The organism is Sphingomonas sp. Leaf339 (genome assembly GCF_001426195.1).
Classification (GTDB): domain Bacteria; phylum Pseudomonadota; class Alphaproteobacteria; order Sphingomonadales; family Sphingomonadaceae; genus Sphingomonas.
This window is the reverse complement of record NZ_LMRS01000001.1, coordinates 289,705-403,762: the sequence shown is the minus strand read 5'-3', so window position 1 is coordinate 403,762 and position 114,058 is coordinate 289,705. Positions and strand designations below refer to the sequence as shown.

The window sequence follows — 114,058 nt, the reverse complement described above, 5'->3', positions numbered from 1 at the left end:
GGTGACGCTGGTCGACAAGCGGATCGTCAATGCGCGGGTGACGGTGGCCCCGCCCCGCCCGGCCGCGACGCTGATCGGGCGGAGCGTCACGGTGCCGGCGGCGCCCGTCGCGATTGCGCTGCCAGAGGGGGTGGTATCGCAATATGGCCGCCTCACCTTTTCGCTGCGGGCGGCGGGTAGCACACGGTTCGCACCGGATGACCGCGTCGAGATCGCGACCGGCGGTGACGCGACGACGGCGGTCGGGGTCAGCTTGCAGGACCCGCAGGTGGCGGTCGTCAGCGTGATGCCGGGGTCGGTGCCGGGCGCGGGGGCGTTGCGGTTCCGGCTGGTGCAGAGTGGCGCAGCGGGGGACTGGCAACCACTGGGTACGCTGGTTCGGGTGCCGACGTTGCGGACGATGACCTGCAAGGACAGTTGTATCGTCACGGGCAGCGACCTGTTTCTGCTGCGATCGGTGGGCGGTGTGGCGGTGCCGGAGGGCTTTACCGGTGACAGCCTGACCGCGCCGAAGCCGGCCAGCGGCCCCCTGCCCGTCAGCCTGCGCGATGCGCCCGATGTGGCGGCCAGTATCGAGGTGAACCGATGACGACCCATGAGATCGAGACGATCGAAAGCCGCACGGCCTATCGCAACCGCTGGATGCATGTCCGCGAGGATCAGGTGCGGCGGGCGGATGGATCGACCGGCATTTACGGCGTGGTCGAGAAGCCCGACTTCGCGGTGATCGTGCCGGTGGATGCGGATGGGTCGCTGCATCTGGTGGAGCAGTACCGGTATCCGGTGAAGGGCCGGTACTGGGAGTTTCCACAAGGGGCGTGGGAGCATGCACCAGACGCCGATCCGGTCGAGCTGGCCCGCGGAGAACTGCGCGAGGAGACGGGATTGGTCGCGGGGCGGATGACCCGGATCGGGCATCTGTTCACCGCGGTCGGTTACTCGACGCAAGGGTGCCATGTGTTCCTGGCGGAGGAATTGACCCGGACGGAGACGGCGCTGGAGGTGGAGGAACAGGGCCTCGTCAGTGGCACTTTCGCGCGGGAGGCGGTGATCGCGATGATCCGGGACGGCACGATCAAGGATGCGACGACGGTGGCGGCTTTGGGTCTGATCGACCTGATGCGGGGCGGCTGATCGCTGGAAAGTTAGGCTAAAGTTAGGCCTAAACCGGTTCCATCCAAACGACGGTGACCGGACATTCGGAACCCTTGCCCGTCCTTGTATGGCCGGGCTTCCAACAAAAAAAGGCCGGGACTAGCCCGGCCAAAAGTTTTTAGGAGAGGATGCCTGAAAGGCGAGTTCCTTTTGCAGTGCAGCGAACATTAAATCAATTGCTTTATGCATTATTCAGCATGCAAAGATTGCAATCGGTTGTCCGGGCCTAGTTCGCCCCGCAGCTGACCGGCCCCGGCGGGGCGCTGGCGATACGGATGCCCGAGATATCGATGTCGAGCTTGCCGGCGGTTTCCATCATGAAACTGCGCGTGACCTTCTTCATGTCGACGCCGCCATCGGCGAAGCAATGCAATGGCACGGCCATCGTACCCCAGCTGTTTGCCGCCGCGGTCAGCGCGCCGCCGACCGGCACGGTGGCGGTCTTGCCGCCCTCCATGCCGATCGTCACCGGGCCGGTTGGCTTCGTGCGCAGGCGGTAATCGACGACGATGCTGAGCTGGCCGTTGCTTTCGCGGCTGACGTCGATCGGCATCGCCTGTTCGACCGCGAGACGACCCTTGCCGGTGCCGCTCCACGCGAGGCGAAGCGAGTCTTCCTGCGCGCTGCGATCGGTGCGGGTCAGGACGACGGCGCCAGTCGTCTCCAGCCGGGCACCGGCGGCGGCGCGGCCGCGGGTGAACAGCGCGTTCTGGTCGCCGCTAGTCACGGCCGGGCGCGCCTCGTCCAGCTTCGCCACCGTCGCTGGCGCGGCATAGTTCAGGCCGTAACCGATCGGGAACAGCGGGTCGTAGTTCGGGTCGCGCTTGTTCAGGACATATTGATCGAGCCGCTTCGGCCAGCTGAAGCTGAGCTTGCCGTGGAAGTCGCGCTGCGGCCGGCCGTTCTTGCCAGCGACCAGCACGTCAGCGACGCCGCCCCCCTCGGTGCCGGGCAGGAACGCGGCGACAAAGGCATCGGCGACGTTCATTTCCGGATTCACCCAGAGCGGCCGGCCCGACAGGAACACCGCGACGGTGGGGATGCCCGCCGCCTTCAGCTTCTTCAGCAAGGCGAGGTCGGACTTGTCCTCCGGACTGTATTCGAGCGTCGGGCGATCGCCGGTAAATTCGGCGTAGGGGGTTTCGCCAAACACGACGACGGCGACATCGGGCTTCGCGGCATAGCTGCCGTCCGTCGAGAGCGTCGCCTTGCCGCCGGCGGCACGGATCGCCTGATCCATGCCGGACCAGATCGACTGGCCGTTGGGGAAATCCTTGTTCTTCACGTCGGTCCCCTGCCACGTGATCGACCAGCCGCCCGACTGGACGCCGATATCGTCCGCCGCGCGACCGGCGACGAGGATGTTGGCGCCGGCCTTCAGCGGCAGGACGCTACCGTTGTTCTTCAGCAGGACGAGCGATTCGGCGACTGCCTGACGCGCGATCGCGCGGTGTTCGGGGCTGCCGAGCAGGTCGAACTTGCCCGCGGTCGGGCGCGACGAGGGGCGACCCGCCTCGAACGTGCCGGCCAGCACCTTCACGCGCAGGATGCGGCGGACCGCGTCGTCAAGGCGCGCGGCCGTGATCTCGCCCGACTTCGCCTCACGCAACGTGTTGTCATAGAGCTGTTTCCAACCGGGGCCGGAATACATGAACATGTCGAGGCCGGCGTTGATCGCGGCCGGGCAATCCTCGTTGGTGCAGCCCTGCACCTGACCATGCGCGTTCCAGTCGCCGATGGTGAGGCCGTCGAAGCCCCAACGCTCTTTCAGCACACCGGTCAGCAGGCTCTTGTTGCCGGTCATCTTCTCACCGTTCCAGCTGGAGAAGCTGGGCATTACGGTGAGCGCACCGGCCTCCAGCGAGGTGCGATAGCCGGCGGCGTGGACGTCGCGCAGCACCGCTTCAGGAACGCGGGTGTCACCCTGATCGCGGCCGCCGGTGCCGCCATCACCCAGGAAATGCTTCACCGAGGAGATGACATGGCCGGGCTTCATGAAATCCTGACCGACGACACCCTGGATGCCCTCGACCATCTGGCCGGCATAGGAAGCGACGATCGCGGGGTCCTCGGAATAGCTTTCATAGGTGCGGCCCCAGCGATCGTCCTGCACGACGGCGACGGTGGGCGCGAAGCTCCAGTCGATGCCGGTCGCGGCGGTTTCAGCGGCGGTGGCGGCACCGATGCGCTTGATAAGCGCGGGATCGCGCATCGCGCCAAGGCCGATATTATGTGGGAATAGCGTGGCGCCGACGATGTTGTTGGCACCGTGGACCGCATCGGTCCCCCAGATGACGGGGACGACGGGGCGACCGTCGGTGCGCTTGACCGAGGCGTCGTAGAACGCGTCGAACAGCTTCAGCCATTCGGGCGCAGGAGCCAGTTCGTCGTTGTTCGGGGCCGAATTGCCGCCGTTCAGGATCGAGCCGAGCTTGTAGGTTTCAAAGTCCTTGGGCGTGATGCTGGCGATGTCGACCTGAAGCAACTGGCCGACCTTGTCCTCGATCGACATGCGTTTCAGCAGGGCATCGACGCGGGCCTCGACCTTGGGATCGGGCTTGCGCTTCAGGTTCAGGAGAGGCCATTGTGCGGGGTGGGCCACGGGCGACAGTTGCTGCTCCGCCGTCTGCCCGGCCATTGCCTGTTGAGCCATCAGGGGCGCGGCGGCCACCGTCGTCAGCACCAGACCCATCGCCGCACCGGCGACCCATATCGTGTTGCGCATCGTCATCTGCCCTTCGCATCCTCTGCATATCGTTGCCGTCTGGTCTGCGGCGCGTAGCGAACCAATGCCATGATGACGCCCTCTGTCAATAATTCGTATTTCAATTTGGCTTTTTCCGATCGCTGTGCTTGATGCCGCGCGGGCGGCGGCAACGACCGCGATACGGGAGGATGACATGCGCAAGGCACGGACGGCGGCGGTATCGCGCTCGGCAAGACTGGGAATTTTCGCGACCGTCCTGGCAAGCACCCTGCCCGCGATCGCGACGGCGCAGACCTATGGCCCGATCAACGCGGACCTGCCCCCCGGCGGCGACAGCTACGTCCGCGCGATCGGTGGCGATGGTGCGGCGGCGGTGGCGGCACCGGCCTGGACGCTGTCGGGCTGGGTCGAACCGCGTGCCATCGCGACGGGCACCGTGCTGGTGGCAGGTTTCGGTGAGGCGGCGACGGGGCCCAGGCGGTATCTGGCGCTGACCGACGGCCGCCCGGCCCTCGTCACCGAGAGCGGCACGCTGACCGCGCCGGCGCGGCTGATGGCCGGCCGCTGGCGGTATGTCGCGGCAACGGTGGATAATGGCGTCGCGCGGTTGTTCGTCGATGGGCGGCAGGTCGCACAGGGTCGCGTCACCGCCGCGCCGGTTGCGCCCGTGGCGACGTTGGCGCCGCGTATCGGTGCGACGGCATTCGCCGGGCGGGTCGCGGGTTTCCAACTGGAGCAAGGGGCGTTGACTGCCGCCGATCTACGCGGCCGTGCCGTGACGCAGCCTGATGTTGCCACCATCACCTTCCAGACCGGCAGCCCGCATTGGCCGGTGCAGGTGCAGCAGATGTACGGGCAGAAGGTGCCGCAGGACGCGTGGACGCTACCCCGGTCGAAGGCGCCGATCCCCGCCCCCGTCGCCAAGCCGCTGCCGACCGGCCCCGCGCTGGTCGCGACCGCGCCGGGCAAGTGGGACATCGCCGGCTGGCGACTGGCGGAGGCGCCGACGGTGACGGCGCCGGGCGCGACGCTCAGCCGCGCGGGCTTCGACGCCAGCCGCTGGTATGCGGCGACGGTGCCGGGCACCGTGCTGACGACGCTGGTCGATCGTGGCGTTTATCCCGATCCCGCATACGGCCTGAACAACACCGTCATCCCCGAACGGCTCGCGCGGCAGGATTACTGGTATCGCAGCGAGTTCGACGTACCCGCCGATGCGGCGGGCAAGCGCCAGTGGCTGACCTTCAAGGGCGTCAATTACGCGGCCGAGGTGTGGGTGAACGGCGTGATGGTCGGCACGATGAAGGGCGCGTTCATCCGGGGCCGCTTCCCTGTGACGCTGGCGGCCGGGCGCAACGCAGTGGCGGTGAAGGTGTCGCCGCCGCCGCACCCCGGCATCGCGCACGAGGAATCGCTGACCGCCGGCGTTGGTGAGAATGGCGGCATGATGATGCTGGACGGCCCGACCTTCGTCGCGACGGAAGGGTGGGACTGGATTCCCAGCATCCGCGATCGCAACACCGGCCTGTGGCAAGGCGTGACTCTGGAGGCGACGGGCGCGGCGACGATCGGCGACGCGCATGTCGTGACCGCGCTGCCGCGGACGGACAATTCGGTGGCGGAGGTTGAGATCACGACGCCGGTATCGAACAGCGGCACCGCCCCCGTCACCGCCACGGTGCGCGCGACGTTCGACGACGTGACGGTCGAGAAGCAGGTGCAGCTTGCCGCCGGGCAAAGCGCCGATGTGGTGATGAAGCCGTCCGAGTTCCGGCAATTGTCGGTGCGCAATCCGAAGCTGTGGTGGCCGAACGGCTATGGCGAGCAGGCGCTGCACGACCTGACGCTGACCGCGACGGTCGATGGCCGGGCGAGCGACGAGAAGAAGCTGCGCTTCGGGATGCGGCAGGTGACGTACGACCTGTCGCTGATGGATCAGAAAGAGGAACTGGAGCGCGTGACGGTCGACCTGACCGAGGCGCGGGCGCTGGGCCAGAAGATCGTCGACGGATCGCATACCGGCATCCGCAAGGTGGCGGGCGGCTGGGCGGCGAGCCTGAAGCCGGGGGCGGAACGGTCGCCGGCCGTCACGCCGGCCAAGGACGATCCGCGCCTGTCGCCGTATCTGACAATCCGCGTCAACGGCGTGAAGATCGCGGCGCGCGGCGGCAATATCGGCATGGACGACTTCATGAAGCGCATCGATCGCGCGCATCTGGAACCGATGTTCCGGCTGCACAAGGACGCGCATCAGAACATCATCCGCAACTGGGTGGGACAGAATACCGAGGACAGTTTCTTCGATTTGGCCGACGAATATGGCCTGATGGTACTGAGCGATTTCTGGGAATCGACGCAGGACTATAACATCGAGACGCAGGACCCGGCGCTGTTCATGAAGAACGCGACGGACGTGGTGAAGCGCTATCGCAACCACCCTTCGATCGTCGTGTGGTTCGGGCGTAACGAGGGCGTGCCGCAGCCGATCCTGAACGAGGCGCTGGAAGACCTGATCCACCAGGAGGACGGCACGCGCCTGTACATGGGGTCGTCCAACCGGGTGAACCTGCAGAATTCCGGCCCGTACAACTGGCGGCCGCCGGTCGAGTATTTCACCACCCATGCCAAGGGTTTCTCGGTCGAGAGCGGAACGCCGTCGCTGCCGACGCTGGAGGCGTGGAAGCGGGCGATCCCGGCCGCCGACCAGTGGCCGATCAGCGATGCGTGGGCGTATCACGACTGGCACCAGACCGGGAACGGCGCGGTCAGTACGTATATGAACGCGCTGGCGACGCGGTTCGGGGCGGGCACCTCACTCGAGGATTTCGAGCGCAAGGCGCAGATGATGCAGTACGAGTCGTACCGCGCCATCTTCGAGGGGATGAATGCGGGTCTGTGGACCGAGCATTCCGGGCGGATGCTGTGGATGACGCAGCCGGCCTGGCCGTCATCGGCGTGGCAGATATTCTCGTCCGACTACGACACGCAGGCCAGCTTCTATGGCGTGAAGAAGGCGTCGGAGCCGGTGCACGTCCAGATGAACCTGCCCGATGGCAAGGTAGTGCTGGTCAACAACCGGTTGACCGACCTGCGCGGCGTGACGGTGTCGGCAAAGGTCGTCGATCTGGCTGGCAAGCCGTTGGCCGATCGCACCGCGACGATCACGGGCGCGCATGAGGCGGCGAGTGACGCGTTCACGCTCGACCTGCCACGCCTGACCGCAGGCGGCGTCGCGCTGATCGCGCTGAAGGCGACGGATGCGAAGGGCGTCGAGCTGTCTAACAACTTCTATTGGCAGGCGGCGACCGACGCGCAGTTCCAGGCGATGAACGCGCTGGCGCCGGTGACGCTGGAGACGACCGGCGCGCGGACGACGGTGGGCGACGAGACCGAGATGCGCGTGACGGTACGCAATCCGGGCGCGGTGCCGGCGATCGAGACGAAGCTGACCGTGATGAACGCGGATGGCACGCAGGTGCTGCCGGCGTATTTCTCGGACAACTATGTCTCGCTATTGCCGGGCGAAAGCCGGGTGGTGACGATCCGTTACCCGAGTGCCAAGGCGCGCGGCGAGACGGTGGCGCTTCGTGGCTGGAATTTCGCCCCCGCGACGGTACGATAAGAGGATATGATGATGAAAATGCTTGCTGCCACGCTGATGATATCGCTCCCCTTCGCCGCGCTGTTTGCCCAGACGCCCAAGCCGACCGCCGCCGAGCAGGAAGCGGAGGTGCGGTTGCATCAGGACTGGCCGTGGCTGGAACGGTATCGCGCCGCCAACGCCGCGCTGCCGACGCCGGACGCCAAGGTGCCGCGGATCGTGTTCATGGGCGATTCGATCACGCAGGGGTGGATCGACAAGGTGCCGGCATTCTTCACGCCCGGTCGCCTCGATCGCGGGATCGGCGGGCAGACGACGCCGCAGATGGTGCTGCGTTTCCGGCAGGACGTGATCGACCTGAAGCCGGCGGTGGTGCAGATCATGGCGGGGACCAACGACATCGCCGGCAACACCGGCCCGATGACGATCGAGCAGACGCATGCCAACATCATGACGATGGCCGAACTGGCGCGCGCGCACGGTATCCGCGTCATCCTGGCGTCGATCCCGCCGGCGGATCATTTTCCGTGGCGGCCCGGCCTCGCCACCGCGCCGCGCATCGCGCAGACCAATGCCTGGCTGAAGGACTACGCCGCGCGGACGGGCGCGACCTATGCCGATTACTGGACCGCGCTACATGACGGGCAGGCTTTGAAAGCGGCGTACACCTATGACGGCGTGCATCCGAACGATGCGGGATATCAGGTGATGGCGCCGGTCGCCGAAGCGGCGATCAAGGCGGCGCTGGCAAAGCCCGCCCCGAAGCCGATCGCGCGATGATCCTGCTCGCGCTGGCAACCGCCGTCGCGCAGCCGTCGGCCGTCGTCAGGACCGACGACGGGCCGGTGCGGGGCGAGGCGTTGGCCGCCGGTGGCGCGGTTTTTCGCGGCATCCGCTTTGCGGCGGCGCCGGCCGGGCCGTTGCGCTGGCGGGCGCCACGGCGGCCGGCGCGCTGGACGGTGCCGGTCGATACCACCCTGCCCCACGCCGCCTGCCCGCAATCGGACTATGGCGAATGGAACCGGGCGGCGGCGCAATCGGGGGCGGAGGATTGCCTGTTCCTCGATATCCGCACGCCGCGACTGGCGGCGTCGGCGAAACTGCCAGTGCTGGTGTGGATCCATGGCGGCGCCAATCGCGGTGGTGCAGGCGGTGGTACCGTCGAATCGACCATCACCGATACCGGGATCGTGCTGGTCAGCATCCAGTATCGGCTGGGGGCGCTCGGCTTCATGTCGCACCCCGCCTTGTCGGCGGAGCAGGGCGGCACATCGGGCAATTATGGGTTGATGGACCAACAGGCGGCGCTTGACTGGGTCCGCCGCAATATTTCGCACTTCGGCGGCGATCCGGCGAAGGTGACGATCGCGGGCGGATCGGCGGGGGCACAGGATGTCGGCTTGCAGATGCTGTCGCCCGGCGCGCGCGGCCTGTTCGCGCAGGCGATCGAGCAGAGCGGCACGGCCGGTTTCGGCGTCGCACCCCGCACCCTGGCGCAGAACGAGGGTGTCGGCATGCTGATCGCCAGCAAGGTGGGGCTGCCGCCCGCCGTCTCCGCCGCCGGTCTGCGCGCGGTGCCGGTCGAGCAAGTGCTCGCCGCGCAGGATGCGGTCGACGTACCAGATCTGGACGATGACAGCTTCATCTGGTTGCAGGCGGTGATCGACGGCCGCGTGCTGCGCGAGACGCCGGCGGCGGCGCTGGCGGCGGGGCGGATCAATCCGGCCCGCACCATCATCGGCGTCAACACGATCGAATTGTCGCTGCACGGCGGCCTGCCCGCCGCGCGTGCCACGATGACGCGGGAGTTCGGGGCGCAGGCGGGGCGCGCGCTGGCGCTATATGGCCTGCAGGCGGGTGGCACACCGGTCGCCGATCCGCGAATGGGCGACGTGACCGCGCAACTGGCGAACGACCTGACGTTTCGCTGCCCCACCGTCGCGGTGTCGCAGCGGCTGACGGCGCAGGGCATACCCGTGTGGCAATATCAGTTCGACCACGCCGCGCCGGGCGGCAGCGTGACGCATGGCAGCGAATTGTCGTCGGTGTTCAATACCGTGCCGGGCGCGCCGCTAAGGGCGTATTGGACCAATTTCGTCCGTACCGGCGACCCGAACGGTGCCGGCCTGCCGCAATGGCCCCGATATGACGTGAAGGAGCGCGGATATCTGTCGGTCGGGCAGGAGGGGCCGGTCGCGGCGCGCGATCTGCGCGGGGATATCTGCGCGTTGCGCGATACGCCTTGAGCTCGGTGGGGCGCTTCGCCGTACTGTTTCAACGACAAGACGAGAGCGCTGATACGTTTTTTCGGTTGCGGCGAAGATGACGCAGACCAACGCCACTTAGGCCACTTCCCCGGCGGAGCCCGGGGAAGCAGGATTGTTTGGCAGGGGTTGCGGTTTTCGCTGACGACTTGTTCGTCAGTGCGAGCGTAGCCGGGCTACCCAGAGCCACGCGTTACGCCTGGGTTGCTTCGCTACGCTCGCAATGAACGCTCGCACAACAACAAGCAGACACGATCGTCGATCACATCGTCAAAGGGTCCGGCCCCAACCGGCCGTCCGGCCGGTCCATCGTGTCGATCCGGGCGATGTCGTCATCGTCCAGCGTCAGGTCGAGCGCGGCATAATTATCGCTCAGATGCTCGGCACTCGATGCCTTGGGGATGACCGACAGACCCTTGGCGAGATGCCACGCGATCACGACCTGCGCGGCGCTGCGGCTGTGACGATCGGCGATGGCGGTGATCGTCGGATCGGTCAGCAGGTCCTTGCCCTGTCCGATCGGGCTCCAGCTTTGGGTCACAATGCCGTGGGCCTCATGATAGGCGCGCAGGTCACGCTGCTGGAAATGGGGGTGGAGTTCGATCTGGTTGACCGCCGGCGTCACGCCCGTCGCGGCGATCAGCGCATCGAGATGCTCGGGCTGGAAATTGCAGACGCCGATCGATCTCGCCTTGCCCGCCTCGCGCAGCGCGATCAGTGATTTCCACGCGTCGACGTACAATCCCTGCGCGGGTGACGGCCAGTGGATCAGATATAGGTCGACCGCGTCGACGCCGAGCAGCGCGAGGCTTTCGTCCATCGCGGCGTCGACGTCGTCCTGCCGATCGTTCCACAATTTCGTGGCGATGAAGACGTCTTCGTTGGCGATGCCGCCACCGACACCTAGTTCATTGCCATAGATCGCGGCGGTATCGACCAGTCGGAAACCGGTATCCAGACCACGCCGCACCACCATCGCAGCCTGCGCATCGGGAATCTGCCACGTGCCGAGGCCGAGTTGCGGCATCGAGCGTCCATCGTTCAGGGTCATGTCCATATTCGTCCAACCGTTGCCACCCCGGCCGGTTCCGGCGATTGACCAGCGGGGCCGCATCGGCCAATCCCCCGGCCCATGTTCGAAAAGATCCTCGCCGCGCTGGCCGGCTTCACCATCTGGGTGATTTCCTCCGGTGGTTATCTCGGCATCGCGGCGTTGATGGCGATCGAAAGCGCCTGCATCCCCCTGCCGTCAGAGATCATCATGCCGTTCGCCGGCTATCTGGTATCGACCGGGCGGTTCGATCTGTTCCTGGCGGCGACGGCCGGGGCGCTGGGGTGCAATCTCGGCTCGATTGTCGCGTATGAGGTGGGCAAGCGCGGCGGGCGGCCGATGGCGGAGCGGTGGGGCCGATACCTGCTGATCGGTGCGGACGAGCTGGATGCGGCGGATCGCTTCTTCGCGCGCTGGGGCAATATGGCGGTGCTGATCGGGCGGCTGTTGCCGGTGATCCGTACCTTCATCGCGTTTCCAGCCGGCGTCGCGCGGATGCCGCTGATCCCGTTCCACCTGTACACGTTTCTGGGGTCATGGCCGTTCTGCCTAGCGCTGACGTGGATCGGCATGACGCTGGGCGACAAGTGGAACAGCGATCCGCGATTGAAGGCTGCGTTCCATCAGGCCGATCTGGCGATCGGGCTGGTACTGGTCGCGGCGATTGGTTTCTATGTCTGGCACCGCGTGCGCGGGATCAGGAAAAACCGCGTCTGATTCGCCACACCAGCAAGGCGAGCAAAGGCAGCGCGCAGGTAAGGTAGAGTTCGAACCCGTGCCACGTCGTCCAGCCCAACCACTCGCTAGGCCAGGTCCGTATGTCGCCGCGTCGGAAGCGCAGATCGAACACCGCCGACCATAAGGGGAAACGATATTCGGGAGGGGCGAAGATCTCGGCTGCGGCGACGATAAGGTTGATCGCCATCGACACGCCGAGCAGCGTTGCCGCCGCCCATCGCTGCCATCCGTGCTTCAGCTCGGACCAGAAGGTTGCAAGGCCCAGCGACAACAGGCCCGCGAGCGGCATTGCATGACGCGGGCCGGTGGCGTTGCCGCCATCCCAATAGACATAGGCGGCATTCACCAACAACGCGATCGTCACCACCGCCATCGCCACCAAGCCGATCGCCCGCGTCCGCCGCACATCCGCGAGCGCCGCCAATCCCAGCGGCGCGAGCAGTAGCACCGGGGCCACCCAGAACAGGCCGCGCCGGTCGCCGAACAGGACCTCGAACAGCACCGGCACCTTTGGCACCGTCAGGCCGAACAGCCCCTGGTGCATCCCCTCAAACCCCTTCACCCCGGCATAGGCGATGCGGAACGGCGTCCCGAACGCGATCAGGTTGTAGGCGAGCAGCGGCAACAGGCCGACCACACCGCCCGCGATCGCCAGCGCGAGCAGCCGCGCGCGGTTCGGGTGCGTCCGGATGCTCCACGACGCCCAGATCGCGATGGCCGATCCGGCCAATACCGCCTGATATTCGACCACGACCGCCCCACCAAGGGCGAGGCCGCCAAGCAGCATCAGGCCTGATCGTCCACTGGTCGCTGCGCGATGAAAAGCCCAGACGGCGATCACATACAGCGCCGCGACGGGGGCATGGCCGGTGATCGTGGTGGACCAGCCCCAGATCGGCGTGCCGAGCGCATAACCCAGCGCGGCGAACAGCGCGGCGGCGGCACTGCCCGTCAGCCCCAACGCCAGATCGTAAAGCAGGACCGCCGCGATCGCGGTCAGCAGGGCGGGGCCGGACGCCGCCGCGAGCCGGAGGCGCAGGCGCAGAAACGGCCCCATTCGTGGATCGATCATCGTCTTGTCGATGCCGGCCGACCGCTCGCCCGTTGCCCATGTCGCCACGGCTACGGCGGGCAGCGCCATCAGGGTCATGCCCGGCGCCTTGTCGAGATAGACGTGACCGTCAAATTCCGCCTTGTCGATCGTCATCGGCGCGAACTCGTCGATCACCGCGTCGCCATCCTCGACCAGACTGATCGCGGCGAACAGGCGGGTGGCGTTGTTGGGGTTGAATTCCCACGATCCGAACCATGCCGCCGACAGCCAGACGAGGAGGAACAGCAGGATCGGCGTGGTGCGCGTGCGGGTCATGCGAACAACCACCGGCCGAGCAGGCGACCGAACGGAAAGGTGAAGAACCCCGCGATCAACAGACCGCCCGTGACGAGGATGCGGATACCGCGACGATGCGCGGCGATCCGGTGCTGGCGCGCGGATCGCCAGATCAGCGGTACCTGAATGGCGGTCACGGCGGACAGGATGTAGATCGGGCTGAGGCCGCCGCCGGTGCGGATGCCGAATGAGAGGATCGCGGTGGCGAACATCGACGCCAGCCACGCCATACCCCACCGCCGATGACGCACATCGCCGCGTGCCCGCAACAGCATGAACGGGGTCAGCAGGAGCGCGATCAGGATGGTGGCGAGATGCGCCCAGATGATCGCCGGCACCATCGGCCAATCGGGGATGCCGCGCCCGATAGCGACGATCGCCACACCAGCGAGGATGACCGACGCCGCCGCCAATATCCGGTCATACACGGTCGGCGCGATACCGATGCTTGTCCCTGCCCGCCCGATCGTCGTCGCCATGTCGTCCCCCCGAACCGTTGCGGTGGCTAGGCGACGGGCCCGCGCCGGTAAAGCGGGAAGGTGGTAGTGCGATCAGCGCGCGTCGTTGGCCTCTGCGTTGCGGGCGCGGTTGGCGGCGCGGTTGGCGCGGACGGATTGCGCGAAGCAGCCGGTGGCGCCGCCGGGGCCGACGGGCGAGCAGCTGCCGATCGTGTTCACGCCGCTGCCCGTGTTCATCGTATCCTGCGCGCGGGCCGCCCAACTCTGGTTCTGGGGCGTCACTTCGAAATTGCGGAGTTCCTTGGGGACGCGGAATTGTTCTTCCTGCGACCGGCGTTCGCAGATCACGATCTCGTCGCCGTCCGCGTTGGTGGGGCAGCGTTCGTTGCCGTACAGCACCAGCACGCCGTTAACGGGCGCGCCGCGACCGACGCTGGCCTGTTGCTGGACCGGGCGGGGCCGTTCGAGACCGGGGAGCGCCGGTTGCGCAGGCTGGGGCGCCGCGACCGGGCGGGCGGGCGTCTCGCCGCCCGTCTGTTGCGCCATCGCTGGTTCGGTCAGCGCCAACAGGACCAGGATCGCCGTCTTCATCGCTGCCACTCCCATCAGATCCTCTTCGCCGCCGCAATCGCAACCTTGCACCCCAACCGGATCATGCCGCTGAGGACTGGATAACCGAAGGCGTTCTCTGCGCCCGATGCCAGGGCGTGGTCGCGGTGTTCCAGTTCCTCGGCCTGGAAATCGGCGATCGCCGCAGACAGTTCCGGGTCGCTGTCGCCCAATTCCACGAGCTGTTCGGCATAATGCTTGTCGATCTCGGTTTCGACCGCCGCCGTGCAGGCCATCGCCGCATCCGGCCCCATCGCCGCCGTCACCGCGCCGAGCGCAAAGCCGGCCACGTTCCATAACGGCTGAAAAAGCGTCGGCCGCACACCGCGTTCGACGATCATGCGGTCGAAGAACGCCTGATGCCGCTCCTCCTGCACCGCCATGTGATGGATCGCGCGGGCGGCGGGGTGCCGGTCGCCCAGCACCGCCAGTTGCCCGGCATAGATGCGGGTCGCGCCGAATTCGCCGGCTTGATCGACACGGATCATCGCCTTCGTCGCTTCGCGACGGTCGCCTGGTTTCCAGCTCATGCCCGTTTCCTCATCATCAGGGCCAAGATGGTGATCGCGCCGGCGATCGAAAAGATGGCGTTGAAGCCCGCCAGCGAGATGCCCGCCAACGTCCACGGTGCGTGGTCGCAACGGACCAGCGGCGCCTTCATGATCGCGTCGAGCCGCTGCGCCGGCGCGAGGCCGGTGAAATCGACCGTCGAGGAGCAGGCGGTGAAGCCCGGCCACCAACCAGATTCGACCCCGGCATGGGCCACGGCAATCGCGCCCGACGCGGCGATCGCCAGCGCCGCCAGCAGCACCAGCGCACCACGCCCGCGACCGGCGGGGATCAGGAACGCGACGCCCGCCAGCACCAGCGCGGCATAATGCGGCCAGCGTTGCCAGTGACACAGCTGGCACGGATAAAGCCCGCCCAGCAATTGCGCGCCCCATGCGCCCGCCAGCAGTGCGGCGGGGAGCAGAAACGCGAGCCAGCGCGCCGTGGTCGGCTTCGTCATGCGGCGCGCATCACTTAGTCGCAGGCTTCACGACGGGCTTCGTCGCAGCGGCGACCTGCGCCGGGCCACCGAGCCGGGCGACCGTCTTCAGCGCATAGTTCAGCTGGAAATCCTCCACGCCCTGCTTCTTCAGGGCATCGGCGGTGGCGGTGAAGCGGGGATCGTCCTTGCTGTCCTCTTCCAGCTTGCCGTTATCGAGCTTCGCCTCGTTCATCAGGTGCTGGCGCAAGTCGGCCTCGCGCACCACTGGCCGGTCCTTGTAATCAGGGTCTGAGAGCTGCGGTACGCGGATGTCTGGTTCGATCCCGCCCTCCTGCACCGAATGGCCCGACGGGGTGTAATAGCGCGCGGTCGTGATCTTCAGTGCGCGCTGCGGCCCCAGTTCGATCACCGACTGGACCGAGCCCTTGCCGAAGCTGCGCTCACCCATCACCAGTCCGCGATGATGATCCTGTAGCGCGCCGGCGACGATCTCTGAGGCCGAGGCGGTGCCGGCATCGGTCAGCACCACGACCGGCAGCCCCTTGGCCGCGTCGCCCGGGAACATGCTTTCCGCATAATAGCGATCGATGTCGGTGCCGCGCCCGCGCTGCGACACGATCTCGCCATGGTCGAGAAACAAGTCGGACACCGCGATCGCCTCGGTCAGCAGGCCGCCGCCATTGTTGCGCAGATCGACGACATAGCCGAGCGGCTTGTGGCCCAGCGCCGCCGTGATCGCGGCGATCGCCGCGCGCGTCTCGACGCCGGTATCCTTCGAGAAGGTGTTGATGTTGATATAGCCGACGTCGCCGCGAACTTCCCACTTCACAGGTTTCTGCACGATGCGTTCGCGCACCATCGTCACGTCGAGCGGCTTGTCGCGACCGGCGCGGACCAGTGACAGCGTGATCTTGCTGCCGGCTGGTCCGCGCATCTTCGTCACCGCCTGATCGAGCGTCAGGCCGTAGGCGAGTTCGCCGTTGATGCGCAAGATCAGATCGCCCGCCTTGATCCCGGCACGGTCACCCGGCGTATCTTCCTGCGGCGAGATGATCTTCACGGCACCGTCGTCCATCCCGACCGTCAGGCCCAGGCCGCCATAGGCGCCATCGGTCATGATGCGCAGATTGTCGTATTCGATTCCCGTCTCGTACACCGAATGCGGGTCGAGCGAGGCGAGCATGCCCTGGATCGCCCCCTTGATCAGCGTCTTGTCATCGACCTTGTCGACATAGTTGGCCTTCACGCGGTTGAAGACGTCGAGGAACTGATCGAACTCACGGAAAGTGTCGGTATCCGCCGCCGCCATCGCCGCAGTCGCCAGCGGAATGGCGGACATCGCGGCGACGATCGCGGTAGCAGTGAGAAGCGGACGGCGCATCTATGTCCCTGACGAGCAAAAGTGAATCAGGCTATCGTAGCGAGGATTGAGCCGCGATCAAAGCAGCGTCCCGGTTAATGTCGCCTGACCGGGTGGCGGTGCATCACCCGATCAGGGCCACCATGTCCATCGGCTGGCCGCGCCGGCGCAATTCGACGGTGACGCGGGGATAATCCCCGCCCGCCGCTCGGCCGATCGGATCGCCCATCCGCACGGTTCCGCCAACCGCGACGATCGGTTTGGCCAAGCCGGTGACGAGGCTGGTCCAGCCATCACCATGATCGACGATCACGATGCCGCCATAGCCGCGAAAGCCCTGCGCATAGCGGACCGTACCGCCGGCGGGGGCGACGACGGGCGTACCCGCCGGCACCGCGAAGGTCAGCCCGCGCGACCGGACGCCGGCGGCGGAAATCTCACCAAACCCCGTGACCAGTCGCCCCGCCACCGGCAGGCGATAGGCACCGGTCGGCCGCGCTGGCCCGACGCTGCCCGCCGCCACCGGGCGCGGCACGGGGCCGGTCAGCGCCGTGAGACCGGCGACGATGGCCTGCCCTTCCCCCTCCTCGGCCAACCGATCGACCAGATCGCGGGCGCGTTCGCCCAAGGCCAAGGCGCGGTCCTGCTCGGATAGCGCTCCGCGACCGAGCGCCGCTGCGCGTTCGCGGTGCTGGCTCTCTAACTGGGCGAGCGCCGTCCGTTCCCGGTCGAGCCGCGCTCGCGCCGCATCCAGCGCATCACGCGCCTGTGTCGCCTGCGCCAGCAGGGTACGCGTCCCGTCCAACTGGCCGCGGACCGCCGCAGTGAGGGCGCGGACCGCCGGCATTACGGTACCGAGCACCGCGCGGATATGTACCAGATCGTCGATCGACCCTGGCTGCATCACCGCCACCGCCGCCGGCTGGCGCGCCAAGGATTGCAGGGCGGCAAGCAACCGCGCGACGGGTGCCTGTTCGGCGGCCAATCTCGCGCGACGCTCGGCGAGCCGGCGATCGACGATCGCTGCTTTCGCCGCCGCGCTGCGCAGGCCCGCCGCCGCGACCGCGACCCTTGCGGTGAGGCCACGCCGTTCGACCGCCGCCTGTGCCGCCGCATCGCTTTCCGCTGCCGCCGCCGCTTTCAGCCGGTCGGCGCGTGCGCTGGCGGCCGCGGCCTCCTGCTGCGCGCGCAATAGCGGATCATTGGCATCGGCCGGTGCGTGCGCGGCGACGCTGGCGGTCAGCGATATCGCCAGCATCGCGCGGACGGACGGACGCCACATCCGCCTTACCCCTCGCGGTGATAGGGATGATTGGCGAGGATGCTGGTCGCGCGGAACAGCTGTTCGGCCAGCATCGCGCGGGCCAGCAGATGCGGCCAGGTGGCGCGTCCGAACGACAGCAACAGGTCGGCCTCGGCACGGGCAGGCTCGTCGAAGCCGTCCGCCGCGCCGAGCAGGAACCGTGCCTCGCGCACGCCATCGTCACGCCAGCGGCCCAGCCGTTCGGCAAAGGCCATCGATCCCATCACCTCGCCCTTTTCGTCCAACAGGATGCGCTTGCCCTGCGCCACGGCCACGGGTTCACGACCGCCGGTGTCGGGCAGTTCGGTGATCCGGGTCGGCCAGGCGATCCGCTTCATATAGCGGTCGACCAGCTCACCCTCGGGCGAACGAGCGATCCGCCCGCGGGCGACGATATGCAGCAACAACGGCGTCAGCCGCGCGTCGGCTCCGGCGGTGGCGCGTCACCGAACGACCACATCCGCTCCAGATTGTAGAACGAGCGCACTTCGGGCCGGAACAGGTGGACGATCACGTCGCCGGCATCGATCAGCACCCAGTCGGCGGTCGGCAGACCCTCGATCCGGGGGCTGCGCCCCTGTTCGGCCTTGATCCGCTCGGACAGCTTGGCCGCCATCGACGCGACCTGACGGGTCGAGCGACCGCTGGCGATCACCATGAAATCGGCGATGCTCGATTTGCCGGCGAGCGGGATCGAGATCGTTTCCACCGCCTGATCGTCGTCGAGCGACGACAGGATCAACTGATGCAGCGCCGCGACTTCGGCGGGATCGGAGGGACGGGGCGTGGTAGAGGAAGTGGCCAAGAGAGTTCCTTGAAAAACCGGCCGTCCGCTAATCATAGCGGCGGTGCCAGTCGGGGTCACCGGCACGCAGGCCGGTTGCGGACGTCGGATCGGGGCGAAAGCGCAAGAGCACCAATGCCGGCAAACTCCACATCGTCCAGGTCTTCGCGGCCGACCGCGGTCTGACATGGCGCCGCAGCCAGGCCATCGCGGGTGCCGCGAGGGCGCGGCCGTCATATCCCGGACGCGCCACGACCGCAATCGGGATCGCACGCGCGATGCCGCGCCAGTCGCGCCAGCGGTGGAACTGGGCCAGATTGTCGGCACCCATGATCCAGACAAACCGACGTTTGGGGTAGCGCCGCTGCAATTTGCGGATCGTATCGACCGTGTAGCGGGTGCCTAGTTTGGCCTCGATCGCGGTCGCGCGGATCGGTGCGCGGCGGGCCATCGCCCGTGCGGAGGCGAGTCGCGCGGGCAGCGGCGCCATGCCGGCGGCGGGTTTCAGCGGATTGCCAGGCGACACCAGCCACCACGCCTCGTCCAGCGCCAGCGCGCGCATGGCGGCCAGCGTGATGCCGCGATGGCCACGATGGGCGGGATTGAACGATCCGCCGAGCAGGCCGGTGCGGATCAATGTACGACCTGCCAGTCGGCGCGTTCCTGATGAATGCGCAGACCCATCACGGTATCACAAGGCGCATGACGGGCGATTAACGTAGCACAGGACCAACGGGCAGCACGCAAAGCCCGGCGCGCCTGCTGCTTCAACCGCGCACCTGCCCGGTGCCGCGCCCGACCCATTTGTAGGTCGTCAGCCCCTCCAGCGCGACGGGACCGCGGGCGTGCAGCCGGCCGGTGGCGATGCCGATCTCCGCGCCCATACCGAACTCGCCGCCATCGGCGAACTGGGTGGAGGCGTTCCATAGGACGATGGCCGAATCGACTCTTGCCAGGAATTGCTCGGCCACGTCAGCGTCCGCCGCGACGATGGCGTCGGTGTGGTGCGAGCCATGCGCGGCGATATGGGCGATGGCGCCGTCAAGGCCGGCGACCAGTGCGACCGATGCGATGGCGTCGAGATATTCGGTATCCCAGTCCGCCGCCGTCGCTGGTGCGACCGTCGCCAGCCGCTGGACAGCGTCGTCGCCGCGAACCTCACAACCGGTCGCCGCGAGCGCGTCGACCAGCGCCGCCGCGTGCGGATAGTCGCGGTCGATCAGCAGCGTCTCCATCGCGCCACAAACGCCGGTGCGGCGCATCTTGGCGTCAATCACCACCACTTCCGCCATCATGGGATCGGCAGAGGCATGGATGAAGATGTGGTTGATGCCGTCGAGATGCGCGAGCACCGGCACCCGTGCGTCGGCCTGTACGCGCGCGACGAGGCTCTTGCCGCCGCGCGGTACGATCAAATCGATCAGGCCCGTTGCCGTCAGCATCGCCCCCACCGCCGCACGGTCGGTCGTCGGCACCAATTGCACGGCGTCGCGTGGCAGACCCGATTCGGCCAAGCCATCGGCGAACGCCGCGTGCAGCGCGCGGTTGCTGGCGCGCGCTTCCGATCCGCCGCGCAGGATCGCGGCGTTGCCGCTCATGACGCAGAGCGCGGCGGCGTCGGCGGTGACGTTCGGTCGGCTTTCGAAGATGATGCCAATCACGCCGATCGGCACGCGCACCCGTGTGAGCGTCAGGCCGTTCGGCCGTTCGCGCGTGTCGATCGCCGCGCCGACCGGGTCTTCTAGCGCCGCGACCGCCGCGATCGATTCTACGACGCTGGTCAGACGAGTGTCATCGAGGCGCAGGCGGTCGAGCAACGCGCCGCTCAAACCGGCTTCGGTGGCGCGCTCCATATCGTCCGCATTGGCGGCCAGGATCGCCGCCGATTGCGCGCGGATGGTGTCCGACGCGGCGCGCAGTCCGGCCCGTTTGGTCGCGGTTGGCAGAGCCGCCAAAGTAGCGGTGGCGAGCCGCGCGCGGGCACCCATCGTGGCGATCAAGTCGGTCGGATTCTGCGTATCGGCCATCGCCGCGCGCTAGCATGCGAAGCGCCCTCGCACGATAGGGCATCGTTCGTTATGACCGGCGCCAGCGACCGGGGGGTACGACAGACATATGGCAACGATCGGACATTTAGACACGACGGGTGCGGGCGGCGCCGCGGCGCACCATCATGATCACGCGGGCGGGCATTGTTTGAACTGCGGCGCGGCGCGGGTCGGCGATTTCTGCCACGATTGCGGTCAATCGGGCCATGTCCATCGCACCATGGGGGCGATCGGCCACGAACTGGCGCACGGCGTCTTCCATTTCGAAGGCAAGATCTGGCGGACGCTGCCGATGCTGCTGTTTCATCCCGGCGCCCTGACCCGCCGCTATATCGATGGTGAGCGGGCGCGGTTCGTATCGCCGCTGGCGCTGTTCCTGTTCATCCTGTTCGTGCTGTTCGCGATGTTGAGCGTGATCGGTGCGCATCTGGAACTGCCCGAGCTCGAGGAGAAGCAAGGTCACAGCGCGCGGGTTAAGATCGAACAATCGATCGCCCGAAACGGCGAGCAAATTGCCCGCCTGACCACCGAACGCGCCCGCGCCGCCACGCAGGCCGACCGCGATGCAATCGATGCGCGCATCGCCGAGCGGCAGCGCGATACCGCCGCGACGCAGACCGTGCTCGCCACCATGGAAGGCGGCAAGCTTTCGGGGCTGGAAAAGGTTCGTACCGGCTGGAAGCGTCTCGATAAGGGATTGGCAAAGGCGGCCGAGAATCCCAACCTGATGCTCTATAAACTGCAATCCAATGCGTATAAATTCGCCTGGGTGCTCATCCCGTTATCGCTGCCATTCATGTGGATGCTGTTCCCGTTCAGCCGCCGCTTCACGACGTATGATCACGCGATTTTTGTTACCTATTCGCTGTGTTTCGTCAGCCTGTTCGGCATCGCGCTGAGTCTGGCGGGCATGAACGGGGCGACGGGCGGTCTGTTGATGGTGTTCGCATCGATCGCCATCCCAATCCACATGTACAAGCAATTGCGCGGCACCTACCAGATCGGGCGGTTGGGCGCTGCGCTCCGCACGGTGCTGATGTTCGTGGCCGCCAACGTGGCCTTGGCTGGTTTTATAACATTGCTGATGGGGCTGGGACTGGTCGGGTAGTAACCTATCAGTGGCAAGGAAAGCGTTTGGCGAGTACCTTGCCGTAACCATCTTTCAGCGGGCGGCGCTTGTCGGCGGCGGGCAGCGCGGCAAGACCGTCAAGCATTTCCTCGATCCCGATCGACTCGCCTTCGGGTACGCACGCCAGCGCCGGCTTTCGCGCCGCCAGCCGGGCGGCGTTCTCCGCCTTCAACTGGTTCTTTGCCAGACGGGCTTCTTCGCGAAGCACCTGAAAATCGGGGGACAACATAGCGCCAATGCCCTGATCGCGTAGCGCATTGGCGCGGGTGAGAAAGGTGCCGACGGTCATCGCCGCATTCGCCGGCGATGCCACCGCGATTGCGAGGAGCGGCACCGCGATCCGGGCGACGAGGGGAGTATGAAACGACATGGGCCAGCCTTCCAGTTCAGGAAGACCGGCCCATGCCAAACCCCGGCTTTCCCGAGGCTTAACGGTGTAAGGTCATGCGCCCATCGGGCTCGGATTGCCGAACGGCCCCGATGGCCGACGCGTCTTGGGGATCGAGGTACCGGCGGCTGGCACCGAGGCCGCCTTCGGGCCCTGATCCATCCGCCCGATTTCTTCGCCAGCGATCAGCTTCTTGATCTCGTCACCCGACAGCGTCTCGTATTCGAGCAGTGCGCCGGCCAGCAGATGTAACTGATCCAGATGATCGGTCAGCACCTGCTTCGCTTTGGTCAGACCGCCCTCGACGATCGCCTTGATCTCGTCGTCGATCAACTGCGCAGTCGAATTCGACATGCGCACCGGCTGCGAGGACGAATAACCGAGAAAGCTTTCGCCCTCCGGCTGGGCATATTCGACCGGACCGACCTTGTCCGACATACCCCATTTGGTGACCATGTCGCGGGCCAGACCCGTCGCATACTGAATGTCGCCGGACGCGCCCGAGGACACCTTGTCATAACCGAAGATCACTTCCTCGGCGACGCGGCCACCCATGGCGACGGCCAAGTTCGCGTACATCTTGTCGCGGTGATAGCTGTAGCTGTCCCGCTCCGGCAGGCGCATCACCATACCCAGCGCACGACCGCGCGGGATGATCGTTGCCTTGTGGATCGGGTCGGATGCCGGCTCGTGGATCGAGACGATAGCATGGCCCGCCTCGTGATAGGCGGTCATCCGCTTCTCGTCCTCGGTCATGACCATGCTGCGACGCTCGGCGCCCATCATGACCTTGTCCTTGGCTTCCTCGAACTCGCCCATCGCGACCAGCCGCTTGCCCTTGCGTGCGGCAGTCAGCGCCGCCTCGTTGACGAGGTTCGCGAGATCGGCACCGGAGAAGCCCGGTGTTCCGCGTGCGATCGTGCGGGCATCGACGTCGGGTGCCAACGGCACCTTCTTCATGTGCACTTCGAGGATCTTGATCCGGCCTTCGATATCCGGGCGAGGTACGACGACCTGACGATCGAAGCGGCCCGGACGAAGCAGTGCGGGGTCGAGCACGTCGGGGCGGTTGGTCGCCGCGACGATGATGATACCCTCGTTCGCCTCGAAGCCGTCCATCTCCACCAGCAACTGGTTAAGCGTCTGCTCGCGCTCGTCATTGCCATTGCCGAGGCCGGCGCCGCGATGACGACCGACTGCGTCGATTTCATCGATGAAGACGATGCAGGGGGCAGACTTCTTGGCCTGTTCGAACATGTCACGCACGCGGCTTGCACCGACACCGACGAACATCTCGACGAAATCCGAACCGGAGATGGTGAAGAACGGCACGCCTGCCTCACCCGCGATGGCGCGGGCGAGCAGCGTCTTGCCCGTGCCGGGCGAACCGACCAGCAACGCACCCTTGGGAATCTTGCCGCCGAGGCGGGCGAACTTGGTGGGATCCTTCAGGAAGTCGACAATCTCGACCAGTTCCTCACGGGCCTCGTCGATGCCGGCAACGTCGTCGAACGTCACCTTTCCTTCCTTCTGTGTCAGAATCTTCGCGCGGCTCTTGCCGAAGCCCATCGCGCCATTGGCGCCGCCGCCCTTCTGCATCTGACGCAGGACGAAGAACGCGATGCCGAGGAACAGCAGAAACGGCAGCGACTGATACAGCAGGACCATCCAGATCGACGGACCGTCTTCCGGCTTGGCGGTGATCGTGACGCCCTTTTCGCGCAGCTTCGCGACCAACGTCGAATCCTGCAGCGGGTAGGAGCGGAACTTCTCGCCGCTGGTCATCGTGCCCGTGATGATATCGCGACTGATGTTGACATCGCGCACCGTGCCCTCGTCAACCTTATCCAGGAAGGTCGAATAGGCGATCTGGTTGCCCGATGTCGTGGTGCTGCGCCCATCGACCATCGTCACGAACAGCGCCAGGCCGAGCAGGATACCCACCCAGATCAGCAGGCTCTTCATCCAGGGATTGCTCCCGTTGTTGTCGGGGCCGGGCTGCTTGTCGTTGTCGTTCATGGGCACAGGGCTACCTTTCGTCCATCACAAGATAAGCCGGCAAGGGTTAATGGCAATGGAACAAACCGCGCGGAATACGATGTTCAGGCGCCTTTACGCGGTGGAGCCGGACGAAAATGCCATACGGCGCCTTTAGCGACCGCCATCACCGCGCCCTTCGTGGCGCTTTTGCCCGCCGACAGCGCGTCGATCAGCGCCTCGACATTGGCCGAATCGGTGAAGACGGGTGTGGCGAGCGCGTGATCGGTCCTTACCTGCGCGATGGCCCGCCGCGCCAGCATCCGGCACAGGACACGCGGCAAGCCGGCGACGTCGATCGCGGCGCCCGCGTCCGGCTGGCGGCGACTGTGCCAAGCCCATTCGCTTAACGCCGCCAGATCGGCCTGCGCCTCCGCGACATAGGTGGCGGTACGCGCGAGCCGGGCGGGGTCGAGCAGTTCCTGACCGGCCAGCCAGCGCCGCATCCGAGCCCGATCGAACCGGGCATCGCGATTGGAGGGATCATCAACGGTCGGCATGTCGGCCGCGATCGCCGCCAGATCGGCGCGCCGCCAGCCCAGTAACGGTCTGACCAGTTCGACACCCGGCGCCAACGATCGTCGCGCGCGGATACCGGCCAGCCCCGACGGGCCGCAGCCGCGATTGGCGCGCATCAGGAAGGTTTCCGCCTGATCGTCGGCATGATGCGCGGTCGCGAGCATGGTGGCGCCGATGTTCGTCGCCCAAGTCGCCAACGCCTCGTATCGCGCCGCGCGGGCGGTCGCCTGCACGTTAGCCATTGCGAGCGGTGTCGCAGGGGTCAGGGTCGTGTGGGGAATATCATGATCGACGCACCAGAGCGCGACCATCGACGCCTCATCGGCCGATGCGGCGCGGAGTCGATGATCGAACGTCGCCGCCGCGATTCTATCCGGCCGCGACAGATGCGCCAGCGCCAGCATAGCCATGCTGTCGGGACCACCTGATACGGCGAGCGCCAGTATCTCGCGTTCATCCGGCGTACGACCGAGCGTCGCGGTCAGGTCGCTTGCGAAACGCGCTGCTGCCGCAAGCGGTGCGGGATCGGTCAGCGGTTCACTTGCACTTGGCGGTCGTGCGGCCACGCGTGATGTCCGCTTTCATCGCCGACGACAATTTGCCGGCATAGACGTCGCTCAGTTCGTCATAAACCTTGCACGCATCCGCCGGCTTGCCGAGCTTCACCAGCGCCTGCCCCAGATACAACAGGCTGTCGGGCGCTCGCTCACCGTCCGGCATCTTCTTGTAATTGTCATAAAAGGCCATCGAGGCGAGACTGGGCTTGCCATCGTCCAGATAGGATCGGCCGAGCAGGTTCTGCGCGAAACTGGCGCGGCGGCTCTTGGGATAATCGGCGACGGTTTTCTTCAACTGCGCCTGCGCCTCGGGATACAGCTTCGCCTCCCAGAGGCGGTAGCCGTAGAGATAGGCATCCTCGACCGGCTCACCGCCGGTAGGTCGTGCCACGGCCGCCAAACGGGCAGCGCGACTGGGTTCGGCCTTCGCAGCGGTCGCGGGCGTATCGGCCTCAGGATTCCCCGAAACCGGACGCGATGGGCGGGTGGACGCGATCGGTGCGGGTTCGTCGTCGCCACCGCCCATCGCCGGTGCGGCGGCAGCAATTGGCGGCGCGATCAGGGTCGCGAGTTTGGCATCGGTCGCGGTCTTGTAGGCGTCGAACTGTTCGCGCAACTGGCGTAGCTGGTATCCGTTCTGCTCCGTCTGTCCGGTCAGGCCGGCCATCTGCTGTTCCAGCGACGACACGCGCGCACCCAGGTCGATCATCGCGCTGGAGGCGGGACTGCCGGTTATTTCCGTGGTTGGCGTCGGCGCCGTCACTTCGGGCTGGAGCAACTGATTGTCGCCCGAGGGGAAAACCTTGCGCTGCACCGCGCGCATCTCGCTTTCCAGCCGACCGACGCGTCCTTCGACGTTGCCCGACTGAGCGTTGGCCAGCGCGGGGACCGACAAGGCGGCAATGCCGGCCAGCAGCGTGACGACCGATCGGCCGAGCCGTGCCGTGGTGGGTACTGGGAAAGCGTTACACATCGTCACCGTCACTTATCAATCATTGGGATCGGCGGGTGGCGACGGCTGGGTGGCCGCTCCCGCCGTACGCGGCGCATCGGTCGATCGACGGGTTTCGGCATCCGGAACCAGCGGCGCGGTCGCCGGGTCGATCGGCGCGCCGACCGTGGGCGACGCCGCCGGCAGCGGCTTGCCGCTCGCCCGAGCCAGCAGCGACGGGCCATCGACGGGCACATCCTTGATCGCCCGCGATCCGTCGCCCAGCGCCGGGATGGACGATCCGTTGACGGTGATCCGCAACTGGTCCGGCCGCCCGACATTCACCATCGGCCGGTTGGCGGTCGGCGGGACGTCGAAGCCCTGTCCGGGTTGCAGCGTACCGAGGAACAAGGTGGCGTTGGCGGCATCGTACACGCGCAGCCAAACCTCGTTGTCACCCGCCGCCAGCCGAACCTGCGCGGCCTGCGGGGTCGGCGAAGGGACGGGAACCGTGACCACGGGGCCGACCGCCGGCGTCGTGCTGGCGACATCCGCCTGCGCGGTTGTCGCCGGCCGGAACAAGTCGGTCGCGTACCACAGGCCGACCAGGATCATGATCGCCAAAGCAAGTCCCAATCCCACGATCGCCACCCCGCGTGACGGTACGCGGGTCGGGTCAGCCGCCTGATAAGGCTCATATTCGGGTGCGCGTGGCAGACGGGCCAGTTCGCGGCGAACATCCTGCGCCGCTGCAACCTCATCCGCGCCGACGGCACGAGCATAGGCACGCGCGAAGCCTACCGCATAGGTGGGCGAGGGCAACAACGAGAAATCCGTGGCCTCGATCGCTTCGAGATGGCGCAGCGGCACACGCGTACGCTGTCCCACCTCCGCCAGGGAAAGGCCATGAGCCTCCCGCGCCAACCGCAATCGCTCGCCGACCCGCTCGACTGCAGGCGTGTCGCCGGGCTCGACATCGTTCATTCAGCTACTCCGACGCATACCGACACACGGCATGTCATACCTGATGTTCCAGAGCACCCGCGCGCTGTCAACGCAAGGTTGCCCTGAGTTAGCATCTGCCGCGTCCGTCGGCGATGAGCCGCACGAGCGTTACGCCAGGTCGACTCCCTGTGCCTCCGCCCAAGCGGTCAACGCACCGCGCATATCACGCGGCGGCTTTGACAGCAGATCGGCCATGAACGCCGTCAGCGCCGCCCGGTCAAGCGACCGGATCATTGCCTTCACTGGCCCAACAGCGGCCGGCGTGATCGACAGCCGGTCGATGCCGATGCCGATCAGCGCCATCGCCTCCAACGGCCGCCCGCCCATCTCGCCGCACACCGCCACTGGCACACCCGCCGCCCGCGATGGATCGACGACCCGGCGCAGGAAACGCAGGATCGACGACGACAGCCAGTCATACCGTTCCGCCAGTTTGGGATTGGCTCGGTCGGCGGCGAACAGGAACTGCGTCAGGTCGTTGGTCCCGATCGAGAGGAAATCGATCGCCGGCAGCAACAGGTCGAGTTGTTCGGCAAGGGCCGGCACCTCCAGCATCGCACCATAGCGGACCTCGTTCGGCAGACGCTTGCCGCGCTGGACGAGCCAGTCGCGCTGCGCCTCGAACAGGGCCTTGGCCTCATCGAACTCCCACGCTTCCGACACCATCGGGAACATCACGTTCAACGTCCGGCCCGCGCCTGCCTCCAGCAGCGCCCGCGCCTGCGCCTTCATCAAGCCGCTGCGTTCGAGGGCGAGCCGCAGCGCGCGCCAGCCCATCGCCGGGTTTTCCTCACCCTCCGCCTCGACCGTCAGATAGGGCAGCGCCTTGTCGCCGCCGATGTCGACGGTGCGGAACACCACGGGCCGTTCGCCCGCCGCCTCCAGCACCTCGCGATACAGGCGTTGCTGACGCTCGCGCTGCGGCAGCGTGGCGGAGACCAGAAACTGAAATTCGGTGCGGAACAGGCCGATCCCGTCCGCCCCCGTCAAATCGAGCGCAGCGACGTCATCACGCAGGCCGGCGTTCACCATCAGCGTGACGCGGTGGCCATCCTTGGTCTCCGGCGGCAGATCGCGGAGCGCGGCAAAGGCCGCCTTGCGCTTCTGACGCAGTTGCAACTGGGCGTCGAATGCCTCCTCCATCGCGGCCGATGGGCGCACGAACACGGTACCGCCGGTAACGTCGAGGAGCAGCATGTCGCCCTCCGCGATCGTCCGACGCACGTCGCGCACCCGGCCGAGCACCGGCACCCCCATCGCGCGGGCGACGATGGTGACGTGGGCAGTGAGCGACCCTTCCTCGAGGATCACGCCCTTCAGCCGCCGGCGATCATATTCCAGCAGTTCCGCCGGCCCCAGATTGCGCGCTATCAGGATCGTATCCTGCCGCAGGCCCAGTTGCGCCGCGGTGCCGACCTGACCGGATACGATGCGAAGCAATCGGTTCGACAGGTCCTCCAGATCATGCATCCGGTCGGCGAGCAAGGGATCGTCGATCTGGCGCATCCGCTGGCGAGTGCGTTGCTGCACGCGTTCGATCGCCGCCTCGGCGGTCAGGCCGCTGTCGATCGCCTCGTTGATCCGCCGTGCCCAACCCTCGTCATAGGCGAACATCTTGTAGGTCTGGATTACTTCCAGATGCTCGCCCCCAACGCCGAATTCGGCTTCGCGGGCGATGCGGTCGATCTGTTCGCGCATCTTGTCGAACGCGGCATAGACGCGGTGGCGTTCGGCGTCGGTATCCTCGGCGACCGTATGTTCGACGACGATACGCGGCTGGTGAAAGACCGCTGCCCCCGACGCCATGCCGTCGACCAGCTTCTGGCCGGGCAGATTCACCGCCGCCGTCGACTGCACACGATCACGACCGCCGCCCGCTACATCGATCAGGCCGGCATTGGCGATCAGTTCCGACAGCACCATCGCCACCGTCTGCAATGCCTCGATCTCGATATCGGCATAACGGCGCTGTTCGACATGCTGCACCGCCAGCACGCCCACCACCCGCTCGCGCCGGATGATCGGCACGCCGGCGAAACTGTGGAACCGCTCCTCGCCGGTTTCGGGTTTGTAAGCGAAATCGGGATGGCTGGCTGCCTCGTCGAGATTCAGAACCTCGCCGCGTTCGGCGATCGTACCGACCAGTCCCTCGCCCAGCGCCAGCTTGGTGACATGAACCGCCTCCTGCGCCAATCCGCGCGTCGCGAACAATTCCAACACGCCTTCGCGCAACAGATAGATCGAGCAGACTTCGCTATCGGTCGCCTCGCCGATGATGCCGACCACCTGGTTCAGCTTGGATTGGGCAGGCGTGCGCGCCGCCATCACATCGTGAAGGCGAACGAGGATTTCGCGGGCGGAGGCGGCGGCCGTAGCGGGCATGAAACCATCGCTACCGCATTTCATCGCAACGGGGTAGCGGTGCATCGCGCGGAAACCCGGCATCGACACACAAAATTACAACCATCATGGTTCGCTTACCGATCATTCATCGATTCGCGGCGAATCTTGTTTCATGCAGATGGTTCGCCCCGATCGATTCCGCCTAACCGCCGGGCGTCTGGCGCGTGTCGCCGTTGCCGCTGCAGCGGCGTTCCTGGTTGCGGACCCTGCCGAAGCATGCACGCTGAGTTCGTCCGTCACGACCAGTCTTGGCACCTATTCCCCCGCAGCGGTCAAGGCGGCGGCGGTGCCGGGATTGCAGAGTCGGGGCGGCCTCAGTTGCCCCAGTTCGGTCATCGTCCTGCTCGGCAGCAATTATATCGGCGCGACGGTCAGCACGCTGAACGGATCAATGCTGGTGCGATCGGGCGGCGGCAGCATTCCGTACAAACTTTGGGCCGACGCCACCGCCACCACATACGAGATCAAACCGGGTATCGCCTTCGATTTCATGCAGAACAACCTGCTCAATGCGCTGGGGCTGCTGGGTGGCAGCAACGTTGACCTGCCCTTTTACGTTAAGCCGACCGGTGGCACCCTGCCTCCGGTCGGGACCTATACCGACCGGATCACGATCAACTGGAACTGGTCGCTTTGCCCCGGCGGCCTCAGCCTAGCGGGCCTGTGCCTTGGTACGCGCGATTTCGGCACGGGCACATCGACGATCGACGTGACGCTGACGGTGACGCCTCGCGATGCGACCATCACGATGACGTCGACTACCACCTGGGACCCGGTGAACGGCACCAGCTACCCGAAGACCCTGCCCGGCAGCCGCCGACGCATCGCCGCCAATCTGGCCAACCCTGATCTGGTGCCGCTGGACAGCGGATCGCTGAACGTGATCTTGCCGACACCAGTTGGCACCTATGTCGCGCTGGATGGTGACGGCGCGTCCGGCGCAGCGGCGATCGTGTTGACCGATGGCTCACCCGCGTCCGGCGTCACCGCCCGATACGGCACCCCTGCCGACGCCACCGACAATGTCGATTTCTCCGCCGATGGCGGCGCGACGTGGACCTATGCACCCGTCGCTGGCAACACCGCATCGCAATCGGCCGTCACGCATGTCCGCATCCGACCGCAGGGGCCGATGGCGCGACAATCGAATTTCTCGGTGTCGGTGCCCTATCTGGTGCGATGACCGCTGAAAAAATCGCGCGGCACCTACATCGAGTTCGATCGTTACGCCCCTGAAAGCGTTCACCATGAATGTATTCGAAGGAGCAAACGACATGAACACCACCACCCTGAAGGGCGAAGGTCAAGAACTCACCGGCGGTCTGAAGGAAACGCTGGGCAAAGCGACCGGCGACCGTTCGTTGCAGAGCGAGGGCATCGCCGATCAGCTCGCCGGCAACGCGAAGCAGTTGGCTGGCGCTGCCAAGGATGTGTTCGCCAACCCCGGTCCGACGATCGACAAGGCCAAGGGTTTCGCACAGGCGCGCCCCTATGCCACCGCCGCGCTGTTCGGTGTGGTTGGTCTGGCGCTGCTCAACACGCTGCGCGGCAAGTAATCGTTCGTCGTGGGCCGGCAACGGCCCACGACGCCGTTACCAGTCAGTCGAACAACCCGCCCTCGGTGCCGACCGGCGGGTTAAGCCCCAGATGCTTCCATCCGCCCGTGTTCAGCACCCGCCCCCGCGCCGTTCGCGCAACGAGGCCGAGCTGGATCAGATAGGGTTCGATCACTTCCTCGATCGTGTCGCGCGGTTCCGACAGACCGGCTGCCAGCGTTTCCACGCCCACCGGGCCACCGCGATAGATGTCGGCGATCATGTGCAGATAGCGGCGATCCATCGCATCCAGCCCCAGCGAGTCGACCTCCAGCCGGGTCAGCGCCGCATCGGCGCTACGCTTGTCGACGATCGGCTCCCCTGCCACATCGGCGAAATCGCGTACCCTGCGCAGCAGTCGCCCGGCGATCCGCGGTGTCCCTCGTGCGCGCCGCGCCACTTCCGTGGCGCCGTCCGGCGCGATGGCGAGGCCCAGCAGACCGGCGGCGCGCGTCACCACCCGCGTCAATTCCTCGACCGTGTAGAATTGCAGCCGCACCGGGATGCCGAAGCGATCGCGGAGCGGTGTCGTCAGCAACCCCTGCCGCGTCGTCGCACCGACCAGCGTGAAGCGCGGCAGATCGATCCGCACCGATCGCGCGGACGGCCCCTCGCCGATCATCAGGTCGAGCGCACGGTCCTCCATCGCCGGATACAGCACTTCCTCGACCGCTGGTTGCAGACGGTGGATTTCGTCGATGAACAGGACGTCGCCGTCCTCCAGATTGGTCAGCAGCGCCGCCAGATCCCCCGACTTGGCAATGACCGGGCCGGACGTGGCACGGAAACCCACCCCCATCTCGCGCGCGATGATTTGCGCCAGCGTCGTCTTGCCCAATCCTGGCGGGCCGAAGAACAGCACATGGTCCAGCGCGTCGCCCCGTTGCTTCGCCGCCTGGATGAAGATGCGCAGATTCTCCCGCGCAGCCTTCTGCCCGACGAAATCATCGAGGCTCTTGGGACGGAGCGCGGCATCGACGTCCTCGGGGCGCTTTGTCGCGGTCATGAAGCGGTCGTCGGTCACGCTTCGTTCCGTAGCGGCACCGGGGCGGGCAAGTCGAGGGGGGATGGAATCAGTGTTACAGTTCATCCCGATAGACGACTGTTCTGGCAGCCAAACTGATGGATACCGGCCATCCCATGTCATAGGCAGGCACATCCACTAGCGGATCAGGGTCACCGGTCGAATGAGCGAAGGGTTGCAGGGACTCAGCGAACGCGAAAAGGAGACCCTGCGGCTCCTCCTCGGCGGTCATGACGCAAAGTCGATCGCGCGCAGCCTCGGCCTGTCCATCCACACGGTGAACGAGCGGCTGCGAGATGCGCGCCGGAAACTGGGCGTGGCCAGTAGTCGCGAAGCGGCACGGCAACTGGCCGAGGTGGAGCGGAACGACCCCAATTCGCTTGTGGACAAGCAATTGGGGGTCGCCGGAGCAGTGACAGACCGGACAGAGGCAGCGCATCCGGATCGACGCGGACCGGTGGGACAATCGCTCGTCTGGTTCAGTGGAGGAATGCTCATCATGTCGCTCATCATCGCTGCTGCCGTGCTGTCATCGGCGTTTCACAGGACCGGCGAGCCGCAATCACCGCCAACGTCGGAGATCGTTCCAGCCGCAACGACCCCGAGCACGTTCCGGTCGCCCGGCGCGATCTCTGCCAGTGCATGGGTGTCGTTGCTGGATCAGCGACGGTGGGGCGAAAGCTGGGATGCTGCGGGGGCGCTGTTCAAATCACAGGTGGAGAAAGCACGCTGGGCATCCACGATCCAGCCGCTTCGACAGCAGCTCGGTCAGGTATCGTCACGAACCGTCCAGAATGCGACGAGGACCACCTCGCTTCCCGGTGTGCCCGCCGGCGATTATGAGATCGTCGAGTTCAGGACCAACTTCGCGCAGAAGCACGACGCGGTCGAAACCGTCGTCATGGTGCGTGAAGGATCCAGCTGGAAAGTGAACGGGTATTTCATCCGGTGACTCCAGCCGGGAAGGAGATTGGACTTCGGTGAAAGCTACCGCGCCAGCGCCTTCTCCACCGCTCGCCACAGCTCGCCGATCGCCTTCGCGCCCGGTGATTTCGGCGCATAGGTGCCGACCGGGGCGCGGCGTTCGGTCATTGCCTCTACCGCGCTTGCCATTGGGATGACGGGCCAGTCGGGATGCTCGGCGAGCGCCGCTTGGTGTAGCGCGCGGCGGCGGTCGACCATCGTGAAAACGGGCATCAGCGGTGTTCCCGCCCCTTTGCGCGCCGAGACATGTGCCGCCACCGTTTCGAACGCGCGTCTGGCGAGCGGCGCGGGGATCACCGGCACCACGACCAGATCGGCGGCGCGGAGTATCTGGTCCGACGTGTCCGTCAGCCCCGGTGGGCAGTCGACCACGATCCGGTCGAAATCACGCGCGAAGCCGTCGGCCAGCTTCGCCAGCCGCTTCTTCTTGTCGAGATCGTGGAACAGCCTGTCGAGATGCCGGAGCGACGCATCGGCTGGCAGCAGCGACAGGCGATCCACCGCCGTCGCGCGGATCAGCTTGTCGGGATCAGCATCCTTCAGGATCGCCGCCTGCGCCTCGACCCGACCCGGCCCGTCGACGCCCATCACCCAACTCGCGGCCGCCTGCGCATCGAGGTCCCACAACAACGTCCGCCGCGACGACAGTGTCGCCGCTGCCCAGGCGAGGTTCACCGCCAGCGTCGTCTTTCCCACGCCGCCCTTCAGACTGTACACCGCGATCGTCGTCATGGCCGGGCCCTTTGCATCTGCGGATGACGCTATCGCGACGCCTTGCGCAGCGCCAGCCGGACCAGCGCGTCGAGGCTGGCGGTATCGCCCAGCTCCTCCTCCGCCGCTGCGACCGCGGTCGCCGCCTCGGCGGGGCGGAAGCCCAGATTGAGCAGGGCCGACACCGCATCTGCGCTGGCGCCCACCGGCAGCGCTTGCGCGATGGCGCCCGGCCCCAGCGGCACCGCGCCGACCTTGTCCTTCAATTCGCGGACGATGCGTTCGGCCAGCTTCGGCCCGACGCCGTTCGCGCGGGCCACCATCGCCTTGTCCTGCGACGCGATCGCGCGGGCCAGTTCGTTCGGCTCCAGCGCCGACAGGATCGCCAGCGCCACCCGCGCGCCGACACCCTGCACGCCGGTCAGCAGCCGGAACCAGTCGCGCTCGGCGGCATTGGCGAAGCCGACCAGGCGGATGAAATCCTCGGCGACCAGCATCTCGGTGAACAGCGTCGCCGCCTCCCCCACCGGCCCGATCGCCGCCAGCGTGCGGGCGGACGCGCCGACCAGATAGCCGACGCCGCCGACATCGATCACCGCATGGTCGATGCCGGTTGAATCCAGCCGGCCCTTCAGATGCGCGATCATGCCATCACCCTCGCACGGCGGGCGAGCCCCTCGGCGCTGGCGAGGTGATGCGCGTGCGTGATCGCCACCGCCAGCGCATCCGCCGCGTCCGGCCCCGCCAGCTTCGCGCCGGGCAACAACACCGCCATCATCGCCTGAATCTGCCGCTTCTCCGCACCGCCGGTGCCGACCACAGCCTTCTTGACGGTCGAGGGATGATATTCGCCGATATGCAACCCCGCCGTCGCCGCCGCCAGCAGCACGACGCCGCGCGCCTGACCCAGCTTCAGCGTCGATTGCGCGTTGGAATTGCCCAGCACCTCCTCCACCGCGGCGCTGTCCGGCCGCTCGGCGCGGATCACTTGGCCGAGTGCCTCGAACAAGTTCGACAAACGACGGGGGAGCAGCATCGATGGTTCGGTCTTGATCTGGCCGTTGGCGACATGGCTCAGCCGGTTGCCATCGGCGCGGATCACGCCCCAGCCAGTGGTGCCGAGACCGGGATCAAGACCGAGGATGATCATGGTGTTTTCTGCCTTCCCGCTTGCGGGAGGGATAAACGCCACCCCACGACGATCATCCGCCCAGCTTCTCCATCACTTCGTCGGATACCTCGTAATTGCCCCACACCGTCTGCACGTCGTCGTCGTCGTCCAGCACATCGATCAGCTTGAACAGCGTCGCGGCCTCGTCCTCGTTCACGTCCACCATCGTCTGCGGACGCCACGCCAGCTTGGCGCCCTCGGCCTCGCCGAGGACGGGTTCCAGTGCCTTGGCGACTTCGTGCAGGTCGCCCTGCGCGGTCCAGATCTCGTGGCCGTCCTCGGACGAGGAGACGTCCTCGGCGCCCGCTTCCAGTGCCGCCTCGAATATCTTTTCGGCATCGCCGACACTGGCGGGATAGTTGATCAGGCCCATGCGGTCGAACGCATGGCTCACCGAACCGCTGGCGCCCAGATTACCGCCGTTCTTCGCCACGGCGGTACGCACGTTGGTCGCGGTGCGATTGCGGTTGTCGGTCAGCGCCTCGATGATGAGCGACACGCCACCGGGGCCGAAGCCTTCGTAGCGGATCTCCTCGTAATTCTCGGCATCGCCGCGGCTCGCCTTGTCGATCGAGCGCTGGATATTGTCCTTGGGCAGCGATGCGGCCTTGGCCGCCGCCACCGCCGCGCGCAGGCGCGGGTTCATGTCGGGATCGGGCAGGCCCATCTTGGCCGCCACCGTGATCTCTCGGCTCAGCTTTGAGAAGAGCGAGCTGCGCTTCTTGTCCTGCGCACCCTTGCGGTGCATGATGTTCTTGAACTTGGAATGGCCTGCCATCGGTGCCTCTTGGAATGGTTGCGATGCCCTTAGCGCCCGATAGGGGCTTTCGCCAATGGCGCCCTTGGGCCAAATGGGCGCGATCATGACAGTCAGCGTGGATATGGGATTGGACGATCGCGGCGGCGCGGTCGGCATGGACCTGGAGGAATTGCTCGCGACCCGCCTGCTGGTGCAGGGCAATTCGGGGTCGGGAAAGTCGCATCTGCTGCGCCGCCTGCTCGAAAAATCCGCCGGTCAGGTGCAACAGGTGATCATCGATCCGGAGGGCGATTTCGTCACGCTCGGCCCCGCATATGGCCATGTCGTGATCGAGGCGGCGGATTATTCGATCCCAGAGGTCGCCCGATTCGCGACCCGCATCCGCGAGCACCGCGCCTCCGTCGTCCTCAGCCTCGAAGGATTGGAGGCGGAGGGGCAGATGCGCTGCGCCGCCGCGTTCCTGATGGCGCTGTTCGATGCGCCGCGCGAACATTGGTATCCCGCGCTGGTCGTGGTGGACGAGGCGCAATTGTTCGCCCCCACCACGGGTGGCGAGGTGGCGGAGGAGGTCCGCCGCGCGTCGCTGTCGGCGATGACCAACCTGATGTGCCGGGGGCGCAAGCGTGGTCTGGCCGGCGTGATCGCGACGCAGCGGTTGGCGAAGCTGGCCAAGAACGTCGCGGCCGAAGCGTCGAACTTCCTGATGGGGCGCACCTTCCTCGACATCGACATGGCGCGCGCCGCCGATCTGCTCGGCATGGAGCGGCGGCAGGCGGAGGCGATTCGCGATCTGCCCCGCGGCACCTTCATGGCGCTGGGGCCGGCGGTGTCGCGGCGGCCGGTCTCGGTCAGGATCGGCACCGTCGATACCTCTGCACGGTCAGGCAGCCCCAAACTGACGCCGCTTCCCGCCGCCAAGGCGTACGACCTCGCCGATATGCTCGCCGAACCGGTGGTCGATGCACCGATGCTGCCGATGACGTTCGAGGCCCGCCCCCGCCTCGTCCCCGCAGACGAACTGGTCGCCGATATCGGCCGCCCCGCGCCCGCGCCGATGGCCCCCGCCCCGGCCAAGGATGCGGACGAGGTGGAGGCGATCTATGCCGACACGCTGCGCGCCATCGTGGCGGATGCCGACGCCGCGCTCCGCCCGCCCTCCGTCCTGTTCCAGGATTTCCAGGTGCGGTGTCGTATGGCCGGTCTTGCCAGACCGCCCCTCGACCTGCCCGGCTTCACCCGCCGGCTGAGTTGCGCGCGGGCCGGCATCTTCGACGTGCATGACGAGGAATGGGCAGAGGCGCTGGCGCTGGCCGGCACCTTGCCCGACGACATGATGGGCGCGTTCCTGCTGGTCGCCCGCGCGGCCAAGGAAGCACGTCCCTGCCCGTCCGATACCGAGCTAGCGCACACCTATGGCACCAGCTCGCTCGGCCGTGTCCGTCGCCTGATCGGCTACATTGAAAGCCGCGAACTGTTCGTGACGCGGATCGACCTGTCGGGGAAGCGCTCGATCACCATCCCCCGCCTAGGCTGGACGACGGAGCCGGCGGAGGCTGCTTGATCCAGAGCAACGTGATTTAAGCGGACCTATCGCACCGGGCCCATCGTTGTCGCAGGGATACCTGAATCGAAGGACTACCCATGAGCGACACGATCGACCTCAACCCCGGCAACGGCGGCGAAACGCATCAGGTGGCGGATGCCGACCATCCGGTGCTGACCACCAATCACGGCACGCCGATCAGCGACAACCAGAACCAGCTGAAGGCCGGCGCGCGTGGCCCCGTGCTGCTGGAAGACGAGGTCTATCGCGAGAAGATCAATCATTTCGATCATGAGCGCATTCCGGAGCGTATCGTCCATGCCCGCGGCTCGGCTGCGCATGGTTATTTCGAGTGCACCGAAAGCCTCGCCGACATCACCGTCGCGGACATGTTCCAGAAGAAGGGCCAGCGCACCGAGGTGTTCACGCGCTTCTCCACCGTCGCGGGCGGCGCCGGATCGGTCGACACCCCGCGTGACGTGCGTGGCTTCGCCGTCAAATTCTATACCCGCGAGGGTAACTGGGACCTTGTCGGGAACAACATCCCCGTCTTCTTCATCCAGGATGCGATCAAGTTCCCCGACCTGATCCACGCCGCCAAGATGGAGGCGGATCGCGGCTATCCGCAGGCCGCGACCGCGCACGACACCTTCTGGGACTTTATCTCGTTGATGCCCGAGTCGATCCACATGATTATGTGGGCGATGTCGGATCGCACCCTGCCGCGCACCTTTGCGAATATGGAGGGGTTCGGCGTCCACACCTTCCGGTTCATCAACAAGGAAGGCAAATCGACCTTCGTGAAGTTCCACTGGAAGCCGAAGGCGGGTCTCGCCTCGACGATCTGGGACGAGACGGTGAAGATCGCTGGTGCCGACCCCGATTTCCAGCGCCGCAACCTGTTCGAGAGCATCGATCGCGGCGACTTCCCGACCTGGGAACTGGGCGTGCAGCTGTTCGATGAGGCGTTCGCGAACAGCCAGCCCTATGACGTGCTAGACGCCACCAAGATCATCCCGGAGGAAGTGCTGCCGGTGAAGATCGTCGGCCGTATGGTCCTCGATCGCTATCCCGACAATTTCTTCGCGGAGACGGAGCAGGCGGCCTTCGTGCCCAGCCATGTCGTGCCGGGCATCGGCTTCTCCAACGATCCTCTGCTGCAGGGTCGCTTGTTCAGCTACACCGACACACAATTGTCGCGTCTCGGCTCGGTCAATTTCCACCAGCTGCCGATCAATTCGGCCAAGGGTCGCGCCGAGGCGGCGGGTTGCCCGTTCATGAACCAGCAGCGCGATGGCCATATGCAGATGGCGGTGCCCAAGGGTCGCGCGAATTACGAGCCGAACAGCCTGGCGAAGGCGGGCGAGGAGGCCGGCGCGCGCGAAGACCCGGCCAAGGGCTACAAGACCTTCCCGTCCGATGAGGAAGGCCAGAAGCTGCGCATCCGGCCGGAGAGTTTCGCCGATCACTACAGCCAGGCGCGGTTGTTCTTCCGGTCGATCGACCCGGCGGAGCAGGCGCATCTCGCCTCGGCGCTGGTGTTCGAACTGTCCAAGGTGTCGCTGCCGCATATCCGCACGGCGATGATGGCGAACCTGCGCAACGTCGATGAAACGCTGGCACAGCGTGTGGCCGATGGCCTCGCGATGGACCTGCCGGCCGCGTCGAAGACCGCCGCGCCGGTGCTCGACATGGACCTGTCGCCGGCGCTCCGCATCATTCGCGGTCCGCTGGAGAAGCATACGCTGGAAGGCCGCACCGTCGGCATCCTGTTCGCCGACGGCACCGACGCCGGTGAACTGAAGGCGGTGAAGGATGCGGTGAAGGCCGCCGGCGGCACGCCGCTGACGATCGCGCCCAAGGTCGGCAAGGTGCCGCTGTCGGACGGTTCGACCATTCAGGCAGATGCGCAACTGTTCGGCCAGCCTTCGGTAACGGTCGATGCCTGCGCCGTGATCCTGTCGAAGGAGGCGTGTGCCAAGTTGGTGAAGGAAGGTGCAGCCGTCCAATGGGTGATGGACGCGTTCGGGCATCTGAAGGCGATCGGCCATAATGCCGCCGCCAAGCCGTTGCTCGACAAGGCTGGCGTTGAGCCGGACGAGGGCGTGACCGATCTGGACGGCTTCGTCGAGGCGGCGAAGAAGCGGTATTGGGACCGCGAGCCGAACGTCCGCACGCTGGCGTAACGGAAGAACGGGGTCGCCACCCTGCCCTCACCCTTCGCCGGCTACGCCGCCTTTTCCCTCTCCCATCGGGAGAGGGAGGGACGCACGAAGTGCCGGAAGGGTGAGGGCAGACCAGTCGATTAGATCATGCCCAGCGCCTGCATGTACACTTCGAGGATCGCCTCCTCCTCCTGATATTCTTCCTTCTTCTTCTTGCGGATCGACAGGATCTTGCGGATCGCCTTGGGATCGTAACCCCGGCCCTTGGCCTCGGCCATCACGTCCTTGATGTCGTCCGAAATACCCTTTTTCTCTTCTTCCAGCCGCTCGGCGCGCTCGATCAGCAGGCGCAGTTCGTCTGCCGCCACGTGTCCGCCGCCCATGCCTTCGCCGCGTTCTTCAGCCATGTTCTTGTCCATATGATGCGCCGCGCGACCCGCGAAGCGCGGGGGCGGCAGGGTTGATTCAGAAGGATTGCCGGCCGTTTAGGCGGTTCGTGACGTTCGCTCAATGGTCCTGCGACGGCCTGCCGGATCAGTCGCCGACGACAACCCCGCCGTGCATCACGAAGCTGACCTTTTCCAGCCGGGTCACATCCTCCAGCGGCGATCCGGCGACGGCGATCAGGTCCGCCGCTTTGCCCGGCGCCAGCGTGCCGATCCGGTCGGACTGGCCGAGCAGATCGGCCGCCGCTACCGTCGCGGTGCGGATCGCCTGGGCCGGGGTCATCCCCACCTTGTCGACCAACAATGCGAATTCCTGAGCGTTCAGTCCGTGCTTCGACACGCCGCTGTCGGTGCCGAAGGCGAACTTCACCCCTGCCTGCAATGCCTTGCGATGGCTCGTCACCATTGCCGCCGCGGCGGCCTCCGCCTTGGGGATCGTCGCGGGCGGGAGCGCGCCGGCGCGGGCCTGGGCCAGCGCGGCGACGGGGGCAATCTCGGTCGGGACCAGATAGGCACCGGTCTGCTTGAACAGCGCGACCGCCTCGTCATCGAGGAAGCTGGCATGTTCGATCGAATCGGCGCCAGCGGTCAGTGCGGCCTTCGTCCCGTCGGCGGCGTGGCTGTGCGCGGCAACCTTGCGGCCAAGACCGTGGGCGGTATCCACGATCGATCGCATCTCCTCCGGCGTGAAGGCACGGCCGAGGCCGCCCGACACGTTCGACAAGACGCCGCCGGTCGCGGTGAACTTGATGACCTGCGCGCCCAGCCCGACCTGCCGGCGCACCGCCCGGCGGCAATCGTCGGGTCCGTCGCAGGTGTTGTCGATCGTTGCGGCCACCGCATGGGCGAAGGGTTCCGCGAGGCCGTTGGTGGGATCGCCATGCCCGCCCGTGACCGAGATCGGCGCGCCGGCGTTGACGATCGTCGGCCCCTCGACATCGCCGCGGTCGATGGCGTCGCGCAGCGCCCGGATGCCGCGTGGATCGCCGCCCAGATCGCGGACGGTGGTGAAACCCGCCCGAAGCGTCGCGCGCGCATTGCCGGCACCATAGAGTACGTCGTCGGCCAGTTCGGTATTGAGCGCGGTCAACCGCGACCGCATCGGATCGCCGCCGATGCCCAGCAGATGGACATGCATGTCGATCAGGCCGGGCAGCACGAAGCGGTCGCGCAGGTCGACCAATGTCGCGCCGGCCTCTGCCGGGACGAAGCCGTCGCGGATTTCGGCGATCTTGCCGTCGCGGACGATGATGGTGCTGTTGCCGCGTGGCCGCTCGCCGGGGCGGTCGAGCAGCGTGCCGGCTTGAATATAGGTGACCCGCACGGGCGCCTGCGCCTGAGCGGCGGTGGCCAGCAATCCGGCCAGTACGGCCGCCATCATCGTCTTCATGATCTTCTCCCCTTGTCAGCACAGCGTCGCCGGTGGGGAAGGCCGGGTCAAGCGGGGTTGCGGGCGACGCTTTCCTTCATTCGTTCCAGCTGTTCGGGCGTCGCATCGCCCTGATGCTCCGTCTTCCACTGCGCATAGGGCATGCCATAGATCGCCTCACGCGCGGTATCTTTGTCGAGGTTCCCGGCCTCCGCCGTCCAGTCGGACAGGCAGTTGCGGCAGAAGCCGGCCAGCCCCATCAGGTCGACATTCTGCGCATCCGTCCTGTGGCGCAGATGCCGCACCAGCCGGCGGAAAGCGGCCGCTGCGGTGGCATCGTCAAGGCGGTCGATCGAATCCATTCGTATGCTCCGAGGTTGATCGCCACCAAATAGGGCTTAGAGGGCAAGGCGGCATCCCCCAGAAAGACATATTACATGACCCAGGCCATCGCCCCCCGCTCTCGGAAAGTGCGTGTGCTCGCGACCCTCGGGCCCGCCAGCAACTCCCCCGAGATGATCGCCGCCCTGTTCGAGGCGGGTGCGGACGCATTCCGCATCAACATGAGCCATGGCGACCAGCAATCGAAAGTGCCGGTCATCAAGGCGATCCGCGCGATGGAGCAGAAATACGGCCGCGCGACGACGATCCTGGCCGATCTGCAAGGTCCCAAGCTGCGCGTCGGTCGCTTTGCGGAGGGCAAGATCGAACTGGTGAAGGGCCAGACCTTCACCTTCGATCGCGACTCGACGCCGGGCGATGCGACCCGTGTGGAATTGCAGCACCCGGAAATCTTCGCGGCGATCGAACCGGGCGCGCGCCTGTTGCTCGATGACGGCAAGCTGGTCGTCCATGTGACCGAGCATGACGCCGATCGGATCGTGACCAAGGTCGCGGTCGGCGGCGCGCTGTCGAACAACAAGGGCCTGAACGTCCCCGACGTGGTGCTGCCGATGGCGGCGCTGACCGAGAAGGATCGCAGCGACCTGACCTTCGCGGTCGAACAGGGCGTCGACTGGATCGCGCTGTCGTTCGTGCAGCGGCCGGAAGATCTGATGGAGGCGCGCGGCTTGATCAAGGGACAGGCGGCGCTGCTCGCCAAGATCGAGAAGCCGGCGGCGATCGAGCGGCTGGAGGAGATCGTCGAGCAGTGCGACGGCGTGATGGTGGCGCGCGGCGATCTCGGCGTCGAGATGCCGCCCGAGCAGGTGCCGCCGCTGCAGAAGCGCATCGTCGAGGTGTCGCGCCGAATGGGCCGCCCGGTGGTGGTTGCGACGCAGATGCTCGAATCGATGATAAAGAGCCCCTCGCCCACCCGCGCCGAGGTGTCGGACGTGGCGACGGCGATCTATGACGGCGCGGATGCGATCATGCTGTCGGCCGAAAGCGCCGCGGGCGACTGGCCGATCGAATCGGTGTCGATGATGAACGCGATCGGCGAGGCGGTGGAGCGTGATCCCGGCCACGGCGACCGTGTCCACTTCACGGTGATGAAGCCCGATCCGACGACCGCCGACGCCATGGCGGAAGCGGCCAAGGGGATCGCGCGGACGACATCGGCGGTGGCGATCATCTGTTTCACCACGTCCGGCTCGACCGCGCGCCGCGTGGCGCGCGAGCGGCCGGCGGTGCCGATCCTGGTGCTGACGCCGAAGCTGGAAACGGCGCGGCGGCTGGGTCTGTTGTGGGGTACGCACGCCGTCCACACCCGCGACGTCGAGTCGTTCGAGGACATGGTCGCCAAGTCGAAGCGGATGGCGCTGCGCCACGGTATCGCCAAGGCGGGCGAGCAGATCATCCTGATGGCCGGCGTACCGTTCCGGACGCCGGGATCGACCAACGTGCTGCATGTCGTGCGGCTGACGGGTGACGAGTTGAAGAACTACACCAACGAGTTGTGAGGTAGAGCTTCCGCCCGTCGGTTACGGCGCGGGCTGACCGCTGACAATCTGCCTGTTCCCCGGCGGAGGCCGGGGTCCAGTTGGGACAACCGTCGTGGGTAGTTGCTACCCTTCACCCAACTGGACCCCGGCCTTCGCCGGGGGACGGCTTGTAGAAATCACGGCATGTGCAGATCCGTACGGCCGGAAAGTCGCTAAAGTCACACCTGCCCATGCGCGCGCATGGGCGGCGATTATATTCGGGGTTGAGAAAGAGCGGCTGTTCAAACGCGATAATTGACCGTTCGGCTGTAGGACAGCGCATTTTTCCGGGACGATCCCCTCGATAGACCGACCATAAGCCACCATTCGCCATCCGCGATTGCACCCCATGCAACCATGATGAAGGACAATGCGGTTGACCCGTCGGAAGGAAGCGGCAACCGCAGATGACATGACCAGCATCGCCGCCGCCACGCGGCCGGATGTCGCGCCTGTGCGACCCGGCATCGTCCATCTTGCGCTCGCCGTCGGCGGTTTTGCGATCGGCACGACCGAATTCGCGACGATGAGCCTGTTGCCGCTGATGGCGCAGGACCTGCACGTCGACGAACCGACCGCGGGGCATGTCATCAGCGCCTATGCGCTGGGCGTGGTGATCGGCGCGCCGACGATTGCCGTCGCATCGGCACGGATGTCGCGGCGAACATTGTTGATTGCGCTGATGCTGTTGTTCGCGGTCGGCAATGCCGCATCCGCGATGGCGCCGTCCTATCATGCGATGCTGGTGTGCCGGTTCCTGAGCGGCCTGCCGCATGGTGCCTATTTCGGGATCGCGGCGCTGGTCGCCGCATCGCTGGTGCCGGTGGAGCGGCGGACGGAGGCGGTCGGGCGGATCATGCTGGGGCTGACGATCGCCACCGTCGTTGGCGTACCGCTCGCCACCCTGACGGGGCAGTTCCTCAACTGGCGCTGGGCGCTGGCGGCGGTGGCGGTGCTGGCGCTGACGACCGCCGGGCTGGTCGCGATGTTCGCGCCGCGAGATCTGGCGAACCGGACCGCCAGCCCGCTCAGGGAACTGAGCGCGCTGAAGCGGTCGCAAGTGTGGCTGACGCTGGGCACTGGCGCGATCGGGTTCGGCGGGTTGTTCGCTGTCTACACTTATCTCGCCTCGACGCTGGCCGAGGTGACGCGGGTCGGGCCGACATTCTCGCCGTTCGTCTTCGCGGTGTTCGGGATCGGCATGACGCTGGGCAATCTGTTCGTGCCGCGCTTCGCCGACCGGGCATTGATGCCCACGGCGGGGGCGTTGCTGTTGTGGTCCGCGGCGGCGCTGGCGCTGTATCCGCTGGCGGCGCACAGCCCGTTCTGGATCACGGTCGACGTGCTGGCGATCGGCATCGGCGGGGCGCTGGGCACCGTGCTGCAAACGCGGCTGATGGACGTGGCCGGCCATGCGCAGGCACTGGCGGCGGCGCTAAACCACTCGGCGTTCAACGTCGCCAACGCGATCGGGCCATGGGCGGGTGGCCTCGCCATCGCCGCCGGACTGGGTTTGGGATCGACCGGGCTGGTCGGCGCGGCGCTGGCGCTGGGCGGGCTGGCGATCTGGGGCATCTCGATCTCCGGTATCTCTATGGCGAGCGCACGCCGCCGCTGATATGCCCCGCGTCCATGAGGATGCGGGACATGATCGGATGGGGCGCGCTGGCGCTGCTGGGGGCGACGGCGCTGGAGGTGGTGGCGACCACGCGCGGTGAGCATGTAAACGCGCTGTGGATCGTCACGGCCGCGCTCTGCACCTATTTCATCGCCTATCGATTCTATGGCCGCTTCATCGCGACCAAGGTGCTGGGAATCGACTCAGGCCGACCAACGCCCGCGGTGCGGCGCGCCGACGGACTGGATTATGTCGCGACCGACCGGCGAGTGCTGTTCGGCCATCATTTCGCGGCGATCGCCGGGGCAGGACCGCTGGTCGGGCCGGTGCTGGCCGCGCAGATGGGTTATCTGCCGGGGACGCTGTGGATCCTGGCGGGCGTCGTGCTGGCGGGCGCGGTGCAGGATTTCTGCATCCTGTTCATCTCGATGCGGCGCGACGGCCGTTCGCTGGGCGAGCTGGTGCGGATGGAGATGGGCGTGGTGCCCGGCATCATCGCGCTGATCGGCGCCTTTGCGATCATGGTGATCATCCTGGCGGTGCTGGCGCTGATCGTCGTGCGGGCGCTGGCGGAGAGCCCGTGGGGGCTGTTCACCGTGACGATGACGATCCCGCTGGCGATCCTGATGGGCTGTTACACCCGCTGGCTGCGGCCGGGGCGCATCGGCGAGGTATCGGTGCTGGGCATCATAGGTCTGCTGGCGGCGATCGTGCTGGGCGGACAGGTGGCGGCATCGTCCTGGGCGCCGCTCTTCACGTTGACGCCGGTGCAATTGTGCTTCGCGCTGATTGCATATGGCGCGGTGGCGGCGTTGCTGCCGGTGTGGCTGTTGCTGGCGCCGCGCGATTATCTGTCGACCTTCCTGAAGATCGGCGCGATCGTCGCGCTGGCGCTGGGCATCGCGATCATGGCGCCTCCGCTTCGGATGCCGGCTATGACGCCGTTCATTCATGGCGGCGGGCCGGTGTGGTCGGGTACGCTGTTCCCGTTCCTGTTCATCACCATCGCGTGCGGTGCCGTATCCGGTTTCCACGCGCTGATCGCCAGCGGCACGACGCCCAAGCTGATCGCGAGCGAAGGCGATGCGCCGTTCATCGGATATGGCGCGATGCTGGCGGAGAGTTTCGTGGCAATCATGGCGCTGGTCGGCGCGTCGATTCTCGACCCCGGCCTGTATTTCGCGATGAACAGCCCGGCCGCGATCGTCGGCGTGACGCCGGACAGCGCGGCGGCGGCCGTGACGGCGATGGGCTTTCCGATCGACGCCGCCACGCTGGTGCAGACCGCGCGCGACGTGGGCGAGCATACCGTCATCAGCCGCACTGGCGGCGCGCCGACGCTGGCGGTGGCGATGGCGGAAATCTTCAGCCATGTCGTTGGCGGGCCGGCGATGAAGGCGTTCTGGTATCACTTCGCCATCCTGTTCGAGGCGCTGTTCATCCTGACTGCGGTCGATGCCGGCACCCGCGCCGGGCGGTTTATGTTGCAGGACCTGCTCGGATTAATGTCGCCCCGGTTCCGTGACGGCGAGGCGTGGGGACCGGGGCTGGTGGCGACGTTCCTGTGTGTCGGCGCGTGGGGTTTCTTCCTGTATCAGGGGGTCACCGATCCGCTGGGCGGGGTGAACACGCTGTGGCCGCTGTTCGGCATTTCGAACCAGATGCTGGCGGCCGTCGCGCTGGTGCTGGCGACCGTGGTGCTGTTCCGCATGAAGCGGGCGCGGTATGCGTGGGTCACGGTGCTGCCCGCCGCGTGGCTGGTCGCGTGTACGGGCACGGCGGGGTTCCAGAAGCTATTCCATCCCGATCCGGCGATCGGTTTTCTGGCGCACGCGTCTAAATTCGGTGCGGCATTGGCCGAGGGGCGCGTGCTGGCGCCGGCCAAGTCGCTCGACCAGATGGCGCGGGTGGTGATGAACGACCGGATCGACGCCGCGCTGTGCGCGCTGTTCCTCGGCGTGGTGGCGGCGATCGTGATCTATGGAATCCGCGCCTGCATCGCCGCGAACGCGGTCGCGGCACCGACGGTCAGCGAGACGCCGATGACGGAGGCCGTCGCATGAGCCTGTTCGCGCTGATCGCGGAGACGGCGCGATCGATGGTCGGCGTGCCGTCCTATACCGCGTACCGAGCTCATATGGCGGAGCATCATCCCGACGCCGCACCAATGGATCAGGTGGCGTTCTTTCGCGACCGGCAACAGGCGCGGTACGGCGGCAAGGGCGGCGGGCGATGCTGTTGAATGACGGGCCGTTGCCGCCGGCGATCCGGCGTGTCATGCTCGATCGGTTATGATGTCTGTCAGCCCCGTCAATATCCGTCGTAGCGCGCTTCAGACGCGCCTGTCGCACTATACCCATCTGACTGCCGAGGAACGCGGGGCGCTGGAACAGGCGGAACAGCAGGAACGCCGGCTGGTGGCCGGTGCGTTGCTGGTCGGGGAATCGGCGCCGATCGATTCGCTGTTCGTCGTCCAGCAGGGCTGGCTGCATTCGGCCGTCACGCTGGCGAACGGTGCGCGGCAGATTTTGCGTTTTCATTATCCGGGCGATCTGATCGGCACGTCGTCAATCGCGTGGTCGCAGGCGGCGACCGCGCTGACGGCGGTCAGCGACTGCATCGTGACCGAGGTGCCGAAGGCCAATCTGGGCCGGCTGTTCGCGATGCATGGCCGGATCGGCGGGCTGCTTTATGCGATCGCGGCAGCGGAGAGCGTTGCGCTCGCTGATCGGCTGACGTCAGTCGGACGGATGAACGCGATCGAGCGGCTGGCGACGCTGTTGCTCGACATCATGGCGCGGTTGCGGGTGACGGCGGGGGGCGTGATCGATTCGTTCGACCTGCCGCTGACGCAGGCCGATCTGGGCGATGCGCTGGGCCTGACCAAGGTGCATGTGAACCGCACGTTCCGCGAAATGGAGGCGCGCGGGATGATTACCCGCAACGGCCGCCGCGTGCATATCGTCGATGAAAAGGCGCTGATCGCCTTCACCGGCTTCGTCGATCGCTATGCGGTAATCGCGACCGAGTGGCTGCCGGCCGCCGCCTGACGCCTGCAATCATGGCCGAGATCATCAACCTGCGCACGGTCCGCAAGGCCAGGGCGCGCGAGGCCGCTTCTGCCGCCGCCGATGCCAACCGGATCGCGCATGGCCGAACCAAGGCGGAGAAACAGGCCGCCCGGATCGAAGCGGAACGCGCGCGGCGGTTGCTCGACGGGGCGAAGCTGGACGATTGAGCGACTTTCCCATGCCGGATGCAAGGTTCAGTTTGGCGCAAGGCGGGATATGTTCTAAGGCTCCGGCAACCTCCCTAGAGTGGAATTCCATGCGCTTTTTCGCCGGTTTCTTCGCGTTCGCCGCCTGCCTTTCCTCCCCTCTCGCCGCGCAGCAGCCGGCCGAACCGGCCGTCGCCGGTCGGGCGACCCCGCCCGCCATGACGGACAAGGAAAATCTGTTGCTGCTCGACCTGTCGACCGGCGGACGGGTGACGATCTGGCTGCGGCCCGATGTCGCACCCAAGACGGTAGCGCAGATCAAGACGCTGACGCGGAAGCATTTCTATGACGGGCTGGCGTTCCACCGCGTGATCGACGGCTTCATGGCCCAGGGCGGCGATCCCAAGGGCGATGGCACGGGCGGGTCGGACATGCCGAACATCCCGGCCGAGTTCAATTACCTGCCGCATGTTCGCGGCGCGGTGTCGGCGGCGCGCGCGGACGACAAGGATTCGGCGAACAGCCAGTTCTTCATCGTCTTCCAGCCGCGCCTTGCGCTCGACAAGAAGTACACGATCTTCGGCCGGGTGATCGACGGCATGCAATATGTCGATGCGATCGAACGCGGCGAGCCGCCCGCGAACCCCAGCAAGATCGTCCACGCCTATATCGCGGCGGACAGTCCCCCGGCCTATGTCGCCGCACCACCGCCGCCGCCCGTCGGCCTGGGTGCCCCGGTGACGTTGCCGGGTACTGGCACATCTGCCGGCGTCGCCGCGCCGAAAAAGGCCGCCACGCCGACGCCCGCACGAAAGCCGGCACCCCGCCGTTGAAGGTCGACCTCTTCGATTTCGACCTGCCTACCGACCGCATCGCGCTGCACCCCGCCACCCCGCGCGATGCGGCGCGGATGCTCGTGCTCGACGGTGCGGGGATGCATGATCGCGGCGTGTGCGACCTGCCGACGTCGCTGCGGCCGGGCGATTGCCTGGTCTTCAACGATACGCGGGTGATCCCGGCGCAACTCGACGGCCGCCGGGGCGAGGCGCGGATCGGTGCGACGCTGCACAAGCGCGAAGGGCCACGCCGCTGGCGAGCCTTCGTGAAGGGTGCCAAGCGTCTGCGCGAGGGCGATGCGATCGATTTCGGTCATGACGTGTCCGCGACCGCGACGACGCGCGGCGAGGATGGCAGTTGGGCGCTGGACTTCGCGGGCGACGAGCCGGTCGAACTGCTGCTGGCGCGCGCGGGCCGGATGCCCCTGCCCCCCTATATCGCGGGCAAGCGCGGTATCGAGGCGCGCGATGCCGAGGATTACCAGACGATGTTCGCCGCCGATCCCGGTGCGGTCGCCGCGCCGACGGCGGCGCTGCACTTTACGCCCGCGCTGATGGCGGCGCTGGCGGCGGCGGGGATCGGGTATGAGACGCTGACGCTGCATGTCGGCGCCGGCACCTTCCTGCCGGTGAAGGCGGAAGATACCGCCGACCACCGGATGCACGCCGAATGGGGCCGCATCGACGCCGCCACCGCCGCCCGCCTGAACGCGGTGCGCGAACGCGGCGGCCGGGTGATCGCGGTCGGCACCACCTCTCTCCGCCTGCTGGAAAGCGCCACGCCAGAGGGCGGGCCGATCGCGGCGTTCGAGGGGGATACGGCGATCTTCATCACGCCGGGCTATCGCTTCCGCGCGATCGACGGGCTGATGACTAATTTCCACCTGCCGCGATCGACGTTGTTCATGCTGGTATCGGCGCTGATGGGGCGGGAGCGGATGCAGGCGGGCTATGCCCATGCCATCGCCCAGGGGTATCGGTTCTATTCCTATGGGGATGCGTCGCTGCTACTGCCGTGAACAGTCCAATGGTTATCTTGGCGAATATGTGCCGGTATTTACAAGAAGTATCACGGCAATACAATGACTTTCCCAGTAATCCCGGTCCACGCATAGACCCTGACGCCCAGAACGTTTAAGCAGTCTTGCTATGACCATGCTTTCGATTTGCATCCCTACGTACAAGCGATCCGCCATGCTCGCGGAACTACTGGAAAGTATCATCGCCGAAGGCATCGCCGACGTTGAGGTCATCGTCACTGACGACGCATCTCCCGATGATACGGAAACGGTCGTCGCCTCGTTCACCGACCGCATGCCGACATTGAAATATCTTCGGCATCCACAGAATGTCGGGATGGACCGGAATTTCTTGGCAGCCGTCGCGGCCGCTTCCGGTGAATATGTCTGGCTGATGGGCGATGACGACAAGATCGAACCGGGTGGGATCGGTCATGTGCTTGCAGCCTTGAAGCGGTGGCCTGGTGTGGGCGGCCTGACGGTAGGGGTGATCGATTACGACCCCACCATGACCGAGCAGACGCATGTTCGCGCCATGCCCGACACGCAACGGATCGACAGCATCGGTGCCGTGTTCGGATCGATGGCCGAGTTGCTGGGCTTCATGTCGGCGTTGATCGTCAAGCGTCGGGAATGGCTCGATCTATCGGCCGATCCCGAGGTAGCGAAATTTCACAATTATTACGTCCAGGTATATCTGCTGGGCAAAGTAATTGAGCGCACCGGCAGTTGGGGCGTGGTGAAAGAACCTTGCGTGTCGTTCAGAAGCGGCAACGATCAGTTGTTGGCGAAGCACGGCTGGCGCAAGCGACTGGAGATCGATGTCGAAGCATATGAACAGCTTGCCGAGGGCTTGTTAGCGGCAGACCCGAAATCGAAGCGAGCGATGCGAAAACGCATCTTCAATACGCATGTGATCCGGCGAATTCAGGGCGCGAAAGATACGCCATCCGGTGACGAGGGTGCGCTGAAAGCTGCCTTCTACATCGGCAGGCGATACTATGATATGCCACGCTTCTGGGCCGATGCTTTGCCCCGCCTGTTGGTGCCAAGCCGATTGGCCAGCGCCGCCCGTCATGCTTATCGCCGGGTGCGTTCGCACTAATCCTAACAGCGCGACTTACCTACTAGATTGCCGTAACGCGTGTTTTGACGCTTGCTGAAAGCCTTGCGCCGACCTCGCGCGATAGTCGGATCGACGGCCGCTCGACGAAATGAACCATCGCCGCTGCGACCGGTATGCAGGCGATCAAACCGAACGAGATCGCCATGATGGGCGGCATCCGCCCAGTCAGCAGATGTACCGATGCCATGATGACGACGACGTGGATCAGATACAGGCTGTATGAAATCCGGCCGAGAGCGTGGAACAGCGGCCTGTCGACCCAGCGTTCGACAGCCGGATTGAACGCGAACAAGGCAACCAGCAGGATAGCCCCGCCCATTGTCGCGATGCCGCCGAATGCAAATGGCGAGCAACTGGTGATGCCGACACCGACGACGAGAGCCGCGATCGTCAGCGAGACGTTGGCGCGACACGCGACCAATGGCGCCACGCGGTGCTGATTGAAGGCAAGCCATGCGCCAGCCGCAAACAGGACCAGATATTGTCCATCGACCACTAGACTACCCGACGAAGCGGGCGCCAGTTTGCGCGCGTAAAGCCTGCACAGGATCGATATCACAAGGCAGAAAGCCACCGTCAGGTTAGGTCGCTTCACGATCGCGAGCGCAATCAGCGGAAAGATCAGCGACAGCCGCAACTCAACGACGATACTCCATAATGGAGTATTCATCGGCAGCACGTGATCCCAAAGCGTGAGGTGTTTCAGCACATAGCCAACCGTCAGCGGGTGCTGCCACGCATCATTAAACCAGGCGGTCAGCATCGGGATAGGCTGCGGATCGATCGCCCTGACGATCAGTAACGCAACGAGCACGGCGGCAAAAACCGGTGGATATAGCCGTAGCAATCGTCGCGCCGCGAAAGCGGTAAGGTGATGACCATCCTTGCCGTAGAACAATAGGAATAAGACAAAACCGCTCAAGACGAAAAAGACGTACACCGCCGATGGACCGGCGATGAAGGGTCTCAGCAGCCAATTCGATTCCATCGCATCGGTGTATCCCGGAAGGATCAATAGGGAGTGATGGAAGACCACGATGAGGGCCGCCAGACCACGCAGCGCATCGAGCGCAACATAACGCTTTGTCGCTACCGCATTAATTGGTGATCTGACCACGGCACGTTTCCCCCGTCCGCCTTCCCCACGCGGACCGTCGATAACCTAACCGTTTTGGATGGATGAGCCAGCGGATTAGTTGATATCAGCAGCAATAGTCGCAGCACGAGCATTGGCGCACGTCGCTCCAATGATCAACGACAATCAGATCGGCGGTACAAACTGGGCAAGCGTCTGACGGGGCGGGGTTTTTCTTAATCAAGCGCTTCAAGACCGAAGTTAGACGCGATCCCCATCGGATATTGCGAGTGGACCCATCAGATCGTCTTGAAATATTTTCCGTAACGCGTCCTTTATTGGTCATACGTGGCACTGCTCATTCGCTAACAGGATCATATCGGTTCAATTCCATATACTTACGCTCTTGTTGAGCGCATCTGCATGACAATCGTTCCATGCCAGCAGTTGCCTTGACCCGGCGGCAAGGCGCAGAGAGCGGCGATGATTATCCACAGCAGCGAATATGCCGATCTGCCTGCCGCCGATGGCGGGGTGATGCGGACGCATGTGTTCCGGCCGGCGGTCGACGGGCGATATCCGGGGGTGGTGCTGTATTCGGAAATCTATCAGGTGACCGACCCCATCCGGCGGCTGGCAGCGTTCATCGCGGGGCATGGGTACTGTGTGGCGGTGCCGGAAGTGTATCACGAATATGAGGCGCCGGGGACGGTGCTGCGCTACGATCAGGCGGGGACCGATCGGGGCAACGAGCTGAAATTCGCCAAGCCGGTAGCGGCGTATGATGCGGATGCGACGGCGGTGCTCGACTGGCTGGCGGCGCATCCGGCGTGCAGCGGGCGGCTGGCGACGGCGGGCGTGTGTCTGGGCGGGCATCTGGCGTATCGCGCCGCGCTCGACCCCCGCGTGTCGGCGGCGGCGTGCTTCTATGCGACCGATATCCATGCCGGCTCGCTGGGCGAGGGGCGGTGCGACGACAGTCTGGCGCGGATGGACGAACTGACGGCGGAGACGCTGTTCGTATGGGGGCGGCAGGACCCGCATGTGCCCTTTGCGGGGCGCGAGGCGATCCGGGCGCGGCTGGAGGCGGTCGGCGCGCGATATGAGTGGCATGAGGTGAATGCGGCGCATGCCTTTCTGCGCGACGAGGGGCCGCGATATGATCCGGCGCTGTTCGTGCAGGCGACGGGGTGGATGCTGGCGCTGTTCCAGCGGGTGTTGACGGCGGCGGTTTGAGGGGATGACCCGGCACATCGCCCTTGGCGTGATGCTGTTGCTGGCGGGATGCGCGCGTGACGATCGCGAGGCGCGGCGGCGTGCGACGGGGCCGAATGCGGTGCTGGCCGATTATCTGCGGGTGGCGGATGCCGGGGCGGGCGGGCGCAGCTTTGCGGCCTGTGCGGCGTGCCGCACCGTGCGGCAGAATGCGCCCGATGCCGGCGGCCCGAACCTGTACGGCGTGATGGGCAAGCCCGTGACCGGGGCGAGCGCGCGCTTCGCCTATACGGCGGCGCTGCAATCGGTCGGCGGGGTGTGGACGCCGGCGCGCATGGACCGCTGGCTGCGATCGCCGGCGGCGTTCGCGCCGGGGACCCGGATGGCGTTTGCCGGGATCGCCGATCCGCTGGAGCGGGCGGACGTCATCGTGTTCCTGTCGAGCCAGGGGCCGACGCGATAGCATCGCGGGCGGCGGCGAAGGCACGGCGGAAGCCGGCTTCGTCCATCGCCCCTTCGACCAGCAACGGCCCGATCAGGTAGGACGGCGTGCCGGCGAGGCCCAGCCGGCGCGCGGCATCGCGGGTGCGATCCAGTTGCGCGGTGATCGCGGCGTCGTATCGGCGCAGGTCGGCCAGCACCCGGTGCCAGTCGCCGCCGGCCGCGCCGACCGCCTCTGCCAATACGCGATCGTCGAGGCGGCGGCGCTCGGCCATCAACAGGCGGTGGAGCGGCGGATAGATGCCCTGCCGGTCGGCGGCGAGGGCGATGCGGGCGGCGCGCTCCGACGCGGCACCGAAGATCGGCCAGTCGCGATAGAGGATGCGGACCTGCCCGTCGCTCGCGACTGCGGCGTCCATCGCGGGCGCGGCCAGCCGGCAGGCGGGGCATTGGTAATCGGTGAAGACGACCAGCGCCAGTGTGGGATCGGCTGCGCCGGACGACGGCACCTGTCGGTCGCGCAGGAGCGACCGGGCGACCGGATTGTCGCCGACATCGCGACCGACGGGCCGGGCGCTCTGGAACAATTGCCCCACCGCCCAGCCGAGCAGGACGACGCCGAGCAGTTGCAACAGTCGTTTGACGCCGAGGGGCTTGTTCATACGGCAAGCCCCTCCATGGCGGCATTCCGCCGATATAGCGTGGGGCCACGCCGTCAAAATGCTTTGCGCGGGCAGGCGCCATCGCCGATAGGGCGATACAGTATAGGGACGTTGGCGGGCGCCGTGCGGCAGCCGCCGGCATCGATCGGACCATGGCCTTGTTTGCGTTCAGCTTTTCTTCCTTATCCGCCTCGTTGATGCTGCTGGCGCAGACCGTGCCGCAGGAGGCGCCGGAGATCATCGTCCCCGGCCCCGCCCGCCCCTCCGCCCAGACGCCGGCGACGATGGTGGTCGAACCGGCCGCGATGTTCGTCGCCGCGTGTGACATGGACGGCGACGGCATCACCACGCGCAGCGAGTTGCAGGAATGTGTCGCGCGGTCGTTCGCGACGATCGATACCGGCCATACCGGCTCGATGCGCTATTTCGCCTTTGCCGACTGGGCGCAGCGCTATCTGGGCGATCGCAACGCGCTGCCCAGCCCGTTCGATGTCGACAAGGACGGCGACGATCAGGTGACGCTGGCCGAGTTGCAGACGCAATTCTCGAAACTCTATTCGCGGTTCAATCGCGACGGGCAGGACGGGATCAGCCGCGCCGAGCTGCTGACGTTCAAGACCGGGCCGATCGATGCCAACGGCCCCACCCGCCCCGGCATCCCGAAGAAGAAGGACGGCAAGCCGGCCGATGCCGACAAGCCGAAGCCGGACCGCCGATGACCCGCTTCGCCTTTGAGATCCACGCGACCGATGGGCGCGCGCGCAGCGGCACGATCGCCATGCGGCGCGGTACGATCCGCACCCCCGCCTTCATGCCGGTCGGCACCGCCGCCACGGTGAAGGCGATGAAGCCCGGCGATGTCGAGGCGGCGGGCGCGGACATCATCCTGGGCAACACGTATCACCTGATGCTGCGCCCCGGCGCGGAGCGGGTCGCGCGGCTGGGCGGGCTGCACGGCTTCATGGGGTGGAAGCGGCCGATCCTGACCGACTCCGGCGGGTATCAGGTGATGAGCCTGTCGGACCTGACCAGGCGGTCGGAAGAGGGCGTGGCGTTCCGGTCGCATCTCGACGGCACGCGGCATCTGCTCAGCCCGGAGCGATCGATGGAAATCCAGCGGCTGCTCGGTTCCGACATCGTGATGGCGTTCGACGAACTGGTGCCGACGACCTCGACGCGCGAGGTGCAGGCGGCGGCGATGGAGCGGTCGATGCGCTGGGCCAGACGGTCGCGCGCCGGCTTCGACGCGGGCGGCGCGCATGCCGAGGGGGCGGCGCTGTTCGGCATCCAGCAGGGGGCGCTGGACGAGGGATTGCGCAAGGCATCGGCGGATGCGCTGATCGATATCGGGTTCGACGGCTATGCGGTCGGTGGCCTCGCGGTCGGCGAGGGGCAGGAGGCGATGTTCGGCTGCCTCGATTTCGCGCCCGGCCAGTTGCCGGCGGACAAGCCGCGTTACCTGATGGGCGTGGGCAAGCCGACCGATATCGTCGGTGCGGTGGAGCGCGGCATCGACATGTTCGATTGCGTGCTGCCGACCCGATCGGGGCGGACCGGACAGGCGTTCACGCGCGCCGGGCCGGTCAACATCCGCAACGCCCGCCATGCCGAGGATCAGGGGCCGATCGACCCCGCCTGCCCCTGCCCCGTGTGTGCGACGTGGAGCCGGGCGTATCTGCACCATCTGGTCCGCGCGGGCGAAATCCTGGGCGCGATGTTGATGACCGAACACAATATCTGGTTTTACGAAACCATGATGGCCGATCTGCGCACGGCGATCGAGAGCGGGCGGCTGACCGCCTTCGCCGATGATTTTCGTGCGTTGTATGCCGGCGACCTATCAGGAGAGAGCAAGTGACCGACCACACGGACGACCAGCCCAACGAAATCCTCGCCGCCGCAGCCGAGGCCAAGGCACAGGCGGAGGCCGCCGCCGCGATGGTGGCGGAGAAGACCAGGAACTGGCCGCTGGCGCGTATCGGCCTGGGCGTCGGCATCGGATCGGCCGCGGTCGCCGCCGCGGTGCTGTTCGCCAACCGCAATAAGGACAAGTAAATGAAGCTCCGTCTCGCGCTGCTGCTCGCCGCTGCCCTGCCGACCGGCGTGGTGGCGCAGACGGTTGCCCCTGTTCCCCCGGCTCCATCGGCGGTGAAGCCGATCGCGTTCACCGAACGCACGCTGTCCAACGGCCTGCGCGTCTATGCCCTGCGCGATACCGGCACGCCCAACGTGTCGGTGCAGGTGTGGTACGATGTCGGGTCGAAGGACGATCCCGCCGGCCGGTCGGGCTTCGCGCACATGTTCGAACATCTGATGTTCAAGGCGACGCGCAATCTGGTGCCGGAGCAGATGGATCGCCTGACCGAGGATGTCGGCGGATACAACAACGCGTCCACCAACGACGATTACACCAATTATTACGAGCTGGTGCCCGCCAACCACCTGCAACGGCTGTTGTTCGCGGAGGCGGACCGGATGGCAAGCCTGATCGTCGAGCCGGTGACGTTCGCGTCCGAGCGCGACGTGGTGAAGGAGGAACTGCGCCAGTCGACGATGGCGCGACCATACGGCAAGCTATTCTCCACCTATCTGTCGGCGGCGTCCTACACCACGCATCCCTATGCCCGGTCGACGATCGGCAGCATCGATGAATTGCAGGCCGCGTCGATCGACGATGTGCGCGCGTTCCATGCGACATACTACCGGCCGGACAATGCGATCCTAGTCGTGTCGGGCAATTTCGATCCCGCGCAGCTGAACGCGTGGATCGACCGGTATTTCGCACCGATCAAGCGCCCCGCCGGCCCGATCCCGCGCGTGACCGTAACCGAACCGGCGCGGACCAAGGCCGTTACTTACACGACGTACGAACCCAACACGCCGTTGCCCGCCGTGGTGATGACATGGCACGTGCCGCCGGACAACGCCGCCGACATTCCCGCGCTCACCGTGTTGCAGACCGTGCTGGCGACAGGCGAAAGTTCGCGCCTGTACGAAAATGTCGTCTATCGCGACCAGCTTGCCCAGAGCGCCGAGGCGTTCCTCGATACCAAGAAGGGTACGGGCAACCTGATCGCCTATGCCATCATGGCGGGCGGCAAGACGGTGGATCAGGGCGAGGCAGCGTTGAAGCGCGAGATCGCCCGGTTCCGTGACGCACCGGTGTCAGCGGCAGAACTGACCGAAGCGAAGAACCAGATCCTGACGGGCGCGATCAAAGGACGCGAGACGGCGGAGGGCAAGGCTCGGGTCATCGCCTCGTCCGTCATCATCGATGGCGATCCGCGCGACGCCGACCGCCAGCTGGCCGCGATCGCCACCGTTACCGCCGCCGATGTGCAGCGGGTCGCGCGGCAATATCTGGGCGATAATCAGGCGGCGATCATCCGCTATCTGCCGGGGCAGCCGCCGGCGAATGTCCGGCTAATGCCGATCACGGTGGCGCCGACGGTGAAGGTCGCCGCGCTGACGCCGCCCGCGAACATTCAGGTGGTGACGGCGGCGACCGGGCCTGCCCGTATCATGCCGCCCGCCCCCACCGCGCCGATCGCGGCGGTGTTGCCGCAGCCGGTGGAGACGAAGCTGGCCAACGGCATGCGCCTGATTACCGTCGAGCGGCACGGCCTGCCCATCGTCACCGCCGCGCTGGTCGCGATCGGTGGCGGCGCGACCGATCCCGCGATGCAGTCGGGCGTGGCGAACCTGACCGCCGGCTTGATGACTAAGGGCACGGCCACCCGCTCCGCGACGGAGATCGCACGGGCGGTGGAGGCGCTGGGTGGATCGATCGGCAGCAGCGCCGATCGTGATGGATCGTCGGTGTCGCTGACCGTGAAGTCGGACCAGCTGGCCAAGGCGATGCCGATCCTGGCCGATGTCGCAATCCGCCCCGCCTTCGCGCCCGAGGAGATCGAACGCGCGCGGGCGCAGACGATCGACGGGATCGAGGTGACGTTGAAGGACCCGGCGCAGCTTGCCGCGCTGGTCGCGACGCGGGCGGTGTTCGGCAAGGGGCCGTACGCGCCACCACTGGACGGCACGCCGACCTCGCTGAAGGCGATCACGCGCGACGATATCACGCGTTCCTATGCCGGCACCTGGTCGCCCGACCGCGCCGCGCTGGTGATGGTCGGCGATGTCACGCCCGCCGCCGCCCGTGCGCTGGCGGAATCGCAGTTCGGCACGTGGAAGGCGACACCACTGCCCCCGGCCGTCATGCTGGCGGCCCCACCGGCGCCGCGGGTGATCGTGGTCGACATGCCCGATGCCGGCCAGGCAGGCGTCGTGGTGGCGCGGCCGGGCATCATGCGCGGAGACGATCGCTATTATCCGCTCAACGTTGGCAATACGGTGCTGGGTGGTGGCTTCTCGTCACGGCTCAATCAGGAAATCCGCATCAAGCGCGGTCTGGCGTATGGCGCGGGCAGCAGCGTGACGGCGCGACGACTGGGTGGCAGCGTCTCGGCCCGCACGCAGACCAAGAACCCGACGGCGGCCGAAGCGGTGCAGCTGATCGCGGCGGAAATGGCCCGGATGGGCGCCACACCGGTGCCGGCGGACGAACTCGACACGCGCAAGGCGGTGTTGGTCGGCGGCTTTGGCCGGGCGATCGAGACCACCGACGGCGTGGCGGACATCATCGGCGATTATGTGGTGCAGGACGTGCCGCTGACCGAGATCGGCCGCTACACCGCCAAGGTGCAGGGCGTCGATCCGGCGGCGGTACAGAAGGCGGCACAGGCACTGCTCGATCCGAAGGCCGCCAGTGTCGTGGTGGTGGGCGACGCCAAGCAGTTCATCGCACCGCTCAAGGCGCTGTATCCGAACGTCGAGGTGATCCCGGCGGCAGCGCTCGATCTGAACACGGCGTCGTTGCGGCGGCCGTGACGAGATCATGCTCCCGAACCTCGGAATGGGAAGCATGGAGCCGATCCGTTCGCCCTGAGTGCCGCTGAGCCAAGCGAAGCGGCATATCGAAGGACAGCCCCCTATTCGGGCATGTCCTTCGATACGGGTGTTCGGCTTCACTCAGCCCCTACTCAGAACGAACAGGTATATGCCGGACGCTATCCGCAATTGTCGGCCGGTCTTGCCAACGATCAGCGGCGCTGCTGGCGGTCGTTCTTCTCGTACCGAACGCGGGCGCTGAGTGCATCGTAGCGGCGGTCGAGGTCACGGCGTTCGGTGATGCTGAGACCATTCGAGCGGCGGTAGCGGTTTTCCAGCTGGTTCAGCTGACGGAACTCGGTCTGGATACGGCGGGCCTCGGGGCGGTTGAGCCGGCCGCTGCGGATGCCCTGGTCGATCCGCTGGTCGAGGGTCGCCTGACGCTGGGCGATCGGGCGCCAGTTGCCTTGCGCGCTGGCGGCGGCGGGGACGAGGGCGGTGGCCAGCCCGAGGGCGGCGGCGGTGATGGCGATAAACTTCATGATGATGTCTCCCGGTTGTCGGCCGATGCCGGCCTGACACCGATATGGGAGCGGTCTGTAACGCTCCTGTCGCGGCTTCCTCGCGAAAGTGTCGCGGTGTGTCTCATGTCTGCGGGGTTCGTTCAGGAACGGACGGCTGTCCGCTCCTGAACAGTGGATCGTCAGCGGCAGCGGACGTTGTTGCGGTCGATGGCACGGCCGGCAAGAGCGCCGCCACCTGCGCCGAGAAGCGTCCCCAGCAATTCGGAACCGCCCGGTGCGATGATGTTGCCGAGGATGCCACCGGCCGCTGCGCCGGCGAGCAGGCCGGTCGTGCCATCCGGGCGACGGCAGTAATAGTTGCCGTTTTGACCGCGATAGACGCGGTCTCGCTGCGACAGGCGACGTTCGCGATAACGGGGGCCGTCGGCGTAATAACGGTCGGCGTAATAGCCGCCATAGGCGGGATCCGCGCGGTTATAGTCGTACTGGCGATAACTGGCGTAGCGGCGGTCGGGACCGTAATTGCCACCGGCGCAACCGCTGAGGAGTGTGGCGGCGGCAAGGGTTGCCAGAGTGAACGGGGCGGTACGCATGATGGCCTCTCCTGTTATGGTGGCTGTCCAATGCGCGACCGCCCGTTCGGTTGCCTTAGTTCAGCGTCGCTTCCAGCGAGATGTCGGCAGTGAACAGTTTCGAGATCGGGCAATTCGCCTTGGCATCGGCGGCGATGCGCTGAAACTCGTCTTCCTCGATGCCGGGGATGGTCGCGGTCAGCTTCAGATCGGAGCGCGAAACCTTGAAGCCCTCACCTTCCTTGTCCAGCTTGACGGCGGCAGTCGTGTCGAGCGTGCCGTCGGTGTAGCCGGCCCCGGCCAGCGCGAAGGACAGCGCCATGGTAAAGCAGCTGGCATGGGCGGCGGCCACGAGTTCTTCCGGGTTGGTGCCGGCGCCGTCTTCGAAGCGGGTGTTGAAGCCGTACTGGTTGTCCTTCAGCACGCCGGACTGGGTGCTGACATGACCCTTGCCGTCCTTGCCGAGACCTTCGTAGCGGGCGGACGCGGTGCGGGTAATCATGGATTCGTAACTCCGGTTGTTGGACTGATCAGTTGACGGTGGTGCCGCGATCGGCGGCGAAGCCGGGGGCGTCACCGGTGGCGGGGCGCAGCGATTCACGCTCGTCGGCGGGCACGGGTGCGGTGGGATCGGGGCGGAACGCCTCTGGCGCGCGGGTGTGGATGGTGACGGGCGGCGCATCGGCGGCAAGATCGGGCGCGGCGTGTTCGGCTGGGTTCGGGCGCTTGCGGGCGGCGAACAGGATCGCGACGGCGGCGACACCCAGGCCGATCGCGGCGGCGCCGGCGGACAGCAGCGAGACGCCGAGCGTCTTGGGCGGTTGTTTCTTGGGTTTGCGCTTGGCGACCATGACCTGAACTTTCACCAGATGGGAAGAACGGGTTTAACGGTGCGGCGGGCCTGCGCGTTCCCGCGGGCAATGATGGTCGGGTTGTGGCGGCAGGGTCGTGGCAGGGGGCGCGTGATCGCTGCCCCCTTCCCGATATTGTTCAAGCGGTGGTGCGGGCGGCTTCGCGGCGTTCGCGCATCGCCAGCGTCTGTTCGGCCCGGTCGGCCATCGCGCTCCAGGCCTTGGACGCACGCTCGGCGCGGTCACGGACGTTTTCGAGCGAGGCAGCCGCGGCGTTGGCGGATTCCTGGTCGGCACGGGCGCGGAATAGGGCAGCTTCGGACATGAGCGACTCCTTGGGGAGGCTGGCAGGTGACGGGCGGGCGAGGCCCCAACGAAAAACGGCGGCCCCGGTAAGGGCCGCCGCAGATCGATTATTCGGCGGGCTGCAGGTTCACCGCGGCCATCTTGCCCCGGCGATCCTCTTCCAGCTCATAGCCGACGCGCTGGTTCTGGTTCAGCGTGACCATGCCGGCGCGCTCGACGGCCGAGATGTGGACGAAGGCGTCAGTGCCGCCATTGTCCGGCGCGATGAAGCCATAGCCCTTGTCGGCGTTGAAGAACTTGACGGTGCCTAGCTGGCTCATGGGATATTCCTTCTTCTGGCGCATCCCCGACGTGGAGACGCGCTCGTGCGTCCAACTGCAGGGAAAGAAGGAAGATGGTGCCGCAAAGCGCCGTAGACCGTCGATATGCGACTGTAGCATCCCTGATATGGGCGCGAACGGCCATAAACACAAGGTCCGGCCGGTCGTGGCTGTGGAACTCTGCCCCTCGCCCGGTGGTTCAATCCCCACCAGAACCGGGTAACAGCCTGATCCGGCCGCATGTGCCATGCCGCGACCGAACCGAGCGCTGATCCTGGTCCGTACAGGAGAGAATGACATGATCGGCAAGACCCTGATGATGGCCGCGTTCGCGCTGTCGACGACGGCGGCGATGGCGCAGACGACCGCCCCCGGCGCTCCGCCGCCGACCAACACGCCGCCGGCTCCGGCCGAACCGATGCCGGGCACGATGGCCGACCCCGCCACGCCCGCCACCGACCCCGCCGCGATGACCCCGCCCGCCGCGACGGCGGCCGATGCGCCGCCGATGTCGGCCAAGGACATGGCCGCCATGAAGAAGTGTCAGGCGATGCCGGCGGATCGGATGGCCAAGGACCGCAAATGCGCCAAGATGGCCGAGATGCATCCAGAGATGCAGGCAACGCCACAGGCGATGTGATCGGCTGATCGGTGGCGCGACCCGGTCGATGCCACCGGACTGACAAGAGGGGCGCTGCTACTGAGAGGTAGTCGCGCCCTTTTTTGTGGCGACTGATAGCGTGCGGACCAAGGGCTGGCGGTGCGGAAAGTTAGGCTAAGGTTAGGCCTAAAACGTCAGTATTCTGCCGATTTGTGGTTTGTTCAAAGAGCGTGGAGCCGTGAAGCTGCCATGCGCCGGATATAGCGTTTTGTGGAGTTGTAGGACAGCGGATGGATTGCCCGATCACCACAGTGCATGGTGTTCGACCAAGCGTAGCTGACCCTAAAGGAACGCGGACTGGATGTTGCGAATGCCGGGATGGTGTTCGACGGGCTGGCGTTCGCGTTCGAAGATGCCCGGTCGCTTGTCCAGAACCTCACTTCGCCAAATTCGGATTGCGATACGACCGACTGGTAGCGGTGATCTGGACGAAGACGGAGCGCCGCCGTCGCGCCTAGCGATGAGGAAAGCCAATGGCTGAGAGCAACCGCGCTACCGGCAGCAATTGGGTTGACCCCCGACGACGCGCCGGAACTGACCTACGAAATGCTGGACGTTGCGGAGTTTACGATCGGCGGCAAGCTGATCCGTCCCGCCACGGGCTATCACAACGTTCAAAAAAATATGAACGTCATCAGTGGATCGAACGGCACCTTCGAAAATTAACGATGACCGCTAAATCTGGGCGATAATACCGCTCGCTTATCTTGGAGTAAGGTGACTCTTGCTTCATTCGTCATTGCGGACGGACCGGAGCAATCCAGCGCAACATGTCACACCCCGGGGTTGCTTCGCTCCGCTTGCAATGACGACCGGGTCCATCTCACGCCTTAGCCTGAGCCTCACCGATCGCCACCTACGCCCTTGATCGCATCGAGCAGCGCCACCTTGCTAAGGGTGCGACGATTACCGGCGTTGCGGGGCATATCGGGTTCACCAAGGGCTTCACGACGCGCCTGCAGGGTTCCGGCAAAAGCGTCGTGCCGGATCACACGGCCCGCCCAAGTCTGAGGCTCTTCAGTCACTTGAGGTCGGCGATGCCATGCTCGTTTCCCGTTTCCCGCCGGATGCGGCGTTCCATCCATCGGCGTGCCGGCAACCACCTCGAACCCCAGCCGTAGCTAGGGTGAATCCAGCCGAGGGTGGGATGACCGATCCCATCAGGCTTCGTGAAGCCCGGACGGATCAACCCCTCTTCGAGCTCCGGCTGCACGGGCGAGGTCAGATTGAAGTCCCCCGTCATCAACACACTGCCCGAGAATATTCAGCCGCGCCTCCGCCGACGGAATGGGGCGGGGTAGTCGACGACGCAGCATCGCCTCGTTCAACCGGGCAAGCAATTACAGCGCGCCGAGCAGTTAGGGGCGATGCGGCGTCACTCCGCCGCCACCGTCTCCGCCGCCTGCCCCCGCCCCTTCAACAACGGCGCCAGATACTTGCCCGTGAAGCTCCGCGGCTCCTTCGCCACCACTTCGGGCGTGCCTTCGGCGACGATCTCGCCACCCTTGACGCCGCCCTCCGGCCCCAGGTCGAGCACCCAGTCGGAAGTCTTGATGACGTCGAGATTGTGTTCGATCACGACCACGGTGTTGCCCTGTTCGACCAGCGCGTGGAGGACTTCGAGCAGTTTGCGGACGTCCTCGAAATGCAGGCCGGTGGTGGGCTCGTCGAGGATGTAGAGCGTGTTGCCGGTGGCGCGGCGGGCGAGTTCCTTGGCGAGTTTGACGCGCTGGGCCTCGCCGCCGGACAGGGTGGTCGCCTGTTGCCCGACCTTCACGTAGCCGAGGCCGACCTCGACCAGCATCGCCATCTTGTCGCGGATGGGGGGGACGTTGGCGAAGAAGGCGGCCGCGTCCTCGACGTTCATGTCGAGCACGTCGGCGATGCTGTGGCCCTTGAACTTCACCTCCAGCGTCTCGCGATTGTAGCGGGCGCCGTGGCAGACGTCGCATTCGACATAGACATCGGGGAGGAAGTGCATCTCGATCTTCAGCACGCCGTCGCCCTGGCACGCCTCGCACCGGCCACCCTTCACGTTGAAGCTGAAGCGGCCGGGCTTGTAGCCGCGCGCCAGTGATTCCGGCAGGCCGGCGAACCAGTCGCGGATCTGGGTGAAGGCGCCGGTATAGGTCGCCGGGTTCGATCGCGGGGTGCGGCCGATCGGCGACTGGTCGATGTCGATGACCTTGTCGAGATGGTTGAGGCCGGTGACCTTGTCGTGCTTGCCGGCGAGGATGCGCGCGCCGTTCAGCTCGCGAGCGGCGGCGGCGTAGAGCGTGTCGATGGTGAAGCTGGACTTGCCGCTGCCCGAGACGCCCGTCACGCAGGTGAAGGTGCCGAGCGGGATGCTGGCGGTGACGCCGGTCAGGTTGTTGGCGGTGGCGTTGTGGACGGTCAGTTTCTTCCCATTGCCCTTGCGCCGTTTGGCCGGCACGGGCACCTCGCGGGTGCCGTTCAGGTAATCGGCGGTGATGCTGGTCTTGGACTTCAGGAGTTGCTTCAGCGTCCCCTTCGCCACGACCTGGCCGCCATGGACGCCGGCGCCCGGCCCCATGTCGATCACGTAATCGGCGGTGCGGATCGCATCCTCGTCATGTTCGACCACCAGCACGGTGTTGCCGAGATCGCGGAGACGGCGCAGCGTCTTCAGCAACATGTCGTTGTCGCGCTGGTGCAGGCCGATCGAGGGTTCGTCGAGGACGTATAGGACGCCTGACAGGCCGCTGCCGATCTGCGACGCGAGGCGGATGCGCTGGCTCTCGCCGCCGGACAGGGTGCCCGACGTACGGTTGAGGTTCAGGTAATCGAGGCCGACATTGTTGAGGAAGCCGAGCCGCTCGACGATCTCCTTCAGGATGCGCTCGGCAATGGCACGCTGCTGGTCGCCGAGATGGTTGGGCATGTCGGTGAAGAAGGCAAGCGCATCGACCACGGACAGATGCGTCGCGTGGCTGATATCCTGCATCGCGATCTTGACCGCCAGCGCCTCTGGTTTCAGGCGCGCGCCGTGGCAGGTCTCGCAAGGTTGCGCCGACTGGTACTTCACCAGCTCCTCACGCATCCACGCGCTTTCGGTCTGGAGCAGGCGGCGGTTGAGGTTGCCGATAACGCCCTCGAACGGCTTCGAAACGTCGTACTTCTTCTTGCCGTCGATGAAGGTCAGGGTGACGGGCTTGCCCTTGGTGCCGTGCAGGATGATGCCCTGCACCTCTGGCGGCAGGTCGCTCCAGGGGGTGTCGAGGCTGAAGTCGTACGCCTTGGCCAGCGAGCCGAGCACCTGCATGTAATAGGGGCTGGGCGGATTGGACTTGGCCCAGGGCACGACCGCGCCCTTCTTGATCGTCAGGCTGTGGTTGGGGACGACGAGATCCTCGTCGAAGATCATCTTCTCGCCGAGGCCGTCGCAGGCCGGGCATGCACCCTGCGGCGCGTTGAACGAGAACAGGCGCGGTTCGATCTCGCTGATCGTGAAGCCGCTGACCGGGCAGGCAAACTTTTCTGAAAATACGATGCGGCCGGGAGGCGCATTGTTGCCGAGGATTTCGGATTTGGGGGTGTGCGGTTCGACCGGATCGGCGGGGTCGACATAGGCGAGGCCCTCGGCGAGCTTCAGCGCGGTTTCGAACGATTCGGCGAGACGGGAGCCGATATCGCCCTTCACCACGAGGCGATCGACGACGACCTCGATGTCGTGCTTGTACTTCTTGTCGAGCGCCGGAGCTTCGTCGATCTCGTAGATCGTGCCGTCGATGCGGACACGGGTGAAGCCGGCCATTTGCCACTCCTGCATCTCCTTGCGGTACTCGCCCTTGCGACCGCGCACGACGGGGGCGAGCAGGAACAGGCGGGTGCCCTCGGGCAGGGCGAGGACGCGATCGACCATCTGGCTGACGGTCTGCGCGGCGATCGGCAAGCCGGTCGCGGGGCTGTAGGGTACGCCGACGCGCGCCCACAACAGACGCATGTAATCGTAGATTTCGGTGACCGTCGCGACGGTGGAGCGCGGATTGCGGCTGGTGGTCTTCTGTTCGATCGAGATCGCCGGCGACAGCCCCTCGATGTGATCGACATCGGGCTTCTGCATCAACTCCAGGAACTGGCGGGCATAGGCGGACAGCGATTCGACGTAGCGGCGTTGACCCTCGGCATAGATGGTGTCGAAGGCGAGCGACGACTTGCCGGAGCCGGACAGGCCGGTGATGACCGTCAACGTGTCGCGGGGGATGTCGATGTCGACGTCCTTGAGATTGTGCTCGCGCGCGCCGCGGACGGTGATGTGGGTCAGCATGAAGGTGTTCTACTTCCGTTCCGAACGGGAAACCAGAGTGCCAGATAGGAACGCATGGTGACGGTTGCGAGGTTCCGAAGTGACGACACCCTCTTGTCGGCGGCGGTGGCGACGCCCATGTGTGTTACCTGAATACGGCACGTGAGGCGGATATGGGCAAGAAGAAGCAGAAGCGGAAAGAGCGCGAGGCGCGGGCGGCGCACGAGGCGTGCGGTGAGGGCATGAAGGGCAACGGTGCCGGTCAGGCGGCGGGGATCGCGGCGGCATTGGTGCGCCACGCGGCCAGCCCGGAGGGACGGCAGATGCTGGCGGCGGGTCTGACGATGGCGGCCGCGGCGGCCAGCGCGGTGCTGACCCGGCCGGCGCCGGTGCCGCCGGTGCCGCCGGTGCCTCCCGTGCCACCGCAGCCGGATACGCCGCCGCCACCCCCACCGCCGCCGGGTGCGGTGGGTGATCCCGATCCGCAGGCGGTGGCGCAGGCGATCGGACAGGCGGCGGAACAACTGCTCGGTCGGCTGTTCGGCCACCGCAAACCCTGAGGAAGGGCCCGCTCTGGTTGTTTAACGGGATGTTCAGCACAGCCGGCAATACGTATCGGCCATGCAGGGGCAGATCCTATCGGTGTTTCGCCGACCGACCGATTGGATGCCATGGCGGCTGACCGCGACGAGCCGGTCGATGCTGCGCCTGCTGATCGCGCTGATCGTCACGGCCATCGTCAGTTGCTTCGCGGTGATCGCGTTCCTGATCGGCCAGATGGACCAGGATGCCGTGGCGCGAACCCGCGCCACGGTGGTCGGGGCGCTGGAGCATGAACAAACTAATCTGAGCGAATCGACGCTGGCGACTGCGCATTGGGACGATGCCGCCGACCATGTGTACGGGACGTTCGACCAGCGGTGGGCGGCGTCCAATCTGGTCGGCCATCAACAGCACAGCTTCGTGATAGATCGCCGCGGCCGGACGCTGTTCGCGCGTTTTGCCGGCGGTGCGCAGGCGCCGTCACTCGACCGATTGGTGCCGACGGCGACCATCCGGGCGCTGCTGGCGTGGATGCCGACGACCGAAACGGAAGCGCGCGCCACAAAGACGGCGACGATCCTGCCGGGCCTGGTCCGGGGCCAACCCATGCTGATCGCGGCGATGCCGATCGTGTCGGAACGCTTTGACCGCGTCGGCGCGGACGAGGAGTGGCGCGCGATCGTCAACATCGAACAGCTCGATGCGCGGGTCCTGCGCAACTGGTCGACCGCCTTCAGCCTGCCGCCGATCCGGTGGCAGGCGGCGGAGGCGATCGCGGCGGGGCTCGACAGCCTGAACATCGCCGATGCGCATGGCGGGCATATCGGGACGCTCGTCTGGCCGCGCGTCTTGCCGGGGCGCTCGTCGTTCCGGCGCATCCTGCCGATCACGCTGGCGTGCGGCGGTTGTTTCCTGTTGATCGCCGGCATCCTGATCGCGCGCGTCATCCGCACCGGCGCGACATTGGAGGCGGCGAGCGCCAGCGCGCTGGGCGCGGCCGATGCGCAACAGACGGCCCGCCGCACCGCGGAGGATGCGCTGGCCGAAGCACAACAGGCGCGCCGCGATACGGAGCGGCTGGCGCAGGTCCGCGCCGACGAGGAAACCCAACACCGCATCCAGATGCGGACCGCCGCGCATCAGGTCGCGATGACGCTGGAGCGATCGATTGCCGCGCTGGCGACGCGTCTGCTGGATGCGGCGACCGATCTGGACACCAGCGCCGATCGTACCCTGTCGACCGTGCGCGGCCAGCAAACCGAGGCAGAGACGGCGCGCGACCGGGCGCAGGCGACCGCCACCGCCGTCCACGCGATCGTCGATACGATGGGCGATCTGGCCGACACGATCGAGCGCATCGGCACCGAGGCGCAGCGGGCCGCCGACCTGACGCAGGGCGCCGCCGCGCAGTCCGCCGCCGCCCGCACCGCCAACGAGACGCTGGCGATGAGCGTCGATGCGATCGACCATGCGGCGCAGCGGATCGCCGACCTAAGCCGCCAGACCAACCTGCTCGCATTGAACGCCACGATCGAGGCGGCGCGGGCGGGCGATGCCGGGCGCGGTTTCGCGGTGGTGGCGCAGGAGGTGAAGAGCCTGGCCGCCGAAACCAAGCGCACCACCGGCGATATCGCGACGCGGATCGACGGGATCGAGGCGGCGACGGAATCCGCCGTGGAGCTGGTCGACGATCTCCACCGCGCGATCGGCACGCTGGCGGATTCGGCCCGCGAGACATCGGCGATGGTCGCCCGCCAGCAGCGGGCGAGCGTCGACATCCGCGACGTGATCGGATCGATCGACGACAGCACGGCCAGCCTGAACGACGCGATCGCGGCGATCGCCCGGTCGTTTCAGGGTTCGACCGAAACCGCGAACCTGACGCGCGAGATCGGTGCCGAGGTCCGCCATCGGGCCGAAACGCTGCAAGCGGAATGTGGGCGCATCATCGCGACGCTGCGCGCCGCCTGACCCCTATCCGCGCGATCGACGGCGGCGGACCGATAGCGGCAACAGAGCAAGGCCGACGATCGTGCCGGCCAGCGCCAGCTCGGCGAACCCGATCAGCAGCGCATGACGCGTATCCTCCCGCCCACCCAGATCCATGATGTGCAGACCCCACATCCAGTCGAACCAGCGCCACTGCGCGGTCCTGAGCGCCAGCACCGCGCCGCTTTGCGCATCGATATAGACATGCGTGTCGTCGGCGAAGCGGACCTGCCAAGCCGGGCGTGGCCGCCGCAGTTCCAGCGGCGGCGCGGCGGCGGTGGTTCGGGTGACGCCGGTGATCGCGGGCGGCGCGATACGGGCGGTGTTGGCCAGTATGCGCGCTTCCGCTTCGTCCGGGCCGGGTAGCGACCGGCCGGTGGCAGCATCCGCGCGGACGATGGTGCCGTCGGTCAGGGTGGCGATCCAGACCGGGCGTGTGGTCTGCATCTCCAGCGTCAGGGCACGCGCACCCGCCGGCGGCGTCAGCCGCGACGGCAGGACCAGCGCGCCGGCGGGTGCGCGGAGGGCGGTGCCGCGCACCTCCTCGATCGGGCGGGCGACCATCCACAGGCCGCTGACCATCCAGAACAGGATCGGCACGCCCGCGATCCACGCCAGCCACAGATGGAGGTGACGAAGCGTGCGGCGGGTGGTCATGATCGGTTGATAGCGAACGGATCGCCGGGCGTCACCGCGGGGGCAAAATCCTGGCTGGGTTGCCCACGACCGTGGCCCCCGCCGGAACATCGCGGGTCACGACGCTGCCCGCGCCGACGATCGCTCCGTCGCCGATGGTGACGCCGGGCAGGATCAGCGCGCCGCCGCCGATCCAGACATCGGCACCGACCGTGATCGGACGCCCGAATTCCAGCATGGTCGCGCGCGCCGCCGGGTCACGGGGATGGTCGGCGGTCAGGATCTGGACACCGGGGCCGATCTGCGTGCGATCGCCTATACGAACCGCGACGACATCGAGGATCGTGCAGCCGAAATTGAGGAATACGCCATCGCCGAGGCTGATGTTGTAGCCATAGTCGCAGTGGAAGGGCGGCCGGATCGTAGTGCCGTCGCCGACGCTGGCGAATGCCTGACGCAGCAGGGCCAGACGCTGGTCGGCGGTGTGGCTTTGCGCTGCGTTGTAGCGGTCCATCCACTGCGCGATCGCCCGTGCGTCGGCGGCCAGTTCGGGGTCATCGGCGTTGTACAGGTCGCCGGCCAGCATGCGCTGTTTCTGGGTGCGGGTGTCGGACATGATGGGGGAGCGAACGGGGCTGGAGGGTGTTCCATCGCGGTGGCGTCGACGGGGATGAACGGCGCCGGGGCTTCGATTGCCGGTCGGTTCTTCGGCTAATCCGTCATTGCGAGCGAAGCGAAGCAAGCCAGGGCGGCGTTCGGAACACTGGGTTGCTTCGCTGCGCTCGCAATGACGCACTAGGTCGGGAGGAACAAGCGGCTAGCCGCACGGCGCTATTCGCAAGGTTTGCGCAAGGTTTGCTCGTGGAAAAGCTGGCTGCTGCGCCGGGTGCCGCGACCAAATCAGCGCTTGCCGCGCCACGCCAGTGAGCGGCGGTTCAGATCATCCATGTCCGCCTGCCCGGCGATCGCCGTGCGGCCGATGGCGATGGCGTGTGCCAGCATCTCGGGGGCGGCGTGAGCGTAGGCGGGGCGGCGGGGGATGTGATCGTACCAGCGCCCCCCAAAGGCATTGTCGAGCAGGATGCGCTGGAAACAATGGTCGGCGCGTACTGGCCAGTCGCGCGCGGCCGCAAGGGCGGGAAGCTCTACCCGGGTGAGGTGGAGCCATTCGGCTTCCAAGGCGCGGCGAGTCTGGTCGGACATGGGAATGTTCGGCTTTATTCTCTTCCTCGCTGACCAAGAGACTCCGCATTTAAGGAGGAAGTGTGTCTGCCCGAACGGGGGCCGTCACGGGAGCAAGTCCCGTGACGTCGGACGGCGCTTTGGCGCCGCCGGCCGGCCCGGCCGCCGATGGCGCACCGTAGCAAATGCCACGGTGCCGCGCGGCCGGGCTAGATGTGAATGGGCTTGCCCTGCACCGCCATCGCTGCTTCCTTCATCGCTTCGGCATGGGTCGGATGCGCGTGGCAGGTATAGGCGATGTCTTCGCTGGTCGCACCAAACTCCATCGCCTGCGCCGCCTGCGCGATCATCGTGCCGGCCAGTGACGAGATGATCCATACGCCCAGCACCCGGTCGCTCTTGGCGTCGGCGATGATCTTCACGAAGCCATCGGTGTCGCGGTTGGTCTTGGCGCGGCTGTTGGCGGCGAAGGGAAATTTGCCGACCTTGATCTCGCCAGCCTTTTCCTTGGCGGCTTCCTCGGTCAGGCCGACGCCGGCGATCTCTGGCATCGTGTAGACGACGCTGGGGATCACATCGTGGTTCACGATACCGGTCTGGCCGGCGATGTTCTCCGCCACCGCGACGCCCTCATCCTCGGCCTTGTGCGCGAGCATCAGGCCGGGGGCAACGTCGCCGATCGCCCAGATGCCGTCGACATTGGTGCGGAATTCATGGTCGATCCCCACCTGCCCGCGATCGGTCAGCTTCACGCCGGCCGCCTCCAGATTCAGGCCGTCGATGTTCGGCTTGCGGCCGATCGCAACGAGCACGGCGTCGGCGGTCAGCGTCTTGCCTTCGCCACCGGCAGCGGGTTCGATCGCGACGGTGGCGGTCGCGCCATCGACCGATACACCGGTGACCTTGGTCGAGGTCATCAGCTCGAAGCCCTGCTTCTTGAACAGCTTGGCGCTTTCACGGCGGACTTCACTATCGAAACTGGGGAGGATCTGGTCGACATATTCGACGACCGTGACCTTTGCACCCAGCCGCTTCCACACGCTGCCCAGTTCGAGGCCGATGACGCCGCCGCCGATCACGACGAGGTGCTCCGGCACCTTCGGCAGGGCCAGGGCGCCGGTCGAATCGACGATGATTTTCTGGTCGATCTCGACGCCGGGCAACGGCGTGACGGACGAGCCGGTGGCGATCACGATATCGCGGGCGGTGACGGTCTGGTCACCCACGGTGACGGTGGTGTGATCCTTGAACGCGGCCTTGCCCTTCAGCCACATCACCTTGTTCTTCTTGAACAGATATTCGATGCCGCCGGTCAATTCACCGACCGCCTTGGCCTTTTCGGCATGCATTTGGTCGAGGTTGAGCGTCACGCCCTGAATATCGACGCCGAACTTGGCGAGATGACCGCCGGTCGCCTCCGCATATAGTTCGGACGCGTGGAGCAGCGCCTTGGACGGGATGCAGCCGACGTTGAGGCAGGTGCCGCCCAGCGTCTCGCGCGCCTCGACGCAGGCGGTACGCAGGCCTAGCTGCGCGGCGCGGATCGCGGCGACATAGCCACCCGGGCCGGCGCCGATCACAAGGACGTCATAGTCGTATTCGGTAGCCATCTTCATCTCCGTTCCCCGGCGGAGGCCGGGGCCCAGTTGCGGGGCAGATATAGTGAACGCTGCGCCCCGTTACATCTGCCTTCCCAACTGGGCCCCGGCCTCCGCCGGGGTACAGGCCGTTCTTTATGTCTTACAGGTCGATCAGGATGCGCGTCGGATCCTCGATCGCGTTCTTCAGCGCGACGAGGAAAGTCACCGCCTCACGACCGTCGATCAGGCGGTGGTCGTAGCTGAGGGCGAGGTACATCATCGGGCGCACCACGACCTGGCCGTCGCGGACGACCGGACGGTCCTCGATACGGTGGAGGCCCAGCACCGCCGACTGCGGCGGATTGATGATCGGGGTCGACATCAGCGAGCCGAACACGCCGCCGTTCGAGATGGTGAAGGTGCCGCCCTTCATCTCGTCCATCTTCAGCGTGCCTTCCTTGGCGCGCTTGCCGAAGTCGCCGATCGTCTTCTCGATGCCGGCGACCGTCAGGTCCTGCGCATCGCGGATCACCGGCACGACGAGCCCGCCGGGCGAAGACACCGCGACCGAGATATCGGCGTAATCGTGATAGACGATGTCGTCGCCGTCGATCGAGGCGTTGACCGAGGGGATGTCCTTCAGCGCCATCGTCGCGGCCTTCACGAAGAAGCCCATGAAGCCGAGGCGGACGCCATGCTTCTTCTCGAACAGGTCCTTGTACTTCGCGCGGGCCTCGATCACCGCGGTCATGTCGACGTCGTTGAACGTCGTCAGCATCGCGGCGGTGTTCTGCGCTTCCTTCAGACGCTTGGCGATCGTCTGGCGTAGGCGCGTCATGCGGACGCGCTCCTCCTTGCGCCCGCCGGTCGCGGCCGGTGCGGGAGCGGTGGCAGCGGCCGGCGCCGGTGCAGCGGCCGGCTTCGCGCTGGCGGCGGCCTCGACATCTTCCTTGGTGATGCGGCCGTCCTTGCCGGTGCCCTTGATCGTCGCGGGATCGACGCCGTGTTCCAACACCGCCCGGCGGACCGAGGGGCTGAGCGCGGCGGGGCCGTCACCCTGGGTTTCTTCCGCTGGCGCAGCGGCGGGGGCTGGTGCCGGGGCTGGTGCCGCTGCAGCGGGCGCTGCGGTCACCGCAGGCGTGGGTGCCGCCGCCTGAGCGGGCGCATCGCCAGCCGCATCGATCGTCGCGATCATCGCGCCGACCTGCACCGTGTCGCCGACGGCGACGGCGTGCTGGCCCATCACGCCCGCGACGGGGCTCGGCACCTCGACCGACACCTTGTCGGTCTCAAGGCTGGCGATCGGCTCGTCGAGCGCGACCGCGTCGCCCGGCTGCTTCAGCCATTCGCCGAGCGTCGCTTCGGTGATCGATTCGCCCAGGACCGGGACGGTGACTTCGGTTGCCATGTTTCTATCCTTCTACCCCGCCGGAAGCCGGGACCAGTTGCCCGGACGACCGGCGGCGGTCGTCCGTGATGAATGTTCTAGCTGCTCGGTGCCTGGGCGGGCCGGGCGGTGGTTGTGCTGTCTTCGGCGCGCGTCCGGCGGATTTCCTCGCGGACGTTATGCCCCAGCGCATCGGCGACCAGCGCGCCCTGTTCGGCGGTGTGCCGCTTCATCAGGCCGGTGGCGGGCGAGGCCGCGGCGGTGCGACCGGCAAAGCGCGCGCGCTTCACGGTAGCATTCGCGGCGGCGAGCGATTCCTCGATCAGCGGCTCGACGAAGAACCAGTAACCCTGGTTCTTCGGCTCTTCCTGCGCCCAGACGACATCACGCAGGTTCGGCATCCGGGCGACGCGATTTGCCAGCGGTTCGCCGGGGAACGGATAGAGCTGTTCGACACGGACGATCTGCGTGCCCGTGTCGCCCGCCGCATCGCGCGCCTCCATCAGGTCGTACGCGACCTTGCCGGTGCACAGGACGAGCCGCGTCGTTTCCGCATCGGGCGCACCATTGGTGTCCGACAGCATCCGCTGGAAATGCGTATCGCCGAGGAAATCCTCCGCCTTGCTGACCGCCAGCTTGTGACGGAGCAACGACTTCGGCGTCATCACGATCAGCGGCTTGCGGAAGCTGCGATGCATCTGCCGGCGCAGCAGGTGGTAGTAATTGGCCGGCGTGGTGCAGTTGGCGACCTGCATATTGTCGCCCGCGCATAGTTGCAGGAAACGCTCCGGCCGTGCCGAGCTATGCTCCGGCCCCTGCCCTTCGTATCCGTGCGGCAGCAGCATCACGAGGCCGTTCGCGCGCAGCCACTTGGCCTCGCCGCTTGCGATGAACTGGTCGATCATGATCTGCGCGCCGTTCACGAAGTCGCCGAACTGCGCCTCCCACAGCACCAGCGTCTTCGGATCGGCGAGCGCATAGCCATATTCGAAACCCAGCACGCCATATTCGGACAGCGGGCTGTCGAGCACCTCGAAGCGGCCATGTTCGATGCCCTGAAGCGGCACGAACTTGTGCTCGTCGGTCTGGTCGATCCACACCGCGTGACGCTGGCTGAAGGTGCCGCGACCGGAGTCCTGACCGGACAGACGGACGCCATAACCTTCCGACAACAGCGCACCAAAGGCCAGCGCCTCACCGGTCGCCCAGTCGAAATTCGCACCGGTCGTGAACATCTGGCGCTTGGCGTCGAGCACGCGGGACAGCGTCTTGTGAACGGCCAGTCCCTCGGGGATGGTCGTCAGCGTGCGGCCGAGGCTGTCGAACAGCTTCTGCGCAATGCCGGTATCAGCGGTGCGACGCGCGGTTTCGCCATCGGTCGGCGCCGACAGGCCGGTCCAGCGGCCGGCGAACCAGTCCGCCTTGTTCGGCTTGTAGCTGGCGCCTGCCTCGAACTCGCCTTCCAGCCGGGTAACGTACTGCTTGACGTTCTCGTCGACCCACGCCTGATCAATCACGCCCTCACCGACGAGGCGCTTGGAATAGATGTCGCTGACCGCGGGATGGTCCTTGATGACCTTGTACATCAGCGGCTGGGTGAAGCTCGGCTCGTCGCCCTCGTTGTGGCCGAAGCGGCGATAGCACCACATGTCGATCACGATGTCGCGGTGGAACTTCTGGCGGAATTCCATCGCCATCTTGGTGGCGAAGGTCACTGCTTCGGGATCGTCGCCGTTCACATGGAACACCGGCGCCTGCACGCCCTTCGCCACATCCGACGGATAGGGCGAACTGCGCGCGAACTGTGGGCTGGTGGTGAAGCCGACCTGATTGTTGATGATGAAGTGAACGCAGCCACCCGTGTTGTAGCCACGGATGCCGGAGAAGCCGAGGCATTCCCACACGATGCCCTGCCCGGCGAACGCCGCGTCGCCGTGGATCAGCACGGGCAATGCCGCGGTGTGTTCCTTCAGATCGTTCGATAGCGTCTGGATCGCGCGGGTCTTGCCCAGTACGACGGGATCGGCGGCCTCAAGATGCGACGGATTGGCAACGAGGCTCATGTGAACCTTGTGGCCGTCGAATTCGCGGTCATGGCTGGTGCCGAGGTGGTACTTCACGTCGCCCGAGCCGCCGATGTCATCGGGATTGGCCGATCCGCCGGCGAATTCGTGGAAGATGATGCGCAGCGGCTTGGACATGACGTTAGCGAGCACGTTCAGGCGACCGCGATGGGCCATGCCGAAAACGATCTCGTTGACGCCGTATTGGCCGCCATACTTGATGACGCTTTCCAGCGCGGGGATCATGCTCTCACCACCGTCGAGGCCGAAGCGCTTGGTGCCGACATATTTACGGCCCAGGAACTTCTCCCACTGCTCGGCCTCGATCACCTTGCTCAGGATCGCCTTCTTGCCGTCGGCGGTGAACTCGATCGCCTTGTCCTGACCCTCCATGCGTTCCTGAAGGAAGCGGCGTTCCTCGACATCGACGATGTGCATGAATTCGAGGCCGACATTGCCGCAGTAGTTGCGGCGCAGCGTGTCGACGAGCTGGCGGATCGTCGCCCACTCATAACCCATCGTACCGCCCAGATAGACGGGGCGATCGATGTCGGCATCGGTGAAGCCGTAATATTCGGTCTTCAGATCCTCGGGCATCTCACGCTTCGACAGGCCCAACGGATCGAGATTGGCGGCCAAGTGACCGCGCACGCGGTACGTGCGGATCAGCAGCTGCGCGCGGATCGCGTCGCCGGCCGCCTTGATGATGTCGTCCTTCGACGGCGCCGCGGCGGCCGGCGCGGCAGCGGGCTTGCCCCCGCGCGCCGGCTTGGGTGCAGGCTCCATCTGGGTGGGATCGAGCGCGGCCGTCAGGTCGTCCGTCGTGGTCAGCGGCCAGCGCTTGCTTTCCCAGCTCGGCCCCTGCGCAGAGCCTTCCAGCCCCTCGAAGAAGGTGCGCCAGCCGGGCTCGATCGAACCAGGATCGGTGCCGTACTTCTCGTACAGCGCCTCGATGAACGCGGGGCTGACACCCTGCGCGATGTCGTTGAAATCCTGGCCTTCGTAGCCCATCGTTCATTCCTTCGCCCCCTCTCCCGTCGGGAGAGGGAAGGGTGAGGGCAAGGCAGCGTATCTGCCCTCACCCTTCCGCGACCCGTGGCCGCTCCCTCCCTCTCCCAACGGGAGAGGGAATTGTTCGTTCAGCCGTTCAACACTTCCAGCAGCGTCGAACCCAGCTCCGATGGGCTGGCCGCGACCTTGATGCCGGCAGCTTCCATCGCCGCGATCTTGCTCTCGGCGTCGCCCTTGCCGCCCGACACGATCGCGCCGGCATGGCCCATGCGACGACCCGGCGGCGCCGTGCGGCCCGCGATGAAGCCGGCCATCGGCTTCTTGCGGCCACGCTTGGCCTCGTCGATCAGGAACTGTGCGGCCTGCTCCTCGGCGTCGCCGCCAATTTCGCCGATCATGATGATCGATTCCGTCGCGTCATCGGCGAGGAACAACTCCAGCACGTCGATGAAGTTCGTGCCGTTGACGGGATCGCCGCCGATACCGACCGCCGTGGTCTGGCCGAGACCGGCGTTCGAGGTCTGGAACACCGCCTCATAGGTCAGCGTGCCGGAGCGCGAGACGACGCCGACCGAACCCTGCTTAAAGATCGAGCCGGGCATGATGCCGATCTTGCACTGGCCGGGCGTCAGCACGCCAGGGCAGTTCGGACCGATCAGCCGCGACTTCGAACCCGACAGCGCACGCTTCACCTTGACCATGTCGAGTACCGGAATACCCTCGGTGATCGCGACGATCAGTTCGATATCGGCATCAATCGCCTCAAGGATCGAATCGGCGGCGAAGGGCGGCGGCACGTAGATCACCGACGCGGTCGCGCCGGTCTTCGCCTTGGCTTCGGCCACGGTGTTGTACACCGGCAGGTCGAGGTGCGTGGTGCCGCCCTTGCCCGGCGTGACGCCGCCGACCATCTGCGTGCCGTATTCCAGCGCCGCCTTGGTATGGAAGCTGCCGGTTTCGCCGGTCATGCCCTGGGTGATGACCTTGGTATTACGGTCGACGAGGATGCTCATCTAATTCTCTTCCTCTTGTTCCCCGGCGGAGGCCGGGGCCCAGTTGGGAAAGCGGGTCAGTTTGGCAACAGCGTATCGAACAGATCTTCCCATTCTGGGTTCATCCCTTCGATTTCTTTCACCTTCCAGACCCGTTTCCATTCCTTCATCCGCAGCTCTCGCTGCCTGGCGGCTTTCAGGTCGTCATATGACTCGTACCAGACGAGCAAATAACAACCGTATTTCTTCGTGAACCCGGCGACGATGGCGTTGCGGTGTTCCCACACCCGCTTCGCCAGATCGCTGGTCACCCCGAGATAGATCGTGCCGTTTCGTTCGTTCGCCATGATGTAGACGAACCCGGCCTTTTCCACCTCGAAACGTTCCCAACTGGGCCCCGGCCTTCGCCGGGGAACAGATTAGTCAACTCAGTTCAGCGAACCGTCGATGCCCTTGCAGGCGACGAGCAGTTCCTTGACCGCATCGACCGACACCGTGAGGTTGGCCTTTGCCTCGTCGTCCAGCTTGATCTCGACGATCTTCTCGACGCCGCCGGCCCCGATCACCACCGGCACGCCGACATACAGGTCCGCCACGCCATATTCGCCGTTCACATAGGCCGCGGCGGGCAGGACGCGCTTCTGGTCGTACAGATACGCCTCGGCCATCGCGATGCCGCTAGTCGCGGGGGCGTAATAGGCGCTGCCGGTCTTCAGCAGGCCGACGATCTCGCCGCCGCCGCCGCGCGTACGCTTGACGATCGCGTCGATATTCTCCTGCGTCGACATGCCCATTTCGATCAGGTCGGGGATGGGGATGCCCGACACGGTCGAATAGCTGATGACCGGGACCATCGTGTCGCCGTGGCCGCCCAGCACGAAGCTGGTCACGTCCTTGACCGACACCTTGAACTCGTCGGCGAGGAAGTGGCTGAAGCGTGCCGAATCGAGCACGCCGGCCATGCCGACGACCTTGTTGTGCGGCAGGCCTGAGAATTCACGCAGCGCCCACACCATCGCGTCGAGCGGGTTGGTGATGCAGATGACGAACGCGTCGGGGGCGTTGTTCTTGATGCCCTCGCCGACCGCCTTCATCACCTTCAGGTTGATGCCGAGCAGATCGTCGCGGCTCATGCCCGGCTTGCGGGCGACACCGGCGGTGACGATGATGACGTCGGCGCCGGCGATGTCGGCATAATCGTTCGAGCCGGTGATCGTGGCGTCGAAGCCCTCGACCGGCGCGCACTGCGACAGATCGAGCGCCTTGCCCTGGGGAATACCCTCCGCCACGTCGAAAAGGACGATATCGCCCAAGCCCTTCAAGGCAGCGAGGTGCGCAAGCGTGCCACCGATGTTACCGGCGCCGATCAGCGCGATCTTCTTGCGGGCCATTCCAATCCTTCTCCGAAGCGGTGATTGGAAGCGGCGGGTACGCGCAATATGCTGCTAGGGCAACCTCTAAATGGCTTTATTGCATATGGTTCGCAAGTGCAATAATGTTGTCAGGCTTGGTTCAGGTGCCGGCTTAGTAACCCCGCCCGCCGTCAGACGCGGCAAAGCCGCGCCTTGTGGCGGGCTTTGCCGCGCTGGCCGGGCTTGATGACGTACGGTGTAGCTTCGCTAAGCCGTCTCGCCATCCGCGCCGTGCCCCTGTGCCAGATATTCGTCCGACCGCATCTCCTCCAACCGACTCACCGTCCGCTGAAATTCGAACAGGCCGTCGCCCACCGCATAGAGGTCGCCCGGCTCGGCGTCGGCAGCGGCGAGCAGCTTCACCTTATGCTCGTACAGCGCATCGATCAGCGCCACGAACCGGGCTGCTTCGTTGCGACTATCCGGTCCGAGGCGGGGGATGCCGACGAGGATGACGGTGTGGAAGCGGCGGGCGATGGCGAGATAATCCGCCGCACCGCGCGCCTCGCCGCACAGCTTCTTGAACGAGAACACCGCCACGCCCTTCAGCGCCTTGGGCACCCGCAGCGTGCGGCCCTGTACCTTCAGCTCCTCTGACGGGATCGGCTCCGTCACCTCGTGATCGGTCAGGCGGAAGAACGCGGCGGACAGGTTTGCGGTCGCCGCCGCCCCATTGGGGACCAGCCATGTATCCTGGCTGCCCAGCCGATCGCGGCGATAATCGATCGGGCCGTTCAGCGTCACGACGTCCAGCGTCTGCTGGATCAGCGCGATGAAGGGCAGGAAATGTTCGCGGTTAAGGCCGTTCTTGTAGAGATCGGCGGGCGCGCGGTTCGACGTGGTGACGATCGTCACCCCCGCCTCGATCAGCGCGGTGAACAGCCGCGACAGGATCATCGCGTCGGGGCTGTTCGTGACCATCATTTCGTCGAACGCGAGCAGCCGCGCCTCCTCCGCCAGAGCGGCGGCGACGGGGAGGATCGGGTCGCCCTGTTCCTTGCGTCGTTCGATGGCGATGCGGCCGTGGACCTCGATCATGAATTCAGCGAAGTGGGCGCGGCGTTTGCGGTCGATCGCCAGGTGATCGTAGAACAGGTCCATCAGCATCGACTTGCCGCGGCCGACATCGCCCCATGCATAGACGCCGCGCGGGGCCACCGCCTTGCGACGGAAGAAGCCGGATTTGCGGGGATGCTCCAGCTCGGTGGCCAGCGCATCGAGGCGCAGGGCGGCGGCGGCCTGTTCCGGATCGGGGCGCAATTCGCCGGCGGCGACCAACGCGTCATAGGCGGCGAGGACGGCGCTCATTTCGACAACGACTTTCTGATGGTTCCGGAAAAGGCGGCGATGCGGGTTTCGTCATCGCCCTGGACGACGAGACCGCGCAGGAACAGCAGCCGCCCGGTTTCCTTGAGCAGATCGACCTGCGCCTCGATCGGGCGACCGATCGCGCCGGCGCCGATGAACTGCGTATCCAGCCCCAGCGTGACCGCCGTCCCCGCCTCGATCACGCCAAAGCCGCGCGCGGCGGCGAACAGCGAGATATCGATGAAGGCGAGGATGACGCCGCCATGCACGGCGTCGCGGACGTTGGAATGGCGATGCTCCGGCGTCATACGGACGCGGACGGAGGCACCATCGACCCGGAACAGGATCGGGCCGAGCAGCGAATTGAACCGGGTGGGGTCGCTCGGTTCCCATTGCCGCCAGCCCGGATGGCCGGCGGCATCGATCTCCGTAAAAGGCGGCGTCAACGGATCAGACGATCCGCTCGGCTTCCATCTTCTTGATCTCGGCGATCGCCTTGGCAGGGTTCAGGCCCTTGGGGCAAACGTTCGCGCAGTTCATGATCGTGTGGCAACGATACAGACGGAACGGATCCTCCAGCTCATCGAGCCGCTCGCCGGTCATCTCGTCGCGGCTGTCGGCCAGCCAGCGATAGGCCTGCAACAGGATCGCCGGGCCGAGGAACTTGTCGCTGTTCCACCAATAGCTGGGGCAGCTCGTCGAGCAGCAGGCGCACAGGATGCACTCGTACAGGCCATCCAGCTTGTTGCGATCCTCCGGCGACTGCAGCCGCTCCTTGCCCGAGGGCGGCGGCGTGACCGTCTGCAACCACGGCTTGATCGAGCTGTACTGCGCGTAGAAGTGCGTGAAGTCGGGCACCAGATCCTTCACCACGTCCATGTGCGGCAGCGGGGTGATGCGGATATCGCCCTTCACATCCTCGATCGCGGTGGTGCAGGCGAGGCCGTTCTTGCCGTCGATATTCATCGAGCACGACCCGCAGATGCCCTCGCGGCACGAGCGGCGGAAGGTGAGCGAGCTGTCCTGTTCACCCTTCATCTTGATGAGTGCGTCGAGCACCATCGGGCCGCAATCGTCGAGGTTGATCTCGAACGTGTCGTAACGGGGATTCTCGCCGCTATCGGGTTCGTAACGATAGACCTTGAACTTCTTCAGCCGGTCCTTCCCCGCCGGCGCGGTCGCCGCGGCATGGGTGACACCCTGCTTGATCTTGCTGTTCTTGGGGAGGGCGAATTCGGCCATGGAGGGTTCCCGTCAGGTGGTTACCCGAGCCGTTACATCATGGGCACGGCGCGGGCAAACCCTGTGGTGCGGTGCGATAACTCAGATCACGTCGAGCACGAGACGGCGACGCTTGGCTTCGTCAGCCTCGATATACCAGTTGGATGGCGCCTTTTCGATCAGCTCTTCCAGCGGCACGTCCGATCCCTTGACGAGTGCCTCGAACCCTTCGTTCTGGATGTTGATCGAATCCTCGATCTCATGGAGCTTCGCCTTCAGCGTGTAGGCGAGCGCGTTGAGCGGGCCGTTCAGTTCCACCGTCGCCTTCATCTGGCGCTCGTGAAACATCAGGCGCGTGCCGCGCGTCAGGAAGCGGCTATCGACCGGGAAGGCGGACATGAAGGTCGAGCCCGCCGAATACACCGCCACCTTGCCGAGAAATAGCGTGTCGCGGCCAGTATATTCACGGATCAGGCGGATATTGTCGCCCATTGCGCGGGCCATTTCGGGATCGCCGCCCAGCGTGGTGATCGACACGACCAGCGGCCCCTCGGTCGGGGCGTTGATAACCTGCGCCTTGAAGTTGGTGTACATCGCCTCGTCCACCGTCCCGTACAACTGGACATGGGGAGCGGCGAGGAGCGGATAATTGGCGGCGTTGCTGGCATGATCGGTCATGGCGCGGCAACCGTCGATGGCCATGCCGGTTCCGGTCCGGCCCGGTTTTTAATCGTTCAGCATACTCACCGCTGGCCGCCCGACCGGCGACGTCGCCTCTTTCGGACCGCGCGCGTCAAGTGCGACGAGCCAGCGGGTCGCCCCCGCCCCGATCGCGACCTGCGGACCGGATGGCTCCAGATCGCCCTGCCGCTCCCATGCAGCGATCAGACCCTGCGCCTCGCTGGCGGCGCGATCCAGCGGCTGGGGTTTGCGCAAGGCGTGGTTGACCAGCGCATCGCCGAAGAACGTCCAGTCGCTGTCCGCCTGACAGCCGAACGAAGTGCGATCCGCCGAGGACGCGGTCACGATCGCGCTGTCGGCCGATTGCAGAATTGACACGAAGACCCCGGAAAAGCAGGCGCTGACCAGCACCAGCCGTCGGCCGATCCCCAGTTGGGAAAATGTCGTCCACAGCCGCGTCGGCGAGATCACGCCATATCCCTGATCGCCGTCGTTATAGACCAGACCGATCGGCGCGCCGTGGCTGGTGACGTAAAGCACCAGCACATCCTCACGAAGGTCCATCAGCTCGGCGATGCGGGCGAGCGCGATGTCGAGGCTGGCGGGCGATCCCATCGCCAGCGGCGGGCCACCGCGACCATCGGCGCCGCCGAGGACGATGGTGCGGTTCGCGGCGTCGTAACGGCGGGCGAGGACCGCGCCGGCCTCCCGTGCCTCCCGCGAAAATACCGGATCGCTGTCGAGCGCAATTGTCACGACATAGGCGTCGACCACGCCCGGCCGCTGCGGCGCCAGCGCGCCCAGCGCCTGTTCGAGCCGACGATACTGGGCAAGGCGGCTGGCGGCGGTGCGACCATGCTCGATCGCCACGCCGCCATCGGCGAGCGCTACGGCCTCTTCGGGTGTGGCGGCATCGAACAGCGGGGGGTCGGCGGCATGGACGGGCGGCGATTCGGGGGCAGTCGGTCGTGCCTGTGGCGGCGGCAACGGCGCGGAGGCCGTCAGCAATATCGCCACCAACAAGCCGATCCGTGCCGTTGCCATCATGACAGGGACTGTCCGGCGCATTTGCCTGGCGGTCAAGCGATGTGACGGCGGGGTAGGTAAGTGCAGGGCAGATCATCGCCCTGGATTCCCGCGTACGAAGGAACACTGTTCGGCCGAGGCGAAGTCGAAGGGCACCTTGCTACAAAGTGCTTCGACTTCGCCTAGGCCGAACGGACCGGGTCAAGCGCCCGATCCTTCGGCAATCAGCCGATCAGTACACCCGCTTCTTCGGCTTGATGTACTCGATGTCGTCGGTCATCGTGTAGTCGTGGACCGGGCGATAATCGATCGCGACGTCGCCGCCATTGCCGCCCCAGCCGTCGAACGTGGTCAGCGTGTGCTTCATCCAGTTCGCGTCGTCGCGCTCCGGAAAATCCTCATGCATGTGCGCGCCGCGTGATTCCTTGCGGTTCTCGGCCGACTTCATGGTGACGGACGCCTGCGCCATCAGATTGTCGAGTTCCAGCGTCTCGACCATGTCGGTGTTCCAGATCAGCGAGCGATCCTTAACGCCGACATCCTGCAGCCCGCGATAGATCGATTCCATCTGGCTGACGCCCTCGGTCAGCAGCGCCGAATCACGGAACACGGCGCAATGCTTCTGCATGGTCCGCTGCATCTGCGTGCGCAGCACCGCGGTAGGCGTGCCGCCAGCGGCGTTGCGGAACTTGTCGAGGCGCCCGATCGCGAGGTCTTCCGATCCCTTGGGCAGCGGATTGTGGGGTGTGTTAGGCTTCAGCTGATCCTTGATCCGCAGACCCGTGGCACGGCCGAATACGACCAGATCGATCAGCGAGTTGGAGCCGAGGCGGTTGGCGCCGTGGACCGATACGCACGCCGCCTCACCCACCGCGAACAGGCCGGGGACGACGCTGTCGGGATCGCCGTCGCGCAAGCGCACGACTTCGCCATGATAGTTCGTCGGGATGCCACCCATGTTGTAATGGACGGTCGGCGTGACCGGCAGCGCCTGACGCGTCAGGTCGACGCCGGCGAAGATCTTGCCGGTTTCGGTGATGCCGGGCAGCCGCTCCGCCAGCACCTTCGGGTCGATATGATCGAGGTGCAGGAAGATATGGTCCTTGTGCTCGCCGACGCCGCGGCCTTCGCGCATCTCCATCGCCATCGACCGCGACACGACGTCGCGGCTGGCAAGGTCCTTGGCCGAGGGAGCATAGCGCTCCATGAAACGCTCGCCTTCGGAGTTGGTCAGGTAGCCGCCCTCGCCGCGCGCACCCTCGGTGATGAGGACGCCGGCACCGTAAATGCCGGTCGGGTGGAACTGCACGAACTCCATGTCCTGCAATGGCAGGCCGGCGCGCAGCACCATCGCGTTGCCGTCGCCGGTGCAGGTGTGCGCCGAGGTGGCGGAGAAATAGCAGCGGCCGTAACCGCCCGTCGCCAGCACAACGTTATGCGCGCGGAAGCGGTGGATCGATCCGTCTTCCATGCACAGCGCGATCACGCCGCGGCAGACGCCGTTTTCCATGATGAGGTCGAGCGCGAAATACTCGACATAGAAGTCGGCATCGTACTTCAAGGACTGCTGGTACAGCGCGTGGAGCATGGCGTGGCCGGTACGGTCGGCGGCGGCGCAGGTGCGCTGCACCGGCGGACCTGCGCCCATGTTCTGCATGTGGCCGCCGAACGGGCGCTGGTAGATCGTGCCGTCCTGATTACGGCTGAACGGCACGCCGGCGTGCTCCAACTCATAGACAGCCTGAGGCGCTTCGCGACAGAGATACTCGATCGCGTCCTGGTCGCCGAGCCAGTCGGACCCCTTGACGGTGTCGTACATGTGCCACGACCAGTGATCGGGCGAATTATTGCCGAGCGAGGCGGCAATCCCGCCCTGGGCCGCGACGGTGTGCGAGCGGGTCGGGAACACCTTGGTGATGCAGGCGGTCTTCAGGCCCGCCTCGGCGATGCCCATCGTGGCGCGCAGGCCGGAACCACCTGCGCCGACGACAACCGCGTCATAGGTATGGTCGATGATCTTGTAGGCTGCGGTCATTACGCGGCGGCTCCGAACGCGATCTTGAGGATCGAGAAGATGGCGATGCCGGCGGTGACCAGCACGAACAGGTTTAGCGCCAGCATGGCGACGACGCGGCTTTCGTTGTACGTATAGTCCTCAATCAGCACCTGAAGCCCCAGGCGGAAATGATAGAAGACCGACGCGATCAGCAGTAGCATCGGCACCGCGACCCAGGCACTCTGCACCCAAAGGTGCATCGAGGCGTAGTCATAGCTGGGCTGGCGGGCGACGGCGATCAGCAGCCACAGCATCAGGAACAGGTTGGAGGCGGCGGTGAACCGTTGCCACAGCCAGTGGTGCGCGCCTTCCTTGGCGGAACCGAGACCGCGGACGCGGCCGAGTTGCGTGCCCGAGCCCATCAGTTCATCCCCACATAGAGCCAGTAGCCGATCGACAGCACGACCGCACCGACCATCGTCATCAGCGCCCATGTCTTGTTGGTGCGCAGTTCATAGCCCGCGCCGATGTCGAGGAAGAAATGGCGGATACCCGTCATCATGTGCTGGAACAGCGACAGCGTCAGCCCGACGCCGACGATCCAGCCGAGCACATTCAGCGAACCGGTATCGGTCGTGAACGTGTCGATGAAGGTCGCATAGCTCTCCGCTCCGCCGGCGAGCGCCGCCAGCCACCAGACGAACAACAGGGTGCCGACCGTCGCCAACCCGTCGCCGGTGGCGCGGTGGAGGATCGAGACCAGCATGTGCGGACCCCAGCGCCAGATCGTGAGATGCGGGCTGAGTGGCCGGGCAGGATTACGGGATGCCAAGACGGTTTCCTCGTCACGTAAGATACAATGATTGCAGGCCGCCCTATTAAACGCGGGGCCGGACGATGCAACCCGGCCCCCGTGCCTAACCAACTCTTAACGTCTCTATCCTAGCATCGGGCAACACAGATCATCGCGGGGACCCGTCCCCGGACCATCCAAGGGAACGCCGTGAGCAGCATCGACATCCCCACGCCCGGCCTGATCGCAGCCGGGATCGACATCGAGGCGCGAATCCGGGCGTTCGACGGGGGCGACCGGACGCTGGTCGCCGCGGCGGCGGCGCTGTGGGACATCATCAAGGACGATGCCGACACCATCGTCGAGGCGTATTGGAACCACTGGCGGCTGGCCAATCCGGGTGCGCCGGAATGGACTCCACTCGACCGGCAGCGCCGGCTGGATGCGGGTCGTGCCTATCTGCGGAACCGCTTCAACGACCTGTCGGGCCGGGCGTGGATCGAATCGCTCGAACGTGCGGTCGCGTCCGCCTATGTCGCGGGCATATCGACGATGGCGGTGCTGGCCATGTCGTGCGCCAGCGACCGGGCGGTGCTGACGACGCTGATGAAGGTCGTGCCACCGGGCGATCCCGATCACGCCACGCATATCGACACGCTGTTGCGGATGTTCGGGCTGGAAACCGAACTGACCGTCGAGTTGTTCGCAGGGTTCACGGCGTTCACCAGGGTGGGCGCGCGCGAAAATCTGGCATCGGATTTCCGTGCCAGCATCGCCGCCACCCTAGACGATGCGATGGAGGACGGCGCGCTATTGCGCGGGCAGAGCAACCGCGCGTCGAGCTTCGCGCGCGGCATGCTGGGCAAGGCATCCGAAGTCGCCGCCGCCGCCGAACAATCGGCGGTCGCGATGCGTGAGGCGGCGCAGACCTCCGCCGGCCTGATCCGCGCGATCGAGGACGCACGCAACGAGGTGGAGGCCGCCGCCGAGATCGCCACCCGCGCCTCTGCTCAGGCCGGCCAGGCGGTCGGCATGTCGGAGACGCTGTCGGACCATGCCAAGTCGATCGAATCGATCCTGGGCCTGATCCGCGACATCGCCGGACAGACCAACCTGCTCGCCCTGAACGCCACGATCGAGGCCGCCCGCGCGGGCGATGCCGGACGTGGTTTCGCCGTGGTGGCGCAGGAGGTGAAGAGCCTGGCCAACCAGACCGCACGCGCCACGGACGACATCGCCGCCAAGATCGCAGCGATCCAGTCCGCCACCCGGTCGACGGTGGAGACCAACGCGTCGATCAAATCGACCGTCGCCGAGGTGCAGGAATCGGCCGAGCGGATCCGCTATGCGATGGAGGCACAGGCGCAGACCGTGACCGCGATCACCGCCGCCGTCGACGAGACCGCGCTGGCCGCCGATTCGATGTCCAGCACGATTGCCGCGATCCGCGAGGATACCGAGATGGTCGCATCGCAGATCGATGGCGTCGGCCAGGGCTTCGATGCGCTCGACGGGCGACTGGGCGCGCTGAAGACCAGCGCCGGTGACTTCGTGGGGAAGGTCGCCGCCTGAGGCAACTGGCCGCCGCGTCGGACCATTTCGACCGGCGCAAGGGTGTGGCTGGGGGTGACGGCAAGGGGGCGTGACCGCTAAGGACGCTGGCATGACCATCCTGCTCACCGGTTCCAGCCGCGGCATCGGCGCCGCTGTCGCCCAGTCCCTGACCACCGCCGGCCATGTCGTGATCGGCCACGGCACCGCCAGCGGCATCCCCGCCGACTTCGATGAACCAGGCGCGGCGCGGGCGCTGTGGCATGAGGCGCTGGACCGCGCGGACGGCGAGATCGACGTGCTGGTGAACAACGCCGGCGTGTTCGAGGCGAACCCGATCGACGCGGACGACTGGATCGCCGGGTGGGAGCGGACGATGCGGATCAACCTGACCGCTGCCGCCGAGCTGTGCCGGCTCGCGGTGCTGCACTGGCAGGCGCGCAGCGCCACCCCCGGCTTTCGCGGCGGCCGCATCGTCAACGTCGCCAGCCGTGCCGCCTATCGCGGCGACAGCCCCGCCCATTGGCATTATGCCGCGTCGAAAGCCGGCATGGTCGCGATGACCAAGACTATCGCACGCGGTTATGCCCGTGACGGCATCCTGGCCTTTGCGGTGTGTCCCGGTTTCACCATGACGGGGATGGCGGACGATTATCTTGCCAGTCGCGGCGGCGACAAGCTGCTCGCCGACATCCCGCTCGGCCGGGTCGCGCAGCCGGAGGAAGTGGCCGAGGCGGTCCGTTTCCTGGCACTGGATGCGCCGCCGTCGATGACCGGCGCGGTGATCGACGTGAACGGGGCCAGCTATGTCCGCTGATGCGTCCGCTGAAGGCACTAGCTGGAAGATCAGCCTGCCCTGCACGCGGGCCGAGGCGGAGGCGATCGATGCGGGCGGCGAGATCGCGATCGACGCGGTGCTGATGACGACCGAAGTCGTGCTGGACGATGCCGAGGCATGGCGGCTGGACGCCTATGTCGAACAGGAACCGGATGCGGCGATGCTGGCGGCGATCGTCGCGCTGGTGCCGGGCGCGGCGGGCACGACGCCGGCGATCGAACGACTGGACGACGAGGATTGGGTCACGCTCAGTCAGGCGGGGCTGGAACCGCTGACGGTCGGGCGATTCTTCGTCCACACCGGCGGGATGACGCCACCGCCGGGTGCGCGGTCGTTCCACATCGCCGCCGGCCGCGCGTTCGGTACCGGCCATCACGAGACGACCAGCGGGTGTCTGGCGATGCTCGACAGCATGGCAGATCTGCGGTTCGGGAACGTCATCGACGTCGGCACCGGTACCGGCCTGCTCGCCTTTGCCGCCGCGCATCTGTGGCCGGCGGCGTCGGTGGTAGCGACGGATATCGATCCGGTCGCGATCGACGTGACGCGCGAGAATGCGGCGACGAACGGGGTGGCGGGGATCGAGTTGATCGTCGCGGACGGGGCGCTGGCCGACACGATCGTCGCCGCCGGCCCCTACGACCTTGTCATCGCCAACATCCTGGCGGGGCCGCTGGTGTCGATGGCCCCAGAACTGGCGGCGATCGCCGATGCGAACGCCACTATCCTGCTGGCGGGGCTGCTGGAAACGCAACGCGACGCGGTGACCGCCGCCTATGCCGAATGCGGATGCATGGTCGAGGCGGTCGATCGTCGGGGCGACTGGAGCGTGCTGCGGCTGGCGGCCGGGGCCGAGCGCTATATCCCGACCGCGCCGTTCGATCCCAAGGGCCGCGACGGGTGGGCGCTGGATATCTGAGCGCCGGAGATCTGCCTCGGCGCGCTATGCCGCGACGCGCAGCATGTTCCGGCCGGCATGTTTGGCATCGTACAGCGCCGCATCGGCGCGGCCGAGCAGTTGTTCGGCGGTGCTGGCAGGCTCCCATGCCGCGACGCCGAGACTGATGGTGACGATCAGCGGCCCTTCGGCACCGTGGAAGACGACGCTGCGCACCCGTTCGCCCACCGCCTCTGCCACGTCGATCGGCGCGCCGGGCAGGACGATAATGAATTCCTCGCCCCCGACCCGGCCGACGAAGTCCTGCGGCCGGATCGACGACGCCACGGCGGAAGCGACGCGTTGCAGCACCCGGTCGCCGGCGGCATGGCCATGTTCGTCGTTGACGCGCTTGAAGTGATCGATGTCGAACGTGACGACGGTCAGCGCCCCGCCCCCCAGCCGGGCTGAATCGATCGATTGGTCGAGAATCTGTAGGATCTTGCGACGGCTGAATACGCCGGTCAGATAATCGGTTTCCGCCATCCGCGTGGCATCCCACGCCATCCGTTCGGCCGCGCTGCGCGCTTCGTCCAGCGCCAGTTCGGCGGTCACCTGTTCGGTGATGTCCTGCATCGTACCGAAGATACCCGACGTCTTGCCATCCGGGCCCAGCGTCGCCCAGCCCTTGGAGATGACATGGCGTATCTCGCCATTCGCCCGGATCAGGCGCGCACGAAAGTCGAACGGCAACGCGGTGGTGACCGATGCCCTGATCTGCGCGACCACGAACGCACGGTCATCGATGTGATAGGCCGCGATCGCGAGGTCGGTGGTGGGCTGGATGTCCTGATTGCGTCCGTAGATCGCGAATATCTCTTCGGAACAGAACATCTCGCCCGATCGGGTGTCCAGCCGCCAGTGGCCGACATGGGCGGTGCGCTCCGCCAGTTGCAGCATCTCGTTCTTTTCGGCCAGTTGCCGGATCAACCGGTCGCGCCAGCCGAGCAGCGACGCAGTCGGCAGCGCCGCCGCGAACATCAGCAACAAGTATATCTGCAGGAACAGGATGCCGAACACCGGGCCATCGGGCAGCATCGCCAGCGGCCCGTGGTTTGCCGCCGTCGCCAGACTGCTGACCAGCGTGACGATCAGGACGCTCGCCGCCGCACCGAACGCGCCGAGCCGAAACACGACGAACAGCACCCCGGCAAACGGCAGGTACAACAGCGGATAGGTGGTCTGGAAGAACACAAGCGCCGCTGCGCCGCCGATCCCCGACAGCAGGACGATCGCCTCGCCCACCTGCGCCGGTCGCGGACGGAAGCGATGGCGGTGGTGCATCAGTTCGACCGCGATGACGATCATCGGCGTCACGATCAGCATGCCGAGCAGGTCGGTGCACGCCCATGACAGGAAAAAGGTGGCCGACCCGTCGGGCGACGCCATCGTCGCCACCCCGGCGCTGACCACCGCACCGACGGTAGCGGCCAGACAGAACATCCGGAGCCGCTGGGGGATGAGGAACGAAACCTGCTCCTGCCGACGACCGGCGAAGATGGTTGCCGCCATCAGCGCATCGAGGCAGTTGGCGACGCTGAAGCCCAGCGAGGTGGCCATGCCGCCGTACCACATCATGTTGGCCGCCATGCTGGCCACCGCTGCCGTACCGATGAAGCGCCATGCGTCGCGGCGATCGGCGAGCAGCAAGGCGGCCAGCAACACGCCGCTCGCCGGCCAGATCGTCGCGATTCCCTCCGTCTGCCGGGTCAGAAAAAGGCCCGCGATCGCGGCCAGGAAATAGCCCCATCCCGCCAGAAGCGGCCATACCCATCGGCGGGCGGCACGGGCGAGGAAGGGCGGGAACATCGAATCAGCCCCGGTGCCATATCATCGGCACGGGCGACAACGGCACGCATGGCGCGTCGATCGGTCTGCCCAACCGGCCGGGATCGGCGGACGATCCCGCGTATTGCCCCCCGATCTGACGCATAATCGACTGCCCTCGAATCCGATTTGGTTCGGTATGCTATGCCTGACCGGGTTTCGGTTCAAACCGCTATGGCGAAGAAATGTAGATTACAGGACGGTCAGTGCGCTGATCGCCGTCAATTGTCACGCCAACCTCGATCGCGGGCGTAATTCTGGGTGCCGTGCGTCAGCACTTCGTCCCCCTCGACGATCGCAGCGACGGGGATGTCCGGCTGCTGCTTCAAGGTCTCATAGAGCGGCGCGAAGTCGGTTTCGACGGTAAGGCGCAGCAGTTCGTCAAAGCTCGGCACCACGAAGTAATTCTGCTGAAAATCGTCGATCCGATATTTCGTCCGCATCACGCGGGCGAGGTCCAAGACGATGCGGTTCGGGCTGGGATCGTCGAGCGCGAACCGGCTTTCCGAGAAGCTGGAGACGATGCCTGATCCATAGATGCGCAAGCCCTCCGGCTCTGCGATCAAACCGAATTCGACCGTATACCAATATAACCGGCTGAGATATTTCAGGGCATCCAGCCCCAGCGCGCGCTGCCCGCCCCGGCCGTAAGCCGCGAGGTAATCGGCGAACACCGGATCGGCGAGCATCGGCACATGTCCGAACACATCGTGGAAGACGTCCGGCTCCTCCAGATAATCAAGCTGGTCTGGCCGGCGGATGAAATTGCCCGCCACGAACCGTCGATTGGCCATGTGGTCAAAGAACACGTCATCGGGGACGAGGCCAGGCACCGCCACGACCTGCCACCCGGTCAGCTTCATCAGCCGGTCGGACAGTTCGGCAAAGTCAGGAATACCGGGCTTTTCCAGTTTCAGCACGTCCAGCCCGCGCAGCCATGCCTCGGACGCGCGACCGGGCAACAGCTTCGCCTGACGCGCGAACAGCGTATCCCAAGTCGCGTGTTCCTCGGGCGTATAATGGTCCCACCGCTGGTCGATAGTCCAGTCGGCGGCGGCTTCGGCGGGTGGGGTGCCCAGAACGTGCGTTTCCTCTTGCATGGCGGCGGTCTAGCATGATGCGATGGTGAGGCGAAACGTGGTCGTGAGCAGTTTGACGAAGTGGGTGGGCCGCCTGTTGCTAGCCATCGGCGGCGTGCTGACGGCCTATCTGGCGGCAGGCGCGATCGGTGGTGCAATCCCGACCAATGGCGATTGGCGGCCGGCCGCGAACGGGGTGACGATCTTCGTCGAAACCAACGGCATCCATACCGGCATCATCGTGCCGAAATTGGCGGCTGGCATCGACTGGCGACCGATCGCGCGGCCCGAGCATCTGGCGGACCCACGCTATGCCGGATTCGATCATTTGGCGATCGGCTGGGGCGAGCGGGCATTCTATCTGGGGACCCCGACCTGGGCAGACGTCCGCCCCGCGACCATCCTGACGGCGGCGATCGGCAGCGACGACACGCTGATGCATGTGGAACACCTGCCGCGCCCGGTGCCCGGCAAGGATGTGCGGACGGTGGTCCTGAGTATCGCGCAATATCGGCGCCTTGCCGCTTTTATCGCCGCCAGTTTCGCGCCCGGCGGCGGCCATCGGGCGGGCTATGCCGGCTATGACGCCTTCTACACCGCCACCGGCCGTTACGACGCGATCCGCACCTGCAATGCATGGACCGGCAACGCCCTGGCGGTCGCGGGCGTTCGGGTCGGCATGTGGACGCCCTTTCCAGCGACGGTGATGCAATGGTTAGCCGAATAGCCCCGCCCTCCAAGACCCTGTGGGCGGCCGAGCTGCCTCGTGCGGCGTGGATGGTGGCAACCTGGCCGCGCCACCGCGCTGCCCTCGCCAAGGCGCCGCCGGGCGACGGCCGGCCGGTGATGCTGTTGCCCGGTTTGTTCAACGGCGACCGATCGAACGCAGTGATGCGCGGTTTCCTGAACCGCATCGGTTATTGCGCGGTCGGATGGGGTCTTGGCCGTAATCTGGGCGTGCGCAGTGTCGGGCCGGACGCGGAACACCTGATCGCGCGGGTCGAGGCATTAGCAGCGGAGGCGGGGCCGGTGACGCTGATCGGTGTCAGCCTGGGCGGGATCATGGCGCGGTTGGTGGCGCATGAACGGCCCGATCTGGTGCGCGAGGTCATCACCGTCAGTTCGCCCTTCGCCGGCGACGGCCGATCGACCAACGTGTGGCGCGCGTTCCAGTGGTTCACCGGCGAGCGGCTGGACGACCCGGCAGTGATCGCCCGCTCCGAACGCATCGCCGGCAACCTGCCGGTGCCGGCCACCGCGATCTGGAGCCGCAGCGACGGGCTGGTCGCCGGCCAGATCTGCCACGACGACCGCTGCCGCGCGATCGAGGTGCGGAGTAGCCATCTGGGGGTGCAGTTGAAGCCCGAAGTGCTGCTGGCAATCGCGGCGGTGTTAGCGCCGCGCCGCCCGTAGCTTTGCGCGCAACCGGCCCGGCAGCCAGCGGGCTGCGAAGGTCAACCGGCGGGCGGTGGGTCCGACCGGCCATAATAATCGGCCGCCATGCACCGCATCCCATGCCGCCTCCGCCACGCGTTCGACCGGCGTGAACTCCAGCCCCGCCGCGACCACGCCCTCGCGCGCGGTGCGGTTCGATCCGGCCAGCGGCGCGTTGAGCAGCGGCGTATCGATGAACCCGGGCATCAGCGCGCGCACCTTGATGCCGTCGGCCGCCCATTCCGCGTCCAGCGCCTCGGTCAGCCCGCGCACCGCGAACTTGGTGGCGGAATAAGTGGCAAGGCCGGGCGAGCCATAGATGCCAGAGGCCGAGGCGGTGTTGAGCAGGCATGATCCCGGCGTCGCCTTCAGATGCGGATGCGCCAACCGGGCGCCGTCGATCATCGCGACAAGATTGATCGCGACCACCCGGTCGACCTCCTCGCCGGTAATCGCCGCGATCGGGCCGCCGGCGGCGATGCCGGCATTGTTGAACATGACGTCGAGGCCGCCATGACGATCGGCGAAGTCCGCCAGCATCGCCGTCCAGGCAGCCCGGTCACGCACATCCATGACATAGGTCGCCGCCCCCTCGGACAGCAGCGCGACGGTCGCGTCCAGCGCGCCGGTATCGATATCGGCCAGCCCGATCCGCCAACCACGCGCGGCGAACAGGATCGCGGTCGCCCGGCCGATGCCGGAACCGCCACCGGTAATCAGGATAGCCCGTTGTCTTGCCATCGAATTGCCTCTCCTGATTTGCCGGTCTTTATTTGACCGTTACCGCGCCATCCCCCATCGTCCGTCGCGATGCAATCATCCGCCATCGCCTGGGAACAGGTCAGCAAACATTATGCCGGCACGACGGCGGTCGATGCCGTGACGCTGTTGATCGCGCCGGGCAGCTTCGTCGCGCTGGTCGGCGCATCGGGATCGGGCAAGTCGACGTTGCTCAAAATGGTCAACCGGCTGGTGGAGCCAAGCGCCGGCCGCGTCACGATCGACGGCGCGGATGTCGCGGCGGGGCCGGCCCCCGCGCTCAGGCGGCGGATCGGCTATGTCTTCCAGAATATCGGCCTGTTCCCGCATCTAAGCGTCGCGGAGAACATCGCGATCGGTCCGCGGCTGGCGGGCGATCCGCCGGCCGATGTCGGCGCGCTGCTGGAACGCGTGGAACTGCCGGGCGCGCTGGCGACGCGGATGCCGGCAGAACTGTCGGGCGGGCAGCGCCAGCGGGTCGGCCTCGCCCGTGCGCTGGCGCCGGGGGCGAAGCTGTTGCTGCTGGACGAGGCGTTCGGGGCGCTCGATCCCGTCACCCGCGATGCGCTGGGGCAGCGGTTGCGCGGCCTGCATGACGAACTGGGGCTGACGACCGTACTGGTAACGCACGACATGGCAGAGGCGCTGTTGCTCGCCACCCGCGTCGTGGTGATGGCGGCGGGCCGCGTCGTGGCGGACGAGACGCCGGCGGCGTTGCTGCGCGGTGCCGGCGGGCCGGAGGCACAGGCGCTGGTCGGCGTGCCGCGCGCGCAGGCCGAACGGCTGGCGGGGATGACGACGTGAGCGGCTTCCTGGACGCCCTCACCCGCGTGCCGCCGTTGCTGGCGGCGCATGTGCTGCTGGCAATATCGGCGCTGGCGCTGGCGGTGCTGATCGCTACGCCACTGGCGATCTGGTCGGCGCGCAATCCGCGGGTGGCGCGGATGGCGCTTGGTTTCGCCAGCCTGGTCCAGACGATCCCGTCGCTGGCGTTACTGGCGCTATTCTTCCCGTTGCTGCTCAGCCTGTCGGCATTGGTTGGCGGCGGTATCCCGGCACTGGGGTTCCTGCCGTCACTGCTGGCGCTCACGCTGTATGCATTGCTGCCGCTGCTGCGGAATGGCGTCGCCGGCATCAACGGCATCGACCCGGCGGTGATCGAGGCGGCGGACGCGGTGGGGATGACGCCCGCGCAGAAACTGCGGCTGGTCGAGGCGCCGCTCGCCGCACCGGTGGCGATCGCAGGCCTGCGGACGGCGGCGGTGTGGACGATCGGGGCGGCGACGCTGTCGACCACGGTGGGCCAGCCGAGCTTGGGCGACCTGATCTTCGCCGGTCTGCAGACGCAGATCTGGTCGCTGGTGCTGGCCGGGTGCTTTGCCGCCGCGCTGCTGGCACTGGCGGTCGATGCCGGCGTCGGGCTGGTCGAGCGCGGCATCGCGACGCGGCGGCGGGGATTGTGGATCGGGGCGCTGGTGGCGCTGGCGATCGGGCTGGCCGCCGCGACCGCGCCGCTGTGGCCGCGTGGCGATGATCGGCGGACGGTGGCGGTCGGCGCGAAGAATTTTGCCGAGCAGTACATCCTCGCGCGGCTGATCGGCGAGCGGCTGGAGCGTGCCGGATACCGGGTCGAGTATCGCGATGGGCTGGGTTCGGCGGTGATCTTCGGCGCGGTCGCGCAGGGGGCGATCGACGTTTACGTCGATTATGCCGGCACGATCTGGACCAACGAGATGCACAGGAGCGACGTGCCGGACCGGGCCGCGATGCTGCGCGCGATCGGCGAGTGGAGCGCGACGACGCACCGCGTCAGGCTGCTGGCGCCGCTGGGGTTCGAGAATGCCTACGCCTTTGCGATGAAGGAGGGCCATGCGCGGGCGAAGGGGATCGCGACGCTGGCCGATCTGGCCGCGCAGTCGCCGTCGCTTCGGCTGGGCAGCGATCTGGAATTTCTCGAACGGCCGGAATGGGCGGCGGTAAAGCGCGCCTATCCGTTCCGCTTCGCCGCAACGACGCCGTACAGCCCGACCTTCATGTACCAGGCACTGGCGAGCAACCGGGTGGACGCGATCACCGCCTTTTCCTCCGACGGCCGGATCGCGGCGGAGAAACTACGTGTGCTGACCGATCCGAAACATGCCATCCCCGGTTACGACGCGATCATGCTGGTCGCGCCGGACCGGGCGAAGGACGACCGTTTCCTGACGGCGCTGCGGCCGCTGGCGGGGCGTATCGACGTGGCCGCGATGCGAGAGGCGAATTTGCAGGTCGATCGCGAGGTCGACAAGCAGTCACCCGATCAGGCGGCGAAGTGGCTGGCGGCGAAGATCGGGCTTTAGCTGTTCCCCGGCGGAGACCAAGTCAGTCGATGGCCTCCACCGCCTGCCGCGCCCGATGCCGATCGGCCAACACCGCCCACATCACCTTGCACGCGATATGGATCGCCTGATCCTGCTCGCGCGTCAGCTTCCCGCGCCCCTTCAGCCCGTCGGTCAGCGCGTGCGCCGTCGCCTCCGCCAGCCCGAGCAGCGGCAGGCCGGTGATGCCCGCGACCATCAGGCCGTGCACGCCGGCATGCGCGCCCAGCGCATGCCACCAGCGGACCCGCGACGGCGCACGGCGGCGGCGCTTGGCCCGCGACAGCGCCGGTGGCTGCAACGGCCCGTCCGCCAGCGCGTGGCCCGCCAACAACAGGGCAAGTTCGGTGGACTTCATCACTCGTCTATTCCCGAAACGACAGGGCAGCGCCATGCATCGTTGATTTGTTAACCAGTCCCGAACCGGGAAATACTCGAACAAGACGGCGATTTACGTCGCCGCCGATCGATTGCAATCGTCACCACGGAATTGTAGATACTGTCCTCGCTACTGGATGTGTTGGAGGACGCTACCTTTAGACGATTGGAGAATCGTTTGATGTATGCCCGCGTCGCTCGCCGTCTGTCCGAAATGCCGTATCGCCTCGTCGCGCGCGCCACCGCGCTGCCCGCGGTCGATGGCCTTCGCGACCGACGTTATCGCGCCGCGCTGAAACGACATCACGACCATCTGCCCCCCGCCGACGATGCGCAGGCGGTGGCGTTCGATGCCCTGTCGCAGCACGGCGTCGCCACGACCGATTTCGATGCGCTGGCGATCCCCGGCGCGCCGGCGGTGATCGCGCAGGCCCAGGCACTGGTCGCGGACAATCTGGATGCTTTCCGCCGCGCCGCCGCTGGTGGGCGCGACTTCCTGCTGCTCCCGACCGCCGAGCTGATGCGCCGACCGGGGATTTATCGCCTGGGCCTCGACCCGCGATTACTCGATTTCGTCGAGCGTTATCTTGGCCTGCCCGTCGCCTATGACGGGGTAACGATCCAGTACACGGTCGCCGATGGCCGCGAGGTCGCGACGCGGTGCTGGCACCGCGACCGGGAGGATCGGCGGATGGTGAAGGTCGCGGTCTATCTGAACGATGTCGATGGCGATGGCGGCCCATTCGAACTGCTCCCCATCCCCGAACCCGCCGGGCCGAAGCGCGCCGACCGGTTCCTGCTCGACCATGACGACGTGATCGCGCTGGCCGATGACGCCGGCATCGCCGCGCCGATCAGTTGCGAGGGACCGGCCGGCACCGTCGTGCTGGCGGATACCGGGCGCTTCTTCCACCGTGGCAAGCCCGCCACCGGCCGCGACCGCGCCGCGATCTTCTTCAGCTATTTCTCCAGCCAGCCGCAACGCCCGTTCTACTGCGACCGCAGCGGCCTGACCCGAACGGACGTGCGGTCGCTGGTCGATGGTCTGAGCGATCGCCAGCGCCGTGCCGCCCTGTGGCACGACCGGCTGCCCCGCCGCTGGCGCTACATCCGGCCCGCCGCCGTCTAGAAGAACAGTTTGCGCACCGACAGGCGCACGGTGCGGCCGAGCGAATTGATATAGTCCGGCTGATAGCTGACCGGCGTCGTGCCGTTCGCATCGGTGACGTCCTGCCGCTGATTGAAGAGGTTATCGACCGAGAAGCTGATCCGCGATCCGCGCAACCATGGATGCGCCCGAACCCAATCGAGCCGCCCGCCGAAATCGACGAACATCCGCAAATTCGCCGTGGTCAGGCCGGAGAAGCGCAGGTCCTGCGCGCTCGTCATGCCATTGGCGCGGGTGCCGCTCAGATAATTGACCGACAGGCGCGTGCCGAGGCCGTTGTTGGTGTAGCCGGCCTGACCCTCGATCTCATGGCGCGGCTGGCCGCCGCTGCTCGATATCGCGTCGCCATTCAACAAGTCGAGTGCGGGGCCGCCATCGGCGACCAGCACCCGGTCGGTCAGGTGCAACGTGTGATAGACCGCGAATTGCAGCCGGCCGCCACCCTGCCCGCGACCGCCGCCACCGAAGCCACCGCCGCCGAAGCCGCCGCGCCCACCACCGCCGCCGGGTCCGCCGGCACGGGGACCATCGCCACGTGGGCCATCACCCGATGGCGGCCGTGCGCCCTCAGCACCGCCCGGCGGGGCCGCGCCGTCGGGGCGACGACCACCGGGCGGCGTCATCCCCTCGAACGGATTGGGACCAGTGCCGGCGCGGAAGGCGGCGAGCTGTTGCTGGATCTTCGAGCGGATCGGCTTGGAGAAATTGATGCCCCAGCGCAGTTCCGACCGTTCCGACCGGGCGAAATTGATCGGCCGCGCATCGAGCCGCAACAACTGCCCGCCGCCGTCGCGGATCACGCGATCGGGGAACACCGCCTCGATCGCGGCGACCGCCGCCGGAAAGTTGCGCACCGGATCGTCGATGCTGGTGCGGACGTAATTGGCGGTCAGTGTCAGGTCGCGTTCGGTCCATGGTTTCAGCGTCAGGCCCAGTTTCTGGACGTGGCGCTGGTCGCCGGTCAGGTTGGGGTTGCCGCCGCTGATCGTGGTGACGGTCGCGGTGGTGCCGCGGACATAATCGAACACGCGGGCATTGGGCGTGACGACGGTCGCCGCGCCCAATTGCTGCGCGGTCGGTGCCTCGTCCTGATCGGTGATCGACCCGATCAGGCGCACACCCTCGACCGGCGACCAGTTGATCCCGTACCCCAGCGTGACGAGCGTGCCGAAATCCGACAGGTTATCGACGCCGATGTTCAGGTTCGCCGACAGCGACCCGATCGCGCTCAGGCCACCGCGCGTGCGGTTGGCGATCGGCAGGTCGATATTGGCCTGCGCATTGGCGATATCGCGTGAGATGCTGCCCGTCTGCGTCGCCCCGAGCCGGATCGAGCGCGAGTCCAGTTCGCTGGTGCTCACCCCGAATTTCACCGACGTCGCGACCGACCCTGCCGGCAGTTGGAACAGCGTGCCGTTGACCAGCATGTCGCCGCCCGCCGACGAGCTGATCGACCGTGCGCGATTGACGGTGAGCGGCCCGAACAGCGCCGGGGTGAGCGCGCCGCGCGGATCGGCGGTCGGATCGAGCGCGTCCAGCCGCGCCTGATAGCCGGTCGTGTCGACGCCGGTATCGGTCAGTGTCCGCTGTTCGTCGCGATCGTAATTGCCGGTGAACGACCAGCGCCATCGCCCGATATCGCCGTTCAGCGTCGTGCCGACATGCGCGGTCACGCCCTCACGCCGCTGCGCCAGCGGATTAAAGCCGTCGCCGTCGAGCAGCCGCGTGATCCGGCCGGTCGCGAACGGGCTGCCGGCGGGCACACTCAGGGCGACGACGGGCAGGCCCAGGCGGCCGGTGGAGTCGGTTGTCTCGATCTGGCCGTTGATCGTCGCCGACGTGCCGAGGAACGGCCGGGCATAAACACCGTTGGCGCTGAAATTGCGGCTCGACGGCAACAGCGTCCGGTATGCGCGCTGATCGAAACCGGGATTGGCGGGATCGTCGCTGGCGGCGGGCAGGATGTCGCGTTCCGATTCGAACAGCGGCGAGCTCTGGTCATATTCCAGATGCAGGCTGGCGCGCCGGTCGCGCTGGATGTTGAGAAGATCGAGTTCACCTTCAGGCGTGTTGCGACCACCCTCGGTTGCCTGCCGGTCGGTCAATTCGACGGTCGCGGCGCGGAAGCGGCGGCGCAGGACGAAATTCACTACCCGCTGATCGGCGCGATAGCCGTATTTCAGCGCCACTTCCTCAGGCAGGATTTCGACGCGCGCGATCGCCTCGGTCGGCAGGTCACGAATCTCCTGGAAGCCCGAAATGCGCCGACCATTCAGGAGCAACACCGGCGCACCACCCCGGCCGCTGCGTGTCTGCGGTTCCAGTTCGGTTAGCAGATCGGCGACGCTGCTGACGCCGTAGGAGCGGATGTCCGCGGGCCCCAGCACCTGGTCGGGCGGGATGTCACCGATCACCGATCCCGGCTGGTTGCGCGATCCGGTGACCAGGATTTCTTCATCGGCGCCGGTATCGCTGCCGCCGCCTTCATCGGTGGTCTGCGACGGCGTGGCGGGCGTTTCCGATTGGGCCACCGCGCGCGCCGGTTCGGCCTGCTGCGCCATCGCCACCGCCGGCCACGCGCCCGCCGCCATCATCCACCGACCCAATTTCATGCCGTTCCTCACTCCCTGACAGCCATCGCGCTATCAGCCATTTGTCGCACAAGTGTGCCGGGTCAGCGCCGTCTGGTCAGCGCATAGGCGGTGCCCATCAGCGCCGTACCCAGTAATTTGTGGCGACGGCCGGTGGCCAGGCCGATCGCGGCGATCACAGTCGGCACCAGCGCGATCCGCGCCGGCACTTCTACAACGGGTGCGGGTTCAGCGGCTGGCGTGAGGCGCCGGCTGTCGGCGGCGGCCGCGCCCCGTTGACCGACGGGGCGGTCGGCGCCGACCGTCGTATCCATCTCGGTCTGACGCTCAAGCTCCGCATTCAGTTCGGCGCCGAGCAAGAAGACATAAGCCGACAGCGACAGCCACGTCAGCATCACGACGATCGCCCCCAGCGATCCATACGTCGCATCGTAACTGCCGAAATTGGCGACATAGAAGCCGAAGCCCACGGTCATCGCTAGCCAGATCAGCGTCGCCCCCAGCGATCCCGGGGTCAGCCACACCCACCTCGCATGGCGCCGGTCCGGGCCATAACGATACAGCGTCGCCGCCGCCGCCGCGCCGATGCCGGCCAGGATCACATAGGACAATAACCGCAACAGCGTCAGCACGATGCGCGGCGCACCGGGGATCAGGGAATCGAGGAACGCCATCGCCGCGACCGACAGCATCGCCCCCAGCACGACCATCACCGCCCCGACCGTGACAGCCAACGCCAGCAGCTTCTGTGTCACGAAGCCGCGATCCTCATGCTCCTCATATGCGATGTTGAGCGCGGTGATGACCGCGCCCGCGCCGTTCATCGCCCCGTACAACGCGATGGCGAGCGCGAAGAGCAGCCCCCATCCCTTCGCATCGGCCGATGTGGTGACGACCTGCAACAATTGCTGGCCGATCAATTCGGCCACCTGACGCGGCATCACCCCGGTCAGCGCGGCGACGTTCGCGTTTACCGTCGATGGATTGGCGACGATGCCATAGATCAGCACGATCGCGCCCAGCAGCGGTACGATTGACAGGAAGGCGTAGAAGGCGACACCCGCCGCGATCAGCCCGATATTGTCGTCGCACGCCTCTTTCCATGTGCGCAACAGCAGTTGTTTCCAGCCGGCGGGCGGGATTGCAAAGGGACTGCGCGCCGTGTTGCCGATGTTGGTATTCGTCGCCGATATATCGGCCATGTCGTTCGCCCTTTTGATTTAATTACCCGAACGAGCGCAGGCAGGCCGTCGTTCCGGACACAAGCAGCCAACGACACGTTACGGCTGCACAACAAGGGGAACGCCGCGTGGATACCGCCGACCGCAAGCTGGTCAACATCACACGCCGTCCGGCGCCGGCGCAGGTCACACCGGCCCAGGTGCCGGGCATGTCCGGCCTGTTGGGCCTCGCCGTCGGTGTCGTCGTGATCGCCGGGCTGTTCTTTGCCAAGGATGTGCTGATCCCGATCACGCTGGCGATCCTGTTGTCGTTCGTGCTGTCGCCGATCGTGTCGCTGCTCCGTCGCTGGCGCGCGCCCAAGGGGCTGGCGGTGATGGTATCGGTGCTGGTCGCACTCGGCATCCTCGGCGGGATCGGTACGATCGTCGGCATGCAGGCCGCCTCGCTGGCCGATGACGCCCCCGGCTATGCCCGCACGATCGAAAACAAGATCGACAACACCAAGAAATTCGCCGCCAGCCGGGTCGCATTCTTCGCGCAGGATCGCGCTGGCCCGGCCCCCGCCGTCACCGGCCCGCCGCGCACCAACACCGAACGTATCCTGGCCGGCCGGGGCCGCGAGCCGGTGCCGGTCCGCATCGCCGAGACGGAACCTGACGCGCTGTCGATGGCCGGATCGATCCTGACGCCGGTGCTGGCGCCGTTCGAGACGTTCGTCATCGTCCTGGTCGTTGCGATCTTCATCCTGATGCAGAAGGAGGATCTGCGCGATCGGCTGATCCGCGTGTTCGGATCGTCGGACCTCCACCGGACGACGCTGGCGATGGACGATGCGGGGGTCCGCCTGAGCAAGTATTTCCTGTCGCAACTGGCGGTGAATGCCAGTTTCGGTACCGTCATCGCGATCGGCCTGTGGGCGATCGGCGTGCCGGTGCCGGCACTATGGGGCATCCTCGCCGGTATCCTGCGCTTCGTGCCGTATATCGGTGCATTGCTCGGTGCGGCCCTGCCGCTGGCGCTGGCGGCGGGTGTCGATCCCGGCTGGGGCATGATGATCTCGGTCGCGGTTCTATTCGCGGTGGTCGAGCCGCTGGTCGGCTATGTCGTCGAGCCGCTGCTGTACGGCCATTCCACCGGCCTTTCACCGTTGTCGGTGGTGGTCGCGGCGGTGTTCTGGACGTGGATATGGGGGCCGGTCGGCCTCGTCCTGTCGATGCCGCTGACGCTGTGCCTCGTCGTGCTCGGTCGTCACGTGCCGGCGATGGAGTTCATCGACATCCTGCTGGGCGACCAGCCGGCGCTGACACCGGTCGAGAGCTTCTATCAACGGATGCTTGCCTCCGATCCCGAGGAAGCACTGGAGCAGGCGGAGGCGTTACTGGAGGACCGGTCGATCACCGCCTATTACGACGTCGTAGCGCTTGGCGGGCTGAAACTGGCGGCGGAGGACACCCGCCGCGGGGCGATCGATCAGGACGGCGCGCGGCGCATCGTCAGATCGATGCTGACGGTGATCGACGAACTGGAAACGCATGTCGATAACGGTGCAACCGCCACCGCCGTGCCGAACCGATCGCTCAACCCGATGCCGCAGGGCAGCCGGTCGATCGAGGAAACCGCCACCGATCCGATGCCCGTCGCCCCCGATGACTGGCGGGCCGAGAACACGATCATGTGCATCGCCGGGCGCGGCGTGCTGGACGATGCGGTGACGGCGATGATGGCACAGTTGCTTGGCAATCGCGGCTTTGGCGTGCGCCGGATAACCCATGCGGCGGTAAGTCGCGATGCGTCGGAACGGGTCGATTACACCGGCACGAAACTGATCTGCCTGTCCTATCTGGAGATCGGTGGCAGCCCCAGCCATCTGCGCTATCTGGTCCGCCGCCTGCGCCGCGATGCGCCGGGCGCGCAGATCATGGTCGGCCTGTGGCCAGAGGGTGAGGCCGCACTGACTGACGAGCAGATTCAACGCGCGCTGGGCGCGGACATCTATGTCGGCACGCTGGGGGCCGCGGTGGAGGAGGCGCTGGCCTTTGCCGGGCGGCCGGTGGAGCAGGCGGCAGCCTGAAGCCCTGACTGTTCCCCGGTCGAGGCCGGGGAACAGGTGGGTTACCCCGATCAGCGAACCGTCACGGCCTTTGCCAGCGCACGCGGCCGGTCGATGTTGCGGCCCAGCTTCACCGCGCCGTGATAGGCGAACAACTCGCCCGCCACGAGCTGGATGATCGGGTCCATGAACTTCGATACGCTGGGCAGCTCGATATACGCTTCCAGCAACCCTTCCGGGAACGTCGACGGCAGATCATGGCCGAAGCCGATGATGTTGCCGCCCCGCGCCGCGATCTCGTGCAGGCTGGACACGACATGCGCGAAGGACTCGGGATCGTGCTGCGCGTTGGGGATGAAGGCGACCGTGAAGAACTTCTCGTCGATCAATGAAATGGTGCCGTGCTTTAGGAAGCCCGCCGGCATCGCCTCGGCATGGATGTACGACACCTCCTTGAACTTCAGCGCCGATTCCGCCGCCACCGGCCAGTGGATGCCGCGCCCCAGGAAGAACCAGTGCTCGATCCAACGATAGCGTTCGGCGACATCGCGGATAGTCGGCGACAGTTCCTGGACCAGCAGGTCCAGCTGCGTGGCCAGTGCAGTCAGCTCCCCCATATCCGCCGGTTGACCGTTGGCGGCCAGTTCGGCGGCGAGGCGCCAGGCGATCGCCGTTTGGCTGACGACCGACTTGGTCGACAGCACGCACACCTCGCGCCCCGCGCCCTGCAGGATCGGAAAGTCCGACATACGCTGGGCGGTCGATCCGGCGACGTTGTTCACCGACACCAGCTTCGCGCCATCGGCTTGCGCATATTCCATCACCCGGAGCGTGTCGTAGGTTTCCCCCGACTGCGAGATCGAGAGCAACGTGCTGTCCGCATCCAGCCGGGCGAGGTTCATGAACTCGTCGGCGGAATGGCAGGTCGCGCGGCGGCCGGCGATCTGGTGGAAGAAATACTGGCCGAGCATGCAGACATAATGCGAGCTGCCCGCCCCGACGAGCGCGATGTCGCTCTCCGCCAGCCGTTCCACGGCGGGGGCGAACGTCTCGTGCGACATGGCCGCGACGTTACGGACCGCGTCGGCCGCCTCGTTGATCTCCTTGATCATGTAATGCGGCCACGCGCCCAGGTCGGACGCCTCCGCGACGGTATCGAGTGGCAGGCGCTCCGGCGTGCGTTCCGGGAAATCGGGCGTGGCGAACGACACGACGCGTACCGCGTCGTGCGTGACGAACGTGATCTCGTCCTCCTCCAGATAGGTGATCCACCCCTCCTGCCCGGCGACCGCGACCGGGTCCGAACAGATGTATCCCGCGCCATCGGCGATGCCGACCGCGATGGGGCTAAGCCGCCGCACGCCGATCAACAGGCCCGGCCGATCGACGCAGGTGATCGCGAGCCCGAACTCACCCGACAATTCGCCCAGCGTCGCGAACAATGCCGCATCCAGATCGCCGCCCGCCGCATAATGCCGGGCGAGCAGATGCGCGATCACCTCGGTATCCGTCTCTGATGCGAAGACGACGCCACCAGCGGTCAGGTCGCGCTTCAGCTCCAGATAATTCTCGATGACGCCATTGTGGACGACCGCGAACTTGCCGTCGAACGAGCGGTGCGGATGCGCGTTGGGTACCGACACCTTGCCATGCGTCGCCCAGCGGGTGTGGGCGATCGCCGTCCCCGTCGCCGGCAGCCCGCCCGCGATCAGCCGCGCCGTCGATTCCGACAACGGCCCGACGCCGCGCACGATCTCGAACCCGTCATCGCCCGCAAAGGCGAAGCCGAACGAATCATAACCGCGATATTCCAGCTTCTCGAGCGCGTGGACGGTGCGCTCCTCGATGGAATGATCGGCGACGAAGGCAACGATACCGCACATGCGGGCGATCTCCGGGACAGGGCAGGAAGAAAGGATCGGGCGCGCCATGGCAGCGCCGCGTGACCCGCACAACGGCACCAATATGGAACCTTGGAGGACCTATGCAGTGGCGGGACGCGCCATCATCAGCGCCGCGCGCAACGTACGGCACACCGGCTCGTCGCGCTGGTTCAGGCCGACATGCTCGAACGTCACGATCCCCTGACCCGGTCGCGAGGCGGACGGGCGCAGCGCCTTCACCTCGGTCTCGCTTCTGATCGTATCGCCTGCGAACACCGGGTTGGGGAAGGTCGTCTCGGACATCCCCAGATTGGCGACCGTCGTCCCCATCGTCGTGTCCTGCACCGACAGGCCGATCACCAGCCCCAGCGTGAACAGCGAATTCACCAGCGGCCGGCCATGTTCGGTCGTCGCGGCATAATGGTGGTCGATATGGATCGGCGCGGGGTTATAGGTCAGCGACGAAAACAGCATGTTGTCCATGTCGGTGACCGTACGCCGCACCTCATGGACGAAGCGTTGCCCGATCATGAACTCTTCGAACCACAAGCCCGCCATCGGTCTCTCCCCTCGACATATCGTCCCGCTGTAGGGCAGGCCGGGCGACGATCAAAACCGTGGCCACGACCTTGTGACGTCGTGCCAGGCTTCCCACCTTCCCTTTCGTGCGCCGCTCCGCTAAGGCGGCGCGCTTTCACGACAAGTTGAGGATTTTGTTTGGCCAAGGAAGAACTGCTCGAAATGCGCGGCCGCGTGGTGGAATTGCTCCCCAACGCGATGTTCCGCGTGCAGCTCGAGAACGATCACGAGATCCTCGGTCACACGGCCGGCAAGATGCGCAAGAACCGCATCCGTGTGCTCGTCGGTGACGAGGTGCTGGTCGAACTGACCCCGTACGATCTGACCAAGGGACGGATCACGTATCGGTTCAAGTAAGCCGTTTCGCGGGATGTCCCCTGTGATGTCGTTGTCCGCGAGGCACCCCGTTCGATGACCCCCGGTTCGATGATGGGCGATACCGTCAATCTGGTCCTCGCCTCTTCCTCTCCCCGCCGCCGCGATCTGCTCGCGCGTATCGGCGTCGTACCCGCGCGCGTTGCCGCCCCCGATATCGACGAGACGCCGCTCCCCGCCGAGGTGCCACGCGTGTATGCGCTGCGCCTCGCGGTCGAAAAGGCACGAGCGGTCGACCGGGCGGCGGACGAGATCGTGATCGCCGGGGACACCACCATTGCGGTCGGCCGCCGCATCCTGCCCCCCGCCGATACCGAGACGGTACAGCGCCGGTTGCTCGCACTGCTTTCGGGCCGTCGCCACCATGCGCTGTCGGCGGTCTGCGTGATCGACCGCACCGGCAAGGAACGCACCCGCCTCGCCGACACCATCGTCGCGTTCAAACCGTTGACCCCGGCCGAGATCGACGAATATGTCGCGTGTGGCGAGGGGCTGGGCAAGGCGGGCGGCTATGCCATCCAGGGCCGGGCCGAGGCGTTCGTCCGTTTCCTGTCTGGCAGCCATTCGGGCGTAGTCGGCCTGCCGCTGTTCGAAACCCGCGCCCTGTTGAAGACCGCCGGCCTGCCGCTTGCCTGAATGGCTCTACGAAGCCGGCATCGGCGAGGCGCGCGCCGCGCTAGTCGATGACGGCCGCATCGTCGAGGCACTGGTCGAAATCGACGATACCGGCCCGCTGGTCGGCGCGATCCATCGCGCGCGGCTGGTCGAGCTGATCCCCGTCCGCCGTGGTCGCGTGACGCTCGACGGCGGCGGCGAGGCGCTGGTCGGAACGCTGCCACTGGGGATCACGCAAGGGTCCGCGCTGACCGTCACGATCACCCGCGAACAGATGTGGGAAGCCGGCCGGCTTAAACCCGCCAAGGCGATCCCCACCGACGACGCCCCCACCCCCGGCCCAGACCTGCTCGCCCGCCTCCACGCGACCGGCCATCCGGTCCGCACCCTGCGCGCCCACGAACCCGATCTGCTCGAACAGGCCGGCTGGTCGGAAGTGTTGGAGGAAGCGCGCACTGGCGACATCGATTTCACCGGCGGCACGCTCCGCATGACGCCGACCCCGGCGATGACGCTGTTTGACGTCGATGGCGCGCCGCCGGCCGATGCCCTTGCCCTCGCCTCCGCGCCCGTCGTGGCGGCGGCGATCCGTCGGCACGCGATCGGCGGATCGATCGGCATCGATTTCCCCACCGTCGAGGGCAAGGCGGGCCGTCACGCCGTCGCGATGGCGATCGACGCCGCGTTGCCGCCGCCGTTCGAGCGCACCGCGATGAACGGCTTCGGCTTCCTGCAGATCATCCGGCCGCGCCCGCGCGCCTCGCTCCCCGAACGGTTGCGCGCCGATCCGGTCGGCGCCGCCGCCCGCGCGCTGTTGCGGCAGATCGAACGGACACCCCCCGGCGGCCCGCGCCGCCAGCGCGTATCGGCGGCGGTCCATGCCCGGCTGACGGCCCGGCCGGACTGGCTGACGGAACTCGCCCGGCGAACGGGTGTCGTGATGGAATGGGAATATTGATGGCCAAACCGACCTGCCCGATCTGCGGCGAAGCGACCGACCCCGCCTATCGCCCGTTCTGCTCCGCCCGCCACCGCGACCGCGACCTGCTGCAATGGCTGGGCGAAGGCTATCGCATACCGGGCGGTCCGGCCGCACCGGAGGGGCTGGACAACCCCGAGGAGCACGACTAGGGACGCGCTTCCGATCGCACGGTCGGACAAGCCCGGATAGCTCAGTTGGTAGAGCATGCGACTGAAAATCGCAGTGTCGGCGGTTCGAATCCGTCTCCGGGCACCATTTTACTTCTAAAATCAATGACTTAGCCCCTTCGTATATAGAAGTGCCGGGCCGTGGTGTAATTTTGGTGTAATCGCGCACTTACACCGTGCGAATTGATTCGATACCCTACTGAGCGAGGCTAAGGTGATCGACGGCGCGATCGATGTGTAATCCGTCGACGTGGGCGTATCGCAGTACCATCGAGAGCGTTTTATGGCCGCTCACTTTTTGCACCGTTGGTAAGTCGACCCCCGCTTTCACCAGTTTCGTGATGGCTGTGTGTCGCATGACGTGGGGCGTGATTTTTTGAGGGTCTAACCCTGCACGGCATACAGCCCGGCAAAATGCCTTACGGAAGGTATGGCGGTAACCGGTGCTGCTCCCCGGTCCCCCTGCAAACAGGAAGCCCTGTGACGAACCGGTCTGTGCCATGACCTTCTCCAAGGCGGCAGCAAGCGCCGCTGGCACCGGTTGCTCGCGTTCACCAGCTTTGGCCTCTGGAATGTAGAATCGCCTTCTATGAGCGTCGTAGTGCTCCCAGCGAAGCCGTCTGGCCTCGCCGTGTCGCATCGACGTTTGGAGGCAGATCATGACGAACAGCCAGAGGTCGGGGTCTTGGTCCTCTAGAGCGGCCGCGATAAGCCTGTCGCATTCATGGGGTGATAGGGCGATTATGCGCCCCACACCCTCTTTCAGGCGTCCAAAGGTGGGGACTTTGCCCCCTTCAACCCATTTCCATCGCGTAGCGGAGCGGAAAAGGTGAGATAGGGTAGCGAGTTCGCGATTTATGGTTGAATCGCGAGCACCATCCTTTCTCCGGCTGACAATGAACGCTTTGATGTTGGCTTCGGAAATCGCGTCGATGCGAACTGCCCCAAATGCCGGAATGAGCCGGGATGCAATATGCTGACGCTTACGGGCTATCCCATTACCCTGCTCAGAGCCAAGCCGCTCAATGTAGTCATTTGCGATCGTTGCAAATGACTGGGAAATCTTCCGGCCCTTTGGGAGTGATAGCCTTCCTTCCCGCGCGCGCGTTCGCAAGGTTTCAATGAGATTGCTAGCTTGCTCGCGGGTGATCCGCTCACTTTCTTTCCCTACAGTGCGGTGGATACGCTCGCCATCTACCATCACATTGATGCTGTAGCTGATATCGCTGTTGGCTAATTTTGTTGCCGTAATACCGTGTTCATTAATCTTGCCGCCAATTGGCAGCGCTCGGATGGCAGGGCGGGTAAGTTTAGCAAAACGTAACGACATAACCGAGTCCTCAATGGAGGCAGCCCAGTATTCCAACGACTCGGACTGAGTCAACACCCCATACCATCTGTTTTGTTCGCAGTTTCTTTACATGCCATAGTAAAAACAAGTGCTTTCAACTAGTATAGTACGTTAGAACTTATCAATCGTAGGGGGTGTGATATCACGCTAAGGGCCATTGATTATTGAAAGTTCGGGCGTATCTGACGCTATATGCTCGGCAGATCGTTGCCGGTGCTTTAAGAAGTGAGATACGAGGTATGCCGAAGATCACCTTAAGCGCAGCAAGCGGCGGCGAACTCGGACGACTGACCCGGCAGGAGGCTGCCAGTTATCTAGGTGTGTCAGCCTCAACGATGGCTGATTGGCACCGAAAGGGCGTCGGTCCAGCAAGCATAAAGGTTGGAGGAAGGCGATTCTACCGGGTAGAAGCATTGAATGCTGTCATCATCAACAAATGAGCGCAAAAGACTTTAATAAATTGGATTCTTACGTATGTAAGTTAGTAAGCCTCGGGGACATATAATATTAAATCGGCCTCCACTTAGCACAGCCAATATAACGGAATTAGTTTGTCAAAATATAAAGACCATATAAAAATCACTGCATAAATTGCATCTATTGTGGCCTAGGTCCGAGAGCAGCATTTAAACAGGTAGACGCCTATTCATCCTACTCCTGCCATTTGCGTCCGGTTCGCCCTCTGCCAAGGCAATGTCGGAATACCGGCGCTATCGATCCCGTCGCCATTGCGGCTATCATCGCCAGCTTGCAAGCCATCGATAGGCGACGGGCTGCGGAAGGTCGATAAGCATTCTTTTGGCAGGAGAAATCTGCCAAACGAGTTCAGTAGGTCAGGTTCGGACCCCTCACTGCCAGTGAGGGGTCGCTGCGCTCTTTCGTCGGCTTATTCGTTCAACGGCTATTCTAAACGTTTCAACGAAATGCCGCCCAACTGAAGCCAATTATTAATCAATTGTCTTAATCATCCATCCATCATCAAGATGTTGATTGTAGACGACTACATTTAGCCCCTTCATTCCCTTCTTTTCCATAAAAGACGTTAACCAAACGGATCGAGCCGCTCTAAAATTGTCCCAGTCCGGAAGTGCTCCAAATGGAAATGGCGTTTGAGGTTGAACAAATTGACCAAAATCACCACGGGACGCAATATCAATAGTTTGATCGGAATCCAGTTTTCTCGTCAGGTTCGCAAGCCTTCGAGGTACAATTATGGTATTTAACGCTCCTCTGAATTCAGATTCCGGCCCGTCAAGAAACACGGGCTGCTGCGCCTCCTCAATCTCCTGTAACGAATACAGAGTCGAAGGCTCGAAATCGTAAACAGCATCATCCGGAAGAGACGCACCTACAACGTCTTCCATTTCCATAATGTATGCGCAATTAATAGTCGCCCATAACGCGCGGCGAGACTTTCTAGAGACCGCTGAGAAGTCGATTATTCTTAATTCACCCTCAATCTCAATCGCCCGGGTTGCACCATTTTGAACTGCCTTAAAATGGGAAATCATTCTCGTATTGGCGGCGGCCTCATATGCGCCGGAAAATCCCGCTTGCCAAAACCAGTTCTTAAATAAGTCCGGATTTGTATTCAGCTTGCCTCTGGCTGCGAGCGCGATGAATGGGGGCAACAGATTCAGATAGGGCATAAAGTCTCGACGTAAAACGCCGCAATTTGCTCGAAGAAATGAGACGATAGTAGAAGCCGCAAACGCAACTCCGTCCCATTCTCTTTGAATAACGTGCTTCGGCAAATCTAAAACTGCGGCCTGCCGCAAATCATTTGAGTGCAACAACGCAATTGCTTGCAAAAGTGGCAAACCGTCATCCCCAAAGAATGAGTTCAATTCCACCGATTGCTCTCGAACGCTGATCCACCTATCTCTGAGATTCCAACTAGCGTCAAACGACTTTGCGACTAACAAGTCAAAGGTATTCAACGTAAGACCCGTTTTATTGACCTTCTCAAATATCCGAGCGATAGCCGACGGTTCTATTTCTTGATCTAATTTTACAACAGGAAACTCATAATCGTGAATAGCACTTAGCCTATATGTATAAAGATTTGTTATAAGTGATTTTAACTCACTCGCTTTATTCGGCTCTAGAACTTTTGATAGTAGATCGTCTCTCCAAGTAAAAAATGCAGTAGGAGATTTTAACGCGGAAATAGGAATAATGCGTTCTTTTATTTGATTTTCTAGAGACCCGTAGTGACGATCCCATAGTCGACGGCGAACTGAAATAATGCCTTCCTCAATATCCTGATCAATAGCCAAATCCCATTTGATAGCGAATAGCGATTCACCGGTTCCATATAAAGATTGATAAAGTGAAGTTAGACGTTGCTGACCATCTAATACGCCAAACATCACTTTTGAAAGCGGCGGCGCGGCATCCATCGCTCTCATCATGAATAAATCACTTTGTCCCTCTAACAGTAGAAGGCTTCCTGCCGGCCATCCCGCAAAAACTGTTGCCAGTAGCGATCGAACATCTGTCTCATTCCAATCGAAATCACGTTGAAATTCTGGGATACCAATTTTCCCAGTAGCGATGCCATCAACTAAGCGTCCCAAATGGAATTGCTCGACGGAGGTATTAGAATAGCGCATTATGCGATCCTATCTTCAAAGCTAATGGGTAGGCCTTCTAGTCGAGATAGTTGCTCACGGAACCAACTCGACGGGTAAAAGCTTCGATCACCACTATGCAGATAAAAATACTCGGTATCCGCCCCTACGCGGCCGGTAACAGCAGGAAGCACAAGCACAGTAACGTCATCGCACGTCACTAAAGAATAAAGAGGGCGGTTATCTAGTAATCGAATTGAAATTGTACTAGCTTTAACTAAGTTGCCACTACTTTTAAGGGCTTTCCACGTTCGCTCAATGCGCTCTATTGCATGCTTTACAGCGACTAAATAGGAATTTGCATCCATTGAGAGGGAATCTGCCACCTGCGCACTATATGCAGCATTTGTGTCGCATACAAAAAACGTTATATTTATAGGCCTATTACGGCCATTTTCAAGTAAGCTATTTATATGTTGATCAACCCAAGGCTGTAAATCCGTTAATAAGAAAAATATCTCTGATTTTGACGTATATACTTCGCTCCAGTCTAAAGAACGAAGCTTGCCTGCGCTTTTAAATTGTTGGGAAGCTAAATTTCTACTTATTCCCGCTAATTTAAACATTTCCCTATAGACATTTCTACGCAGAATTAACTCAAAAATAAGTTGTAATAATGCTGTGGATATAATCGTAGTCATTAATGCTACGACAGTATTTTGTATCCAAGGCGTGGTAATTTTTGTACTTAGGCCCGCCCCTATGAACCCTAGGGTGGCGATGACGAAGGCTGTGAGTGAGGCTTTCCAATTAGTTGTTTCGCCGTCAACGCTTGAGTCACTCGGTG

111 protein-coding genes and 1 tRNA gene (2 of these 112 running past the window's edge) are annotated in these 114,058 nt (G+C 65.6%); 46 read left to right on the top strand and 66 right to left on the bottom strand.

From position 1 onward, the window contains the following. Positions 1-589, top strand: the final stretch of a protein-coding gene (locus tag ASG67_RS01875; protein ID WP_235534998.1) for a hypothetical protein. 1,799 nt of this gene lie to the left of the window's left edge; only the last 589 of its 2,388 coding nucleotides appear in the window; its start codon lies beyond the left edge, outside the window; its stop codon occupies positions 587-589. Beyond that, positions 586-1,134, top strand: coding sequence for an NUDIX domain-containing protein (locus ASG67_RS01870; protein WP_056524460.1), 549 nt, complete (start codon positions 586-588; stop codon positions 1,132-1,134). Before ASG67_RS01875 ends, ASG67_RS01870 begins: the two co-directional genes overlap by 4 nt. A 247-nt stretch (positions 1,135-1,381) precedes the next feature. Here the strand turns inward: ASG67_RS01870 and ASG67_RS01865 are convergent, their stop codons facing one another. Next, the gene (locus tag ASG67_RS01865; RefSeq protein ID WP_082543241.1) at positions 1,382-3,886 is read right to left on the bottom strand and encodes a glycoside hydrolase family 3 protein; all 2,505 of its coding nucleotides are present in this window, start codon (positions 3,884-3,886) and stop codon (positions 1,382-1,384) included. Positions 3,887-4,055: 169 nt separating this feature from the next. On the opposite strand from ASG67_RS01865, the gene ASG67_RS01860 reads away from it, so the two are divergent. The 3 genes from ASG67_RS01860 to ASG67_RS01850 are packed head-to-tail and all read left to right on the top strand — an operon-like array spanning position 4,056 to position 9,709. After that, the gene (locus ASG67_RS01860) at positions 4,056-7,484 is read left to right on the top strand and encodes a glycoside hydrolase family 2 (RefSeq protein ID WP_056526258.1); all 3,429 of its coding nucleotides are present in this window, start codon (positions 4,056-4,058) and stop codon (positions 7,482-7,484) included. 18 nt (positions 7,485-7,502) lie between these two features. Next, complete coding sequence (locus ASG67_RS01855) at positions 7,503-8,243, top strand: SGNH/GDSL hydrolase family protein (protein WP_156460646.1); 741 nt, start codon at positions 7,503-7,505, stop codon at positions 8,241-8,243. After that, positions 8,240-9,709 carry a carboxylesterase/lipase family protein gene (locus tag ASG67_RS01850; protein WP_056524454.1) on the top strand — a complete coding sequence of 490 codons (1,470 nt, stop codon included), beginning with the start codon at positions 8,240-8,242 and terminating at the stop codon, positions 9,707-9,709. The genes ASG67_RS01855 and ASG67_RS01850 overlap by 4 nt, the downstream gene beginning before the upstream one ends. A 280-nt stretch (positions 9,710-9,989) precedes the next feature. Here ASG67_RS01850 and ASG67_RS01845 read toward each other — a convergent pair whose 3' ends face one another. Further along, the gene (locus ASG67_RS01845; RefSeq protein WP_056526255.1) at positions 9,990-10,784 is read right to left on the bottom strand and encodes an aldo/keto reductase; all 795 of its coding nucleotides are present in this window, start codon (positions 10,782-10,784) and stop codon (positions 9,990-9,992) included. A gap of 75 nt (positions 10,785-10,859) precedes the next feature. On the opposite strand from ASG67_RS01845, the gene ASG67_RS01840 reads away from it, so the two are divergent. Next, positions 10,860-11,495: a DedA family protein gene (locus tag ASG67_RS01840; RefSeq protein ID WP_056524451.1), complete on the top strand. Its 636-nt coding sequence runs from the start codon at positions 10,860-10,862 to the stop codon at positions 11,493-11,495. On the opposite strand, the gene ASG67_RS01835 is transcribed toward ASG67_RS01840, so the two are convergent. The 11 genes from ASG67_RS01835 to ASG67_RS01785 all read right to left on the bottom strand — a co-directional run bounded on the left by ASG67_RS01835 (position 11,476) and on the right by ASG67_RS01785 (position 20,438). Continuing rightward, positions 11,476-12,885 (bottom strand): glycosyltransferase family 39 protein, encoded by a 1,410-nt coding sequence (locus ASG67_RS01835; RefSeq protein ID WP_056524447.1) that lies wholly within the window; start codon positions 12,883-12,885, stop codon positions 11,476-11,478. The genes ASG67_RS01840 and ASG67_RS01835 overlap by 20 nt on opposite strands. Continuing rightward, complete coding sequence (locus ASG67_RS01830; protein WP_056524446.1) at positions 12,882-13,385, bottom strand: hypothetical protein; 504 nt, start codon at positions 13,383-13,385, stop codon at positions 12,882-12,884. The genes ASG67_RS01835 and ASG67_RS01830 overlap by 4 nt, the downstream gene beginning before the upstream one ends. Before the next feature lie 72 nt (positions 13,386-13,457). After that, positions 13,458-13,955 carry a hypothetical protein gene (locus ASG67_RS01825; protein ID WP_056524443.1) on the bottom strand — a complete coding sequence of 166 codons (498 nt, stop codon included), beginning with the start codon at positions 13,953-13,955 and terminating at the stop codon, positions 13,458-13,460. Positions 13,956-13,969: 14 nt separating this feature from the next. Then, on the bottom strand, positions 13,970-14,503 hold the full coding sequence (locus ASG67_RS01820) for a demethoxyubiquinone hydroxylase family protein (protein WP_056524440.1): 534 nt from the start codon (positions 14,501-14,503) through the stop codon (positions 13,970-13,972). Continuing rightward, positions 14,500-14,982, bottom strand: coding sequence for a disulfide bond formation protein B (locus ASG67_RS01815; RefSeq protein ID WP_056524437.1), 483 nt, complete (start codon positions 14,980-14,982; stop codon positions 14,500-14,502). The genes ASG67_RS01820 and ASG67_RS01815 overlap by 4 nt, the downstream gene beginning before the upstream one ends. Before the next feature lie 10 nt (positions 14,983-14,992). Next, a complete protein-coding gene (locus ASG67_RS01810; protein WP_056524434.1) occupies positions 14,993-16,345 on the bottom strand; it encodes a S41 family peptidase in 1,353 nt (450 codons plus the stop codon). Positions 16,346-16,448: 103 nt separating this feature from the next. Continuing rightward, positions 16,449-17,606 carry a murein hydrolase activator EnvC family protein gene (locus ASG67_RS01805; RefSeq protein WP_056524429.1) on the bottom strand — a complete coding sequence of 386 codons (1,158 nt, stop codon included), beginning with the start codon at positions 17,604-17,606 and terminating at the stop codon, positions 16,449-16,451. Positions 17,607-17,611: 5 nt separating this feature from the next. Continuing rightward, positions 17,612-18,034 (bottom strand): 23S rRNA (pseudouridine(1915)-N(3))-methyltransferase RlmH, encoded by a 423-nt coding sequence (locus tag ASG67_RS01800; RefSeq protein ID WP_056524426.1) that lies wholly within the window; start codon positions 18,032-18,034, stop codon positions 17,612-17,614. A 5-nt stretch (positions 18,035-18,039) separates the two neighbouring features. Beyond that, the gene (gene rsfS / locus ASG67_RS01795; protein ID WP_056526252.1) at positions 18,040-18,468 is read right to left on the bottom strand and encodes a ribosome silencing factor; all 429 of its coding nucleotides are present in this window, start codon (positions 18,466-18,468) and stop codon (positions 18,040-18,042) included. Further along, entirely contained in the window at positions 18,461-19,048 is a 588-nt protein-coding gene (locus tag ASG67_RS01790) for a nicotinate-nucleotide adenylyltransferase (RefSeq protein WP_056524423.1), read from the bottom strand. Before ASG67_RS01790 ends, rsfS begins: the two co-directional genes overlap by 8 nt. A 130-nt stretch (positions 19,049-19,178) precedes the next feature. Beyond that, entirely contained in the window at positions 19,179-20,438 is a 1,260-nt protein-coding gene (locus ASG67_RS01785) for a glutamate-5-semialdehyde dehydrogenase (RefSeq protein ID WP_056524421.1), read from the bottom strand. 88 nt (positions 20,439-20,526) lie between these two features. Between ASG67_RS01785 and ASG67_RS01780 the strand changes: the two genes are divergently transcribed. Further along, complete coding sequence (locus tag ASG67_RS01780; protein ID WP_082543240.1) at positions 20,527-21,567, top strand: DUF3667 domain-containing protein; 1,041 nt, start codon at positions 20,527-20,529, stop codon at positions 21,565-21,567. A gap of 7 nt (positions 21,568-21,574) precedes the next feature. On the opposite strand, the gene ASG67_RS01775 is transcribed toward ASG67_RS01780, so the two are convergent. The 6 genes from ASG67_RS01775 to ptsP form a co-directional block, all read right to left on the bottom strand. Further along, positions 21,575-21,958: a hypothetical protein gene (locus ASG67_RS01775; protein ID WP_235534997.1), complete on the bottom strand. Its 384-nt coding sequence runs from the start codon at positions 21,956-21,958 to the stop codon at positions 21,575-21,577. Between the two features lie 72 nt (positions 21,959-22,030). Continuing rightward, positions 22,031-23,995 (bottom strand): ATP-dependent zinc metalloprotease FtsH, encoded by a 1,965-nt coding sequence (gene ftsH, locus ASG67_RS01770; RefSeq protein ID WP_056524416.1) that lies wholly within the window; start codon positions 23,993-23,995, stop codon positions 22,031-22,033. A gap of 83 nt (positions 23,996-24,078) precedes the next feature. Next, on the bottom strand, positions 24,079-25,098 hold the full coding sequence (tilS, locus tag ASG67_RS01765; protein WP_056524412.1) for a tRNA lysidine(34) synthetase TilS: 1,020 nt from the start codon (positions 25,096-25,098) through the stop codon (positions 24,079-24,081). Beyond that, a complete protein-coding gene (locus tag ASG67_RS01760) occupies positions 25,070-26,062 on the bottom strand; it encodes a hypothetical protein (protein ID WP_056524409.1) in 993 nt (330 codons plus the stop codon). The genes tilS and ASG67_RS01760 overlap by 29 nt, the downstream gene beginning before the upstream one ends. 15 nt (positions 26,063-26,077) lie before the next feature. Further along, on the bottom strand, positions 26,078-27,004 hold the full coding sequence (locus ASG67_RS01755; protein WP_056524406.1) for a helix-turn-helix domain-containing protein: 927 nt from the start codon (positions 27,002-27,004) through the stop codon (positions 26,078-26,080). A 129-nt stretch (positions 27,005-27,133) separates the two neighbouring features. Then, a complete protein-coding gene (gene ptsP, locus ASG67_RS01750; protein ID WP_056526246.1) occupies positions 27,134-29,407 on the bottom strand; it encodes a phosphoenolpyruvate--protein phosphotransferase in 2,274 nt (757 codons plus the stop codon). A gap of 133 nt (positions 29,408-29,540) precedes the next feature. Between ptsP and ASG67_RS01745 the strand changes: the two genes are divergently transcribed. Together ASG67_RS01745 and ASG67_RS01740 are read left to right on the top strand one after the other, a co-directional pair. Then, a complete protein-coding gene (locus tag ASG67_RS01745) occupies positions 29,541-30,611 on the top strand; it encodes a spore coat protein U domain-containing protein (RefSeq protein ID WP_056524403.1) in 1,071 nt (356 codons plus the stop codon). A 91-nt stretch (positions 30,612-30,702) separates the two neighbouring features. Beyond that, a complete protein-coding gene (locus ASG67_RS01740) occupies positions 30,703-30,984 on the top strand; it encodes a CsbD family protein (RefSeq protein ID WP_056526243.1) in 282 nt (93 codons plus the stop codon). Positions 30,985-31,027: 43 nt separating this feature from the next. Here the strand turns inward: ASG67_RS01740 and ruvB are convergent, their stop codons facing one another. Further along, entirely contained in the window at positions 31,028-32,047 is a 1,020-nt protein-coding gene (gene ruvB, locus ASG67_RS01735; protein WP_056524400.1) for a Holliday junction branch migration DNA helicase RuvB, read from the bottom strand. Positions 32,048-32,210: 163 nt separating this feature from the next. Between ruvB and ASG67_RS01730 the strand changes: the two genes are divergently transcribed. Continuing rightward, entirely contained in the window at positions 32,211-32,999 is a 789-nt protein-coding gene (locus ASG67_RS01730; protein ID WP_056524396.1) for a helix-turn-helix domain-containing protein, read from the top strand. A gap of 35 nt (positions 33,000-33,034) precedes the next feature. On the opposite strand, the gene ASG67_RS01725 is transcribed toward ASG67_RS01730, so the two are convergent. Genes ASG67_RS01725 through ASG67_RS01710 form a run of 4 tightly spaced genes read right to left on the bottom strand, consistent with a single transcriptional unit; the run spans position 33,035 to position 35,691 of the window. Beyond that, positions 33,035-33,763, bottom strand: a complete 729-nt coding sequence (locus tag ASG67_RS01725) for a ParA family protein (RefSeq protein WP_056524393.1) — start codon at positions 33,761-33,763, stop codon at positions 33,035-33,037. A 29-nt stretch (positions 33,764-33,792) separates the two neighbouring features. Continuing rightward, the gene (gene ruvA / locus ASG67_RS01720; RefSeq protein WP_056524390.1) at positions 33,793-34,389 is read right to left on the bottom strand and encodes a Holliday junction branch migration protein RuvA; all 597 of its coding nucleotides are present in this window, start codon (positions 34,387-34,389) and stop codon (positions 33,793-33,795) included. Then, positions 34,386-34,892, bottom strand: a complete 507-nt coding sequence (gene ruvC / locus ASG67_RS01715; RefSeq protein WP_056524387.1) for a crossover junction endodeoxyribonuclease RuvC — start codon at positions 34,890-34,892, stop codon at positions 34,386-34,388. Before ruvC ends, ruvA begins: the two co-directional genes overlap by 4 nt. A gap of 52 nt (positions 34,893-34,944) precedes the next feature. Beyond that, entirely contained in the window at positions 34,945-35,691 is a 747-nt protein-coding gene (locus ASG67_RS01710; RefSeq protein WP_056526240.1) for a YebC/PmpR family DNA-binding transcriptional regulator, read from the bottom strand. A gap of 85 nt (positions 35,692-35,776) precedes the next feature. Between ASG67_RS01710 and ASG67_RS01705 the strand changes: the two genes are divergently transcribed. Beyond that, positions 35,777-37,234: an ATP-binding protein gene (locus tag ASG67_RS01705; protein WP_056526236.1), complete on the top strand. Its 1,458-nt coding sequence runs from the start codon at positions 35,777-35,779 to the stop codon at positions 37,232-37,234. Positions 37,235-37,314: 80 nt separating this feature from the next. Beyond that, on the top strand, positions 37,315-39,402 hold the full coding sequence (locus ASG67_RS01700) for a catalase (protein ID WP_056524384.1): 2,088 nt from the start codon (positions 37,315-37,317) through the stop codon (positions 39,400-39,402). A gap of 119 nt (positions 39,403-39,521) precedes the next feature. Here ASG67_RS01700 and ASG67_RS01695 read toward each other — a convergent pair whose 3' ends face one another. The 3 genes from ASG67_RS01695 to ASG67_RS01685 all read right to left on the bottom strand — a co-directional run bounded on the left by ASG67_RS01695 (position 39,522) and on the right by ASG67_RS01685 (position 41,558). After that, the gene (locus ASG67_RS01695; protein WP_056526233.1) at positions 39,522-39,788 is read right to left on the bottom strand and encodes a DUF2312 domain-containing protein; all 267 of its coding nucleotides are present in this window, start codon (positions 39,786-39,788) and stop codon (positions 39,522-39,524) included. A 127-nt stretch (positions 39,789-39,915) separates the two neighbouring features. Then, on the bottom strand, positions 39,916-41,217 hold the full coding sequence (locus ASG67_RS01690; RefSeq protein WP_056524381.1) for a metal-dependent hydrolase family protein: 1,302 nt from the start codon (positions 41,215-41,217) through the stop codon (positions 39,916-39,918). Between the two features lie 47 nt (positions 41,218-41,264). Continuing rightward, entirely contained in the window at positions 41,265-41,558 is a 294-nt protein-coding gene (locus ASG67_RS01685; protein ID WP_056524378.1) for a DUF1244 domain-containing protein, read from the bottom strand. A gap of 75 nt (positions 41,559-41,633) precedes the next feature. Here ASG67_RS01685 and pyk point away from each other — a divergent pair, with 75 nt between their 5' ends. The 9 genes from pyk (at position 41,634) to ASG67_RS01640 (ending at position 50,913) form a co-directional block, all read left to right on the top strand. After that, positions 41,634-43,097: a pyruvate kinase gene (gene pyk, locus ASG67_RS01680; RefSeq protein ID WP_056524375.1), complete on the top strand. Its 1,464-nt coding sequence runs from the start codon at positions 41,634-41,636 to the stop codon at positions 43,095-43,097. A 433-nt stretch (positions 43,098-43,530) separates the two neighbouring features. Further along, positions 43,531-44,736, top strand: a complete 1,206-nt coding sequence (locus ASG67_RS01675; protein WP_056526230.1) for an MFS transporter — start codon at positions 43,531-43,533, stop codon at positions 44,734-44,736. A gap of 20 nt (positions 44,737-44,756) precedes the next feature. Beyond that, positions 44,757-46,799, top strand: a complete 2,043-nt coding sequence (locus ASG67_RS01670) for a carbon starvation CstA family protein (protein WP_056524373.1) — start codon at positions 44,757-44,759, stop codon at positions 46,797-46,799. Further along, on the top strand, positions 46,796-46,978 hold the full coding sequence (locus tag ASG67_RS01665) for a YbdD/YjiX family protein (protein WP_056524370.1): 183 nt from the start codon (positions 46,796-46,798) through the stop codon (positions 46,976-46,978). The genes ASG67_RS01670 and ASG67_RS01665 overlap by 4 nt, the downstream gene beginning before the upstream one ends. A gap of 49 nt (positions 46,979-47,027) precedes the next feature. Next, a complete protein-coding gene (locus ASG67_RS01660; protein WP_056524367.1) occupies positions 47,028-47,786 on the top strand; it encodes a Crp/Fnr family transcriptional regulator in 759 nt (252 codons plus the stop codon). Positions 47,787-47,797: 11 nt separating this feature from the next. Then, positions 47,798-47,974, top strand: coding sequence for a DUF4169 family protein (locus ASG67_RS01655; RefSeq protein WP_082543303.1), 177 nt, complete (start codon positions 47,798-47,800; stop codon positions 47,972-47,974). An 89-nt stretch (positions 47,975-48,063) separates the two neighbouring features. Further along, complete coding sequence (locus tag ASG67_RS01650) at positions 48,064-48,786, top strand: peptidylprolyl isomerase (RefSeq protein WP_056524362.1); 723 nt, start codon at positions 48,064-48,066, stop codon at positions 48,784-48,786. Beyond that, positions 48,783-49,808: a tRNA preQ1(34) S-adenosylmethionine ribosyltransferase-isomerase QueA gene (queA, locus tag ASG67_RS01645; protein ID WP_056524358.1), complete on the top strand. Its 1,026-nt coding sequence runs from the start codon at positions 48,783-48,785 to the stop codon at positions 49,806-49,808. The genes ASG67_RS01650 and queA overlap by 4 nt, the downstream gene beginning before the upstream one ends. Positions 49,809-49,938: 130 nt before the next feature. Then, complete coding sequence (locus tag ASG67_RS01640; protein WP_056524355.1) at positions 49,939-50,913, top strand: glycosyltransferase family 2 protein; 975 nt, start codon at positions 49,939-49,941, stop codon at positions 50,911-50,913. 22 nt (positions 50,914-50,935) lie between these two features. On the opposite strand, the gene ASG67_RS01635 is transcribed toward ASG67_RS01640, so the two are convergent. Then, positions 50,936-52,051, bottom strand: a complete 1,116-nt coding sequence (locus tag ASG67_RS01635) for an acyltransferase family protein (protein WP_056524353.1) — start codon at positions 52,049-52,051, stop codon at positions 50,936-50,938. A gap of 441 nt (positions 52,052-52,492) precedes the next feature. On the opposite strand from ASG67_RS01635, the gene ASG67_RS01630 reads away from it, so the two are divergent. Next, the gene (locus tag ASG67_RS01630; RefSeq protein WP_056524350.1) at positions 52,493-53,245 is read left to right on the top strand and encodes a dienelactone hydrolase family protein; all 753 of its coding nucleotides are present in this window, start codon (positions 52,493-52,495) and stop codon (positions 53,243-53,245) included. A gap of 4 nt (positions 53,246-53,249) precedes the next feature. Further along, the gene (locus ASG67_RS01625; protein ID WP_056524347.1) at positions 53,250-53,687 is read left to right on the top strand and encodes a c-type cytochrome; all 438 of its coding nucleotides are present in this window, start codon (positions 53,250-53,252) and stop codon (positions 53,685-53,687) included. Here ASG67_RS01625 and ASG67_RS01620 read toward each other — a convergent pair. Beyond that, positions 53,650-54,327: a DsbA family protein gene (locus ASG67_RS01620; protein ID WP_082543238.1), complete on the bottom strand. Its 678-nt coding sequence runs from the start codon at positions 54,325-54,327 to the stop codon at positions 53,650-53,652. The two genes, ASG67_RS01625 and ASG67_RS01620, sit on opposite strands and share 38 nt — an antisense overlap. 152 nt (positions 54,328-54,479) lie before the next feature. Between ASG67_RS01620 and ASG67_RS01615 the strand changes: the two genes are divergently transcribed. The 4 genes from ASG67_RS01615 to ASG67_RS01600 are packed head-to-tail and all read left to right on the top strand — an operon-like array spanning position 54,480 to position 59,214. Beyond that, positions 54,480-55,046, top strand: a complete 567-nt coding sequence (locus tag ASG67_RS01615; protein ID WP_200940689.1) for an EF-hand domain-containing protein — start codon at positions 54,480-54,482, stop codon at positions 55,044-55,046. Further along, the gene (tgt, locus tag ASG67_RS01610; RefSeq protein ID WP_056524345.1) at positions 55,043-56,185 is read left to right on the top strand and encodes a tRNA guanosine(34) transglycosylase Tgt; all 1,143 of its coding nucleotides are present in this window, start codon (positions 55,043-55,045) and stop codon (positions 56,183-56,185) included. The genes ASG67_RS01615 and tgt overlap by 4 nt, the downstream gene beginning before the upstream one ends. Beyond that, entirely contained in the window at positions 56,182-56,382 is a 201-nt protein-coding gene (locus tag ASG67_RS01605) for a hypothetical protein (protein WP_056524342.1), read from the top strand. Before tgt ends, ASG67_RS01605 begins: the two co-directional genes overlap by 4 nt. Beyond that, on the top strand, positions 56,383-59,214 hold the full coding sequence (locus tag ASG67_RS01600; protein WP_056524340.1) for a M16 family metallopeptidase: 2,832 nt from the start codon (positions 56,383-56,385) through the stop codon (positions 59,212-59,214). It abuts the gene before it with no gap. Between the two features lie 212 nt (positions 59,215-59,426). Here the strand turns inward: ASG67_RS01600 and ASG67_RS01595 are convergent, their stop codons facing one another. From ASG67_RS01595 to ASG67_RS01570, 6 genes are all read right to left on the bottom strand, one after another. After that, complete coding sequence (locus tag ASG67_RS01595) at positions 59,427-59,756, bottom strand: hypothetical protein (protein WP_056524337.1); 330 nt, start codon at positions 59,754-59,756, stop codon at positions 59,427-59,429. 161 nt (positions 59,757-59,917) lie between these two features. Further along, positions 59,918-60,331: a hypothetical protein gene (locus ASG67_RS01590; protein ID WP_056524333.1), complete on the bottom strand. Its 414-nt coding sequence runs from the start codon at positions 60,329-60,331 to the stop codon at positions 59,918-59,920. Positions 60,332-60,386: 55 nt separating this feature from the next. Then, complete coding sequence (locus ASG67_RS01585; protein WP_056524330.1) at positions 60,387-60,812, bottom strand: OsmC family protein; 426 nt, start codon at positions 60,810-60,812, stop codon at positions 60,387-60,389. Between the two features lie 28 nt (positions 60,813-60,840). After that, positions 60,841-61,161, bottom strand: coding sequence for a hypothetical protein (locus tag ASG67_RS01580; protein WP_056524328.1), 321 nt, complete (start codon positions 61,159-61,161; stop codon positions 60,841-60,843). A gap of 139 nt (positions 61,162-61,300) precedes the next feature. Next, a complete protein-coding gene (locus ASG67_RS01575; RefSeq protein WP_056524325.1) occupies positions 61,301-61,486 on the bottom strand; it encodes a hypothetical protein in 186 nt (61 codons plus the stop codon). A gap of 88 nt (positions 61,487-61,574) precedes the next feature. Next, positions 61,575-61,787 carry a cold-shock protein gene (locus ASG67_RS01570; RefSeq protein WP_056526221.1) on the bottom strand — a complete coding sequence of 71 codons (213 nt, stop codon included), beginning with the start codon at positions 61,785-61,787 and terminating at the stop codon, positions 61,575-61,577. Positions 61,788-62,085: 298 nt separating this feature from the next. On the opposite strand from ASG67_RS01570, the gene ASG67_RS01565 reads away from it, so the two are divergent. Together ASG67_RS01565 and ASG67_RS18690 are read left to right on the top strand one after the other, a co-directional pair. Beyond that, positions 62,086-62,427, top strand: coding sequence for a hypothetical protein (locus ASG67_RS01565; RefSeq protein ID WP_056524322.1), 342 nt, complete (start codon positions 62,086-62,088; stop codon positions 62,425-62,427). A gap of 531 nt (positions 62,428-62,958) precedes the next feature. Then, positions 62,959-63,114 carry a hypothetical protein gene (locus tag ASG67_RS18690; protein ID WP_156460599.1) on the top strand — a complete coding sequence of 52 codons (156 nt, stop codon included), beginning with the start codon at positions 62,959-62,961 and terminating at the stop codon, positions 63,112-63,114. 176 nt (positions 63,115-63,290) lie between these two features. Here the strand turns inward: ASG67_RS18690 and ASG67_RS18185 are convergent, their stop codons facing one another. The 3 genes from ASG67_RS18185 to uvrA all read right to left on the bottom strand — a co-directional run bounded on the left by ASG67_RS18185 (position 63,291) and on the right by uvrA (position 66,736). Then, entirely contained in the window at positions 63,291-63,440 is a 150-nt protein-coding gene (locus ASG67_RS18185) for a hypothetical protein (RefSeq protein ID WP_156460598.1), read from the bottom strand. Between the two features lie 29 nt (positions 63,441-63,469). Beyond that, a complete protein-coding gene (locus ASG67_RS01560; protein ID WP_056524320.1) occupies positions 63,470-63,691 on the bottom strand; it encodes a hypothetical protein in 222 nt (73 codons plus the stop codon). 132 nt (positions 63,692-63,823) lie between these two features. Beyond that, complete coding sequence (gene uvrA / locus ASG67_RS01555; RefSeq protein WP_056524317.1) at positions 63,824-66,736, bottom strand: excinuclease ABC subunit UvrA; 2,913 nt, start codon at positions 66,734-66,736, stop codon at positions 63,824-63,826. A gap of 119 nt (positions 66,737-66,855) precedes the next feature. On the opposite strand from uvrA, the gene ASG67_RS01550 reads away from it, so the two are divergent. Both ASG67_RS01550 and ASG67_RS01545 read left to right on the top strand, forming a co-directional pair. Next, positions 66,856-67,275: a hypothetical protein gene (locus ASG67_RS01550; protein WP_156460597.1), complete on the top strand. Its 420-nt coding sequence runs from the start codon at positions 66,856-66,858 to the stop codon at positions 67,273-67,275. Positions 67,276-67,336: 61 nt separating this feature from the next. After that, the gene (locus tag ASG67_RS01545) at positions 67,337-69,229 is read left to right on the top strand and encodes a methyl-accepting chemotaxis protein (RefSeq protein ID WP_056524314.1); all 1,893 of its coding nucleotides are present in this window, start codon (positions 67,337-67,339) and stop codon (positions 69,227-69,229) included. Positions 69,230-69,232: 3 nt separating this feature from the next. Here the strand turns inward: ASG67_RS01545 and ASG67_RS01540 are convergent, their stop codons facing one another. The 17 genes from ASG67_RS01540 to sdhC all read right to left on the bottom strand — a co-directional run bounded on the left by ASG67_RS01540 (position 69,233) and on the right by sdhC (position 86,574). After that, positions 69,233-69,904 carry a PepSY domain-containing protein gene (locus ASG67_RS01540; protein WP_056524311.1) on the bottom strand — a complete coding sequence of 224 codons (672 nt, stop codon included), beginning with the start codon at positions 69,902-69,904 and terminating at the stop codon, positions 69,233-69,235. A 31-nt stretch (positions 69,905-69,935) separates the two neighbouring features. Then, positions 69,936-70,499 carry a sugar O-acetyltransferase gene (locus tag ASG67_RS01535; RefSeq protein WP_056524308.1) on the bottom strand — a complete coding sequence of 188 codons (564 nt, stop codon included), beginning with the start codon at positions 70,497-70,499 and terminating at the stop codon, positions 69,936-69,938. Between the two features lie 284 nt (positions 70,500-70,783). Continuing rightward, positions 70,784-71,086 (bottom strand): hypothetical protein, encoded by a 303-nt coding sequence (locus ASG67_RS01530; RefSeq protein ID WP_056524305.1) that lies wholly within the window; start codon positions 71,084-71,086, stop codon positions 70,784-70,786. 188 nt (positions 71,087-71,274) lie between these two features. After that, a complete protein-coding gene (lpdA, locus tag ASG67_RS01525; protein WP_056526219.1) occupies positions 71,275-72,675 on the bottom strand; it encodes a dihydrolipoyl dehydrogenase in 1,401 nt (466 codons plus the stop codon). Positions 72,676-72,805: 130 nt separating this feature from the next. Then, positions 72,806-74,053, bottom strand: a complete 1,248-nt coding sequence (gene odhB, locus ASG67_RS01520; RefSeq protein ID WP_056524302.1) for a 2-oxoglutarate dehydrogenase complex dihydrolipoyllysine-residue succinyltransferase — start codon at positions 74,051-74,053, stop codon at positions 72,806-72,808. Between the two features lie 77 nt (positions 74,054-74,130). Continuing rightward, complete coding sequence (locus tag ASG67_RS01515) at positions 74,131-77,106, bottom strand: 2-oxoglutarate dehydrogenase E1 component (protein WP_056524299.1); 2,976 nt, start codon at positions 77,104-77,106, stop codon at positions 74,131-74,133. A gap of 128 nt (positions 77,107-77,234) precedes the next feature. Continuing rightward, entirely contained in the window at positions 77,235-78,119 is an 885-nt protein-coding gene (gene sucD, locus ASG67_RS01510; RefSeq protein WP_056524296.1) for a succinate--CoA ligase subunit alpha, read from the bottom strand. Positions 78,120-78,175: 56 nt separating this feature from the next. Then, positions 78,176-78,472, bottom strand: coding sequence for a GIY-YIG nuclease family protein (locus tag ASG67_RS01505; RefSeq protein ID WP_056524293.1), 297 nt, complete (start codon positions 78,470-78,472; stop codon positions 78,176-78,178). Between the two features lie 54 nt (positions 78,473-78,526). Then, positions 78,527-79,489, bottom strand: a complete 963-nt coding sequence (mdh, locus tag ASG67_RS01500; protein ID WP_056524290.1) for a malate dehydrogenase — start codon at positions 79,487-79,489, stop codon at positions 78,527-78,529. 228 nt (positions 79,490-79,717) lie between these two features. Beyond that, the gene (gene zapE, locus ASG67_RS01495; protein WP_056524287.1) at positions 79,718-80,818 is read right to left on the bottom strand and encodes a cell division protein ZapE; all 1,101 of its coding nucleotides are present in this window, start codon (positions 80,816-80,818) and stop codon (positions 79,718-79,720) included. Next, complete coding sequence (locus ASG67_RS01490) at positions 80,815-81,264, bottom strand: PaaI family thioesterase (RefSeq protein ID WP_056524285.1); 450 nt, start codon at positions 81,262-81,264, stop codon at positions 80,815-80,817. The genes zapE and ASG67_RS01490 overlap by 4 nt, the downstream gene beginning before the upstream one ends. A gap of 4 nt (positions 81,265-81,268) precedes the next feature. Further along, complete coding sequence (locus ASG67_RS01485) at positions 81,269-82,060, bottom strand: succinate dehydrogenase iron-sulfur subunit (protein ID WP_056524281.1); 792 nt, start codon at positions 82,058-82,060, stop codon at positions 81,269-81,271. Between the two features lie 81 nt (positions 82,061-82,141). After that, positions 82,142-82,717, bottom strand: a complete 576-nt coding sequence (locus ASG67_RS01480; RefSeq protein WP_056526216.1) for an ATP-dependent Clp protease proteolytic subunit — start codon at positions 82,715-82,717, stop codon at positions 82,142-82,144. A gap of 48 nt (positions 82,718-82,765) precedes the next feature. Beyond that, positions 82,766-83,767 (bottom strand): C13 family peptidase, encoded by a 1,002-nt coding sequence (locus ASG67_RS01475; protein ID WP_056524278.1) that lies wholly within the window; start codon positions 83,765-83,767, stop codon positions 82,766-82,768. 211 nt (positions 83,768-83,978) lie between these two features. After that, complete coding sequence (sdhA, locus tag ASG67_RS01470; RefSeq protein WP_056524275.1) at positions 83,979-85,781, bottom strand: succinate dehydrogenase flavoprotein subunit; 1,803 nt, start codon at positions 85,779-85,781, stop codon at positions 83,979-83,981. Next, positions 85,781-86,164, bottom strand: a complete 384-nt coding sequence (gene sdhD, locus ASG67_RS01465) for a succinate dehydrogenase, hydrophobic membrane anchor protein (RefSeq protein WP_056524272.1) — start codon at positions 86,162-86,164, stop codon at positions 85,781-85,783. The genes sdhA and sdhD overlap by 1 nt, the downstream gene beginning before the upstream one ends. Then, the gene (sdhC, locus tag ASG67_RS01460) at positions 86,164-86,574 is read right to left on the bottom strand and encodes a succinate dehydrogenase, cytochrome b556 subunit (RefSeq protein ID WP_056524269.1); all 411 of its coding nucleotides are present in this window, start codon (positions 86,572-86,574) and stop codon (positions 86,164-86,166) included. Before sdhC ends, sdhD begins: the two co-directional genes overlap by 1 nt. A 171-nt stretch (positions 86,575-86,745) precedes the next feature. Between sdhC and ASG67_RS01455 the strand changes: the two genes are divergently transcribed. The 3 genes from ASG67_RS01455 to ASG67_RS01445 all read left to right on the top strand — a co-directional run bounded on the left by ASG67_RS01455 (position 86,746) and on the right by ASG67_RS01445 (position 89,843). Next, complete coding sequence (locus tag ASG67_RS01455; RefSeq protein ID WP_235534995.1) at positions 86,746-88,107, top strand: methyl-accepting chemotaxis protein; 1,362 nt, start codon at positions 86,746-86,748, stop codon at positions 88,105-88,107. A gap of 91 nt (positions 88,108-88,198) precedes the next feature. After that, on the top strand, positions 88,199-88,903 hold the full coding sequence (locus ASG67_RS01450; RefSeq protein WP_056524266.1) for an SDR family NAD(P)-dependent oxidoreductase: 705 nt from the start codon (positions 88,199-88,201) through the stop codon (positions 88,901-88,903). After that, on the top strand, positions 88,893-89,843 hold the full coding sequence (locus tag ASG67_RS01445) for a 50S ribosomal protein L11 methyltransferase (protein WP_056524263.1): 951 nt from the start codon (positions 88,893-88,895) through the stop codon (positions 89,841-89,843). Before ASG67_RS01450 ends, ASG67_RS01445 begins: the two co-directional genes overlap by 11 nt. Positions 89,844-89,867: 24 nt before the next feature. On the opposite strand, the gene ASG67_RS01440 is transcribed toward ASG67_RS01445, so the two are convergent. Together ASG67_RS01440 and phhA are read right to left on the bottom strand one after the other, a co-directional pair. Next, positions 89,868-91,670, bottom strand: a complete 1,803-nt coding sequence (locus tag ASG67_RS01440; protein ID WP_056524261.1) for a sensor domain-containing diguanylate cyclase — start codon at positions 91,668-91,670, stop codon at positions 89,868-89,870. A gap of 239 nt (positions 91,671-91,909) precedes the next feature. After that, positions 91,910-92,788, bottom strand: coding sequence for a phenylalanine 4-monooxygenase (gene phhA / locus ASG67_RS01435; RefSeq protein ID WP_056524258.1), 879 nt, complete (start codon positions 92,786-92,788; stop codon positions 91,910-91,912). 43 nt (positions 92,789-92,831) lie between these two features. Here phhA and ASG67_RS01430 point away from each other — a divergent pair, with 43 nt between their 5' ends. Both ASG67_RS01430 and ASG67_RS01425 read left to right on the top strand, forming a co-directional pair. Beyond that, complete coding sequence (locus ASG67_RS01430; RefSeq protein ID WP_235534994.1) at positions 92,832-93,494, top strand: TIGR02117 family protein; 663 nt, start codon at positions 92,832-92,834, stop codon at positions 93,492-93,494. Positions 93,495-93,544: 50 nt separating this feature from the next. Beyond that, positions 93,545-94,180, top strand: coding sequence for an esterase/lipase family protein (locus ASG67_RS01425; RefSeq protein WP_235534993.1), 636 nt, complete (start codon positions 93,545-93,547; stop codon positions 94,178-94,180). On the opposite strand, the gene ASG67_RS01420 is transcribed toward ASG67_RS01425, so the two are convergent. Then, positions 94,160-94,942: an SDR family oxidoreductase gene (locus tag ASG67_RS01420; protein WP_056524256.1), complete on the bottom strand. Its 783-nt coding sequence runs from the start codon at positions 94,940-94,942 to the stop codon at positions 94,160-94,162. The genes ASG67_RS01425 and ASG67_RS01420 overlap by 21 nt on opposite strands. A 69-nt stretch (positions 94,943-95,011) precedes the next feature. Between ASG67_RS01420 and ASG67_RS01415 the strand changes: the two genes are divergently transcribed. Both ASG67_RS01415 and ASG67_RS01410 read left to right on the top strand, forming a co-directional pair. Further along, on the top strand, positions 95,012-95,764 hold the full coding sequence (locus tag ASG67_RS01415; RefSeq protein ID WP_056524252.1) for an ATP-binding cassette domain-containing protein: 753 nt from the start codon (positions 95,012-95,014) through the stop codon (positions 95,762-95,764). Beyond that, positions 95,761-97,299, top strand: coding sequence for an ABC transporter permease/substrate-binding protein (locus ASG67_RS01410; RefSeq protein ID WP_056524249.1), 1,539 nt, complete (start codon positions 95,761-95,763; stop codon positions 97,297-97,299). Before ASG67_RS01415 ends, ASG67_RS01410 begins: the two co-directional genes overlap by 4 nt. 22 nt (positions 97,300-97,321) lie before the next feature. Here the strand turns inward: ASG67_RS01410 and ASG67_RS01405 are convergent, their stop codons facing one another. Further along, positions 97,322-97,675, bottom strand: a complete 354-nt coding sequence (locus ASG67_RS01405; RefSeq protein ID WP_056524246.1) for a DUF3307 domain-containing protein — start codon at positions 97,673-97,675, stop codon at positions 97,322-97,324. 201 nt (positions 97,676-97,876) lie between these two features. Here ASG67_RS01405 and ASG67_RS01400 point away from each other — a divergent pair, with 201 nt between their 5' ends. Beyond that, positions 97,877-98,824, top strand: coding sequence for a hypothetical protein (locus ASG67_RS01400; RefSeq protein WP_056524243.1), 948 nt, complete (start codon positions 97,877-97,879; stop codon positions 98,822-98,824). On the opposite strand, the gene ASG67_RS01395 is transcribed toward ASG67_RS01400, so the two are convergent. Together ASG67_RS01395 and ASG67_RS01390 are read right to left on the bottom strand one after the other, a co-directional pair. Next, positions 98,821-101,475, bottom strand: a complete 2,655-nt coding sequence (locus ASG67_RS01395) for a TonB-dependent receptor (protein ID WP_056524240.1) — start codon at positions 101,473-101,475, stop codon at positions 98,821-98,823. The two genes, ASG67_RS01400 and ASG67_RS01395, sit on opposite strands and share 4 nt — an antisense overlap. 62 nt (positions 101,476-101,537) lie before the next feature. Then, the gene (locus ASG67_RS01390) at positions 101,538-102,656 is read right to left on the bottom strand and encodes a YihY/virulence factor BrkB family protein (RefSeq protein ID WP_082543236.1); all 1,119 of its coding nucleotides are present in this window, start codon (positions 102,654-102,656) and stop codon (positions 101,538-101,540) included. Between the two features lie 107 nt (positions 102,657-102,763). Here ASG67_RS01390 and ASG67_RS01385 point away from each other — a divergent pair, with 107 nt between their 5' ends. Next, entirely contained in the window at positions 102,764-104,707 is a 1,944-nt protein-coding gene (locus ASG67_RS01385; RefSeq protein ID WP_056524236.1) for an AI-2E family transporter, read from the top strand. Positions 104,708-104,757: 50 nt separating this feature from the next. On the opposite strand, the gene glmS is transcribed toward ASG67_RS01385, so the two are convergent. Further along, positions 104,758-106,569, bottom strand: coding sequence for a glutamine--fructose-6-phosphate transaminase (isomerizing) (gene glmS / locus ASG67_RS01380; protein WP_056524233.1), 1,812 nt, complete (start codon positions 106,567-106,569; stop codon positions 104,758-104,760). 99 nt (positions 106,570-106,668) lie between these two features. Beyond that, positions 106,669-107,127 carry a MaoC family dehydratase gene (locus ASG67_RS01375; RefSeq protein ID WP_056524228.1) on the bottom strand — a complete coding sequence of 153 codons (459 nt, stop codon included), beginning with the start codon at positions 107,125-107,127 and terminating at the stop codon, positions 106,669-106,671. A 159-nt stretch (positions 107,128-107,286) separates the two neighbouring features. On the opposite strand from ASG67_RS01375, the gene infA reads away from it, so the two are divergent. From infA to ASG67_RS01355, 5 genes are all read left to right on the top strand, one after another. Then, entirely contained in the window at positions 107,287-107,505 is a 219-nt protein-coding gene (gene infA, locus ASG67_RS01370; RefSeq protein ID WP_007403889.1) for a translation initiation factor IF-1, read from the top strand. 54 nt (positions 107,506-107,559) lie between these two features. After that, positions 107,560-108,159, top strand: a complete 600-nt coding sequence (locus ASG67_RS01365) for a Maf family protein (protein ID WP_235534992.1) — start codon at positions 107,560-107,562, stop codon at positions 108,157-108,159. Beyond that, a complete protein-coding gene (locus ASG67_RS01360; RefSeq protein WP_056524225.1) occupies positions 108,152-109,096 on the top strand; it encodes a hypothetical protein in 945 nt (314 codons plus the stop codon). Before ASG67_RS01365 ends, ASG67_RS01360 begins: the two co-directional genes overlap by 8 nt. Then, positions 109,096-109,269, top strand: coding sequence for a DNA gyrase inhibitor YacG (locus ASG67_RS18180; RefSeq protein WP_082543234.1), 174 nt, complete (start codon positions 109,096-109,098; stop codon positions 109,267-109,269). The genes ASG67_RS01360 and ASG67_RS18180 overlap by 1 nt, the downstream gene beginning before the upstream one ends. 30 nt (positions 109,270-109,299) lie before the next feature. Beyond that, positions 109,300-109,375, top strand: a tRNA-Phe gene (locus ASG67_RS01355). 108 nt (positions 109,376-109,483) lie between these two features. Here ASG67_RS01355 and ASG67_RS01350 read toward each other — a convergent pair. Continuing rightward, positions 109,484-110,617 (bottom strand): tyrosine-type recombinase/integrase, encoded by a 1,134-nt coding sequence (locus tag ASG67_RS01350; protein WP_156460595.1) that lies wholly within the window; start codon positions 110,615-110,617, stop codon positions 109,484-109,486. 260 nt (positions 110,618-110,877) lie between these two features. On the opposite strand from ASG67_RS01350, the gene ASG67_RS18175 reads away from it, so the two are divergent. Beyond that, on the top strand, positions 110,878-111,078 hold the full coding sequence (locus ASG67_RS18175) for a helix-turn-helix transcriptional regulator (RefSeq protein ID WP_082543232.1): 201 nt from the start codon (positions 110,878-110,880) through the stop codon (positions 111,076-111,078). A 507-nt stretch (positions 111,079-111,585) separates the two neighbouring features. Here the strand turns inward: ASG67_RS18175 and ASG67_RS18170 are convergent. Then, positions 111,586-113,253 carry a GmrSD restriction endonuclease domain-containing protein gene (locus ASG67_RS18170; protein ID WP_082543231.1) on the bottom strand — a complete coding sequence of 556 codons (1,668 nt, stop codon included), beginning with the start codon at positions 113,251-113,253 and terminating at the stop codon, positions 111,586-111,588. Then, positions 113,253-114,058, bottom strand: the 3' portion of a protein-coding gene (locus ASG67_RS18685; protein ID WP_156460594.1) for a hypothetical protein. Its footprint extends 7 nt past the window's final position; the window shows 806 of its 813 coding nt (coding positions 8-813); the start codon falls outside the window, past its right edge — the gene reads right to left on this strand; it ends in the stop codon at positions 113,253-113,255. Before ASG67_RS18685 ends, ASG67_RS18170 begins: the two co-directional genes overlap by 1 nt.

Bases quoted from the DNA above. Each gene is read 5' to 3' on its own strand.
- ASG67_RS01870 (WP_056524460.1), top strand. From the start codon at position 586: ATGACGACCCATGAGATCGAGACGATCGAAAGCCGCACGGCCTATCGC.
- ASG67_RS01865 (WP_082543241.1), bottom strand. From the start codon at position 3,886: ATGACGATGCGCAACACGATATGGGTCGCCGGTGCGGCGATGGGTCTG.
- ASG67_RS01860 (WP_056526258.1), top strand. From the start codon at position 4,056: ATGCGCAAGGCACGGACGGCGGCGGTATCGCGCTCGGCAAGACTGGGA.
- ASG67_RS01855 (WP_156460646.1), top strand. From the start codon at position 7,503: ATGCTTGCTGCCACGCTGATGATATCGCTCCCCTTCGCCGCGCTGTTT.
- ASG67_RS01850 (WP_056524454.1), top strand. From the start codon at position 8,240: ATGATCCTGCTCGCGCTGGCAACCGCCGTCGCGCAGCCGTCGGCCGTC.
- ASG67_RS01845 (WP_056526255.1), bottom strand. From the start codon at position 10,784: ATGGACATGACCCTGAACGATGGACGCTCGATGCCGCAACTCGGCCTC.
- ASG67_RS01840 (WP_056524451.1), top strand. From the start codon at position 10,860: ATGTTCGAAAAGATCCTCGCCGCGCTGGCCGGCTTCACCATCTGGGTG.
- ASG67_RS01835 (WP_056524447.1), bottom strand. From the start codon at position 12,885: ATGACCCGCACGCGCACCACGCCGATCCTGCTGTTCCTCCTCGTCTGG.
- ASG67_RS01830 (WP_056524446.1), bottom strand. From the start codon at position 13,385: ATGGCGACGACGATCGGGCGGGCAGGGACAAGCATCGGTATCGCGCCG.
- ASG67_RS01825 (WP_056524443.1), bottom strand. From the start codon at position 13,955: ATGAAGACGGCGATCCTGGTCCTGTTGGCGCTGACCGAACCAGCGATG.
- ASG67_RS01820 (WP_056524440.1), bottom strand. From the start codon at position 14,503: ATGAGCTGGAAACCAGGCGACCGTCGCGAAGCGACGAAGGCGATGATC.
- ASG67_RS01815 (WP_056524437.1), bottom strand. From the start codon at position 14,982: ATGACGAAGCCGACCACGGCGCGCTGGCTCGCGTTTCTGCTCCCCGCC.
- ASG67_RS01810 (WP_056524434.1), bottom strand. From the start codon at position 16,345: ATGCGCCGTCCGCTTCTCACTGCTACCGCGATCGTCGCCGCGATGTCC.
- ASG67_RS01805 (WP_056524429.1), bottom strand. From the start codon at position 17,606: ATGTGGCGTCCGTCCGTCCGCGCGATGCTGGCGATATCGCTGACCGCC.
- rsfS (WP_056526252.1), bottom strand. From the start codon at position 18,468: ATGATTAGCGGACGGCCGGTTTTTCAAGGAACTCTCTTGGCCACTTCC.
- ASG67_RS01785 (WP_056524421.1), bottom strand. From the start codon at position 20,438: ATGGCCGATACGCAGAATCCGACCGACTTGATCGCCACGATGGGTGCC.
- ASG67_RS01780 (WP_082543240.1), top strand. From the start codon at position 20,527: ATGGCAACGATCGGACATTTAGACACGACGGGTGCGGGCGGCGCCGCG.
- ASG67_RS01775 (WP_235534997.1), bottom strand. From the start codon at position 21,958: ATGTCGTTTCATACTCCCCTCGTCGCCCGGATCGCGGTGCCGCTCCTC.
- ftsH (WP_056524416.1), bottom strand. From the start codon at position 23,995: ATGAACGACAACGACAAGCAGCCCGGCCCCGACAACAACGGGAGCAAT.
- ASG67_RS01760 (WP_056524409.1), bottom strand. From the start codon at position 26,062: ATGTGTAACGCTTTCCCAGTACCCACCACGGCACGGCTCGGCCGATCG.
- ASG67_RS01755 (WP_056524406.1), bottom strand. From the start codon at position 27,004: ATGAACGATGTCGAGCCCGGCGACACGCCTGCAGTCGAGCGGGTCGGC.
- ptsP (WP_056526246.1), bottom strand. From the start codon at position 29,407: ATGCCCGCTACGGCCGCCGCCTCCGCCCGCGAAATCCTCGTTCGCCTT.
- ASG67_RS01745 (WP_056524403.1), top strand. From the start codon at position 29,541: ATGCAGATGGTTCGCCCCGATCGATTCCGCCTAACCGCCGGGCGTCTG.
- ASG67_RS01740 (WP_056526243.1), top strand. From the start codon at position 30,703: ATGAACACCACCACCCTGAAGGGCGAAGGTCAAGAACTCACCGGCGGT.
- ASG67_RS01730 (WP_056524396.1), top strand. From the start codon at position 32,211: ATGAGCGAAGGGTTGCAGGGACTCAGCGAACGCGAAAAGGAGACCCTG.
- ASG67_RS01725 (WP_056524393.1), bottom strand. From the start codon at position 33,763: ATGACGACGATCGCGGTGTACAGTCTGAAGGGCGGCGTGGGAAAGACG.
- ruvA (WP_056524390.1), bottom strand. From the start codon at position 34,389: ATGATCGCGCATCTGAAGGGCCGGCTGGATTCAACCGGCATCGACCAT.
- ruvC (WP_056524387.1), bottom strand. From the start codon at position 34,892: ATGATCATCCTCGGTCTTGATCCCGGTCTCGGCACCACTGGCTGGGGC.
- ASG67_RS01710 (WP_056526240.1), bottom strand. From the start codon at position 35,691: ATGGCAGGCCATTCCAAGTTCAAGAACATCATGCACCGCAAGGGTGCG.
- ASG67_RS01705 (WP_056526236.1), top strand. From the start codon at position 35,777: ATGACAGTCAGCGTGGATATGGGATTGGACGATCGCGGCGGCGCGGTC.
- ASG67_RS01700 (WP_056524384.1), top strand. From the start codon at position 37,315: ATGAGCGACACGATCGACCTCAACCCCGGCAACGGCGGCGAAACGCAT.
- ASG67_RS01695 (WP_056526233.1), bottom strand. From the start codon at position 39,788: ATGGCTGAAGAACGCGGCGAAGGCATGGGCGGCGGACACGTGGCGGCA.
- ASG67_RS01690 (WP_056524381.1), bottom strand. From the start codon at position 41,217: ATGAAGACGATGATGGCGGCCGTACTGGCCGGATTGCTGGCCACCGCC.
- ASG67_RS01685 (WP_056524378.1), bottom strand. From the start codon at position 41,558: ATGGATTCGATCGACCGCCTTGACGATGCCACCGCAGCGGCCGCTTTC.
- pyk (WP_056524375.1), top strand. From the start codon at position 41,634: ATGACCCAGGCCATCGCCCCCCGCTCTCGGAAAGTGCGTGTGCTCGCG.
- ASG67_RS01675 (WP_056526230.1), top strand. From the start codon at position 43,531: ATGACCAGCATCGCCGCCGCCACGCGGCCGGATGTCGCGCCTGTGCGA.
- ASG67_RS01670 (WP_056524373.1), top strand. From the start codon at position 44,757: ATGCGGGACATGATCGGATGGGGCGCGCTGGCGCTGCTGGGGGCGACG.
- ASG67_RS01665 (WP_056524370.1), top strand. From the start codon at position 46,796: ATGAGCCTGTTCGCGCTGATCGCGGAGACGGCGCGATCGATGGTCGGC.
- ASG67_RS01660 (WP_056524367.1), top strand. From the start codon at position 47,028: ATGATGTCTGTCAGCCCCGTCAATATCCGTCGTAGCGCGCTTCAGACG.
- ASG67_RS01655 (WP_082543303.1), top strand. From the start codon at position 47,798: ATGGCCGAGATCATCAACCTGCGCACGGTCCGCAAGGCCAGGGCGCGC.
- ASG67_RS01650 (WP_056524362.1), top strand. From the start codon at position 48,064: ATGCGCTTTTTCGCCGGTTTCTTCGCGTTCGCCGCCTGCCTTTCCTCC.
- ASG67_RS01640 (WP_056524355.1), top strand. From the start codon at position 49,939: ATGACCATGCTTTCGATTTGCATCCCTACGTACAAGCGATCCGCCATG.
- ASG67_RS01630 (WP_056524350.1), top strand. From the start codon at position 52,493: ATGATTATCCACAGCAGCGAATATGCCGATCTGCCTGCCGCCGATGGC.
- ASG67_RS01625 (WP_056524347.1), top strand. From the start codon at position 53,250: ATGACCCGGCACATCGCCCTTGGCGTGATGCTGTTGCTGGCGGGATGC.
- ASG67_RS01620 (WP_082543238.1), bottom strand. From the start codon at position 54,327: ATGAACAAGCCCCTCGGCGTCAAACGACTGTTGCAACTGCTCGGCGTC.
- ASG67_RS01615 (WP_200940689.1), top strand. From the start codon at position 54,480: ATGGCCTTGTTTGCGTTCAGCTTTTCTTCCTTATCCGCCTCGTTGATG.
- tgt (WP_056524345.1), top strand. From the start codon at position 55,043: ATGACCCGCTTCGCCTTTGAGATCCACGCGACCGATGGGCGCGCGCGC.
- ASG67_RS01600 (WP_056524340.1), top strand. From the start codon at position 56,383: ATGAAGCTCCGTCTCGCGCTGCTGCTCGCCGCTGCCCTGCCGACCGGC.
- ASG67_RS01595 (WP_056524337.1), bottom strand. From the start codon at position 59,756: ATGAAGTTTATCGCCATCACCGCCGCCGCCCTCGGGCTGGCCACCGCC.
- ASG67_RS01590 (WP_056524333.1), bottom strand. From the start codon at position 60,331: ATGCGTACCGCCCCGTTCACTCTGGCAACCCTTGCCGCCGCCACACTC.
- ASG67_RS01585 (WP_056524330.1), bottom strand. From the start codon at position 60,812: ATGATTACCCGCACCGCGTCCGCCCGCTACGAAGGTCTCGGCAAGGAC.
- ASG67_RS01580 (WP_056524328.1), bottom strand. From the start codon at position 61,161: ATGGTCGCCAAGCGCAAACCCAAGAAACAACCGCCCAAGACGCTCGGC.
- ASG67_RS01575 (WP_056524325.1), bottom strand. From the start codon at position 61,486: ATGTCCGAAGCTGCCCTATTCCGCGCCCGTGCCGACCAGGAATCCGCC.
- ASG67_RS01570 (WP_056526221.1), bottom strand. From the start codon at position 61,787: ATGAGCCAGCTAGGCACCGTCAAGTTCTTCAACGCCGACAAGGGCTAT.
- ASG67_RS01565 (WP_056524322.1), top strand. From the start codon at position 62,086: ATGATCGGCAAGACCCTGATGATGGCCGCGTTCGCGCTGTCGACGACG.
- ASG67_RS01560 (WP_056524320.1), bottom strand. From the start codon at position 63,691: ATGACGGGGGACTTCAATCTGACCTCGCCCGTGCAGCCGGAGCTCGAA.
- uvrA (WP_056524317.1), bottom strand. From the start codon at position 66,736: ATGCTGACCCACATCACCGTCCGCGGCGCGCGCGAGCACAATCTCAAG.
- ASG67_RS01545 (WP_056524314.1), top strand. From the start codon at position 67,337: ATGCAGGGGCAGATCCTATCGGTGTTTCGCCGACCGACCGATTGGATG.
- ASG67_RS01540 (WP_056524311.1), bottom strand. From the start codon at position 69,904: ATGACCACCCGCCGCACGCTTCGTCACCTCCATCTGTGGCTGGCGTGG.
- ASG67_RS01535 (WP_056524308.1), bottom strand. From the start codon at position 70,499: ATGTCCGACACCCGCACCCAGAAACAGCGCATGCTGGCCGGCGACCTG.
- ASG67_RS01530 (WP_056524305.1), bottom strand. From the start codon at position 71,086: ATGTCCGACCAGACTCGCCGCGCCTTGGAAGCCGAATGGCTCCACCTC.
- lpdA (WP_056526219.1), bottom strand. From the start codon at position 72,675: ATGGCTACCGAATACGACTATGACGTCCTTGTGATCGGCGCCGGCCCG.
- odhB (WP_056524302.1), bottom strand. From the start codon at position 74,053: ATGGCAACCGAAGTCACCGTCCCGGTCCTGGGCGAATCGATCACCGAA.
- ASG67_RS01515 (WP_056524299.1), bottom strand. From the start codon at position 77,106: ATGGGCTACGAAGGCCAGGATTTCAACGACATCGCGCAGGGTGTCAGC.
- sucD (WP_056524296.1), bottom strand. From the start codon at position 78,119: ATGAGCATCCTCGTCGACCGTAATACCAAGGTCATCACCCAGGGCATG.
- mdh (WP_056524290.1), bottom strand. From the start codon at position 79,489: ATGGCCCGCAAGAAGATCGCGCTGATCGGCGCCGGTAACATCGGTGGC.
- zapE (WP_056524287.1), bottom strand. From the start codon at position 80,818: ATGAGCGCCGTCCTCGCCGCCTATGACGCGTTGGTCGCCGCCGGCGAA.
- ASG67_RS01485 (WP_056524281.1), bottom strand. From the start codon at position 82,060: ATGGCCGAATTCGCCCTCCCCAAGAACAGCAAGATCAAGCAGGGTGTC.
- ASG67_RS01480 (WP_056526216.1), bottom strand. From the start codon at position 82,717: ATGACCGATCATGCCAGCAACGCCGCCAATTATCCGCTCCTCGCCGCT.
- ASG67_RS01475 (WP_056524278.1), bottom strand. From the start codon at position 83,767: ATGATGGCAACGGCACGGATCGGCTTGTTGGTGGCGATATTGCTGACG.
- sdhA (WP_056524275.1), bottom strand. From the start codon at position 85,781: ATGACCGCAGCCTACAAGATCATCGACCATACCTATGACGCGGTTGTC.
- sdhD (WP_056524272.1), bottom strand. From the start codon at position 86,164: ATGGGCTCGGGCACGCAACTCGGCCGCGTCCGCGGTCTCGGTTCCGCC.
- ASG67_RS01450 (WP_056524266.1), top strand. From the start codon at position 88,199: ATGACCATCCTGCTCACCGGTTCCAGCCGCGGCATCGGCGCCGCTGTC.
- ASG67_RS01445 (WP_056524263.1), top strand. From the start codon at position 88,893: ATGTCCGCTGATGCGTCCGCTGAAGGCACTAGCTGGAAGATCAGCCTG.
- ASG67_RS01440 (WP_056524261.1), bottom strand. From the start codon at position 91,670: ATGTTCCCGCCCTTCCTCGCCCGTGCCGCCCGCCGATGGGTATGGCCG.
- phhA (WP_056524258.1), bottom strand. From the start codon at position 92,788: ATGCAAGAGGAAACGCACGTTCTGGGCACCCCACCCGCCGAAGCCGCC.
- ASG67_RS01425 (WP_235534993.1), top strand. From the start codon at position 93,545: ATGGTGGCAACCTGGCCGCGCCACCGCGCTGCCCTCGCCAAGGCGCCG.
- ASG67_RS01420 (WP_056524256.1), bottom strand. From the start codon at position 94,942: ATGGCAAGACAACGGGCTATCCTGATTACCGGTGGCGGTTCCGGCATC.
- ASG67_RS01415 (WP_056524252.1), top strand. From the start codon at position 95,012: ATGCAATCATCCGCCATCGCCTGGGAACAGGTCAGCAAACATTATGCC.
- ASG67_RS01405 (WP_056524246.1), bottom strand. From the start codon at position 97,675: ATGAAGTCCACCGAACTTGCCCTGTTGTTGGCGGGCCACGCGCTGGCG.
- ASG67_RS01400 (WP_056524243.1), top strand. From the start codon at position 97,877: ATGTATGCCCGCGTCGCTCGCCGTCTGTCCGAAATGCCGTATCGCCTC.
- ASG67_RS01395 (WP_056524240.1), bottom strand. From the start codon at position 101,475: ATGAAATTGGGTCGGTGGATGATGGCGGCGGGCGCGTGGCCGGCGGTG.
- ASG67_RS01390 (WP_082543236.1), bottom strand. From the start codon at position 102,656: ATGGCCGATATATCGGCGACGAATACCAACATCGGCAACACGGCGCGC.
- glmS (WP_056524233.1), bottom strand. From the start codon at position 106,569: ATGTGCGGTATCGTTGCCTTCGTCGCCGATCATTCCATCGAGGAGCGC.
- ASG67_RS01375 (WP_056524228.1), bottom strand. From the start codon at position 107,127: ATGGCGGGCTTGTGGTTCGAAGAGTTCATGATCGGGCAACGCTTCGTC.
- ASG67_RS01365 (WP_235534992.1), top strand. From the start codon at position 107,560: ATGACCCCCGGTTCGATGATGGGCGATACCGTCAATCTGGTCCTCGCC.
- ASG67_RS18180 (WP_082543234.1), top strand. From the start codon at position 109,096: ATGGCCAAACCGACCTGCCCGATCTGCGGCGAAGCGACCGACCCCGCC.
- ASG67_RS01350 (WP_156460595.1), bottom strand. From the start codon at position 110,617: ATGTCGTTACGTTTTGCTAAACTTACCCGCCCTGCCATCCGAGCGCTG.
- ASG67_RS18175 (WP_082543232.1), top strand. From the start codon at position 110,878: ATGCCGAAGATCACCTTAAGCGCAGCAAGCGGCGGCGAACTCGGACGA.
- ASG67_RS18170 (WP_082543231.1), bottom strand. From the start codon at position 113,253: ATGCGCTATTCTAATACCTCCGTCGAGCAATTCCATTTGGGACGCTTA.